The 85066-nt window shown below is 67.8% G+C and carries 60 protein-coding genes and 1 pseudogene; 25 read left to right on the top strand and 36 right to left on the bottom strand.

What is annotated here, in order from left to right; genetic code table 11:
• From FHS74_RS28445 to pdxR, 3 genes are all read right to left on the bottom strand, one after another.
• The coding region (locus FHS74_RS28445; protein ID WP_184807641.1) for a beta strand repeat-containing protein at positions 1 to 4208 on the bottom strand (4208 nt) is incomplete at its 3' end.
• 181 nt (positions 4209 to 4389) lie between these two features.
• The gene (locus tag FHS74_RS28440; protein WP_184807640.1) at positions 4390 to 4944 is read right to left on the bottom strand and encodes a cysteine hydrolase family protein; all 555 of its coding nucleotides are present in this window, start codon (positions 4942 to 4944) and stop codon (positions 4390 to 4392) included.
• 249 nt (positions 4945 to 5193) lie between these two features.
• Positions 5194 to 6618: a MocR-like pyridoxine biosynthesis transcription factor PdxR gene (pdxR, locus tag FHS74_RS28435; protein ID WP_184807639.1), complete on the bottom strand. Its 1425-nt coding sequence runs from the start codon at positions 6616 to 6618 to the stop codon at positions 5194 to 5196.
• Positions 6619 to 6731: 113 nt separating this feature from the next.
• Here pdxR and FHS74_RS28430 point away from each other — a divergent pair, with 113 nt between their 5' ends.
• The 5 genes from FHS74_RS28430 to FHS74_RS28410 all read left to right on the top strand — a co-directional run bounded on the left by FHS74_RS28430 (position 6732) and on the right by FHS74_RS28410 (position 10250).
• A complete protein-coding gene (locus FHS74_RS28430) occupies positions 6732 to 7184 on the top strand; it encodes a carboxymuconolactone decarboxylase family protein (protein WP_184807638.1) in 453 nt (150 codons plus the stop codon).
• Positions 7185 to 7343: 159 nt separating this feature from the next.
• Positions 7344 to 7781 carry a group III truncated hemoglobin gene (locus FHS74_RS28425; RefSeq protein WP_211106601.1) on the top strand — a complete coding sequence of 146 codons (438 nt, stop codon included), beginning with the start codon at positions 7344 to 7346 and terminating at the stop codon, positions 7779 to 7781.
• Positions 7760 to 8983: an NO-inducible flavohemoprotein gene (gene hmpA, locus FHS74_RS28420; protein ID WP_184807637.1), complete on the top strand. Its 1224-nt coding sequence runs from the start codon at positions 7760 to 7762 to the stop codon at positions 8981 to 8983. Before FHS74_RS28425 ends, hmpA begins: the two co-directional genes overlap by 22 nt.
• 110 nt (positions 8984 to 9093) lie before the next feature.
• Positions 9094 to 9666, top strand: coding sequence for an RNA polymerase sigma factor (locus FHS74_RS28415; protein ID WP_211106600.1), 573 nt, complete (start codon positions 9094 to 9096; stop codon positions 9664 to 9666).
• Positions 9663 to 10250, top strand: coding sequence for a hypothetical protein (locus FHS74_RS28410; RefSeq protein ID WP_184807636.1), 588 nt, complete (start codon positions 9663 to 9665; stop codon positions 10248 to 10250). Before FHS74_RS28415 ends, FHS74_RS28410 begins: the two co-directional genes overlap by 4 nt.
• 158 nt (positions 10251 to 10408) lie before the next feature.
• Here FHS74_RS28410 and FHS74_RS28405 read toward each other — a convergent pair whose 3' ends face one another.
• On the bottom strand, positions 10409 to 11983 hold the full coding sequence (locus tag FHS74_RS28405; protein ID WP_184807635.1) for an MDR family MFS transporter: 1575 nt from the start codon (positions 11981 to 11983) through the stop codon (positions 10409 to 10411).
• A gap of 27 nt (positions 11984 to 12010) precedes the next feature.
• Positions 12011 to 13117, bottom strand: coding sequence for an HlyD family secretion protein (locus tag FHS74_RS28400; RefSeq protein WP_184807634.1), 1107 nt, complete (start codon positions 13115 to 13117; stop codon positions 12011 to 12013).
• Positions 13118 to 13320: 203 nt separating this feature from the next.
• Between FHS74_RS28400 and FHS74_RS28395 the strand changes: the two genes are divergently transcribed.
• Both FHS74_RS28395 and FHS74_RS28390 read left to right on the top strand, forming a co-directional pair.
• Positions 13321 to 13905 carry a TetR/AcrR family transcriptional regulator gene (locus tag FHS74_RS28395; protein ID WP_184807633.1) on the top strand — a complete coding sequence of 195 codons (585 nt, stop codon included), beginning with the start codon at positions 13321 to 13323 and terminating at the stop codon, positions 13903 to 13905.
• 80 nt (positions 13906 to 13985) lie between these two features.
• A complete protein-coding gene (locus FHS74_RS28390; RefSeq protein ID WP_184807632.1) occupies positions 13986 to 15200 on the top strand; it encodes an acyltransferase family protein in 1215 nt (404 codons plus the stop codon).
• Between the two features lie 9 nt (positions 15201 to 15209).
• On the opposite strand, the gene FHS74_RS28385 is transcribed toward FHS74_RS28390, so the two are convergent.
• Positions 15210 to 16106 (bottom strand): ketopantoate reductase family protein, encoded by an 897-nt coding sequence (locus FHS74_RS28385; RefSeq protein WP_184807631.1) that lies wholly within the window; start codon positions 16104 to 16106, stop codon positions 15210 to 15212.
• Between the two features lie 154 nt (positions 16107 to 16260).
• Between FHS74_RS28385 and FHS74_RS28380 the strand changes: the two genes are divergently transcribed.
• From FHS74_RS28380 to FHS74_RS28365, 4 genes are all read left to right on the top strand, one after another.
• A complete protein-coding gene (locus FHS74_RS28380) occupies positions 16261 to 17022 on the top strand; it encodes a Crp/Fnr family transcriptional regulator (protein ID WP_246463434.1) in 762 nt (253 codons plus the stop codon).
• A 75-nt stretch (positions 17023 to 17097) separates the two neighbouring features.
• A complete protein-coding gene (locus FHS74_RS28375; protein WP_184807630.1) occupies positions 17098 to 17808 on the top strand; it encodes a glutamine amidotransferase in 711 nt (236 codons plus the stop codon).
• 38 nt (positions 17809 to 17846) lie between these two features.
• Complete coding sequence (locus FHS74_RS28370; protein ID WP_184807629.1) at positions 17847 to 18371, top strand: GAF domain-containing protein; 525 nt, start codon at positions 17847 to 17849, stop codon at positions 18369 to 18371.
• Between the two features lie 199 nt (positions 18372 to 18570).
• Entirely contained in the window at positions 18571 to 19776 is a 1206-nt protein-coding gene (locus FHS74_RS28365) for an NnrS family protein (RefSeq protein ID WP_184807628.1), read from the top strand.
• A 34-nt stretch (positions 19777 to 19810) separates the two neighbouring features.
• On the opposite strand, the gene FHS74_RS31375 is transcribed toward FHS74_RS28365, so the two are convergent.
• The 4 genes from FHS74_RS31375 to FHS74_RS28345 form a co-directional block, all read right to left on the bottom strand.
• A complete protein-coding gene (locus FHS74_RS31375; protein ID WP_184807627.1) occupies positions 19811 to 19948 on the bottom strand; it encodes a sigma factor-like helix-turn-helix DNA-binding protein in 138 nt (45 codons plus the stop codon).
• Positions 19949 to 20051: 103 nt separating this feature from the next.
• Complete coding sequence (locus FHS74_RS28355) at positions 20052 to 20510, bottom strand: helix-turn-helix transcriptional regulator (protein ID WP_184807626.1); 459 nt, start codon at positions 20508 to 20510, stop codon at positions 20052 to 20054.
• A gap of 273 nt (positions 20511 to 20783) precedes the next feature.
• Entirely contained in the window at positions 20784 to 21797 is a 1014-nt protein-coding gene (gene cydB, locus FHS74_RS28350) for a cytochrome d ubiquinol oxidase subunit II (protein WP_184807625.1), read from the bottom strand.
• Positions 21797 to 23218: a cytochrome ubiquinol oxidase subunit I gene (locus FHS74_RS28345; protein ID WP_184807624.1), complete on the bottom strand. Its 1422-nt coding sequence runs from the start codon at positions 23216 to 23218 to the stop codon at positions 21797 to 21799. Before FHS74_RS28345 ends, cydB begins: the two co-directional genes overlap by 1 nt.
• Positions 23219 to 23624: 406 nt before the next feature.
• On the opposite strand from FHS74_RS28345, the gene FHS74_RS28340 reads away from it, so the two are divergent.
• On the top strand, positions 23625 to 24086 hold the full coding sequence (locus FHS74_RS28340; protein WP_184807623.1) for an Rrf2 family transcriptional regulator: 462 nt from the start codon (positions 23625 to 23627) through the stop codon (positions 24084 to 24086).
• Here the strand turns inward: FHS74_RS28340 and FHS74_RS28335 are convergent, their stop codons facing one another.
• The 4 genes from FHS74_RS28335 to FHS74_RS28320 all read right to left on the bottom strand — a co-directional run bounded on the left by FHS74_RS28335 (position 24087) and on the right by FHS74_RS28320 (position 30879).
• Entirely contained in the window at positions 24087 to 25202 is a 1116-nt protein-coding gene (locus FHS74_RS28335) for an NAD(P)-dependent alcohol dehydrogenase (protein ID WP_184807622.1), read from the bottom strand.
• A 24-nt stretch (positions 25203 to 25226) separates the two neighbouring features.
• Positions 25227 to 26747: a benzaldehyde dehydrogenase gene (locus FHS74_RS28330; protein WP_246463433.1), complete on the bottom strand. Its 1521-nt coding sequence runs from the start codon at positions 26745 to 26747 to the stop codon at positions 25227 to 25229.
• Between the two features lie 16 nt (positions 26748 to 26763).
• Positions 26764 to 29211, bottom strand: a complete 2448-nt coding sequence (locus tag FHS74_RS28325; protein WP_184807621.1) for a TonB-dependent receptor — start codon at positions 29209 to 29211, stop codon at positions 26764 to 26766.
• 135 nt (positions 29212 to 29346) lie between these two features.
• A complete protein-coding gene (locus FHS74_RS28320; RefSeq protein WP_184807620.1) occupies positions 29347 to 30879 on the bottom strand; it encodes a carboxylesterase/lipase family protein in 1533 nt (510 codons plus the stop codon).
• A gap of 251 nt (positions 30880 to 31130) precedes the next feature.
• On the opposite strand from FHS74_RS28320, the gene FHS74_RS28315 reads away from it, so the two are divergent.
• The gene (locus tag FHS74_RS28315) at positions 31131 to 32102 is read left to right on the top strand and encodes an AraC-like ligand-binding domain-containing protein (protein ID WP_184807619.1); all 972 of its coding nucleotides are present in this window, start codon (positions 31131 to 31133) and stop codon (positions 32100 to 32102) included.
• A gap of 152 nt (positions 32103 to 32254) precedes the next feature.
• Positions 32255 to 33088, top strand: a complete 834-nt coding sequence (locus FHS74_RS28310; RefSeq protein ID WP_184807618.1) for a metallophosphoesterase family protein — start codon at positions 32255 to 32257, stop codon at positions 33086 to 33088.
• Positions 33089 to 33262: 174 nt separating this feature from the next.
• On the opposite strand, the gene FHS74_RS28305 is transcribed toward FHS74_RS28310, so the two are convergent.
• The 7 genes from FHS74_RS28305 to FHS74_RS28275 form a co-directional block, all read right to left on the bottom strand.
• Positions 33263 to 34237 carry a PDR/VanB family oxidoreductase gene (locus tag FHS74_RS28305; protein ID WP_184807617.1) on the bottom strand — a complete coding sequence of 325 codons (975 nt, stop codon included), beginning with the start codon at positions 34235 to 34237 and terminating at the stop codon, positions 33263 to 33265.
• 30 nt (positions 34238 to 34267) lie between these two features.
• Positions 34268 to 35035 carry a GntR family transcriptional regulator gene (locus FHS74_RS28300; RefSeq protein WP_184807616.1) on the bottom strand — a complete coding sequence of 256 codons (768 nt, stop codon included), beginning with the start codon at positions 35033 to 35035 and terminating at the stop codon, positions 34268 to 34270.
• On the bottom strand, positions 35032 to 36174 hold the full coding sequence (locus FHS74_RS28295; protein WP_184807615.1) for an aromatic ring-hydroxylating dioxygenase subunit alpha: 1143 nt from the start codon (positions 36172 to 36174) through the stop codon (positions 35032 to 35034). The genes FHS74_RS28300 and FHS74_RS28295 overlap by 4 nt, the downstream gene beginning before the upstream one ends.
• A gap of 172 nt (positions 36175 to 36346) precedes the next feature.
• The gene (locus tag FHS74_RS28290) at positions 36347 to 36823 is read right to left on the bottom strand and encodes a hypothetical protein (protein ID WP_184807614.1); all 477 of its coding nucleotides are present in this window, start codon (positions 36821 to 36823) and stop codon (positions 36347 to 36349) included.
• A 112-nt stretch (positions 36824 to 36935) separates the two neighbouring features.
• Positions 36936 to 38627, bottom strand: coding sequence for a hypothetical protein (locus FHS74_RS28285; RefSeq protein ID WP_184807613.1), 1692 nt, complete (start codon positions 38625 to 38627; stop codon positions 36936 to 36938).
• Between the two features lie 364 nt (positions 38628 to 38991).
• A complete protein-coding gene (locus FHS74_RS28280; RefSeq protein WP_184807612.1) occupies positions 38992 to 39231 on the bottom strand; it encodes a hypothetical protein in 240 nt (79 codons plus the stop codon).
• 3 nt (positions 39232 to 39234) lie between these two features.
• A complete protein-coding gene (locus FHS74_RS28275; RefSeq protein WP_211106599.1) occupies positions 39235 to 39567 on the bottom strand; it encodes a hypothetical protein in 333 nt (110 codons plus the stop codon).
• Positions 39568 to 40199: 632 nt separating this feature from the next.
• Here FHS74_RS28275 and FHS74_RS28270 point away from each other — a divergent pair.
• Positions 40200 to 40925: a response regulator transcription factor gene (locus FHS74_RS28270; RefSeq protein ID WP_211106598.1), complete on the top strand. Its 726-nt coding sequence runs from the start codon at positions 40200 to 40202 to the stop codon at positions 40923 to 40925.
• Positions 40912 to 42315, top strand: a complete 1404-nt coding sequence (locus tag FHS74_RS31240; protein ID WP_184807610.1) for an ATP-binding protein — start codon at positions 40912 to 40914, stop codon at positions 42313 to 42315. Before FHS74_RS28270 ends, FHS74_RS31240 begins: the two co-directional genes overlap by 14 nt.
• 71 nt (positions 42316 to 42386) lie before the next feature.
• Here the strand turns inward: FHS74_RS31240 and FHS74_RS28260 are convergent, their stop codons facing one another.
• Positions 42387 to 45413, bottom strand: coding sequence for a DUF748 domain-containing protein (locus FHS74_RS28260; protein ID WP_484549475.1), 3027 nt, complete (start codon positions 45411 to 45413; stop codon positions 42387 to 42389).
• Positions 45414 to 45533: 120 nt separating this feature from the next.
• Complete coding sequence (locus FHS74_RS28255; RefSeq protein ID WP_246463432.1) at positions 45534 to 47939, bottom strand: exo-alpha-sialidase; 2406 nt, start codon at positions 47937 to 47939, stop codon at positions 45534 to 45536.
• 365 nt (positions 47940 to 48304) lie between these two features.
• Here FHS74_RS28255 and FHS74_RS28250 point away from each other — a divergent pair, with 365 nt between their 5' ends.
• A complete protein-coding gene (locus tag FHS74_RS28250) occupies positions 48305 to 48892 on the top strand; it encodes a manganese efflux pump MntP (protein ID WP_184807608.1) in 588 nt (195 codons plus the stop codon).
• 30 nt (positions 48893 to 48922) lie between these two features.
• Here FHS74_RS28250 and FHS74_RS28245 read toward each other — a convergent pair whose 3' ends face one another.
• Positions 48923 to 49939 (bottom strand): adenosine deaminase, encoded by a 1017-nt coding sequence (locus FHS74_RS28245; RefSeq protein ID WP_184807607.1) that lies wholly within the window; start codon positions 49937 to 49939, stop codon positions 48923 to 48925.
• 218 nt (positions 49940 to 50157) lie between these two features.
• Between FHS74_RS28245 and FHS74_RS28240 the strand changes: the two genes are divergently transcribed.
• The 3 genes from FHS74_RS28240 (at position 50158) to FHS74_RS28230 (ending at position 55566) form a co-directional block, all read left to right on the top strand.
• Positions 50158 to 52362: a multicopper oxidase family protein gene (locus FHS74_RS28240; RefSeq protein ID WP_184807606.1), complete on the top strand. Its 2205-nt coding sequence runs from the start codon at positions 50158 to 50160 to the stop codon at positions 52360 to 52362.
• A gap of 448 nt (positions 52363 to 52810) precedes the next feature.
• The gene (locus FHS74_RS28235) at positions 52811 to 53842 is read left to right on the top strand and encodes a sulfotransferase family protein (RefSeq protein WP_246463431.1); all 1032 of its coding nucleotides are present in this window, start codon (positions 52811 to 52813) and stop codon (positions 53840 to 53842) included.
• Positions 53843 to 53877: 35 nt separating this feature from the next.
• On the top strand, positions 53878 to 55566 hold the full coding sequence (locus FHS74_RS28230) for a methyl-accepting chemotaxis protein (RefSeq protein WP_184807605.1): 1689 nt from the start codon (positions 53878 to 53880) through the stop codon (positions 55564 to 55566).
• A 58-nt stretch (positions 55567 to 55624) separates the two neighbouring features.
• Here the strand turns inward: FHS74_RS28230 and FHS74_RS28225 are convergent, their stop codons facing one another.
• From FHS74_RS28225 to FHS74_RS28200, 6 genes are all read right to left on the bottom strand, one after another.
• Positions 55625 to 57088, bottom strand: a complete 1464-nt coding sequence (locus tag FHS74_RS28225) for an efflux transporter outer membrane subunit (RefSeq protein WP_184807604.1) — start codon at positions 57086 to 57088, stop codon at positions 55625 to 55627.
• A gap of 5 nt (positions 57089 to 57093) precedes the next feature.
• Complete coding sequence (locus FHS74_RS28220) at positions 57094 to 58320, bottom strand: efflux RND transporter periplasmic adaptor subunit (protein WP_184807603.1); 1227 nt, start codon at positions 58318 to 58320, stop codon at positions 57094 to 57096.
• A gap of 21 nt (positions 58321 to 58341) precedes the next feature.
• Entirely contained in the window at positions 58342 to 61545 is a 3204-nt protein-coding gene (locus tag FHS74_RS28215; protein WP_184807602.1) for an efflux RND transporter permease subunit, read from the bottom strand.
• A gap of 287 nt (positions 61546 to 61832) precedes the next feature.
• The gene (locus tag FHS74_RS28210) at positions 61833 to 64253 is read right to left on the bottom strand and encodes an ABC transporter permease (RefSeq protein ID WP_184807601.1); all 2421 of its coding nucleotides are present in this window, start codon (positions 64251 to 64253) and stop codon (positions 61833 to 61835) included.
• Positions 64254 to 64267: 14 nt separating this feature from the next.
• Positions 64268 to 64939 carry an ABC transporter ATP-binding protein gene (locus FHS74_RS28205; RefSeq protein WP_184807600.1) on the bottom strand — a complete coding sequence of 224 codons (672 nt, stop codon included), beginning with the start codon at positions 64937 to 64939 and terminating at the stop codon, positions 64268 to 64270.
• A 13-nt stretch (positions 64940 to 64952) separates the two neighbouring features.
• The gene (locus FHS74_RS28200) at positions 64953 to 66212 is read right to left on the bottom strand and encodes an efflux RND transporter periplasmic adaptor subunit (protein WP_184807599.1); all 1260 of its coding nucleotides are present in this window, start codon (positions 66210 to 66212) and stop codon (positions 64953 to 64955) included.
• Between the two features lie 171 nt (positions 66213 to 66383).
• Here FHS74_RS28200 and FHS74_RS28195 point away from each other — a divergent pair, with 171 nt between their 5' ends.
• Together FHS74_RS28195 and FHS74_RS28190 are read left to right on the top strand one after the other, a co-directional pair.
• Positions 66384 to 66923, top strand: a complete 540-nt coding sequence (locus tag FHS74_RS28195) for a response regulator transcription factor (RefSeq protein WP_184807598.1) — start codon at positions 66384 to 66386, stop codon at positions 66921 to 66923.
• A complete protein-coding gene (locus tag FHS74_RS28190) occupies positions 66913 to 68157 on the top strand; it encodes a sensor histidine kinase (RefSeq protein ID WP_184807597.1) in 1245 nt (414 codons plus the stop codon). The genes FHS74_RS28195 and FHS74_RS28190 overlap by 11 nt, the downstream gene beginning before the upstream one ends.
• A 153-nt stretch (positions 68158 to 68310) precedes the next feature.
• On the opposite strand, the gene FHS74_RS30730 is transcribed toward FHS74_RS28190, so the two are convergent.
• The 3 genes from FHS74_RS30730 to FHS74_RS28175 all read right to left on the bottom strand — a co-directional run bounded on the left by FHS74_RS30730 (position 68311) and on the right by FHS74_RS28175 (position 73389).
• Positions 68311 to 69711 carry an ATP-binding protein gene (locus FHS74_RS30730; protein WP_184807596.1) on the bottom strand — a complete coding sequence of 467 codons (1401 nt, stop codon included), beginning with the start codon at positions 69709 to 69711 and terminating at the stop codon, positions 68311 to 68313.
• Positions 69698 to 70399: a response regulator transcription factor gene (locus tag FHS74_RS28180; protein WP_184807595.1), complete on the bottom strand. Its 702-nt coding sequence runs from the start codon at positions 70397 to 70399 to the stop codon at positions 69698 to 69700. The genes FHS74_RS30730 and FHS74_RS28180 overlap by 14 nt, the downstream gene beginning before the upstream one ends.
• Before the next feature lie 122 nt (positions 70400 to 70521).
• Complete coding sequence (locus FHS74_RS28175; RefSeq protein WP_184807594.1) at positions 70522 to 73389, bottom strand: glycoside hydrolase family 127 protein; 2868 nt, start codon at positions 73387 to 73389, stop codon at positions 70522 to 70524.
• A 262-nt stretch (positions 73390 to 73651) separates the two neighbouring features.
• On the opposite strand from FHS74_RS28175, the gene FHS74_RS28170 reads away from it, so the two are divergent.
• Positions 73652 to 78352 (top strand): PAS domain S-box protein, encoded by a 4701-nt coding sequence (locus tag FHS74_RS28170; RefSeq protein WP_184807593.1) that lies wholly within the window; start codon positions 73652 to 73654, stop codon positions 78350 to 78352.
• A gap of 63 nt (positions 78353 to 78415) precedes the next feature.
• Here the strand turns inward: FHS74_RS28170 and FHS74_RS28165 are convergent, their stop codons facing one another.
• The 3 genes from FHS74_RS28165 to FHS74_RS28155 all read right to left on the bottom strand — a co-directional run bounded on the left by FHS74_RS28165 (position 78416) and on the right by FHS74_RS28155 (position 80870).
• The gene (locus tag FHS74_RS28165; RefSeq protein WP_184807592.1) at positions 78416 to 78844 is read right to left on the bottom strand and encodes a pseudoazurin; all 429 of its coding nucleotides are present in this window, start codon (positions 78842 to 78844) and stop codon (positions 78416 to 78418) included.
• A gap of 122 nt (positions 78845 to 78966) precedes the next feature.
• Positions 78967 to 79836, bottom strand: coding sequence for a ParB/RepB/Spo0J family partition protein (locus FHS74_RS28160; protein ID WP_184807642.1), 870 nt, complete (start codon positions 79834 to 79836; stop codon positions 78967 to 78969).
• Between the two features lie 5 nt (positions 79837 to 79841).
• Complete coding sequence (locus tag FHS74_RS28155; RefSeq protein ID WP_184807591.1) at positions 79842 to 80870, bottom strand: AAA family ATPase; 1029 nt, start codon at positions 80868 to 80870, stop codon at positions 79842 to 79844.
• Between the two features lie 863 nt (positions 80871 to 81733).
• Here FHS74_RS28155 and FHS74_RS28150 point away from each other — a divergent pair.
• Positions 81734 to 82987 (top strand): RepB family plasmid replication initiator protein, encoded by a 1254-nt coding sequence (locus tag FHS74_RS28150; RefSeq protein ID WP_184807590.1) that lies wholly within the window; start codon positions 81734 to 81736, stop codon positions 82985 to 82987.
• An 861-nt stretch (positions 82988 to 83848) separates the two neighbouring features.
• A pseudogene (locus FHS74_RS28145) lies at positions 83849 to 85066 on the top strand (beta strand repeat-containing protein); the annotation flags it as partial.

The following is an 85066-nucleotide window of genomic DNA, read 5'->3' as shown; positions in this document are numbered from 1 at the left end:
CTGCCGGTGCCGCCGGTCAGCACCAGGGCGTTGGCGCTGGTGTTGACCACGTTGCCGGCGATCGTGCCGCTGTTGGCCACCGTGCCCAGGCTGCCGGTCGAGGCGATGTACAGCGCCGTGGCGCCGCCGGCGGTGTTGGCGAGCGTACCGGTAACGCTGAGGCTGGACAGGCTGCCGCCGACATAGTCGTTGCCGGCCACGGCCAGCAGGCGAGCGCCACTGTTGGCACCCGTGGCGTCCAGGCCGGTCACGCCACTGGTGACCATGGCGCCAGCGTAGCTGGACCCTGCCCCGCCCTGGATCAGGGTGACACTGTCACCCACCAAGTAATTGCCCGTGGCGCTGACACCGGCGTTGACCACGCCGGCGCTGACCACCGCCGCATCGCTGACGGACAGCACGTGACCCGCGATCGCCAGCGTACCGCCCGTCTGGCTGTAGGCACCTCCGATGCTGACGTCAGAACTGAGCGCGATGCCGGCCCCGGTGCTGGCCACCGTATGGCCGGTGGCGTCGATGGCGTCACCCAAGCTGATGGCCCCCGACACGAAGGTCAGGTTGGACAGGCTATTGCGGATGGTGCCGCCGGCGAAGCTCCCCGCCGTGCCCTCGCCCCCGCCCACGATCACCAGGTCATGGGTGCTGGCGTTGACCACGTTGCCGCTGATGATGCCGCTGTTGGAAAGAGTACCCAGGGTGCCGGTCCGGGCGATGTACAGCGCCGTGGCGCCACCGGCGGTGTTGGCAAGAGTGCCGATGACGCCCAGGCTGGCCAGACCGCCGCCGACATAGTCGTTGCCGGCCACGACCAGCAGGCGGGTGCCACTGTTGGCACCCGTGGCGTCCAGGCCGGTCACGCCACTGGTGACCATGGCGCCAGCGTAGCGGGACCCTGCGCCGCCCTGGACCAGGGCGGCACTGTCACCCACCAAGTAATTGCCCGTGGCGCTGAGGCCCGCGTCCACCACACCGCCCGTCACCTGGGCCGCATCGCTGACGGACAGCACGTGACCCGCGATCGCCAGCGTACCGCCCGTCTGGCTGTAGGCACCGCCGATGCTGACGTCAGAACTGAGCGCAATACCGGCCCCGGTATTGGCCACCGTGTGGCCGGTGGCGTCGACGGCGTCGCCCAAGCTGATGGCCCCCGACGCGAAGGTCAGGTTGGACAGACTGTTGCGGATGGTACCGCCGGCGAAGCTGCCCACAGCGCCGCCGCTGCCGCCGGTGACCGTCAGGTCATGAGCGCTGACGTTCACCACATTGCCCAGGATGGTGCCGCTGTTGCTGAGCGCGCCCAAGGTGCCGCTGGTATAGATCGCCGTGACCGCGGTGATCAGGCCGCTGTTGACGATGGTGCCGATGGAACCGGTGTTGAGGAGGCCGCGGGTCACCCCGCTGATGGTGCCGGTATTCAGCACCGTGGCGACCATGCCGGCGTTGTTGACGCCGGCGCTGCTGGGGCCGGCGCCATCGGCGATGACGCCACTGTTGCTGACCAGGCCGATGGAGCCCGCATTATAGAGGGCCAGCGGCCCCTGGATCAGGCCGCTGTTGCTGAGGGTGGCGACGCCGGCGCCGGCCTGGTTGGCGAAGCCGGTGACACCGCCACTGATGGTCCCCTGGTTGCTGACCTGGCCCACCGTGCCCAGATTGGCGACACCGGCCACGGTCCCCAGCAAGGCACCGGTGTTGGCCAGGGTGCCGACGCTGCCGCCGGCGGCGACATGGACGGCGGTGACGGCGGTGATGACGCCGCTGTTGTCCAGGCGGGCCAGGGTGCCGCCGACATAGTTGTTGGCGACCGTGGCCACCAGGTCCACCTGGGCGCCAATGGTCACCGTCGTCACCGCCGCCGATAGCCCGTCCACCGCCACATCGGTCACCACGCCGCTGTAGCGGGAAGCCGCCCCGCCGATCACCAGCGTGCCCAGCACCGCCCCGGCCATCTGGTTGCCACCCGACGCCAGGCTGGCCGTCACCGTGCCGCCAGTCAGCAGCGCCGCGTCGGTCACCACCAGGGTATGGGCGCCGAGGGCCAGCGTGCCGTCCGTCTGACTGTATCGGCCGGTGATGGTAAGCGTGCCGGCCAGCGCCAGGCTGGCGCCCCTGTTGGCCACGGCGGCGGCCTCAATGGCGTCGTTCAGCAGCAGCGCCCCGCTGGCGAAAACCACCTCGCCCGTGCTGCGCAACCGGCCCGAGGCCACGCCCACCCCCGTCAACGTGCCGACCACCCCACCCAGGCCGCCCACGATGGTCAGCGCCTGGCCACCGGCATTGACGATATCGCCAGCGATCACCCCGCTGTTGGCCAGGGTGCCCACGCTGCCGGACACCGCGATGTAAAGCGCCGTGGCGCCGCCGGCGGTGTTGGTCAGGACGCCGGTGTTGCTGAGCGTGGCCTGGCCATCGCCGACATAGTCGTTGGCCGCCACCGCCAGCAGGGTGGCGCCACTGACGCCGCCCTGCGCCGCCAGGCCGGTGACGGCGCTGGCCACGGTCACGCCGCTATAGCGGGATCCGGCCCCGCCCTGGACCAGGGTGGCCAGGGTGGCGCCGGCGAGATAGCTGGCCGTCGCCGACGGGGCGGCCACCACCGTGCCGCCCGTCAGCAGCGCGGCATCGCCGACCACCAGCCGCGCCGCGCCCGACGCCATCTCCAAACCGCCCTGCACCTGGGCATAGGCGCCGGCGATGCTGACGACGGTGTTCAGCATCACGGTCGCCCGGGCGTTCACCAGGGTATGGCCGGTCACGTCCACGACGTCGTTCAACAGCAGCCGGCCGCCGCCCAGCACCACATTGGCCAGCGTGCTGGCGATGGTGGCCTGGGCGCCACCGGTGCCGGTGAAGGTACCCGGTGTGGCGCCGCCGGACAGGGTCAGCATGGCCGTCGACAGGTTCAGGATGGTGCCGACGATGGTGCCCTGGTTGACCACGCCGGCCAGGGCGGCGCCACTGTTCAGACGCAGGGCCGTGGGGCCGCTGATGAGGCCGCTGTTGCTGATCGTGCCGGTGGTGCCCGACAAGTCCAAAGCGAAGCCCGTGCCGAGGATGACACCGTCATTGACCAGCGCGCCCAGTTGCACCGCGTTGGCCACCCCCTTGTAGCCGGCGATGGTGCCGGTGTTGGCAAGCAGGCCCAGGGTACCCTGGCCGTTATAGAGGCCTTCCCCCCTGCTGGTCAGGGTGCCACTGTTGCTGACCGTGCCGAGGGTGCCCCAGTTGACCAGCGCCACGCTGCGGCCAACGATGGTGCCGCTGTTGCTGACGCTACCCAGGGTGCCCAGGTTGTAGAGGCCGGACAGCTGGCCGCTAAGGATGCCGCTGTTGTCCACCCGATCCAGCCGCCCCCGGTTCAGCAGGGCCGCCATGGTGCCGCCGGTGATGGCGCCGGTGTTGAGGACGGTGGCGATGCTGCCCTCGTTCAGCACCCCCACCAGACCGGCGATCAGACCGCTGTTGCCGAGCTGGCCGATGCCGCCCACGGTATGGATGTAGAGCGCCGTGTTGGCCGCGTTGATGGTGCCGCCGTTGGCGAGAGTGCCCACCGTGCCCTGGACCAGCAGTCCCACGGTCAGCGCCTCGATGGTGCCGGTGTTGGTCAGGCCGCCCACGGCGCCGGTGTTGACCATGCCGGCCGAACTGCCGCTGAGCAGGCCGGTATTGATGAAGGTGCCGATGGTGCCGGCATTGAACAGGACGTTGCGGCCGAAGCCGAAGCCGCCGCCCAGCCGCCCCTGGTTCACCAGCGTGCCGATACTGCCGCCGTTGTAAAGCACGGTGGACCCGGCGCTGAGGCTGCCGCTGGCGGTGATGGACAGGTGCGTGACCGTGCCCTGGTTCAGCAACGCCACGGCGGCGCCCTCGACAACGCCGCTGTCGATCAGCGCGCCGATGCTGCCTTGGTTCCGCATCCCGAAGGTGCCGGTCACGGTGCCGGCATTCGTCAGGGCGGCGATGAGTCCGGTGTTGGCCACGCCGGCAATAGTGCCGCCCGCGACCTGGGCCGTGCCCGTGATCCGCAACGCGCCCAGCGTGCCGCCATTGGCGTAGCCGATGGTGGAGCCCGACAGCGTGACATCCTGCGCCCGCCCTGGCGGGCCAGCCAGGGCGACACCCAGCGCCAACAACGAGGCGCCAGCCGCCAGCCGCTGCCGCCGCGACAGCCTCTTCCCCGGCCGCGATCCCGGCGACGCCACACCCATCGACCCCTCCCCGCCCCATCATGGCGCGCCCTTGACTGGGCGAGCGCCCCTTTCAAGCGCGATCCGGATGGCCTTGGCCCGTGACCAAACGGTGACCGGTGGGCGGGGTGCGGACGGTGGTCGACAAATATGCGTCTTTTCCGCCACTTGTCCTACGGGGGTATTTCGAGGGTATGGCGGGTCAGAATCCCACCGCCGCCGCCGCCATCACCTGGGCGAATGGGCCGCCCAGCGTCAGGTTGTGGTGCTGGATGATGGCGCCGGCGGCCAGCGCGGGCGTGTCCACCGTCGTGTGGGCGTCGCCGGCCAGCACCGCCTCGAAGCCCAGGTCGCGGGCGGCGCGGCAGGAGGCGTCGACGCAATATTCCGTCTTCATGCCGGCCAGCACCACCCGGTCAATGCCATGGCCGCGCAGCAAGGCCGCCAGTTCCGTGCCGGCGAAAACGCTGGGCCGCGTCTTGCGCACCACCAGGTCGCCGGCCTGGGGCGCCAGCTGTTCCACCAGTTGCCAGTTGGCGGAACCGGGGGCGGCGGGCGAGCCCTCGGGGCCGTCATGCTGGACCAGCACCACCATGCCGCGCGCCTGGCGGGCACGGTCGGCCATGTCCTGGATACGGACCAGCACGCCGGCGCCGGCGTGGGGTGGCACCGGGCCGTGCATCAGGCCCACCTGCATGTCGAGCACGATGAGGGCGGAGCGGGAGGCGGAACGTCGGGATGGATGGTGGGGGCTCATGACTGTCTCCGTTCGGGTTTGGAACGGAGGCGTCTTTCCAGCCATCTCCCCCGTCCCGTTAGGGCGGGGGGTGCGGAACGACCTGGCCTTACGCCGACAAGTCCATCCGACACCACCCGCCGATGGCGGTGGTGGTGATGGTTTTGCTGGTCAGGGCAAAGAAGGCGTTCATGGGGCCAAGATGCGGGGACGGCGGGGGCGGCGTCAAGCCCCCTTCGCAGCAGCCCCCGTCACGGCAGGGGGGACACCTCACCCGACGCTGGCCACCAGGTCGGCCAGGCGGCGGCAATGGGCCGCCAGGTGCCGGTCGTTCAGGTTGGTGACGCCCAACACCAGGCCGGCCCGCCCTTTCCCTTCGGCGGCGTACCAGGGCGACAGCGGCACCGGCGCCATGCCGAAGGCCAGCGCCTGGTTGGCGATGGTGAGGTCATTGGTGCCGGACGGCAGCGACACCACCACCGACAGGCCGGCCGTGGCCCGTACCGGCAGCACGCCGTCCAGCGCCTGGAGCAACATCGCGCGGCGCGCGGCGTAGAGGCGCTTCATGCGGCGCAGATGGCGCAGGTAATGCCCCTCCGCCAGGAAGGCGGCGACCGCCCGCTGCACGGGTGCCGCCGGGGCCGGGGCCAGACAGGCCGCCACGTCGCCGAAATGCCCGGCCAGCGATGGCGGCACCACCAGGAAACCCAGGCGCAGCGCCGGGCTGATGGTCTTGCTGAAGGTGCCGGCGTGCAGCACGCGGCTGTCGCCGCCGGCGGCATGGTCAACCGCCGCCAGCGCCGGCGCGGCCCGCCCGGCCAGTTGCAGTTCGCTCAGATAATCATCCTCCAGCACCCAGGCGCCGGTGCGCCGGGCCCAGTCCAGCAGGGCGACGCGGCGGGCCAGCGACAGTGTCATGCCCAGCGGCGCCTGCTGCCCCGGCGTCACCACCGCCAGGGCGGCATCCGGGGCGACGCCCACGCCGGCGGCCACGTCCAGACCGTCGCCATCCACCGGCACCGGGCGGGGCGTCATGCCGGCCAGCGCCAGGGCCATGCGCGTCAGGGGGAAGCCCGGCTCCTCCATCCACGCCGCCTTGCCCTCCAGCCGCAGGGCGCGGATGACGAGGCCGACGGCGCCGGCGAAACCGTTGGTCACCAGCACCTGGGCCGGGGTGCAGTGGATGCCCCGGGAGATCGCGAGGTAGGCCGCGATCCCGCGTCGCAAGTCCGGATGGCCGCGCGGGTCGGGATAGGCCACGGGGGCCAGCGCCGCCGTACGCGCCGCCCGGGCCTGGAGGCGGGACCATAGGGTGTAGGGGAAGGCGTCCTGCGCCGGCACACCCATCTGGAAGGCCAGGGGCGGGACCTCGAAGTCATGGAAGAAGCCCGGCAAAGGCGGGGTTTCCACCGGCGGGGGCACCGTCATGGCCTGCCCCGGCGCCGGCCAGCGCGCCACCCGGGTGCCGGCCGCGCCCAGGCCCACCACCAGCTGTTCGTCCGTCAGCCGCTCATAGGCCACCCGCACCGTGCCACGCGCCACGCCCAGCCGCGCCGCCAGGTCCCGCCACGACGGCAGGCGCGCCCCGGCGGCCAGCCGGCCGTCCTGGATGGCCTGGCGCAGCGCGCCGTGGATCTGCGCGGCCAGCGGCGTCGCCGCCGCACGGTCCAGCACGATGGAGAGATCGGTATCCATGGGCCAACATGGTACAGGGTTTTTTGACATTCTTGGTGCTGTTTCCTGAACCATGATCGGCGCATCCTTCCCTCATCGGGCGGCACCGGCCGGCCAAGGAAGAGGAAGCGATCATGACCCAGCGTCTCGACTACACCGCCGCCGCGCCCGCCGGCATGAAGGCTTTGGGCGGCGTCTATGGCTACATCATCCAGAGCGACCTGCCCGCCCAGCTGGTGGACCTGGTCTACCTGCGCACCTCACAGATCAACGGCTGCGCCTATTGCATCGACATGCATTCCCGCGACCTGCTGAAGGGCGGCCTGGCGGTGGAAAAGCTGGTGCTGGTCCCGGCCTGGCATGAAGCCGGCGCCCTGTTCACGGAGAGGGAGCAGGCCGCCCTGCGCTGGACCGAGACGGTGACCCGCGTCGCCGACACCGGCGTGCCGGATGCGGAATTCCAGGCCGCCCGCGCCCACTTCACCGAAAAGGAACTGGCCGACCTGACCATCGCCATCGGTCTGATGAACGCCTACAACCGCATGGCCATCAGCTTCCGCACCGTGCCGGCCGCCGCCAAGGTCTGACCCTCCGCATCCGTCATGACCGACAGCCGGGTGGGGGACCGCCCGGCTGTCGCCGTTTCCGGGGCGCCAATCACAGAACGCCAATCAAACAAATATTCCTGTTGCATCTTTCCGGTGACACAGTAACATGTATTTGAGATACATGTTTGAGGCCAACCGATGGATGAGCCGCTCATCGCCACCCTGGTTTCCCGGTTCTATGCCCGCGCGCGCCACGATCCCGACTTGGGGCCGGTGTTCAATGGGGCCATCGCCGACTGGGACCATCACCTGGAAACGCTGACCGCCTTCTGGTCGGCCCTGCTGCTGGCGCCGGAGCGGATCACCGGTCCCCGCTACAAGGGCAACCCCATGGCGGCGCACCTGAAACATCTGGAGCGGATGACCCCCGCCCTGTTCGACCGGTGGCTGGCCCTGTGGTCACAGACCACGGCGGAGGTGTTGCCACCCCCAGCGGCGGCCGATGCCATGGCCAAGGCGGCGCGCATCGCCACCAGCCTGCAACTGGGCCTGTTCTACCGCCCGGCCGCCTGCCCCCACTCATCCCCCGCGCACATCTCCCGAGGAACCGCCCCATGCCGCAGCCCCAGCCGCTGAGCGCCCAGACCATCGCCATCGTCAAGGCCACCGTGCCGGCGCTGGCCGACCACGGCCCCGCCATCACCCGCGCCATGTACGCCCGCCTGTTCCAGGACGCGGACATCGCGGCCTTGTTCAACCACAGCCACCAGGGGCAGGACGGCACCCAGACCAAGGCGCTGGCCAACGCCGTCCTGGCCTATGCCCGCAACATCGAGAACCTGGGCGCCCTGGCCCCGGCGGTGGAGCGCATCGCCCAGAAACATGTCGGCCTGCGTATCCTGCCGGACCATTACCCCCACGTGGCGACCGCCCTGCTGGGCGCCCTGCAGGACGTGCTGGGTGAGGCGGCGACGCCCGACATCCTGGCCGCCTGGGGGGAGGCCTACTGGTTCCTGGCCCATGTGCTGATGGCGCGCGAACAGGGGATTTATAACGACCTGGCCAGCGCCGAGGGCGGCTGGTCCGGCTGGCGCGACTTCACGGTGGCGGAAAAGATCGTGGAGAGCGACATCATCACCAGCTTCGTGCTGGTGCCCAAGGACGGCGGGCCCGTGCTGCGGCACAAGGCTGGCCAGTACCTGACCTTCCTGCTGCCGGTGGCCGGCCCCGACCTGGTGCCCACGCGCCGCAACTACAGCATCTCCACCGCCCCCAACGGCCGCAACTATCGCATCTCGGTGAAGCGGGAGGAGAGGGGTGCCGCCTCCTCCTGGCTGCACGCCCATGTCCGCGTGGGCGACGTGCTGCGGGTTTCCCCGCCCGCAGGCGACTTCTTCCTGCCCGACCAGCCGCAGCGGCCGGTGGTGCTGCTGTCCGGCGGCGTGGGCCTGACCCCCATGGTCAGCATGGTGGAAACCATCGCGGAAAAGCATCCGGATCTGGAAACGCACTACATCCACGGCACGGCCAGCAGCGCCACCCACGCCATGGACGCCCACGTCCGCGCCATCGCCGCCCGGCATCCCGGCATCAAGGTCGCCACCTTCTACAGCGACCCGCTGGGCGATGACGAACCGGGTATCAGCCACGACGTCACCGGCCTGATCACCCTCGACTGGCTGCGCGACAACACCCCCCTGCACCAGGCCGACTTTTACCTGTGCGGGCCGAAGCCCTTCCTGCGCGCCTTCGTCGGTGGCCTGTCGCTGGCCGGGGTGCCGTCGGACCGCATCCACTACGAATTCTTCGGCCCCGCCGAGGAACTGACGGCGGCCTGACCCCAACCGCCGCCATCAAAACTGACACGCCCCCGCCCGGACGGACCGAGCGGGGGCTTTTTTTTGCGTTCCGCCTGTAAGAAATCACCCGCGTCCCGGACTACCTTGGCATGAGCAACGCCAAAGGACAGGACATGGACGGCGGCAGCCCAGACCAGGACACACGGTACCAGCAGGCGGCCGCCCAGTTCGGCCCGGCGCTGGAGCGGCTGGCCCGCGCCTATGAGCGCGACGCCGACCTGGCGCGCGACTTGCTGCAGGACATCCACCTGGCCCTATGGCGCAGCCTGGACACCTTCGACGGTCGCTGCGGCCTGCGCACCTGGGTGTTCCGGGTGGCCCACAACACCGGCGCCAGCCATGCGCTACGCCAGCGCCAGTCGCGCCTGGCAGCCCCGGCGGCCAGCCTGGATGAACTGGCGGAAACGCCGGCCCTCGCCGACACACCCGAACAGGCGGCCGACCGGCGCCGGACGCTGGACCGCCTCTACGACCTCATCCGCCGGCTGAAGGCCCCGGACCGACAGGTGATCCTGCTGTACCTGGAGGGCGAGGACGCCGCCGCCATCGGCGAGGTGACCGGCCTGTCACCGGGCACCGTCGCCACCAAGATCCACCGTGCCAAGGCCGTTCTGGCCCGGCATTTCCAGCCCGAACAACCCCACAAGGGAGGCCAGCCATGACGGCCCCGCCCGATGACCTGCAAACCCTTTGGCAAACCCAGGAACCGGAGATTCCCCCCATGACCCTCGACGACATCCGCAAGAAAGCCGCCGCGCTGGAACGCCTGGTCCGCCGGCGCAACCTGGTGGAACACCTGGCGGCGGCCATCACCATCCCCCTGTTCGGCGCCTATGTCTGGTTCCTTCCCGGCTGGATGCTGAAGGCGGGCAGCGCCCTGGTCATCCTCGGCATCGCCTACATGCAGTGGCAGATGAGGCGCCGGGCGACGGCCGGGCGGGCCGTGACGGAAGGGGCCGCCGGGATCGTGCTGGACAGCTATCGCCATGCCTTGACCCGCCAGCGCGACGCCCTGACCAGCGTCTGGCGTTGGTACATCCTGCCCTATGTGCCGGGCCTGGCCCTGATGTTGCTGGGCAGCTGGTCAGAGGTGCAAGGCGACGGTCTGCTGCTGGCCCGCATCATCATCGGCCTGGCCGTGGCCGTCATTGCCCTGATCCTGGCCGTCATCTGGCTGGCCAACCTGCTGGCCGCCGCCCGCCTGCAACAGCGCATTGATGAGCTGGACCGGCTGACGGCGGGGTGATGACCCGACCGTCATCAGCCGAAACCTTGTCACGACGACAGGCACCCTTTGTGAGTTTAGGCCTGTGAGCCGGCTTCAGCGGCACGTCCGCTTGACCGGCCCCGTTGGAGCGGAACAGGTGACGAGCGAGATGTGATCACAGGTGATCACATCTCGTTCTAGTGCGCCCCCGCCCCGCCACCGCTGGTCTTCTTCATCATCAGGGCCGCCAGCAGGGCCAGCACCAGGGCGGAACCCATGAGATAAAAGGCGTCGCCGTAGGCCAGCAGATAGGACTGCGCCTTCACGGTCTTGCCAATAGCCTGGACCGCCTGGTTCCAGGCGACATCGGTATCGGCGCCGAGGTCCATGAAGCGCTGCTGCAACTGCTGGATCCGCTCGGCCGTGGCCTCGCTGAAGGCGGTGACATGGCTGGTGACGACGGTGGAGTGGAACTGTTCCCGCTTGGTCAGGATGGTCTGCAATCCCGCGATCCCGATGGAGCCGCCCAGGTTGCGCATCATGTTGAACAATGCCGAGGCCGAGCCCGCGTTCTCCCGCTCGATGCCGCCGGTGGCCAGCGCCGACAGGGGGGTCATGACCAGGGACTGGCCGATGGCGCGGACGACGTTGGGCAGGATCAGCTGATCGGCCGCGTAATCCTTGGACAGGTGGATGTTGAGGAAGCAGCTGGCGGCGAAGAGGACGAAGCCGATACCGACCAGGACGCGGGCGTCGACCTTCTTCATCAGAAAGGGCACGAAGGGGATGAGGGCCAGCTGCGGAAGGCCGGTCCAGGCCAGCACCTCCCCCACCTGTTCGGAGTTGTAGCCCTGCATCTGCGACAGGTAGTTGGGCAGCAGGAAGACGGAGCCGTAGAGCGCCATGCCCAGGATGACGTTGCTGACGCTGCCCAAGCCGAAATTGCGCCGCATCAACAGCCGCAGGTTCAGGAGCGGATGAGGCGCCGTCAGTTCCACCCACAGGAAGGTCGCCAGCGACAGCACCGCCACCACCGACAGCTTGACGATCAGGGGGGAGCCGAACCAGTCGTCCTTGTTGCCTTCCTCCAGCACCGTCTGCAAAGAAGCAAGGCCAACAGCCAGGGTGGCGATGCCCGGCCAGTCGCCCTTTTTCAGCAGCGACAGGTTCATGGGGGCGGCCGGCAGGGTGGGGAACAGGGCCGCCAGCATGATCGCGCCCGGCACGACGTTGACGTAGAAAATGTATTGCCAGCCGTAGGTCTGGGTCAGATAGCCGCCGATGGTGGGGCCGATGGCCGGCGCGAAGGTGGCGGAAAGGGCGAACAGGGCCAGCCCGACGGGCTGCTTCGAACGCGGCAGCATGGTCAGCGTGATGGTGAAGGCCAGCGGGATCAGCACGCCGCCGAAAAAGCCCTGCAAGGCGCGCAGCGCGATCATCTGCTGCAAGGTGCCGGCAAAGGCGCAGGCGACGGACAGCGCCAGGAACAGCGCCGTGTTGGTCAGGAGGTAGCGGCGCAGCGAAAACACCGGCACCAGGAAGCCGGTCAGCGGGATGACCACGATCTCCGCCACCAGGTATGAGGTGGAAATCCAGCCGCCGTCGTCGATGCCGGCGCCGATGGCGCCCTGGATGTCGGGCAGGGAGGCGTTGGTGATCTGGATGTTCAGCACCGCCATGAAGGCGCCGATCATCGACCCCACGACCGCCAGCCAGGTGCGGAAGCCGACGGGCGCCTCGGCGGCCGGCGCGGTCTTCACCGTGTTCGCCATGATCTTGTACTCCCCTGCCGGGCGCCATCAGTTGGCGGCGTCCTTGGTGTTGATGCTGGGCTCAACCGACATGCCGGGCCGCAACTGCACAGCGCCCTTGCCGGCGGCGGCATCGGCGTCCAGCCGGATCTTGACCGGGACGCGCTGGACGATCTTGGTGAAATTGCCCGTCGCGTTGTCGGCCGGCAGCAAGGCGAACTTCAGCCCGCTGGCGGGGGAGATGCTGTCCACCCGGCCATGGACAACGACACCGGGATAGGTGTCGACAGCGATGTCCACCGGCTGGCCCGGCTTGACGTCGGTCAGCTGGGTTTCCTTGAGGTTGGCGACGACATAGACCTGACGCAGCGGCACCACCGCCATCAGCTGGGTGCCGGCCTGGACATACCGGCCCACCCGCACCGACCGGGCACCGACGACGCCGTCCACCGGGGCGGTGATGGTGGCATAACCCAGGTTCAGCTCCGCCTGGTGTTCCACGGCCTCCGCCTGCTCCACCTCCATCTCCGCCGCGGCGCGCTGGGTCTTCAGCACGTCCACCTGCTGGCGGGCGGCGACCACCGACGCCTCGGCGGTGGTGACATCGGCTTCGGCCTGCCGGTGCACCGACGTCGCCTGCTGCGCCTTCTGGGCGCTGCCGGCGCCGGTGGCGACCAGCTGGTTGAAGCGGTCGCTGTCCTGGCTGGCGAAGGCGGCGGCGGCCCTGGCCGATACAAGGCGGGCGGCGGCCTGGTCGATCAGCGCCTGCTGCAACGTGATCTGCGAGACGATGTTGGCGACCTTGGCCTCCGCCGTCTGGCGGGCTGCCCGCGCCTGGGCCAACGCCGTCGCCAGATCCCTGTCATCGATCACGGCCAGGGGCTGGCCGGCCTTCACCACCTGGTTGTCGTCCACCAGGACCTGGGCGATGTAGCCAGAGACATGCGGGGCGATGGTGGAGGCGTCGGCATCGACATAGGCGTCGTCGGTTTCCACCAGGAAGCGGCCCGTCCGCCAGTAATCCATGCCGGCGTGGGCGGCGAAAGCCAGGGCGGCGACGCCGGCGCCGGCCAGCAGGATGCGCTTGAGACGGCCACCGCCCGCCTGGGCGCCAGAGAGCGCGGGGACGGCACCGGTGTCGGTAATGTTGGCCATGGAAGCCTCCTTCGAAATGGGGGGGAGTGACGCGCTCCAGTTTCGATACAATATGGACCGTTTCTAAATTAGGAGCAGCGGCGCCTTAGAATACGAGGCATGTTGTACCGTAATATCTCGCCCCTCTCGCCTCGGCCCGTGGATGGCGCATATGTTGGGCCAGACCCACCCGCGCGGGTCGTTCTTGCGTAAGGAGACACCCCATGGCCCCCGTCGGCCGGCCCCGCAGCGATGCCAGTCACGCCGCCATCCTGAAGGCGACCTATGAGCTGTTGCAGGAAGAGGGCCTGGCCCGCCTGACCCTGGACAAGGTCGCCCGCCGGGCCGGCGCCTCGCGCAGCACGCTGTACCGCTGGTGGCCCAGCCGCGGCGCCATCGCCATGGAGGCGACGCTGGACACCATCAACCGCGAGATGTCGCTGGAACCCCAAGGCGACAACGCGCTGGCGGAGTACCGCCGCCTGCTGAAATCGGTGGCGCGCGCCATGCGGGGCGGCACCGGCGCCATCATCGCCGGCATCCTGGCGGAATGTCAGCGCGACCCGGAAACCCTGCGCCTATACAAGGAAAAGCTGGTGGGCCCCCGCCGCGCCGAGATCATGCCCCTGTTGCAACGGGGACTTGCCGATGGGTCGATCCGCGCGGACGTGTCGCCCCAGACCATCCTGGACATGACCTTCGGCGCCATCTACCACCAGTTGCTGCTGCACATCCCCACCGAGGACGCCTGGATGGACGGCGTCATCGACATCCTGGTGAACGGCATCGCGGCCAAGCCGTCCCGTTAAACCAACGGGCATTCATCATGTGACAACGTTGTCACGCTCTGTCATGGTGGCCTCACAAGAACGGGGAGGACCAGACCGCCATGACCATCGCCGCCGCCGCCCCATCGGACGCGCGCAGCCTCGCCGATGTCCCACCGAACCGCCGCCTGCTGTCGCTGGACGTGCTGCGCGGCCTGGCCGTCGCCGGCATGATCCTGGTGACGAGCCCGGGGGATTGGGCCAAGGCCTACGCCCCGCTGAAGCACGCGGCCTGGGATGGCTGGACCCTGGCGGACATGGTGTTCCCCACCTTCCTGTTGAGCGTCGGCCTGGCGATATCCCTGTCGTGGCCCCAATTGGCGCGGGACAAACGCGCCGCCACCGCCAAGATCGCCCGGCGCACGGTGTCGCTGATCGCGCTGGGCCTGGTGCTGAACGCCCTGCCCTATTTCGACCTGGCGCATTTGCGCCTGCCCGGCATCCTGCAGCGCATCGGCCTGTGCTACGCGCTGGTCACCACGCTATGCCTGGTGACGGCCACGACGGGGGTGAACCATCGCCCCCTGCTGAACCGTCCGGCCCTGCTGGCGGCCATCGCCCTCCTTCTGCTGGGCTATTGGGCGCTGCTGGTTTGGGTGCCGGTGCCGGGCATCGGGGCAGGCCACCTGGACCCGGGCGGCAACCTGCCGTCCTGGATCGACCGTGGGGTCTTCACCGTGGCCCATCTCTGGCCCTATGGCACCGACGCCGCCGGGGCCGTCGTCTACGATTCGGAGGGTCTGCTGTCCACCTTGCCCGCCACGGTCAACGTGCTGGTGGGCGTGCTGGCCGGCACAGCACTGCGGGCGCAGCCCCAAGGCCGGGGGCCCCGCCTGTTGCTGCTGGAGGCGGCCGTGATCCTGATGGTCGCGGGCCTGGCGCTGGACCCTGTGCTGGTCATCAACAAGCGCATCTGGACCAGCAGCTTCGCCCTGTTCAGCAGCGGCTTTTCCCTGGGCATCCTGGTGGTCCTGTCCGCCCTGCTGGACCGGGGGGCGGCGCCGTTGGCCCACGCGGCGACCTTCCCGTTGCGCGTGCTGGGTGGCAACGCCATCCTGGCCTTCAGCCTGTCGCAAATCCTCTGCGCGGTGGGCGGCGTGCCCTTCATCCCGGCGGCGGGCGGCGCCCTCACCCCGCAAGGCTGGGGCGACCAGCTGGCGGGATCGGTCATCGCCGACCCCTACCTGGCCTCCTTCACCTGCGCGCTGGGGATCCTGGCTTTGGTGGTCCTGGTGCTTCTCCCCTTGCACCGCCGGGGTCTGCACATCCGGCTTTAGCCCAAGGCGTCAGGCGGCGGCCTTGGCCTCCAGCAGCTTGACCATCGCCAGCAGGGCGCGGTTGGCGGGCGTGGCGATGCCCAGCGCCGCCCCCTGGCGCACGATATGGCCGTTCAGATAGTCGATCTCGCTGGCCTTGCCCCGGGCCAGGTCCTGGGCGGTGGATGAGAGCTGGTTGGGCATGGCCGCCGCCAGGGCCATGACCCTCTCCAGGATGTCGTCGGCCACGGCGATATCCCACGCCCGCGCCACGGCCACCGCCTCCGCCACGACATCGGCCATGACGTCGCGCACGGCGGGCACGGTCACCATGGTGCCGTAGCTGACCTGCGCCACCGCCGACAGGGCGTTGTAGGCGCAGTTGATGATCAGCTTGTCCCACAGCGCGGCGGTGACGCCGGCCGACACGGTGGCCGGAATGGCGGCGGCCCGCAGCAGGTCGGCCACCCGCTCGCTATCGGCACCCGGGCCCAGGATCAGGTCGCCCCGCCCGTGATGCCGGACATGGGCGGCGCCGGCCATGTCGGTCGCGACATAGACCACCACCGGCACCACCGGCCGGCCCAGCACCGCCGCCAGCCGGTCGGCGTTGTCCACGCCATTCTGCAGGGCCAGCACCACGGCACCGGGCTTCAGGTGGGGCAGCAGGGCGCGCCCCGCCTCCTCGGTATCGGCGGATTTCACGCAGAACAGCACCAGGTCGACCCCGGCCAACCCCTCCGGCCCGGCGACGGCATCCACGGCGACCGTGCCATCGAAGCCCCTCATCTCCAGCCGCAAGCCATCCGCGCGCACGGCCCGCACCAGCGCCGGCCGGCCCACCAGGGTCACGGCGTGCCCGGCCCGCGCCAGCAGCGCCCCGTAGAAGCAGCCGACGGCGCCGGCCCCCATGACACCGATGTTCATCCGTGGCACTCCCGATTATCGATACGTGGCGTTTCACGAAGGGTGCAAAGGGCGGCGGCCGCGCGCAATGGCCCATCGCTCATCCCTTCCCTGCCGCCAGCGCATCGGCGCCCGGCCCCTTCTCCCGCGGCGAGGGGCACGGTATCCTCGCCCCATGCCCCAAACCGACAGCAGCGCCCCGTCATCCCCACCCCTGGCACCCGCCTGGCCACCGCAGGCCCTGGCGGGCATGGAACTGTTCCGGGGTCTGGAAGCGGCGGCGCTGGCGGAGGTGATGGCGGCGGCCCACATCCGCACCGTGCCCCGCCACACGCCCCTGTTCCATCAGGGCGACCCCGCCCCGCACTGCCACGCCCTGCTGAGCGGGGGGGTGCGCATCAGCCAGAGCAACGCGGCGGGCGCGCAGGTGGCCCTGCGCTTCATCGGCGCGGGGGAGATGTTCGGCACCGTGCCCCTGTTCACCGACCGCCTTTATCCCGCCGATGCCGAAACGGTGGCCGACAGCGTGGAAATCCGCTGGACGGAGACCACCTTGCGCCAGTTGATCACCCGCCACCCCGCCATCGCCCTGAACCTGGTGGGGGTCATCGGCCGCCGGCTGATGGAGGTGCAGGACCGCCTGCGCGAGGTCACCACCGGCCGGGTGGAGCAACGCCTGGCCCGCGCCCTGCTGCGCCTGGCGGCCCAGTCCAAGCGCGACCAGGCGCCGGACGGCACCGGCACGACCCTGGCCTTTCCCCTGACCCGCAAGGACCTGGCCGAACTGTCCGGCACCACCCTGCACACCGCCAGCCGCACCCTGGCCGCGTGGGAGAAGCGCGGCTGGCTGTCCAGCGGCCGCCGCAACGGACGGGTCCGCATCACCCTGCACGACGTGGCGGCGCTGACGGCGATGGCGGAGGAAGGGCGGGATTAGGCACAAATTCCCCTACCGGCCATCCGCCCCCACCTCCTATAACGGACCTCCCTTCCCCCTTGCCGGAGGTGCCCCATGTCGCGTTCCAAGAAAGCCATCGCCTTGCGCCATGTGGCGTTCGAGGATCTGGGCCTGCTGGCGCCGGTGTTGGCGGACGCGGGCTGGACGGTGGAGTACCGCGAGGCGCCCATCGACGACCTGGACGACGCGGCGATCCACGACGCCGACCTGCTGGTGGTGCTGGGCGGGCCCATCGGGGTTTATGACGAGGACGCCTACCCCTTCCTGGCCCAAGAGATCGCGCTGCTGGAACGGCGCCTGGCCGCCGGACGGCCCACCCTGGGCATATGTCTGGGCGCGCAGCTGATGGCCCGGGCGCTGGGGTCACGGGTCTATGCCGGGCACGCCAAGGAGATCGGCTGGGGCGCCCTGGATCTGACGGAGGCCGGCCGGGCGTCCTGCCTGGCGCCGCTGGCGGTGCCGGGGGCCCAGGTGCTGCACTGGCATGGCGACACCTTCGACCTGCCGCAGGGCGCCACCCGGCTGGCGTCCAACGCGCTTTATCCCAACCAGGCGTTCAGCCATGGCACCCACGCCCTGGCCTTGCAGTTCCATATCGAGGCCGACCCCGCGCGGCTGGACCTCTGGTATGTGGGCCATGCGGCGGAACTGTCGGCCGCCCGCGTGGCGGTGCCGGAGCTGCGCGCGGAGGGGGCTGTGATGGCCACCCGCGCCGCCGACCAGGCACGGCGTATAGTTGCCCCCTGGCTGGCGCGGCTGGACTGAGCCCACCACCCCTATTCCATCCTCAAGGACGCCTGACCATGTTCCAAGCCCGCACCCCTGACACGCCGCGCGACAAGGCCACGCTGTACCGCGACCTGGCGCTGGACCTGACCGGCCTGCTGACGGACGAGCGTGACGCCATCGCCAACGCCGCCAACCTGTCCGCGCTGCTGTTCACCACCCTGCCCGACCTGAACTGGGCCGGCTTCTATTTCATGCGCAACGCGGCCAAAGGGAATCTTGGCGGCACGCGTGAACTGGTGCTGGGCCCCTTCCAGGGCAAGCCCGCCTGCGTGCGCATCGCCGTGGGCCGGGGCGTCTGCGGCACCGCCGTGGAGCGGCGCCAGTCCGTGCTGGTGGACGATGTGCATGCCTTCCCCGGCCACATCGCCTGCGACGCCGCCTCACGCTCCGAACTGGTGGTGCCGCTGCTGCTGGACGGCCAAGTGCTGGGTGTCATCGATTTGGACAGCCCCAGCCCCGCCCGCTTCGACACCCTGGACCAGGCCGGGATCGAGACCCTGGCGGGGCTGTTCGTCGCCGGCAGCGACTGGCCATTGTAAGGTTGCCATCCTCATTTTTCAGTCCGCTGACGCGCGCCCAAAAATTCCGGGGCCGGCCGTCGCAGGCCTGGAAAAGGAAATCAATGGCGACGGAGCGAAGGGCGAGCCAACCGCCGGATAGTTTGCGCCGGCGCAACGTCCGGACGGCGAAGCGGGACCATTCTGGTGGGGATCGCACATCCCGTCCGGAGAATTCCCCATGGCCACCACCCCCGCACCCTATGCCGGCCCCATCCTGCTGGCGGAGGGTTTTCGTCCTTTCTTCCTGGCGGCGGCGGTCTGGGCCGCCGTGGCGCTGGGCCTGTGGGTGGCGCTGATGAGCGGCGCGATTGCCGGACCGCGTGGCCTGGACCCGCTGGCCTGGCATATCCATGAGATGCTGTTCGGCTTCGTCATGGCCGGGGTGGCGGGGTTCATCCTGACCGCCATCCCCAATTGGACCGGCCGGCCACCCTTGCGGGGAGCGCCCCTGGCGGGCCTGGTGGGTCTTTGGCTGGCGGCCCGCCTGCTGGCGTTGGCCAATTTGGTGGGCACGCCGCCGGCGGCCCTGGTGGCCATGGTGGATTCGGGCCTGCCCCTGGCGCTCGCCGTCTACGCCGCGCGCCAGGTGGTGGCCGCGCGCAACCGGCGCAACCTGGTCATGACCGTGCCCCTGCTGGTGCTGGCCACCGCCGATGGGTTGATGATGGCGGAGGGGGCGGGGGTTGCGGTTCCCGCCGGCCTGGGCTGGCGCCTGGGCCTGGCCGCCATCATCATCCTGATCTCCGCCATCGGTGGACGCATCATTCCGACCTTCACCCGCAACTGGCTGACGAAGCGCGGGGCCGCCACCCTGCCACCCGCCAGCCCCGGCCTGATCGACCGCCTCGCGCTGGCCAGCCTACCGTCGGGATTGCTGGCCTGGGCCTTCCTGGCCGATGGCGGGCGCGTGGCCGCCGCCATTACCGGTGGCCTGCTGCTGCTGGCCAGCGCCTTGAACTTGGCGCGTCTGGCCCGGTGGCGGGGCTGGGCCACACGGGCCGAACCGCTGCTGGGTGTGCTGCATCTCGGCTATTTCTGGGTGGTGGCGGGTACCGCCCTGCTGGGTGGCGCGCTGCTAACCAATGCCGTGCCCCTGGCCGCCGCCATTCACGCGCTGACCGCCGGCGCCATCGGCACCATGATGCTGGCCGTCATGAGCCGGGCTTCCCTGGGCCACACGGGCCGGACGCTGACGGCCGATCGGGTGACCGTCTGGGTCTACCTGCTGGTCAACGGCGCCGCGCTGTCCCGCATCGCGGCCAGCTTGACGGGTGGCCTGCCGCTGGCGCCGCTGGTCCTGTCAGCGATCTTGTGGACCGGCGCTTTCGCCTTGTTCGCGTTGCGCTACGCGCCTTATTGGTGCCGGCCGCGCGTGGCGGCGTGACGGCCACCGCCGGGCGGGCAAGCTGGTCCGCCCACTATTTCCTGACGAATTTCCCGCCGAGCGGGCCCCGGCGCGACGCTGGGAAATACCGGAAAACCAGGGAATGGACATTACCCAGGCTTATTCCCAATTCTTGGGCGATATCCTTGTAACTATGACCGTCGCGTAACATCTGTTCGATTTTTGATATTCGCAACTTCGACGATTCCGGGCTTCGCTTGCGCAGATCCTGATAAAATTGACCGATTATATTCCTCACATAATACTCAGATATGCTAAGCTCCGAACTTATTTCTTTGTATTTTTTTTCCTGATCTGTAAAGGTCGCCAACCAAGTTAATAGTTTTTTTGTCAACATTATTCGTTCCGCCATACCCCGGTATATTTCGATAAATATATTGCTTTACCGTGCCAACTTTCTTCCCCAAAATAAGCGCAATCGACGAAATCGTTTCCCCCGATTTTAAAAGGGCCTCGATATCCTCCTTCATTTCCATGGAGCTCAAGAAATATCTCTTCGAGACATCTGGAAAATACCAATTTATGACGATTGAAACGTAACTTTGACTCATGTTGATCGCGCCAGCGATCCTTGCCATAGACAGTCCTGATGCATACATTTCCTTGATTAATCTTATGGTGTCCGGATTATGCCGAAGCGGCTTGCCATCGCTATTTTCAAGGAAAGTCTGATCAGAAAAATCCGTAGACAAGGACTTGGACAACTTCTCCATTTTATTCCGCTGAGCAATTTATTGCATTGATGCTAATAAAGACACCTTGCTATTGATGCTATAGGGAAGCGAAGCCGTCGTCCAAAACTCAAATATGAGAAATTCTGTTCGGGAAACACGTGCCGCTTTCGTCGCGTGCGGCCCTCCGCCGCCCAGGCGGATCGTTTCGCAGTTCCATTGGATTGACAGCGGGGGATGGCGACTGGCGGCGGCCATTGGAAATGACCGCCGCCGCAAGAAACCAGTGACCCGCAAAGCCGGCGTACCCGGACCTTAATGATAGCCCGCGTCCGCCTTCACCTTGCCCCGGAACACCCAATAGGACCAGCCGCTGTACAGCAGGATGATGGGCAGAAGGAACAAGGTGCCGACCAGCAGGAAGGCCTGCGTGCTTTCCGAGCTGGCGGCGTCCCACAGGGAATATCTGTGGGGCACGATGTTGGGCCACAGGCTGATGGCCAAACCCAGATAGGCGGTGACGAACAAGCCGACCCCGTAGATGAAGGGCCAGGCGTGGTGGTCCCGCCCCAGGCTGCGCCAGGTCGCCCATGCCAGGACCAGGGCGGCCAACGGCACCGGCGCCAGGAAGGCGATGTTGGGCCAACTGAACCAGCGCTGGGCGATATCCGGCAGGGTATAGGGCGTCCACAGGCTGACGATGGCGATGCCGGCCAGCACCAGGACCAGCGCCCGCCGCCCCTGCACCCGCGCCCAGTCCTGCAACCCTCCCTCCGTCTTCAGGATCAGCCAGCCGGCGCCCAGCAGGGTGTAGCCCGCCATCAGGGCCGCGCCGGTCATGACGGAGAAGGGGGTCAGCCAATCGAAGGAGCCGCCGGTGAACTGCCGCCCTTCCACCTGGAAGCCCTGGATGAAGGCGCCCAGCACCGTGCCCTGGGCGAACGTCGCCACCGCCGACCCGTAGGCGAAGGCGTTGTCCCAGAAGCCCCGGTGTTCCTTGTCCTTGAAGCGGAACTCGAACGCCACGCCCCGGAAGATCAGGGCCAGCAGCATCAGCAACACGGGGAAGTAAAGCGCCGGGATGATGATGGCGAAGGCCAGCGGAAACGCCGCCAGCAGGGCCAGGCCCCCGAGGATCAGCCATGTCTCGTTGCCGTCCCAGATGGGCGCGATGGAGTTCATGATGATGCCGCGCGAGGTGCTGTCAGGGTTCAGGCCATAAAGCATGCCGACGCCCAGGTCGAAGCCGTCGAGCAGCACATAGAAGAAGACGCCGGCGCCCAGGATCACCGTCCAGACACCAACCAGGTCGAGGGTGGGACCGCTCATCACGCGTCTCCTTGATTGAGGGTCGTCGGGGTGGCGTGGGGAAGCGGCAGCGCGACCACCGGCTGAGCCGGGCGGCCGCTCTCCACCAGCGTCTCGTTCTCCGGGTCATGGTCCATGGGGCCGTTGCGCACGATGCGCCGCAGGAAGAAGAACCCCGTGGGATAGATCAGCAGATAGACGGCCAGGTACATCAGCAGGGAAATCAGGACGTCAGCACCCGTCAGCGACGGCGTCACCGACTGGGCCGTGCGCATCAGGCCATAGACGGTCCAGGGCTGGCGCCCCACCTCCGTCGTCGTCCAGCCGGCCAGCACGGCGATGAATCCCAAGGGACCCGCCCATTGCAGGCCACGGAGGTACCAGCGGGTGGTGTAAAGCCGCCCGCCCCAGCGCAGCAGCCAGCCGACGCCGACGATGGCCAGCATCAGCAGGCCCACGCCCACCATGACGCGGAAGGCCCAGTAGACGACGATGACCGGCGGTCGCTCATCGGCGGGGAAATCCTTCAGCCCCTTCACCGCCCCGTCCCAATGATGGGTGAGGTACAGGCTGCCCAGTTTGGGCACGGCGATTTCCCAATGATTGGTTTCCGCCTTCTGGTCGGGGAAGCCGAAGAGGGAGGCGGGAACGCCCTGCCCCCCCTCCCACAAGCCCTCCATCGCCGCCAACTTGGCCGGCTGGTGTTCCAGGGTGTTCAGGCCGTGCATGTCGCCCAGCACGATCTGCAGGGGCACGAACAGGGTCAGGAACCCCAGGGCCATGCGCATCATCACCCGCGCCTCCTCCACGAAGCGGCCCTTGCGCAGGGTGTAGGCGCCCACGGCCAGCACGACGAAGGCGGTGGTGACGTAGAAGCCGCTGACGACGTGGGCCAGGCGGTAGGGGAAGCTGGGGGTGAAGATGATGTCCACCCAACTGGCCGGGAAGAAGCGGCCGTCGATGACGGTGTAGCCCTGCGGCGTCTGCATCCAGCTGTTCACCGCCAGGATCCAGAACGTCGACAGCAGCGTGCCGGTCGCCACCATGGTGGCCGCCACGAAATGGGCCCAGGGCGGCACCAGCTTGCGTCCGAACAGCAGCACGCCCAGGAAAGCGGCCTCCAGGAAAAAGGCCGTCAGCCCCTCATAGGCGAACAGCGGGCCGACGACGTTGGAGGTGGCGTCGCTGAAGCGGCTCCAGTTCGTGCCGAACTGGAAGGGCATGACGATGCCGCTGACGACCCCCATGCCGAAGGTGACGGCGAACAGGCGGATCCAAAACTTTGAGACGGTGAGATAGATGGGCCGTTTGGTCCAGGTGTGCAGCCCTTCCAGCAGGGCGATGTAAGAGGCGATGCCGACGGTGAAGGCCGGCAGCAGGATGTGCCAAGCCACCACCCAGACAAACTGCAAGCGGGAAAGTATCAATGGATCCAGTGACATGAGACTGGTCCCCCTTTTCTGCTTCGCCGGGAATGGGGCCGTTCCCCGCATGGGGAACGCCCGGCGTTGGATGGCCCCGAGGGTCGTGCCGCAGCGGCCAGACGTCCAGAAGACGAATTGTCCAAGCCGTTAGCGATTGGTCTGGCCCGCCATTGGGAAAGGGCATGGTTCCCCAACCGGTCGATAAAGTGAGGCCAGGACATCCCCCAGTCTAGCCCCGGGCCCCCGTCTCCGGATGAGCAATCCCTTTGCGCCAAAGGGAACAGAGGGATCATCGGCGTCTGAGCTTGGGGCGTGGGCAGGCTCGGAAAGCGCCCAAGCCGGATCCGCGTCGGGATCGGCCCGGGGTTGAACGGTCCCCCGCAATGCTTATAAAGGCATTCAGGGTACATTTTTTGAGGTCGTGATGCGGTTGTCGAGCTACACGGATTACGCGCTGCGCACGCTGGTGTTCCTGGCGCTGAAGTCCGATGGGCTGGCCACCATCAGCGACATCGCCCAGACCTACGGCATCTCGAAGAACCACCTGATGAAGGTGGCGCACCAGCTGAGCCAGCTGGGCTATGTCGAGGCGGTGCGGGGCCGGGGCGGCGGGCTGCGCCTGGGCCGCAGGGCGGAGGACATCCGCATCGGCGACGTGGTCCGCGCGACGGAGCAGGAGCTGGACATCCTGGAGTGCTTTTCCGACAGTTCCACCGCCTTCTGCCGGCTGAACCCCACCTGCGTGCTGAAGTACGCCTTGAAGGAGGCGCTGGGCGCCTTCCTGGCCGTGCTGGACGACTACACCCTGGCCGACCTGGTGAAACCGCGCCGCACCCTGGCCGGATTGCTGGACCTGTCCCCGCCCCCCGCCGCCGGAAGCGCCTGATCAAACCGCGTCCGGCATGCGCACCACCGGCTTCACCGTGCGCCCCGTCTCGGAATCCCGGATCGCGTCGTTGATGGCGTCCAGGGGATAGAAGGTGATCAGCCGGTCGAAGGGGAACAGGCCGCGCTGGTAGAGGTCCACCAGCTGCGGGATGAAGCGTTGCGGATCGGCGTCGCCCTCGACGATGCCCCGAACGGTTCGGCCACCGCTCAACAGGTGGCCGCCGTCGATGGGCAGCGGCTCGCCAAAGCGCAGGGCGCCCAGCAGGCCGCAGACGCCCCGGGGGGCCAGGCAGCGCGTGGCATCCCCGACCACCGCCGGCCGGGCGGTCGTATCCAGGGCATAGTCCACGCCCATCCCCGTCAGGGCCAGGATGGCCGCCACCACATCGTCGCGCTTGGGGTTGAACGTGTGGGTGGCGCCCAGATCCCGCGCCAGATCCAGCCTATGGTCCACCACATCCACGGCGATGATGGCACCCGCCCCCACGACCTTGCCCGCCATGACGGCGCTGAGCCCCACGGCACCGGCGCCGAACACGGCCAAAGACCGGCCGGACCTCACCGCCAGGGCGTTTATCACCGCCCCCGCCCCGGTCATCACGCCGCAGCCCAAAGGCCCCAGGATATCCAGCGGCACCGTGCCGGGCACCTTCACCACGTTGCGCTCATGGCACAGGGCACGGGTGGCGAAGGAGGACTGGCCGAAGATGTTGGCCCCCAGCGTGTCCCGCCCCCAGGCCAGGCCGCTGCTGCCATCGGCCCGCCGGCCGCTGAAGTTGCGGGCGAAAAAGTCATGGCAGTAGGACGGGAGGCCGTCAGCGCAGGAAGGGCAGGTGCCGCAGGAGTTGAAGCTCATCACCACCCGGTCGCCGGGCGCGACCGCCGTCACCCCGGCCCCCACCCGTTCAACCACGCCCGACCCCTCATGCCCCAGCACCGCCGGTGCGGGCACGGGCAGTTCCTGGTCGCGCATCGCCATGTCGGTATGGCAGACGCCGGCGGCGACAACGCGGACCAGCACCTCTCCGGGGCGGGGCTCATCGATCGCCACCCGCTCCAGCGTCAGGGGGGCCTGGATGCCGTGGGCCACGGCGGCAAGGATGGTCTGGGCCATGGGGTCGTTTCCGGTGCGGGGGGGTCAGTAGGGGTAGGCCGGGGCCGTGGGCTGGACCGTGGTCCAGCGCCAGGTGGTGAATTCATCCCAGTTGGCGGGGCCGCTGATGCGGCTGCCATTGCCGGACGCCCCCATGCCGCCGAAGGGCGCCTGGGGTTCGGCCACGACCGTCTGGTCGTTGATGTGCAGGTGGCCGGTGCGCAGACGGGCGCCCAGCCGGACGGCGCGGTCGACATTGGCGCCAATGACGCCCGCGGCCAGGCCGTACTGGCCCCGGTTGGCCAGATCCACCGCCTGGTCATCATCGGCAAAGGCCGTGACCACCGCCACCGGGCCGAAGATTTCCTCATCGAACGCCGGCATGCCCGGGGTGACGCCGGCCAGCACGGTGGGGGCGTAGCAGCGGCCGTCATGCGTGCCGCCCGCCACCAGACGGGCGCCCGCCGCCACGCTGGCCTGGACGATGGCGTCCACCCGCGCCACCTGGCCGGGATCGATCAGGGGGCCGATGGCCACGCCGTCCAGCGGGTCACCCACCGGCAGCGCCCGCGCCTTGGCCGCCAGGCGCGTCACCAGGTCGTCGTGCAGGCTGTGATGCACCAGGATGCGCCCCGTGCTCATGCAGATCTGGCCCTGGTGCAGCCAGGCGCCCCAGGCGGCGTTGCGGGCGGCCAGGTCGATATCGGCATCGTCCAGGATGACCAAGGCGTTCTTGCCGCCCAGCTCCAGTTGCACCTTCTTCAGGTGGCGCCCCGCCAGTTCGCCCACCGCCCGGCCGGCGCCGGTGGACCCGGTGAAGGTGATCATGGCGATGTCCGGGTCGGCGCACAGGGCCTGCCCCACATCCGCCCCGCCGGGCAGGACGTGCAGCAGCCCCGGCGGCAAGCCGGCGGCGGCGAAAGCCTGGGCGATGAGGAAGCCGCCGGACACCGGCGTGCGGGGGTCGGGCTTCAGCACCACGGCGTTGCCGGCGGCCAGCGCCGGCGCCACCGCCCGCAGGGCCAGCACCAGGGGAAAGTTGAAGGGGGCGATGACGCCGACCACGCCCAGGGGCACGCGTTCCGCCACGCTGCGGCGCGGCGGGACAGAGGCCAGGATGTGGCCCTGCGGCTCCTGCCCCATGGCGGCGGCGTGGCGCAGGAAACCCAGGGCGTGCTGATGTTCCACCTGGGCCTTGGGCCCGGCGGACCCGGCTTCACGCATCAGCCAGCGGACCACGGTGTCCGCCATGCCGCCCATGACCCGCGCCGCTTCCTCCACCACCTCGGCACGGGCGGTGGGGGCACGGGCCGCCCAGTCCACCTGCGCCACCCGTGCCGCTTGGGCGGCGGCCCGGACGTCGGCCGCCTCCGCCCGCCCGACCAGGGTCAGGACCCGGCCGGTCGCCGGTTCCTTCACCTCGATCACCCCACCCCGGGCCTGGACCCAGGCGCCGGTGAAGAGCCGCCCCTCCCCCACGCCCCCCCAGGGATCGTCAACCTGCCCCATGTGCGGGAGATCCAGGTGCGGGAGGTCAGGTGCGCTGGACGCCAACTGCTTGGTCATTTCTTCTATCCCAGGCTCAGTATTTGTATTTGAGGGTGGCGAACCACTGCGCCGGCGGGTTGTAGGTGCCGAAAATGGCGCCGGCGGCATCGTTCTCGTTGCCCGTGGTCAGGTAGCGGTCGTTGGTGATGTTGCTGCCGCCCACGGTGGCCTGCCAGCGCTCGTCGGACGAGGTGTAGGTAACAGAGGCGTTCACCACGTTGGTGGACTGGCGCTCCAACAGGGCCGTGTTGGCGGTGTCGTTGTACATCGGGTTGGTGTGGGTGTAGTCCACCGTGACCCGCAGGCTGGCCCCATTGCTCAGGTCGACGGTGTAGGCCGGGCTGACGCTGAACTTCAGGTTCGGGGTCTTGGGCAGGCGGCTGTCCAGGGTCACACCCACCACCTGGGGGTCGACCCGGGTGTAGCGGGCGTGCAGATAGCCCAGTGTGCCATCCAGGGTGAACCCACCGCCCAGGGCCACCTGGGCCTCGACCTCGCCGCCCCAGATCTCCGCGTCGCCGGCATTGTGCAGGGTGGGCGACACGCCTTCCTGGAAGTTCAGCTGGATGCCCGTGTAATCGGTGTGGAAGCCCGCCACGTTGAGCCGCAGGCGGCGATCCAGCAGTTCCGACTTCACGCCCAACTCAATGGTCTCGGCCTTTTCCGGCCCGAAGTCCGGCGCGGTGCTGAGGGGGTTGGACAGACGGGTGGTCCAACTGCCCGACTTGAAGCCTTTGGACCACGAGGTGTAGGCCATGACATCGTCGGTCAGGTGGTATTCACCCCCCAGGCGGGGCGTGAAGATGTAGTAGTCCTTGGTGTTCACGCCCGCCGGATAATAGCGCAACGGCTGCCCGGCGACAGGAAAGCCCAGGGCCGCCCGGCAGACCTCGGACACGGGATAGCAGCCCGACAGCTTGTAGTTCAGGGCGTTCAGGTCGGACTGCGCCCCTTCGAAGGTCTTGTGTTCCCAGGTGTAGCGGCCACCGAAGGTCAGGCCGATGCGGTCGGTGACCTGGTAATTCATATGGCTGTAGCCGGCGACCGAGGTGGTGTCCAACTTGTTGGGGCCATCCAACTGCAACAGACCTTCGTCGAAAGTGACGTAGTCGTGCAGGTTGCCGCCCTCATTGAAGAAATAGACGCCGTTGACGAAGTGCAGCTTTCCATCCAGGGCCTTGCCAGTCAGCTGGAATTCCTGGGACGTCTGGTGCTGGTCCATGCTGAACGACAACTCGGCGATGGTCAGCGGTGACCCATCGGCATCCAGCCCCGTGCGCCACAACAGGCGGCGGTAGGCGGTGATGGACTTCAGGTCCAGATCCTCGCCCAGTTCCCAGTCCAGGGTGTTGGCGAAGCCGAAGGACTGCAGGCGTGAGAAACTGAGGCCATTGCCGTAGGTCTTGTCGATATCGCCGGACAGGAACTGGTTGCCGTAGCTGAGACGCGGGCCGGTGGTCAGCGCCGTTCCCACCACACCCCGCGGCAGGGCGCAGGCGTTGGTGAAGTTCGGGTTGCCGGGCATCGCGCTGAGGGCGGCGATGGTCGCGGCCGGTGCTGTGACACACAGGTTGTAGATGGACAGCAACCCGCCGGTGGGCACGGTGCCGAGCAGGCTGCTGGCGGTGGCCGACTGGTCTTCCTGGGTGTAATCGGCGGTGAAGGCGTCGGTGACCGACCCCTTGCCCTTCCAGAACAGCTTGGCGCGGATGGTCTGGCTGTTCTGCCCGCCCTGGGTGTCGGACGTGCCGGAGCCGGAGCGTGTGAAGGCGGCGGTGTCGGTGATCGTGCCGCTGGCGCCGGGATAAGGCACCACCTGCTGGTAGCCGTCACGCTTCTTGGACGAAACCGTCACCGTGCTGAACAGCGTGTCGGTCAGGGGAATGTCGGCCGCGGCGGCGACATCGATGCGGTTGAAACTGCCGCCGGTGATGGCGGCGGTCGCGTGGAAATCCTCCGAGGGCTGGCGGGTGACGATGCTGATGGCGCCGCCGATGGTGTTGCGGCCGAACAAGGTGCCCTGCGGACCCTTCAGCACCTCGATATGGTCGACGTCCATCAGATCGCTGTTGGCGCCCACGGTGCGGGCCAGATAGACGCCATCGATGTACACGCCGACACCCGGATCCAGGTTGAAGGCGAAGTCGTCCTGGCCGATGCCCCGGATGGACGCCGACAGGACGGAGGAGGAGCCGGAGAACGGCGACCCCGCATCCAGCGTGACATTGGGGGCGAGGCCGCCGATGCGCTGCACATCGTCGATCCCCTTGCCCTGCAACGCCTCGGCCGAGAAGGTGGACACGGCGATGGGCACATCCTGGACATTTTCGGCGCGCTTCTGCGCCGTGACGATGATTTCCTGAACCTGGTCCGTGGCCTTTTCGGCCGATCGCGCCGGCGCCGCCAATAGCGCCGCCAGCAAGACCGGCGACGCGCCAACCATGAGACCCAATCGGCGCGTGCCGCGCCCTGACGTTTTCATTCTTCCCGCCTCCCGTTTTCGGCCCGGGCCTTGGGAGCGGCCCGGTTGTCGATGACGTCAGGAAAGCACGGACGGGACGCCTGGTTCTTGGAAGGTGGCGAAGGGGACTTGGTGCCGGACGAACAGATCGGCCGGTTAACCGGGGCCGCGATAATCGCCCCAGGCGATCCGCCGCTGCCGCCCGGGGTCGCTTTCCTCCCGGTCCGTGGTGTCGAATATCCGCGTCAGCCGCGCCCCTTCGTCATAGCGCGACCAGCCGGGGGCGCGGCCGTGGGCGAAGGCGAGAAACGCGTCCTGGAAGCGCTGGCTGACCGCCTTGGACCGGCGGCGGCGAAACAGATCCAATCGGCCGAGGTCGCCTTCCCCGGTGGTGCCGAACAGCATGGGAAGATCCAGGGCATGGGTGGCCCCACCGAACGCCAGCCGCGCCAGGGGGGTGGCATAGTCGAAGCGATAGACCCAGGTGTCCGCGCGCCGCGAATGGCCGTCCGCCATCAGCACGGAGGGGGCCCAAAACGTGAAGTCGCCGGCGATATCGACCGCCGTCTTGCGCGATGGATAACCGGGATAGACGGCGGCGATCCGATCCCGGATCCCGGGATCGGTGGCGCGGAACATCGCCTCCAGCCGGCTGACGCGGCTGGGCATCAGGGGTAAGCCCTTGTCCAGGATGGCGGCCTCCCGGAACATCGTGCCGATGACCAGGGGCACCGGATGCGCGGTCCCTTCGCGGAAGGCGTCGACCGGATGGCGCGGCAGGACATCACCGTCGATGACGGGGGTGGCGGCCAGGATGCCGGGGTAGGCATCCGGCGCGATCTCGTAGAAGAGCCGGGACGCCGCCGCCACCAGCTGATCCGCCGGCAGTCGTTTCAGCGCCTGGCCGGTCGCGGCCGCGTCCGCCGGATCCAGGCCCAGCGAGCCGAGAATCTCCCGCGCCAGCACGGCATGCCGGGCGCGGCCGAAAACGCTGTATCCGGCGGCGCTCATGGCGAAAGCGCGATGGAACAGGCCCGCGGCCGGCGGCGCGCACATCAGCGACAGCACGGACGTGGCGCCCGCCGAGTGGCCGGCGATGGTCACGTTGCCGGGGTCGCCCCCGAAGGCGGCGATCGTGCCCTGGACCCATCGCAGGGCCGCGATCTGGTCGCGCAGGCCGAGGTTGCCGTCGATGGGATGGTCCGGCGTCGACCAGGGGCTGAAATCGTTGAAGCCGAACAGACCCAGCCGATAGTTGAAACTGACGAAAACGACGTCCCCCGTGGTGACGAGGCGATCACCGCGGAACAGCTCGCTTCTGCTGCCGCCCAGGGCGAAGGCCCCGCCATAAATCCATACCACCACGGGACGGGGGCGCTGGGCCGGCGCCAGCGGCGCCGTGACGTTGATCGTCAGGCTATCCTCGGCCATGGGCGTCGCCTCACCGGCACCCCCCATCGCCTCGAAACCCCGCTTCTGCATCGGTATCGCGCCGAACTCGGACGCATCGCGCACCCCTGGCCAGGGCTCGACGGGTTGGGGCGCGCGAAAGCGCCGATCGCCGACAGGGGGGGCTGCGAAGGGAATCCCGCGCCACACCCTGACACCGTCCCGAACCACGCCCCGGACCCGGCCGGCCGGCGTGGTCACCAGCAGGCCGTCCTCATCCTGATTCCGCACGCCGCCCATCCAACACTCCCGCCATTCCAAGCGGTCAAGGCAAACACGGGCCGGGGCGATGATCTTGGGCCGACGCGAACGCGACTTGGCGCCAGGCGAAGTAATCGTCCATCAGCCAGCGACGCGGACGGCCACTTGTTGTGTGCCATAACAATTGCGGATATGCTGAGGTTTCCGTCCAACCCGTGCCCCGAAGACAGTCCGACAGGACGGTCCGGCGGCGGCCGGCGACGGGCGAAAAGAACAGGGAGGAAGAAGCCATGGGCGCGATGGAGCGATTTTCCGTCGACGGCGTGGCCCCGGAAAAGCGGCGGGGCTACTGGAACGACATCGTCGGCAAGGCGTTCAACAACGTGGCCGTCGACCCCCGGGACCGTGACTTCAGCGCGACCATGGTGCACCAACCGCTGGGGCGCCTGGATTTCGCCTACGTGGAATCCGGTGCCGCCACCGTGTCGCGGCTGCCCGCCCAGGGGACGGAGCGGGAGGAGGCGTGCTTCAAGATCCACGCCCAACACCGGGGCCGAAGCCTGAACCGGCAGGGCAAGCGCGAAGCCCTGTTGAACGACGGGGACTGGACCCTGTGCGACACCCGCAGCCCCTATTCGATCGGCTTCACCGACACCAACCAGATGCTGGTGATGAAGCTGCCCCAATCGCTGTTGACCCAGCGGATGGCGGATCCGGAGCGTTTCGTCGGCCTCCGCATGGACGGCGGCCGGCCGGAATCCCGCATGCTGCTGTCCCTGCTGCGGTCGCTCACCCTGCAATCCGGCCTGCCCCCGGAAGCGGATTGGGGCGCCTCGGTGACGGACATCGTGCTGGACGTGGTGGCCCTGGCCTATCGCGGCGAGATGGCGGGCGTGCCCATGGAGGGGCTGGGCGCCGGACGCGGCGCCCTGACCCACTGGACCCGCCGGGTGCGCGCCCACATCGACGCCCATATCCGCGATCCGGACCTGTCCAGCGCCGCCATCGCCACCGCGCTGGACATCACACAGCGCTACGTGCAGATGGTGTTCGCCAGCCTCGGCACCACCGCGACCGCCTACATCCTGACACGCCGCCTGGAATTGGTGGCGGCGGCGCTGCGCGCCAGCCACGGCCCGGACGCCAGCAGCATCAGCACCATCGCCTATGACGCCGGGTTCAACGACCTGTCGCATTTCAGCCGCAGCTTCCGCGCGCAGTTCGGTGTCAGTCCCCGGGAGTATCGCGCCGGCCGCCGCTAAACCCTTCCCGACGGCCGGCGTCCAGGTCTGCCAGGTCTGAATGCGTTTCATCGCCGTCAGCCCTGCGGCGCGAAAACGTCCGTGGAGGGTGACAAGGGACCGGCGAACCCCGTACCGTTGATCATCCCGCATCCCTTTCGGATGTCCTCGCGATGCTGAACCGACTGCGCGCCGCCCTCAGGCCGGCAGAGCCCGCCCCGGAATCCATCGGGCCGCAGGCGCCGGAGGGGCACGTCCTGTATGCCGTGGGCGACGTCCATGGCGAATTGGGGCTGCTGCGCCAACTGCTGGAGGCCATCGCCCGGGACCACGCCCGGATGGAGCGGCGCCATGGCCCGCTGACGCCCGTGCTGATCATGTTGGGCGATTATGTCGACCGGGGGCCGGACAGCCATGGGGTGATCGACCTGCTGCGCGGCGGCGGCGATGCCACCGGCCGCACCCTGGACGACATGCTGCCCGGCTTCAGCCGCCACTGCCTGCGCGGCAACCACGAACAAACCATGCTGGATTTCCTGGAGGATCCGCTGGCCGCCCTGCGCTGGCTGGATTTCGGCGGCCCGGCGACACTGCGCAGCTACGGCCTGCCGGTGGTGATCGAGGGGGCGCCGGTGCTGCAGGCCCTGGCGCTCAGCGAGGCGCTGGCGGCCCAACTGCCCCCATCGCACCGCGTTTTTCTGGAGGGGCTGGAGCACTGGGTGGTCTATGGCGACTATGCCTTCGTCCACGCCGGCATCCGCCCCGGGGTGCCGCTGGTGGAACAGGCGCCGGAGGACCTGCTGTGGATCCGCGCGCCCTTCATGCTGGCGGAGGGGCCGCACGAAAAGGTCATCGTCCACGGCCACACCATCGTGCCGGACGTGGACATCCTGCCCCAGCGCATCGCCGTGGACACCGGCGCCTACCGCAGCGGCCGCCTGTCCGCCGTGGTCCTGCACGGCGCGGACGTCCGCATCCTGGACGCGCGACGGCCAGCACCGCTGTAATACGCGCGGCATTTGATCGTGACCAAATGCCCCCTCAGGCGCCGGGCGGCGGCGTCCGCCGCCTTGGCTGATCCTCGATTTCCAGTCCGCCTTCGGCTCCCCAGAAATCTCCGGCGCCCGCAGTCGCGGGCGACAGCGGCACGAGTCAGAATCTCGTGCCGCTGGTATAAGCCCTCACCCTGGCCGGTGCCCGGTGTCCAGCGTGACCGTGCCGGTGGCGCGGGAGACGCAGACGCACATCTGGCGGCCCTCGGCCTTCTGCCGCTCACTCAGGAAGACGTCGCGGTGATCCAGGCAGCCGCCCGCGACATCCAGCACGTCCAGGGCGCAAAGGCCGCACTCGCCCCGCTGGCAGTCATACATCAGGTCGGCGCCGGCCTCCCGCAACGCTGACAGCAGGGTCTGGTCGGCCCGCACCGTCACCTCCACATCCAGGCGCGGCACCCGGGCGACGAAGGGCTGGGCCGGTTGGCCGCCGCCGGCGCCGAAGGTCTCCAGCCGGAAGTCCGCTGGTGGGCGGCCCAGCGCCTCCCACGCCCGCCGCGCCGCCGCCATCATCGGCGCGGGGCCACAAATGTAGACTTCGCCCCCCGGCGCCACCCGCGCCAGTTCCGCCGGGAAGTCGATGAAGCGCCCGTCGGCGTCCACGAACAGCGTCAGACGATCGCCCAGCACGGCGCCCAGTTCCTCGGCATAGGCGAGGTCAGCGGCCCGGCGGGCGGCGTAGAGCAGACGGAAGGGGGCACCACGGCGCGCCAAGGCCCGGGCCATCGACGAAATGGGGGTGATGCCGATGCCACCGGCGATCAGCAGATAGTCGGGCCGGCCGACGGACAGCTCGAAATGGTTCAGGGGCGCGCTGACCATGAGGCGGGCGCCGGGCTCCAACCCCCACATGTAGGCGGAGCCGCCACGGCTGTCGGGCAGGCGCTTCACCGCGATGCGCAGCACCCCGTCGCCCGCCTCGCCCACCAGGGAGTAATGGCGCACATCCGGCTGGCCTTGGATCAGCACCTGCACCTGGATGTGCGATCCCGGGCCATGGGCCGGCGCGGCCCCCTCGGGCAGGATGTCGAACTGCCGAACGCCATCGGCCACGTCACGGGTGGCCAGCAGGCGTGCCGGTCCCCATTCCGCCTTGAAACGCATAGGTCGTTCCTTTCCCGTAACAGTATGTGTTCAGGCCCGCGCGGCGGCCAGGCGCAGCAGCGACCCGGCGGGCAGCCCGGCCAGGCGGTCGCCGTCGTCCAGGGCGGCGCGCAGGCGCCGCTGGGCCACGCGGGCATGCTCGGCGGCCAGCGCCGCCGCCCGCGCGCCCTCGCCCCGGCCGATGGCCTCCAGCAAAAGGCGGTGCTGGTCCTGGGCGATCACCAGGGTGTCGCGGCCCACCGGTTCGGTCGCGTGCAGTTGCACGAAGGCGGACGGGCTGGCGAAGGGCTGGGCGGCCGCCTGCTCGATGGCGCGGGCGACCACGGTGCTGCCCGACAAGCGGGTCAGTTCCTCATGGAAAAAAGCGTTGAGCTGGACGTAGGCATCAAAGTCGGCCTCGCTCAGCGCGGGCCGGCCCACCACCCCGTCCAGCGCCGCGACGCAGTCGCGCAACGGGGCGAGGTCAGACGCCGTGGGGCGGCGTTCGGCCGCCAGGCGGGCGGCCAGCCCCTCCAGCGTGCCGCGCACCTCGATGGCGTCGGCCAGATCGGCGGCGGTGAAGGCGCGGACGACGAAGCCGCCGGTGGCGCCAGGCGCCACCAGCCCCTCTTGCGCCAGCCGCTCCAGCGCCAGGCGCACCGGCGTGCGCGAGACGCCCAGCCTGTCCACCATGGCCGGTTCCGACACGCGCTTGCCGGGGGGCAGGTCCCCCGCCAGGATCAGTTCGCGCAGGCCCTGCTGGGCGCGCACGACCTGCATGCCCCGGCCCTCATCCTCCGCCACCCGTTCCCGTGTCATTCGGCGGCCTCCGCCGCCTGTCCCCGCCCGGCGGACCGGTCGTCTTCGGCCGCTATCATGCGATCGATCAGGCGGCGGGCCCACATGCCGCCGGCGTCGATGTTGAGGTTGTAGAAGCGGCGGTCGGGGTGGCTTTCAATGGCGCGCTGCTGCGCCTCCAAGACCTCCTCATCCTCGCCGAAGATGCGGTGCACGCCCTCGCGCAGCTCATGGGTCAGGCGCTGTTCGGTCACGCGGTAGTTGCGGCAGAAGGCCCAGAAGTAATGGCAGCTGCCATCCGCCTGCGGCGTGATGGTGTTCAGCACATAGCCGTTGACGCCCTGGCTGCGGTCGCCCTCCGGCGCGCCGGTGCCAGCCGGGGCCACGCCGACATCGATGGCGATGGTGCAGGGCGCCTCGAACCGGATGATCTGCCAACGGTCGACCCGGCCGGGCTTGCCCAGCTGGGCGGCCCAGAAGGGCGGCGGCTCAATGTCGTGCATCCAACGGGTGACGGTCGCCGTCTTGTCCGTGTGCGTCACCTGGAAGGGCGACTCCGCCACCGCCTCATTGCCGATGCTGGAGCCATGCACGAAGGTTTCGTGCGTCAGGTCCATCAAATTGTCCAGCACCAGGCGGTAGTCGCACTTCACCGTGATCAGCCGGCCATCGCCGGCCCAGTCGGGATCGTGGTTCCAATGCAGGTCGGGCACCAGGGCGGGGTCGGCCAGGGCCGGATCCCCCATCCACACCCACAGGAACCGGTGGCGTTCCACCACCGGATAGGCGCGCACGCAGGCCGCCGGGTTCAGCGTTTCCTGGGAGGGCATGTGGGTGCAGCGGCCGGTGGCGGCGTATTCCAGGCCATGGTAGCCGCAGCGCACCCTGTCGCCCACCAGCCGGCCCTTGGACAGGGGCGCCAGGCGGTGCCAGCACGCGTCGTCCAACGCCACGGGCGTGCGGTCCTGCTGGCGGTAGAACACCAGCTGCTTGCCGCAGATGGTGCGGGCGAACAGGGCCCGGCCCACCTCATGGTCCCAGGCGGCCGCGTACCAGGCATTGTCCGGCCATGCCTTGGCCGGTGCCGTCTCACCGGATACCAGCGACCGGCCGGTGACCCAGCCAGCCCCCTCGGCCTGAGCGCGATTGTCCTGAACCATGGCGCCATCCCTCCCGCATTTGCTTATGGAGCATATGTACCTCAAGGCGCAGATGCATGCAATATGAGTCTTAAATCGAAGAAATCAGCCGACATGGACGTCATTCCTCAATATATGCATACAGCGACTCTTGAGACTGCCAGGGATGGGGCGGCAGGGTGCCGTCAGCCGCCTATGCGCGGCCGGCGCGGGCCGGGACCATTTCGCCCTGCGGCGCATTCACCAGGGCATCGGCGTGATCCAGCAGGTGTTGGCGGATTTGGCGGGCGGACAGGGCGGCATCCGCCAGGGTATGGCTGTTGAACACCGTGCGGTCGCCGTCGGCGCGGCGCAGGCCATGGGCCCACAGGTAGAAGTCGCCGCCGCCGGCATCCACGACGATGTCATCCATGCCGGCACCCAGGCGCTGCATTTCCGCCGGGCTCAGTTCCGCCACGAAGATGATGAAGCGGCGCACGAACCCGTCGTTCTCGCGGTTGATGCGCAGGATGTGGCGGATGCCCTGCTCCATCAGCGCGTTGATGCTGGTGCCATCCAGCGCCGCGCGGATCTTGATCTGCCGCAGCAGGTCCGGTTCCAGGCGGAAGGTGGTCATGACCCGCTGGTCCCCGGGGCGGTCCTTGGTCTTGGCGGTCGCTTTGTCCGGCATGATGATCGTGCTCCTTTCTTCAGGGACGGGCCCACCCATCAAGCTTTCATGATGGCGCGGGCCCCGGGGAAAGGCCCGGCCCCCACGTGGGGGGCCGGGCCGGCGTGAAACCTCAGAACGGGTAGTAGCGGAACGCGGTGTAGACGACCGTGTCGTCGGTGCTGGGGCTGCCGCCGACGCCCTGGAAGATGTCGCGGCGGATGTATTCGCCCTGCATGCCGAACTGCATGGTGCCCATGTTGCCGTGGTAGAATTTCCACCAAAAGCCGGCGGTCGCCTCGCGGACGGAGCGGGTGTTGCCGGTGCAGGCCAGCGAGGAGTTCTCGGTGTAGCAACCGGTGTTGACCGCCAGGCCGTTGCCGTAGCCGTAGGCCTTGCCGGCCACGGTGAAGGCCTTGCTGTCGGCCTGTTCCAAACCGTAGTAGGCGTACAGGTCCCAATCGGTGTTGGGATGGCCGATGACACCGGCCATGGCCGTGACCTCGGTGATGGGCGACAGGTGGCCATAGGGCGAAACGGCCACGTCGGGCAGGCTGGAGGAGCCGTAGCGGCCGACGCCCTGGCCAGCCATGGTGCTCAGTTGGACATCCACATACTTGGGCACCACCGGCAGGATGGCGGCGGCACCGATGCCAAAGCCGGTCTCGGTGTAGTTCTCGCCAGCCACCCGGCTCTGGAACTCACGCGCCAGGCCGAACACCTCGTAATGGCCCCATCCCGGCTCGGCCGCGAACTTCACCACCAGGTCGGGGGCGATGTCGGTGGAGTAATTCGCGGTGCTGTTCAGCAGCGAGCCACCGGTGTTGGTGTAGCTGGCGCTGACCAGCGACGTCGACCCGGTGATCGCGGCCTGCGGGCTTTCCAGCGCCACGCCCAGCCAGTACTTCCGGTCCCAATCCTTGACCACACGCACGCCCCAATTGCGGGTCCAGTCAAAGCCCGCGGCGTACTGGGCGTCCGGCCCCATGGGCAGCGCTTCGGTGCGCGGATCGATCCCCGACTTGTTGGTCGTCACCAGGCTGAAGGACTGGCCCGCCAGCAGGTGCCAGCCGGCGTCCTTCCAGTCGGCCGTCATGTAGCCCTGGCGCAGGCGCGGCACATAGCTGTTGCTCTGACCACTGTTGGACGCGGTGCCAACACCCAGGAAGTCCGCCTCGAAATAGGCGCCCAAATGGGTGTCGGGGCCCACGTCGCTTTCGGCCAGCATGGTCACGCGGCTCTGGCGCGCGCTGCCACGGAACTCACCCCGGTCGTAGTTGGAGGAGTTCTTCAGCGGGATGCTGGCGTAGGGGGTGCCCACGTCGGCGGTCATGTTGCGCGAGCGGTAGATGCTGGCCGCTTCGATGAAGCCACCGAAGGTCAGCTTCACGCCCTTGCCCAGGCGCAGGGCGTTGTCGTTGGGGTCGGTCACCTTCTGCTGCTGGGCGATCTGAGTGGCGGCGGTGGCCGCCTTCTCGGCCGCCGCGCGGGACTCCACCACCGCCTTGGCGTTGGTGTCCTGCTGGGTCGCCAGCGCCTGCAACTGCGTCTGCAGCGCCTGGATCTGCCTGTTCAGCGCGTCGATCTGCGCCTGGGTCGCCACCACCTGGGTGGGCGTGGCGGCGGTCGCGACGGTGGCCGCGGCCTTCTTATGCTTCGTGGTCGTGGCCGTGTCGTCCGCGTGGGCGGCCGTCACCCCACCCATCAGGGCCACCCCCGTCAGGGCGACGCAGGCCGAGGTCATAAGGACGGCGCGCGGAATGGTGCGGCCGGTCCGGATCTGTTGCGGCGAAAGGTTACCCCCGTGCCGCGCTTCAATAGACATTGCTGTCCACTCCCATCTTTTGAATTGGCTTCTTATCCGCACCCGAATGGGCACGATGGCCCTTTAAAGCAGTTGTCGATTGAAGAAATGTGGCGGTCGACTAAAGGATAATTTAGATAACTAAATTGGCTTTTAAGATCTTATGGAGCGAGACAACCGTACTTAACCGGCGACAGTTCGGCCATATATCGAGATATACTGCTATATTACTGTCAGAGAAAACGAGACCAACCGCCGGATTCTGTTGGGGGACGTAACCGGCGGTGGGGCGCGCCTGGGACCCGGGCGACAGTGCGGGGGTCGCCCGGGTCGTTCGGCGGTGCCCCAATTGAAGGTGCGGGGCACCACCGAAATCAGGACTGCCTTAGTTGATGGGCAGCATGGTCTGGGTCATGGCGGCGTCGAGATTGTCGACGCAGCGGTTGTGCTCCCCCGTGCCGGGGGTGAAGCCCACCTCGGCACAGGCCCGGTTCTCCTGCGCCAGGCGCTGGGTCGCGAAGGACGGGCCGGCACACGCCGCGAGACTGCCGCCGATGCCGGCGACCAAGGTGGCAGCGGCCAGGATGGCGGCCAAACGGGGGCTGAGGGCGATGGTGCGGGTCATGGCTTAGTTCCCACCGGTGATGTCGATCGGGTTTTGGGCGGACGCGACGTGGGCGGGGCGGGTGCCCAGCGTCTTGTCTCGGTAATTCAGGACGCACATGGCGTAGTCCGGTGTGTCAGGCTTCAGACCTTGCTGGCCGCACGCCGACTGGCCGGCCACGTCCGCTGCGGCCTGGGCCCGGTTCGTGGCGGCCTCCGCCAGCGACCCCGTCAGGCTGTCCACACAGGCGACATAGTCGGTATTGGGCGCGGCGAGACCCATGGTGTCGCGGCAGACGCGCTTCACCGTATCGATCTGGGCGGCGGGCACGGACGCGGCGTGGGCACCGACCGCCACACCCGTACAGACCAATAAGGCCAAACCACCCCACCCAATCTTCGAATTCCTCAGTATACGCTGCATTTTCCACTCCAACCGCCAAGTGAATGACTGATGGGCCACATGTTACCGGCACCGACTCGGCCATCAACTAAAGCTTAGTTTATTTATTAAAACCAATTTTATGTCCTAACTTGTGCAATACATCCGGAAAATAAAACAATGGTTTACATGATAGAAAAATCCACCTAATAGGAAATCACTAATATGAAAAATTAACGAGATATATGCCATGGTATCGATATAAAATAACGCCTCGATATCACGCTATCCTTCGGAACAAAACCTGACCTCGGACCACTACAGGCTAGTGGCGTATCACGGCGCCCAGATAGGCCAAATTATAATTTTTTTTAGAAATCCATCGGCCATTTTAATTGGCGTCCCTACCGCATTAGGCGGATGTTGCCCATGGCAATGCCCGCTGTCCGTGGGCCGCTGCCACCCGTTTTTCGCCCCGCCCTGAGCGCCGCACCCGCCGGTTTGGTGGTTGTCTGCGGGCCGTCCTTGGGGGATGGTCAGGGGTTCGCCAAACCGCCGTCTCCGGCGGGCTTGGCCCCTGGGCAAACGGGTGACAACGGATCAGACGGATGGACATCGAAACGTTCGACGAACAGGGATGGCCCCCGGTGACCAGCAAAGCTCACATCCTGTTGATCGAGGATGATGCAGAAACCGCCGACGAGATCATCCGCGACATGTCAGACCGCGGTTACATGATCAGCCACGCCGACACCGGCCGGGTGGGACTGGAGCGCGCGCGCGACGGCCGGTTCGACCTGCTGATCCTGGACCGTATGCTGCCCGAGCTGGATGGCCTGTCCGTCATCAGCCAGCTCCGCGCCGAGGAGGTGCGTGTGCCGGTGCTGTTCCTCAGCGCCCTGAATGACGTGGATGAGCGGGTGCGCGGCCTGAAGGCCGGCGGTGATGACTATTTGACCAAGCCCTTCGTCCTGTCGGAACTGGCCGCCCGGGTGGAGGCGCTGCTGCGCCGCCCAGCCGAGCCGCGCACCACCCGGCTGCGCGTGGGACCGCTGGAGCTGGACCTGATCAGCCGCGAGGCCCACCGCGACGGCCGGCCGGTGGAACTGTTGCCGCGCGAGTTCAAGCTGCTGGAATATTTGATGCGCCACCCGGCCCAGGTCATCACCCGCGCCATGTTGCTGGAAGACGTGTGGAATTATCGCTTTTCGCCCCAGACCAACCTGGTGGACGTCCACATCGGCAAGCTGCGGCGCAAGGTGGACGCGCCCGGCGACTTCCCCATGATCTACAACATCCGCAACGTGGGGTTCGTTCTTCGTGAACCTCAGTGAGATCGCGCGCACGACCAGCTTCCGGCTGGCCCTGGTGTTCGCCTGTTTTTTCGCCGGCTCGTCCCTGCTGCTGTTCGCCTTCATCTATTGGCGGGCGACGGTGTTCGAGACCAACCGCATCGACACCCTGATCACCGAGGACGCGCGCACCCTGGCCGGTGAGGACCAGGACGCGATCCTGGCGCTGATCAACACCCATGTGACGGGCGATTTCCACCGTGTGGGCTATGCCGCCCTGTTCGCGCCCGATGGCAACCCTATCGCCGGCAATTTGGACAAGGTGCCGGCCGGCCTGCCCATCGACGGCAAGGTGCACGTGGTGCGGGCCGCCCGCACCGACCTGCCGGCCATGGGGGCCATCGACGTGCGCCTGGCCGCCCTGCGCATCGCCAACGGCAACATCCTGGTCATTGGTCGCAACGGCCAATACATGATCATCCTGCGCGAGGTGGTGGTCCATGCCCTGACCATGGGTGCCATCCCCGCCATGGCCCTGGCGTTAGCCGCCGGCATCTTCCTGGCCTGGCGGACCCAGCAGCGGCTGAAGGCGGTGCACCGCGCGGCGGAACGCATCATGGGCGGCCAAATGCAGGAGCGACTGCCTATCGCCGGGGCGGGTCCGCAGGACGAGCTGGACCGCCTGTCCATCCTGTTCAACGGCATCCTGGATGAGACCGAGCGCCTGATGGGCGAGATCAAGGCGACGGGCGATGAGATCGCCCACGACCTGCGCACCCCTTTGACCCGTGTGCGCGCCCGCCTGGAACGGACCCTCAAGGGCGACATGGACGCCGATGAGACCCGTGAGACGGTGGGCAAGGCCATCGGCGGACTGGACCAGGCCCTGGCCGTCATCACGGCGCTGCTGCGCATCCGCGAGTTGGAGAACAGCAAGCGCCGCCTCGGGTTCGCCACTTTGGACCCGGCGGAGGTCATCCTGCTGATCGAGGAGCTGTACCAGCCCATCGCCGAAACCAAGGACATCTCCTTCACGGTCACGGTGGCGCCGGTGCCCCCGCTGTTCGCCGACCGCGACCTGCTAATGGAGGCGGTGGGCAACCTGGTGGACAATGCGCTCAAGTTCACACCGCCCGGCGGCCGGGTGACCCTGGCGCTGGGCCCGCGCGCGGGGGACGGCGCCACCGTCATCCATGTGGCCGACAGCGGCCCCGGGATCGACCCGCACGAACGCGACCTGGTCTTCTCACGCTTCTATCGGTCCGACCGCACCCGCCACCTGGAAGGTACCGGCCTGGGCCTCAGTCTGGTGGCCGCCATCGCCCGCCTGCACGGCCTGGCGCCCCGGGTGGGTGACAACAACCCGGGCTGCGTGGTGGAGTTGGTGGCGGAGGGCGCGCCGTTGGCCGGCGGGGCGGCGGCCGCTTCCTGACCGGCCACGGCGCCATAGCCGGCTATCGCTGGGTCTGTCCGCGAGCCGCTTCACGCTTCGGGCGACCTGCTCTAATCGCCATCGCCGGCGCTGGCCGCGTCCAGCTTCAGCGGAACCAGGCCCTCATCAGTCGCCCGCGCGACGGTGGCGCGCTGCAGGCGGACCCGCCGGGCGTCCAAGGCGGGGGCCAGCTTGGCCAGGGCGCCGGCCACCGCCGCCGCCCGCGCCTGGGCCAGATTCGACAAGGTCCGCTCATCCACCGGTTCCGTGGCGGCCACCCGCTCACGCAGCGCCGCGACATAGCTGGGCTCATCCACCACCGGGGCCGCCGGGGCTTTCGCGGCCGTCTCCCCCGGCGCGGGGGCGAAGGACAGGCGCAAGGGGGGCAGCTGGTCCGGACCAATGCGCTGTGCGAACAAAGTCTCCAAAAGCGCGCGCTGGCCTTCCAGGGTGTAATGATCCGCCAGATCGTGGGCCAGACGGGCGTCCAGCGCGTCCAGGCGCAGTTGGGGCTTGTCCACCTCCGGGGCCGTGACGCCGGGCACCACCAGGGCCAACTGCGGCCGCGCGGCCAGCGCCTGGGCCAGGTGAAGGATCTTTTCCCGTTCCGGTGGGGCGAGGTCCGCGCGGCCGGGAGCGAAATCGATATGCTCCAGCTTGTCCGCATCCGCCCCGTCGAACAGGGCCGCCAGCGCCCGGAAGGGGGCGGTGACCAGATTGGTCACCAAGGTACCGAACGCCCTGGAAATGACGCTACCGATATCGAAACGCGGGTCCTTGAGGTCGCCGCTGACCGGCAGGTCGACATGGATCCTGCCCTCCTCATCCTTCAGCAGAGCGATGGCCAGGTCCAGCGGCAGGTCCAAGGCGCCGGGCACCGCCACCTTCTCCCCCAGCTTGATGTCACGGATGACGGCGCGGTTGGCGCCATTCAGCTTGCCGCCATCGATCACGTAGCGCAAATCGACGTCCAACCGGCCTTGCGCCACGCGCCGGCCGGCAAATTTCACGGTGTAGGGGGACAGCCCGGGGAATTCGACGTTGCGGAACACCATGGTGACATTGGTGGCCCGTCCGGGATCGAAGGGGATGAGGTGGCCATTGATCGTCACCTCGCCGAAATCGCCGACTTGGCCCCGCAGCGCCAGCCGTGTCGACGAGGTGGGGGCGGAGGTCAGGGCCGCCACCTCCCCCTGCAGGTTGGTGATGTGCGCCGAGAACGGCAGCGGCAGCGAGGCGTCACCATAGTCGGCCTTGCCCGCCGTGATCAGCACCCTGCCCACGCTGACCACCGGCGGTGCGGCCGGCGGCGAAGCGGGCGCCGGCGCTTTCTCCCGCGTCACCGACAGGTGGCTGAAATTGGTGCTCTGGTTGGCCGCCACCTGCAGGCGTAGGTAAGGCGATGCCACGGTGATCTGCGAGATCCGCAGATCATTGGCCGACTGGCGGTACTCATACTGGTCGATACCCAGCCGGTCCCAGGAGACGACGGGCGTGTCGCCCCCCCGCTCCGCCACCGCCAGCGCCCGCACCTCCCCCTTGCCGGCGATGGTGAGGCCATCGGCGGGCTTCAGCGTCACGTCGCTTTCCCCATCCAGCAGGCCGTCGGTGATGTCCACCCGCGCCCACTCACGCACATACGGCTGGGCCGCGGCCAGGCGCAGATCGGACACCGTCACCTTGGCCCGCAGCTGCAGGGCCGGCAGCACCGACACCTCGCCCTGGGCCTTGATCTGCCCGCCGGTGGACAGCCCCGCCGCCAGGGTGACGGGGAACAGCGCTCCCGCCTGGTTGCTCAGGCTCTCGAGGGTGAGGTCGATGGGCGTGACCTCCAGCCGCGCCGGTTCCTGCAGCGCCTGGTCCTCGACCGTCGCCTTGGCCTTGCGGATCTCCACCTTGTCCAGGGTGGCGGACCAGGGGGGCCCCGCATCGGCGGCGGACGTGGCATCGGCCACCGGCGCCGCCGCATCCGCCAACCATGGCAGGGGGGCGAAGCGACCATCCGCCCGCCGCCGCAGGGCCAGGGCCAAGCCATCCACGGTCAGGCTGTCGGCACCCGCCCGCCTCTCCGGCCAGGCCAGACGGCCGCCGCTCAGGCGCAAATCCGGCACGGACAGGAAGGGCGCCGCCGCCCCCGTCTCATGCACCGCCAGGTCGCGCACCGCCAGGCTGAGACGGTTGACCGCCAGGGCGTAGTCGCCATCGGGCCGGCGGCTGACCTGGTAATCCAGGTCGGCGGCGACGGTGCCGGTGGGCACGGCGACGTGCAGGGCGTCACCGAAATAGCGGGCCAGCAGCGGCAGATAGGGGCCCCGCGCCGCCACATGGCCAGCCGACACGATGGGGTTCAAGCCGGATTTGCCGGTCCAGTCCAGGGTGGCGCCCCCTTCCAGCCGAACCTGGATATGCTGCTGTCCCTGCCGTTCGGGCAGGGTGCTGAGGTCATTGAACTCCACGCTCACCGGGCCGACCGTGGTCTTGAACGGCGTGGCCGGCACCTGGTCGGTGAAGTCCGCCGCCGCGTCCACGACGGCCAGATGGTGGACCAGCAGGCGCGGCAAGCCCTGGTCTTTCGCCTCGGGCTCGGCCGCGCCGCCGCCCCGCGCGGCGGCCTGGATCATCCGCCCGACGTTGGTGTCGGCCGCGCCATAGCGGATGAAGGCGCCCTTCAGTCCTTCCAGCCGGATCTCGCCGAAGCCCAAGGCCCAGTGCAGCAGGCCGCTTGGCGCCAGGCGAACGTACAACCGCTCGAACCCCAGCAGGGCGGAACCGTCGGCCTCGGTCAGGCGGAAGCCGCGCAGCTCCACACTCAGGGCGTAGGGGTTGACGCGCACGGTATCCAGCGCCACCGGCCGCTGAAAGGTCCGCTGACCCAGCCGCACGATCTCCCAGCGCAGCAGCGGCGGCGCCACGACGAAGCCCGCCAAGGTATAGAGCGCCAGGAGGAGGAGCACCCAGAAGCGCTTGCGCCTGACGTTCCACCACAAGCGGGGTTCGCCCAGCCGCCGCCGGAAAAGGGCGCCGAGGCGATGCCGCCATCCCGCCCGGGGCGAAGGCGGGGATGATGACGGGGGTGGAAGGGGCGATCGGGTCGGCATGGAATGGGGTCCTGGCTCGTGGACCCCACCCTATAATGACAGAGATGCAAGCGATATCGATTTTAGTGTCCGCCGGCCAACCCGAAAGACACTAACCACTTGGACTATCGCATAATTCCCTTACTTGGGATCGCCATAGACGATGCCGCGGCCATGCGTGCCCACATAGACACGCCCGTACCGCTTGGGATCGCCCGACACCTGCAGGATCAGGCCCCACTGGTGCTGGTCATCGTTGATCCGCACCCAGTGCCGGCCGGCATCGTCGGAGCGGAAGATGCCGCGCTGGCGATCAATGGTGCCCACCAGGTAGAGCGCCGCCATGCCGGCCCCCGGAGCCGGCTGGCCGAAGCCGAAGGCGTGCAACTGCTCCACGCCAGCCACACGGGCGAAGGCGCCACCGGCGGCCGTGCCGTGGTAGAGACCGTCGAAGGCGGCGATCCACAGGTCCCCCCGGGCGCCGGGCGTGGCGTACAGGGCATCCTGGCCGCCACGCGGATCGCCCCGGCCGTTGCGCGCCGCCGCCGGTGTCGGCAGGCCGTTGGGCAAGGTGAATGAACGCGCCTGGAAGTGGGCCGCGCGGTCGGTGCTGACATACAGTTTCCCGTCGAACAGCGACAGGGCATAGAAGGTGTTGGGGTCCACGGCGTCGCCGATCACCCGCACGCCGTCCGGCACCCCCTGGGCCGAGGTCCAGGTCGCCCCCCGGTCGGTGGTGACGTAGGCACCCGACACCAGCCCCTCCTGGGCGCCCTGCGGCGTCCATACCCAGGTGGCCCCGTCGGCTGAGACCGCGACCTTGCCGCGCTGGGCTTCGGGCGTCGGCATCCCGGCCGGCTGCCAGCTACGGCCGCCATCCAGCGAATAGCCGATGTTGGGGGCGGGATAGCGTTCATCGTGGATGCCCACGCGCACCACCACGGCCGGTGTCAGCGGCGCCGACACCACGCTGTCGGTGTTGGCGAACAGCGGCGGCGATGCCGCCCCCTCCGGCGCCGGCTTGTCCAGGTCCCAGTGCACGAACCCGCCATAGTCGCCGATGGCGGAAATCAGCGGCGCGCCCTGGGTCGGGCTGTTGAAGGCCATGCCCACCGTCTCCTCGATGCCGGTGCTCATCACCTGCCAATGGCTGGCCTGCTCCCGGTCCACGGCGCGCAGGTCGAACGTCTCCCACCCGCCATAGCCGGTGGTGAACATCGCATGGTCCGGATTGGCCGGGTCGATCTCGATATCGAACAGCCAGTGGATGGGCGTGGGCTTCACATAGGGCGCCAGGCTGTAGTCATAGACGCCGCCGTTCCGGCCGTCGCCCTGGGGGCCGCCGAACACCGTCTTCCACGTCCGGCCGCCGTCCAGGCTGCGGAAGATGTCCTCGCCCACGCCTGGGTTGGCCCCCGGCTGGCGGCGCCTGCCGAAGGAACTGGCGATCACCACCCGGGGGTCGTGCGCCTCCACCGCCACGGCGGCGTAGCCGAAAGCCAGGCCTTTGGCGGCGTCCGGCTTCTCGGGCGTGATGTCGGTCCATTCGCCACGCTTGGTGTCCAGCTTCCACACGGCGCCATCGGTCATACGGGTGGGGCCCGGGCTGCTGCCGTAGGAAAGGTAGAGCGTGCCATCGCCGGCCAGCACGGCGCGGGTGGGGCGGTTGGCGGTGGGCTGGCCCGGCACCGGCGCCCAGGTCTTGCCACCGTCCGTGCTGCGGAACAGGTTATCCCGGCCCTTCAGCGAGGCGCCGACATAGATCGTGCCGCTGCCCCTCCCACCCTGCCGCGCGCTCCCCGGATCGAAGATCACGAACACCAGGCCGGCGCCGCCGCGTGCCCAGGGGGGGACGCCGGCCGCCCCCTCCTTCGACAGGTCCTCCGTCACGTCGGGGAAGGCGGCGACGCGGCTCCAGCTGGCCGCCCCATCGTGGCTGACCCATAGCCCGTCATGACGGGTGCCGAGGTAGAGGGTGTCGGGATCGTTGGGGTCCACCGCCAGCCGTTCGCCATTGCCGCGGCCGTTCTCATTACCACCGAACTTGATGGGCACGTCGGTGCGGCGGAAGGTTTGCCCCCGGTCGTCGGAGCGCAGGATGGCGCCGTTGGGCGCCAGCGGGTTGGTGTAGGTGCCCAGCGCCAGATAGACCCGGTCGGGGTTGCGCGGATCCAGCGCCATGCTTTCCACCCCCATCAGGTTGGTGTCGGCATAGGACACCCAATCCAGAAGGGGGACCCAGCGCCGGGTCCCCTCATCCCAGCGATAGGCGCCCCCCATGTCGGTGCGGGCGTAGCGCAGGCCGGGCACGGTGGGGTGGAAGAGGATGCCGTCGACGAAGCCGCCGCCCACGATCTGCACGTTCTTCCATCGGTAGGACGCTTGACCCGCCAGCGCCGGCCCGGCGGCGGGGGCCATGGCGGACGGCGCCGCCGCCTGCCGCGGGATGTCGGCCCGGCACCCGGCCAAAGACAGGGCCGCCAGGGCAGTGGTGATGAGCGTCAGGCGGGCGCGTCGCCCCGGTATGATCACGGAGATTTCCAACATGACAGCGTTCCCAACCCGGTTTTGTAATCGTTTTCGGCGCCACTGTTGCCGAAGTTACCGGTAACATCAAGGGTTGGCCGCGTCCTTACCATCGGCCGGCGGCGCTTGACACAGCCCCCCATCCCCGCTAAGCAGCGCCCATCATTGGGGAGTAGCCGCCCGCCGCCTTGGTGCGCGCGGGCGCCGCGTCAACACACTTGGGCCACCGGCGTCCCGTCCGACTGGCCCGTGGCGCGTGCGACCAGCCCGCCGTCATGGCGGGCTGCTGGCGAGACCAGTGGCATGTCGCGTCCGCCCAGGCCGGGCCGGGCGCGCATTGCTGCTGTCGCTTGCCTGGCCTTGTCGCGTGATCTCCGAGGTTTTCAATGCCTATCACCACGTCCTTCGCCCTGGCCTTCAGCCTGTCCATGGACGCCTTCGCCGCGTCACTGGGCAAGGGCGCCAGCCTGAACCGCCCCGGCATGCGCGAGGCGGCCCGCGTCGGCGCCTATTTCGGTCTGTTCGAGCTGGCGGCGCCCATCCTGGGCTGGGGCCTGGGCCTGTCCTTCGCCCATTATATCGAGGCCTACGACCATTGGATCGCCTTCGGCCTGCTGCTGGTCGTCGGCGGCCGCATGGCCTGGCTGGCGCTGAAGGATGATGCCGAGGACAAGCCCAAGACGGAGCGGCACTCGCCCCTGGCGCTGGCCTTGACCGCCATCGCCACCAGCATCGACGCCACCGCCGTGGGCATCACCCTGGGCTATATGAACGTCGACGTGCCCACCACCATCGCCCTGATCGGCCTGGTGACCTTCACCATGGCATTCGGCGGGGTGATGCTGGGCCGCGCGGCGGGGCCCGTGCTGGGCCGCTGGGCAGAGGTCGCGGGTGGGCTGGGCCTGATCGCCATCGGCGCCAAGGTGCTGTACGACCATACGCTGGGGGCGGTGGCGGCGACGCCCATCCTGTAAGGCGCCGCCGTACGTTTCCTCGGCCGTTTCCTAGGCCGGGGTCAGGGCCAGGGCGTCCAGCCGGGCAAGGTGGGGGGCCTGGGCCTCCCCATCCAGGAAGGATCCGGTGATGCTGTTGCGGGCCAACCGGACCAGCTGGTCCCGGCTGAGATCCAATGCGGCGGCCACCCGCACGTAATTGTCCAGCAGATAGCCGCCGAAATACGCCGGGTCGTCCGCGTTGACGGTGGCCCGCAACCCCAGGTCCAGCATGCGCCCCAGGGGATGGGCATCCAGGCTGGGAACCACGCAGAGCTTGAGGTTGGACAAAGGGCACACCGTCAGGGTGGTGCCCTGGTCGGCCAGCCGCCGGGCCAGGGCGTCGTCCTCCAGCGCGCGGTTGCCATGATCCAGCCGGTCAACGCCCAGGACGTCCAGCGCCTGCCAGACATAATCCGGCGGCCCCTCCTCGCCCGCATGCGCCACCAGCTTGAGCCCGCGCTGGCGGGCCGCCTGGAACACCCGCGCGAACTTGGACGGCGGGTTGCCAACCTCCGACGAATCCAGCCCCACGCCCGTGATGCGGTCAAGGTAGGGCTCCGCCGCCCTTAGCGTGGCGAAGGCGGCATCCTCGTCCTGGTGGCGCAGGAAGCACAGGATCAGCCTGGAGGAGATGCCGAGTTCATCCGCCGCCGCCATGCCGGCCAGCAGTCCATCGGCCACGACCTGGAAGGGGATCCCGCGGTCGGTATGGGTCTGGGGATCGAAGAAGATCTCCGCATGGACCCCGCCATCGGCCGCCAGCCGCCGGAAATAGGCCAGCGCCAGGTCGCGGAAGTCCTCTTCCGTGCGCAGGACCTGGGCGCCCTGGTAATAGATGTCCAGGAAGTCCTGGAGATTGGTGAAGGCATAAGCCGCCCGCACCTCCTCCACCGTGCGGAAGGGCAGCGCCACGCGGTTGCGGCGGGCGAACTCGAACATCTGCTCCGGTTCCAGGCTGCCTTCAATATGCAGGTGCAGCTCGGCCTTGGGCAGGCCGCGGATGAAATCGGAGAGAGGGTCGGTCATCGGGCTGCCTTTCCTGATCGCTGGAAGAACGAGTGTAGCCCCAGGCTGGCCATCGACGACAGCCTTTCCCAAGGAACCGTTAACAAGCCGATCACATCTCATGAGCGCATAAGCCGTAACATCACTCGCTAAACGAGTGTAACACACCCCCACATCTGCTAGATTGCCGCCAACAACTCAACCAGAGGGCGGCGAGGGCCGCGAAAAGGGGGTAGAGCATGCAATGGCATTCGACGCGCGGCGCGTCCATGAATTGGCGGTGGGCCGGGGGCGCGACCCTGGGCCTGGCATTGTTGGGGGCGGCGACGGCCCAGCCGGCGGCGGCGCAGAGCACGTTCGCCAACCCGCCATCCCTGCCGCAGACGGCACCGGCGCAAGGGTCGGCCACCGTGCCCGGCCTGCCCAAGGCCCCCTCCGCCGTCAGCCTGGCGACCGCGCCCCAGCCGCACGCCGGCAAGGAGCGCGCCTTCGACCTGCACATCAAATACTCCGAGGGGTCCCTGTACGATCCCGGTCAGCAGCGCTTTCAGCGCCTGTACCTGCGCAGCTACGTCGGCACCGGCGTCTCACCGGGCACGCCCTATGTCGCGCCGGAAATCGACGTGACGCCCGGCGACACCGTGCGCATCACCCTGCACAACGATCTGCCCAGGGAAGAGAACTGCGGCTCCCCGAACATAAACAAGCCGCACTGCTTCAACCACACCAACCTGCATTCGCATGGCCTGTGGGTCAGCCCAACGGGCAACAGCGACAACGTGCTGATCTCGATCAACCCGACCGTCAGCTTCCAGTACGAATACAACATCCCGGCCGACCACCCCGCCGGCACCTTCTGGTACCATCCGCACAACCATGGATCGACCGCGCTGCAGGTGGCCAGCGGCATGGCCGGCGCGTTGATCATCCGCGGCGACCGCAAGCCCACGCCCGAGGTCAACGGCGATCTGGATACCCTGTTGGTGGCGCCCAACGGTCAGCCCTTCAAGGAGCGGACCCTGGTGTTCCAGCAGATTCAATATTACTGCCTGGATGCCAACAAAAAGCCGACCTGGACCTGCGAGGCCAACCAGACCGGCATCATCGAAACGTATGACGCGGTCCAGAACCCCCCTGGAAGCAACCCCCCGACCAGCGACGAATTCGGCCCCGGCAGCTGGGCGATGTCGGGCCGTTGGACCAGCATCAACGGCGTCATCATGCCCACCTTCACCGACGCCCAGGCCGGCACGGTGGAACGCTGGCGCCTGATCCATGCCGGTGTGCGCGAAACCATCAATGTGGAATTCCACAAGATGGTGGACACCACCGCCGCCACCGCGCGGCCCACCAAGGACGCCACGGGCAAATTCATCGACACGGTATGTACCGGCCCCGCCGTGCCCTACCAAGTGGTGGCCGCCGATGGCCTGACCATGGGCAACACCCTGACCAACACCAACACCGTGCTGCAGCCGGGGTATCGCTATGACCTGCTGGTGGTGTTCCCGGAACCTGGCAACTATTGCATGACCCAAGGCGCCATGAGTTCCGCCGCCACGGTCAGCCGCTCGGAAACGCTACGCAGCCTGCTGGGGGTGGTCACCGTGCGGGGCGGCACCCGCACGGCCAACCCGACGCAGACACTGGTGGACACGCTGGTGGTGTCCGCTCGCGGCAACATGCGGCCCGACGTGCGCGACCAGATCATCGGCGACCTGACGGCCAAGGACCGCAGCGGCAAGCCAGCCATCAAGCTGACCCGCTTCGTGCCCCACCCCACCATCACCGAAGACGAACTGAAGTACCAGACCAAGGATGGCGTGCTGAAGGACATGCCGGAGGAGCACATGGTGTTCTACCTCGGGCCGGGCGTGCCGGATGATCCCAACAAGCAGCCCTACAACGGCCTGGACGCGACCAAGTTCACCGTGGCCAACAACTTCGACATGGTGCAGTACGACGGGCAGAACTGGGTACCCAAGGGCACCGCGCCCTATGATCCGAAGCAAATCGACCGCAAGCTGGTGCTGGGCAGGGCACAGCAATGGGAACTCCGCTCGTACAGCGTCAGCCACCCCTTCCACATCCATGTGAACCCCTTCCAGATCGTCCACATCTATAACGAGAAGGGCCGGGACGTCAGCTTGCCCGGCGCGGTGGACGACGATGGCGACACCCAATTCGCCGGCCTGCAGGGCGCCTGGAAGGACACGCTGTGGGTCAAGACCAACCTCAGCGCCTTCGGCTCGCCCGACCTCAAGCCCAACCCCAACCCGCCGGTGCACTATTATCGTCTGATCGTCCGCACCCGGTATGAGCGGTACATCGGCGAATTCGTCCTGCACTGCCACATCCTGGACCACGAGGACCAGGGCATGATGCAGAACGTGGAGATCGGCATCAGCGACGGTGACGCCGGCCTGGCCCACGCCCACCACTGATCACTCCCGATCTGTCAGGCCCTCCTTCACAGCGGCCCAGCCTTCGCGGCTGGGCCGCTTTTTTTGTCCCCAACGCGCGTCCGGCGTCGCCACTTGAGCGATTCTCATAAGGAACCCCGCACTTAGCCTTGGGTCCTGCGGAGAAACCATCCTGCCTCGGGAGCCGGTGGCGCCCCGGCAGCACACCCGATAACGGATCGGGATCGACACATCACCCACTAAATAAGGAACAATTTTAGTTAAACAAACCGGATAAATACTTATAAATTACGCTGCAAACGCGTTCACAAGACTGAAACGTGGCCTTTGGTGGTACTATTTGTGAATCTTTTCTTATTAATATTGTCTTAAGAGTCCCTACCCTATACCTTGGTGTAGGAAAGCAACCCAACCCATCCCCAAGGCACCTGCAATCAGGCCCAAGAGAATTCTTGGGATAGGAAGACTCATGGTCGCATTCTATAAGAAAATCATCGACCTAGGGGCGCTCGCCGACCTGGTCGAACAGGACGACGCGTCGCTGGACAGCATTTGCCTGTCATCCGACGGACGATACCAAACACGGGAATTTCCATTTGGCGGATTAAACGATCAGGTGGCCGCTCACCTGCGGACGGGCTTCTCAGACAGGGCGGAGCGGGATTTTCCCCAGCTGACCTGCGCTTGGGGCCGGGCCCGCGTGGGATCCACCGCCCTGGCCAACCTGTTCGGGGTGGCGGGCCTGCCGTCCTATTACCAGCCGACCAAGGCGATCATGCGCCATGTGCTGGCGGCCGGGACACCGGGCCCGTGGATCGTCCCCCTGGCGGACCAGGCGCCGCACATCTTCTGCAAGGACGTGGCCGGTCCCTACCTGACGGCGGAGTGCCTGTACATCCCCCTGCGGATGCTGATCGAAGCGGGTTATCCCGCCGACCGGCTGCATCTGGTGATGCTGGACCGCGAGCCGGTGCACGCGCTGGCCTCTTGGTTGCGCAAATGGTCCCACCGGATCAGCCATGACCAGTTGCTGGAGAATTTCGTCATCGCGTCGCTGAACGCCGGACGGGTGGAAGCCTACGCCCGTCGCGAGGGCGTGCCGGTGACCCACTACGTCTATGAGGCGACGCGCCAGCCGGTGCTGTCGGCGGCGGCGCTGTTCCACCGGCTGGGCCTATCCGATTATTTCACATCCGAAACGGTAACGGGCTGGCAACGGATGGACAGCCTGGACGACGCGTCGTCGCGCATCATCTTCCCCGTGGAACCGGATGCGTACGCCGCCCCCGGCCTGCACCATCAGCCAGGCGGCATCGGCTGTTACGCCTATCAGGACCGCGACCACGGCGCGGTGACCGAGGCCGACATCGACCTGCTGCGGCGTTACGGCGTGGATGAGGTCTACGCCCGCAATGCCGCGGCCTGCGCCCACGACCTGGACCTGCCCCGGGGATTGTTTCGTGATGATAACGACCCCTTGCCCGCCGCCGCCGTCGCCTGACTCCCTCCCCTCCTGTCCCGCGAAGTGATCCGATCATGTTGAACAAACTGAAGATTTCGCACCGGCTGGCGCTGTTCATGCCCATGCTGGTGCTGGCCTTGGCCCTGGCCGTCGGCTTCGCCCTGTCCACCTTGCGCGGCACCCTGATGGACGACCGCAAGGAAGAGCTGAAGCAGATCCTGATGGTGACCCGCGGGATCGCGCAGAACTGGTACGACCGGGAACAGTCGGGCGAGTTGACCCGCGCCCAGGCGCAGAAGGGCGCCCAGGACGACATCCGCAAGCTGCGCTTCGGCAATGGCGAGTATGTCTACGTCAACCAGTATGACGGCCTGACCATCGTCCACATCAAGCGGGAGTTCGAGGGCAAGAACCGCATGAGTTTCAAGACGGCGGACGGGGTCGAAACCGTGCGCCTGGGCATTGAGGCCGCCAAGCAGGGCGGCGGCTCCTTCACCTATACCTACCCGCGGCCCGGCAGCAAGGGCGGCCCGGCCGAGAGTTTTCCCAAGATGACCTACAGCCTGGGCTTCGAACCCTGGCAGTGGGCGTTGGGCACAGGCATCTACATCGATGACGTCGACGCAATATATCATGATATATTGACTGCCATGCTGATGCTGACGGCCGTCGTGGTCGTCGCCGGTGGCTTGGTCGCCTATCTGCTGGCGCGCAGCATCGCCAAACCGCTGAAGCTGATCACCGAGCGCATGGGCCGACTGGCCGATGGCGACTTGAGCGTCGACATCCCCCTGCTGAACGACAGACATGAGATCGGGCGGTTGGCCCGCGCGCTGGAGGTGTTCAAGCGCAACGGCCTGCGCAACGCCGAACTGACCCAGGCGCAGATGGCCGAGCAGCAGGAGAAGCTGCGCCGGCAGCAGGCGGTGGAGGCATCACTGGCCGATTTCCAGCAGCGCACCGCCCGGGTGCTGGACAACGTGGTGAACGCCTCGGAAGAGGTGCGCAACCATTCCTCCGGCTTGGCCGACATGGCGACGCAAAGCCGCGGCATGGTGGAAATGGCCAACCAGGCCTCGGCCGAGACCAGCGGCAACGTGCAGATGATCGCCAGTGCCGCGGAGGAGTTGGCCGCCGCCGTGGGTGAGGTCAACCAACAGGTCACCCGCTCCACCACCATCGCCGAACGCGCGGTAACGGAGGCCGAACGGACCGGCGAGACCATGCGGGGCCTGGCAGAGGCGGCCGAGAGCATCGGCACCATCGTCCAGGTGATCCAGGAGATCGCCAGCCAGACCAACCTGCTGGCCCTGAACGCCACCATCGAGGCGGCGCGGGCGGGCGAGGCCGGCAAGGGCTTCGCCGTGGTCGCCAGCGAGGTGAAGACCCTGGCCAGCCAGACGACCAAGGCCACGGACGAAATCCAGGGCTACATCACCGGTATCCAGCAGGAAACCACCCGCGCCGTGGACGCCATCGCCAACATCGCCCATGTGGTGGGCGACATGCGGGCGATATCCACCGCCATCGCGTCCGCCATGGAGCAGCAAGGCGCCACCACCTCGGAAATCGCCCGCAACATCAACGAGGCGGCCGCCGGCACCCAGCAGGTGTCCACCAACATCGTGGGCGTGGCGGGGGCGGCGGAACAGACCAGCCAATCGGCCAACGTCCTGCACGCGGCCTCCGAAGCCCTGCGCCAGGACGCCGACGGCCTGAACGCCGAGATCACCGGCTTCTTCACCCGGCTGCGCGCGATCTGAGGAAAGGGTATGGACGGGGGGGGAAAGGGCGGCGCGGCGCCCTTTCTTCTGCTGGAGCCTACCGGGCCTTCGCCTGCTCCGGTACCGTCGCCGCCTCACCCGCCGTTGGCAGCGCCCCCACATCCCACCCCCCGCCCAAGGCGCGGATGAGGGCGACGTCGGCCTGGACCTGGCGGGTGTGCAGATCCAGGCTGCTTTGCTGCGCTTCCAGCAGGGCGGTCTGGGCCGTCACCACGTCGAGATAGCTGTCGGCGCCGTCGCGGTAGAGGTTCATGGCCATGCCCAAGGTGCGCTGGGCCGCCTGCGTGCCGGCGTCCTCATCCTTGGCCGCGGTGCCCAGCCAGCGGATGGCGGCCAGATTGTCCTCCACCTCGCGGAAGGCGGACAGCACGGTCTGGCGGTACTTGGCTGCGGCCTCGTCCTGCTGCGCCACCGCCCGCGCTAGACCGGCGTCCAGCCGCCCGCCCTCGAACAATGGCAGGGTAACGCCGGGGCCGACCGACCAGAAGGCCATCGGCAGCTTCAGCAGGTTGAACCCGGTGTCCTGAAAGCCGCCCACCGCCTGCAAGGACAGGTCGGGATAGTAGGCGGCGCGGGCCACACCGATGCCGGCGTTGGCCGCCCGCACGTCCCGCTCCGCCGCGGCGATGTCCGGCCGGCGTTGCAGCAGGGTGGAGGGCAGCCCCGTGGGCACGGCCGGCAGGGTGGGCGTCCACGGGGTGGGCGCCAGACTGAATTCGGCCGGCGTCAGGCCCACCAAGGCGGCGATGGCGTGTTCCATCTGGGCCCGCTGGGACGCCACCTGCGACACTTGTGAACGCGCGCTGTCCAGCTGGGTTTCGGCGCGCGACACGTCCATGCCGGCGACGATGCGGCCCTGGAACAGAGTCTGCGTCAGGCTGAGCTGTTTCTCATAGGCCGCGACGGTATCGGCCAGGATCCGCGCGCGCTCGTCCAGGCCGCGCAGGGCGAAATAGTCGGTGGCCAGTTCCGCCTGAAGGCCCAGGCGGACGGAGGCCAAGTCGGCGGCGCTGGCCTGGGCCTCCGCCTGGCCGGCGGCCACCTGGTTGCGCACCTTGCCCCAGAGGTCGACCTCGTAGGAGGCCGATGCGCCGACGGTGTTGGAACCATAGACGTCACGCTGGTTGGCGCCGCGCAACGGCCGGTCCTTGGACTGGCGGTTGTTGGTCAGGCTGGCGTCCAGGTCGACGCGCGGCAGCAGGCCGGCCGAAACGGCGGCGGCGCCCGCCCGCGCCTCGTCATAGCGGGCCAACGCCCCCTTCAGCGTAGGGTTGGCGGCCTCGATCTTGTCCTCAAGGCCGTTCAGCACCGGGTCGTTGAAGGCCATCCACCAGGGGCCGCGCGCGGCCTGGTCCGATGGCTGGGCGGGCTGCCACGGCGATCCCCCGGCCTCCTTGAAGGCGGGGGGCAGGACCAGCTGCGGCGGCTGATAGTCCGGCGCCAGGTTGCAGGCCGCCAGCGCCAGCAGGGCGCCGCCGGCCAATAGGATCTTACGGGTCATGGCTGTTACCGGTCCGCCTTGGGCGCGGAAGCCGGGACGGCAGCCGCGACCTTGCCCGGGGCGGCCGCGTCTGTGGCCGCCAGGCGCACCGTGTCGCCCGTACCCAGGGTTTCCGGCGGGCTGTCGATCACCCGGTCGCCGGGCGCCAGCCCCGCCACCACCTCGACGCTGTCCCCCAGGTCACGGCCCAGTTGCACCCGCTTCAGCACCACCTTGCCGGCATCCGGCGTTCCAGGGGCGCCCAGCACGGCCAGCTGCGCGCCGCGATCCCCCACCACCAGGGCCGTGGCCGGCACCTTGGCCGTGTCCGGCGCCGCCGGCAGCTGGAAATGGACCTCGGCATAGGTGCCGGGGGTGAGATCGCCATCGGGATTGTCGGCTTGCAGCTCCACCAGCATGCTGCGGTTGGCCGTGTTCACCGCGTTGGCCGTGGTGGTCAGCGTGGCGGCGAAGGTGCGCCCCGGATATTGCGGCAAGTCGAACGTGGCCTTCGCCCCTGGCTGCAGCAGGCCGGCGAAGGCCTGCGGGATCTGGACGTAGAGGCGCAGCTTGTGCAGGTCCGACACCTCGAACAGTTCCGGGCCGCTGCCGCCGCCGGCGTTGATCAGCGCGCCCACGTCGGTGGTGCGGGCGGTGACCACGCCGTCGAAGGGGGCGGTGATGCGCTTGAACGCCGCCAGCGTCTCCAGCCGGCGGACGTTGGCGGCCGCACTGTCCACCGCCGCGCGCTTGGCCTGGCTGTCGCCCACCTTCTCATCCGCCGCCTGCTGCGACACCGACTGCGACGCCACCAGGGCGGCCCAGCGTTTGGCCGTCAGGTCGGCCAGCTGGGCGGTCGCCTGGGCGCGCGCCAGGTCCGCCCTGGCCTGTTCCAGCTGCTGGTCCAGGTCCGGGGTGTCGATGGTGCCCAGCAGTTCCCCCGCCTTGACCTTGGCGCCGATGTCCCGCTCCCAGCTTTTGAGGTAGCCGCCGACCCGCGCATAGATGGGCGCCTTGGTGTAGGCCTGCAGGGTGCCCGGCAGGGCCAGCGTCTGCGCCTTGTCCTCATGGGTCACGGGGGCCAGCGCCACGGTGGGGATGGCCTGTTCGGCGTTCCACTGCACCAGGTCTCGAGTCGCCCGGGCCCGGCCGGTGACGCCGACGACGATGATGGCGCCGGCGGCCACCAGGGCCGTGACGCCCAGCAGGGCCAGGCGGCGGGGGTTGGGCGTGGGTATCTGCACGGTCGACATGGGGAAGTTACTCCGGTTTGGTCAGGCGGTGGCGGGCGTGGGGTGGGAGCCGTCGCCGTGGTTTCCTTGGCCCGCTGCGGCGCGTTTGGGATCGCGGGCGTGGGCCAGGCTGAACAGCGCGGGAACCATGAACAGGGTGGCCAGGGTGGCGAAGACCAGGCCACCGATGACGGCGCGGCCCAGGGGGGCGTTCTGCCCCGCCTCGATGGCCATGGGCGCCATGCCGATGATCATGGCCAACGCCGTCATCAGCACGGGACGGAAGCGGGTGTGCCCGGCCTCCATCGCCGCCGACAGCGGATCGACACCGGCGGCCAGCCGTTCCCGGGCGAAGCTGATGACCAGGATGCTGTTGGCGGTGGCGACACCCATGCACATGATGGCGCCGGTCAGGGCCGGAACCGACAGGGTGGTGCCGGTGCCGAACAGCATCCACACGATGCCGGCCAGTGCGCTGGGCAGGGCCATGACGATGACGAACGGGTCCACCCACGATTGGAAGTTCACCACGATCAGCAGGTAGATCAGCACGATGGCGAAGGCCAGGCCCACGAACAGCTGGTGATAGGCGCTGGTCATGGTGGTCACCTGGCCGCGGATTTCCACATGGGCTCCGCGCGGCAGATCGGCCATCATGCTGTCGATGGCCCGTTGCACGTCGGCGTTGATGGCGCCCAGGTCGCGGCCGTGGGGGGTGGCGTAGATGTCGATGGCCGGACGGATGTTGTAGTGGGAGACCACCGCATCCTCCCGCCCCCGGCTGATATGGGCGATGCCGCCCAGCAGCTGGCTGGCGGGGCCGGAGCCCAACGGCATGGTCTGCAAGCCGCCCATGGTGTCGATGTCGCGCTGCGGCGTCTGGATGGACACGGGGTAGGAGATACCGCTCTTCCGGTCCAGCCAATAGGTGGGCGCGGTCTGGCTGCTGCCGGCCAGGGTGTCCAGCATGGTGGTGGCGGCGTCCTTTTCCGTCAGGCCCACCAGGCCCGCCAGCGACCGATCGACGTCCACCTTCAAGGACGGTAGCTGGAAGGCCTGCTGGATGCGGGCGTCGGCCACGCCGGGGATGCGGGCGATCTTGGCCAGCAGCTTGTTGGCGTAGACGCGGTTGGTTTCCAGGTCGTTGCCCGAAATCTGCACGTCCAGCGGCGCCGGCAGGCCGAAGTTCAGCACCTGGGTGGTGATGTCGGCCGGCAGGAAGGCGAAGGTTGTGCCAGGGAACAGGCGCGGCAGGTCACGGCGCAGGCTGTCGACATAGTCGTCCGTGGGGGCGTGACCTTCCTTCAGGGTGATCAGAATGTCGGCATCCTGCACGCCGATGGTGCCGCTGTTGCCGTAGGCGTTGTTGATGCCGCTGACCGGCAGGCCGATGTTGTCGACCATGCCGCCCAGATCGGCGGGCGGGATGATGCGCTGGATGGCGGCGTTGACGCGGTCGGCCAGACGGGTGGTTTCCTCGATGCGCAGGCCGGTCTGACCGCGCATATGGATCTTGATCTGGCCGCCATCCACGTCAGGAAAGAAGTTCTGCCCCAGGAAAGGCACCAGGGCGAAGCTGGCCAGCGACACGAGCAGGAAGCCACCGATCATCCAGCCGCGCCGGCGCAAGCCGAGAAGCAGCAGGCCCTGGTATGTCGCCCGCACCGCCTCGAACCCGCGCTCGAAGCCCCGCTGGAAACGGACCAGCGGGTTGCGGGTGGGCGCGCCGTGGGTATCGGCGTGCAGGCCGTGGCCGGCATGGGTCTGGTTGCGCAGCAGGTGGTTGGCCAGCGTCGGCACCAGGGTGCGCGACAGCACGTAGGAAGCCATGAGCGCGAAGACCACCGCCTCGGCCATCGGGCGGAACAGGAAGCCCGCCACGCCGCCCAGGCCGAACATGGGCACGAAGGCGATGCAGATGCACAGCAGCGATACGGTGGCCGGCACGACGATCTGCTTGGCGCCATCCAGGATGGCGGTTTCGATGGCCTTGCCGTGCTCCAGATGCCAGTTGATGTTTTCGATGGTCACCGTGGCGTCGTCCACCAGGATGCCCACGGCCAGCGCCAGGCCGCCCAGGGTCATGACGTTGATGGTCTGGCCCAGGATGGACAGGATGGTGATGGAAGCCAGGATGGCCAGCGGGATGGACACGGTGATGATCAGCGTTGAGCGCCAGCTGCCCAGGAATAGCAGGATCAGCAGGCCGGTCAGGCCGGCGGCGATGGCGCCCTCACGGATCACGCCGGACACCGCGTCCTTCACGAACATCGACTGGTCGCTGATCGGGGTCAGCGTGACGCCGGCCGGCAGGCTCTTCTCGATCTCGGGCAAGCGATCGCCCACGCCCTGGATGATATCCAGCGTGGAGGCGGACCCCGCCTTCAGCACCGACATCAGCACGGCGTTCTTGCCATCGACGTGCACCACGTTGGTCTGGGGGGGGCTGCCGTCATGCACATTGGCGACATCCCGCATATAGACGATGGTCCCGTTGACCGTCTTGATGGGCATGTCATTGAAGGGGGCGATCAGTTTGGGGCTGTCGTTCAGGTCGACGGCGTATTCCAGCTTGCCGACCTTTTGCGTGCCGGCCGGCGTGATCAGGTTCTGCACCGACAGCGCGTTGACCACGTCGGCGGCCGACAGGCCGTAGGAATGCAGGGCCTGCTGGTTCAGGTCGATCTGCACCTGGCGCACCTTGCCGCCGTAGACTGTCGGAAATACCGCGCCCGGCACGGTCACCAGCTGTGGCCGGACGAAATTCTGGGCCACGTCGTTCAACTTGGTGTCGGACAGCGTGTTGCTGGACAGCGCCAACTGAAGGATGGGCACGCTGGACGCGTTGAAGACCAGCACCTGCGGCGGGGTGATGCCCGCCGGCATCTGCTTCAGCACCGTCTGGGAAATGGCGGTGACCTGCGACTGGGCGGCGTTGATGTTCACCGTCGGCTGGAAGAAGATCTTCACCACGCCGTAGCCCTGCACCGACTGGGACTCGATGTGTTCGATGTCGTTCACGGTCGCGGTCAGCGAGCGTTCGTAATAGCCGATGATGCGGCCCGACATGTCATCGGGCGACAAGCCGTTGTAGGTCCACACCACGGCGATGACGGGGATGCCGATATTGGGGAAGATGTCGGTCGGCGTCTTGACCGCCGAGGACACCCCGAAAATCAGGATCAGGATGGCCATCACGATGAACGTGTAAGGCCGCCTCAGCGCGATCTTGACGATCTCGATCATGACCGCACCTCCCGGTCCGGGCGGGGTGGGTTGGCGCGGGGCCGGTGGCTGTCGTGCCAGCAGCAGTCGTATATGATGCGATGCAACACGTCTCAGATCCCTCGGAACGGGTTCGGGAACCCAACACATCGGGAAATAGGCGACGTTCCGGGGAATTGGGATTAAATAATTTTTTTGGGTGCGGTGCGGGATAACGCCGTCCTCCCACCGGCGAACCCTAGCGGAACCGCCGTTCCGCCGAAGCGCGCAAGGCCCGCGCGCACCGCCTCAAGGCCGTGCCGACCCCCTCATTCGTATCGCAGCGCGGCAACCGGCGGGCGCCGCGCGACCAGAATCCCCTGCCCCGCCACCGTGGCCAACGTCACCACCAGCGTGACGGCGCCGCCGGCCAGAAAAAGCCAGAAGCTCAACGGCACATGGGCGGCGAAGCCCGCCAGCCAGTGACGCATCAGCCACCACACCACCGGCCAAGCGAGGAGGTTGGCCCACAGCACGGGGGTGAGGAACTGCCGAAGCAGCAGGGCGGCGACCTGGCCGGTCGTGGCCCCCATCGCCTTGCGGATGCCGATCTCCTTCGTGCGCCGCTCCGCCAGGAAGGCGGCCATGCCAAACAGGCCGATGCAGGCGATGGCCAAGGCGACCCCGGTGGCGAGGGTGAAGAGGACGCCCTCGCGCCAAAGGTCGCGGTACAGGTTGGCGGCGTACAGGCTGAGGGGCAGGGTCCTGGGCAATCCCGGCTGCCCGGCGGCCATCCAAACGTCCGCGATCCCCGCCAGGGCTTCGGCCATCCGTCCCGGCGTCACGCGCGCGCTCAACATGCCGAAGCGCGACGGATCAGCGATGTAGGCGACAGGTGCGACCGGAACACGCACCGACCCGGTCGGGAAATCCGGCACCACGCCGATGATGGTGAAAAAGCGTTGTCCGCGCGCCGCCGACGCCTGAAGCCGCAGGCCGATGGCCTTCCCCGGATCATGCAGGCCCAGATCGCGCAAAGCGGTCTCGTTGATGACCATGCGCACGGTCTGGGGCCCGCCGTCCGGGGGAGGAGCCGCGACGTCGCCATGCGCGCGGTCGAACAGCCGCCCGGCCAGCGGCGTCAGCCCATAGGCCTCCAGGAACCCGGCATCGACCGACAGCGTGTGGAGGGAGCGGATGTCGGTGGGCGACGTCTCCATCATCTCCACCGTGTCCTCGGAACTGATCATCGTCGGCTGGGAACAGACCACCTCCCGCACACCGGGCAGGCGGGCGAGGCCGTCGCGCAGCCCGTCGGTGCAGGGGGCCGACACCAGCACCATGTTCCGGGACGCGAGCCGGGCGGCGGATCCCGCCGCGAACTGGGTCTGGCGCCAGATGACCGCGCTGGCGATCATCAGCCCCGTGAGGATGGCGAACTGGACGACGACCAGGATGCGGCGCAGGCGCCCGCCGTCGAGCCAGCGGGCGTCCAGATGGCCCGATTCCCCGCGCAGGGCCTCGACCGGCCGCAGGGACGACAGCACCAGCGCCGGATAGGCGCCGGCCAGCAGGCTGACCGTCAGCACGACCAGAAGCAGCACGGCCGCCATGTCCGGCCGCCAGTAGGGAAAGCCGATGTCGCGCTGCAGGAAGGCGTTGAAGTCCGGCAACAGCTGCTCGACCACGGCCAGCGCGACCGCCATGCCGGCGCCAACCTGCAGCACCGCCTCGGCGATGAACTGCAGCGCCAGGGTGCCGCGGCCGGCGCCGGCGGCCTTGCGCACCCCCACCTCCAGCGCCCGGCGGGACGCCCGCGCGGTGGCGAGGTTGATGAAATTGACGCAAGCGCCGGCCAGGATCAGCAGGGCCACGGTGGCGGCGGCCCCCACGGTCGCCGCACTGCCCGGCGCCTTCATGGCGTTGATGCCGGCCGGCGCGAAATGGATGTCCCGCACGGACAGGACGGACAGGGTGACCGCCACCCCGAAGGCGTTTTGCTTGGGGATCAGCAGGCGGCTGACCACCAGGTCCGGCAAGGCGGCGCGGACCGCCGCCGGGGTGGCGCCGGGCCGCAGGCGGAAATAGGTGTAGGTCGAACCGTCGAAATGGAAGCCCGCCGGTCGAGCGTCCATTTCCGCCAGGTTGGAAAAGGGCGTGCGGCCGGACGCGAAAATCCCCGCCACGAGATGGGTGTTGGACGGCAGATCCTGGACCACCGCCGTGACGCGCATGACATGGGTGCGGTTGAACCGCAGCGTCTGGCCAACCGGCGCGTCCGTCCCGAAATACTTGCGCGCCATGGCACGGGTCAGGACGACCGAATTGGGCGCGTCCAGCGCCGCCCCAAGATCGCCGGCAAGGACCCGCATGGGCAGGACGGAGAACAACTGGGGGTCGGCCCAATAGACCGTCTCATTGGCTTCGACCTGATCGTGCCGCACGGTCCAGTCCTGCGGCATCATCCGGGCGATGGCCTGGATTTGCGGGACATCCATTTTCATCCCCGCCGCCAGCGCATAGTCGGTGCCGTCGAACACCACGGTGGCGCCACCCGGCATCGTGACGGCCGAGGAGACGCGGTAGACATCGGCCGGAAAGGTGCCGTCGTACCCCAGCTCGTCCCGGACATAGAGGGACAGCAGCAGGGCGGCGGCGAAGCCGATGGCGAGGCCCGCGATAGTCAGCGCCGCATGGAACTTGCCGTTCATCAATGACCGGAAGGCGGTCACCCAGGGATCGCGGAACATGGCCTCGCCCTTCCTCAAACCTGTGTTTCGCTGACGATCCGCCCGTCCAGCATCCGGACGGTGCGTCGCGCCACGGCGGCATGGGCGGGGGAATGGGTCACCATGATGATGGTGGCGCCGGCGCCGGAAATGCCGTTGAGCAGATCCATCACCGCCTTGCCATTGGCGGTGTCGAGATTGCCGGTGGGTTCGTCCGCCAGGATGAGCTTGGGGTTCGACACCAGGGCGCGGGCGATGGCGACGCGCTGCTGCTGGCCGCCGGACAGCTGCCGCGGCCGGTGGCGGGCGCGGTGCGCCATGCCCACCCGCTCCAACGCCTCGGCGATGCGCGCCTTCCGCGACCCGCCGTCCTGGCGGTAGAGCAGCGCCACCTCGACGTTTTCGGCGACGGTGAGGTCATCGATCAGGTTGAAGCTCTGGAAGACGAAACCGATATGCGCCCGGCGCAGCTGGGTGAGCTTGGCCTCGGACACGTGCGCGACCTCCTCGCCCATCAGACGGTAGGAGCCGTCGCTGGCGCGGTCGAGGCACCCGAGGATGTTGAGCAGGGTCGACTTGCCGCACCCTGACGGCCCCATGATGGCCAGGAACTCGCCCGCCGCGACCTCCAACGAAATGGCATCGAGCGCGCGCGTTTCGATCTCGCTGGTCCGGTAGGATTTGCCAAGATTGGTGAGCGTCAACATCCGGGTTTCCCCCTCATTCCGTCAGGTTGATGCGTTGAACGGTGCCGAAGCGGCCATAGTCGGAGGTGATCACGCGCTCACCCGGCCGCAGGCCGGACACCACGACGACCTGGTCCTGGTTGCGCCGCCCCAATTTGACCTGACGACGTTCCGCCCGGCGGCCGCCCCCGTCGAGCACGAACACATAGTCGCCGCCCGACGCATCCAAGAAGGCGCCGGCGGGCAGGAGGATGGCGGCGCTGTCGGACCCGAGCGACAGCCTGCCCTCCACCGTCGCCCCCGGCGACAGGTCCGGGGGTGGGGCGTCGACGAAGGCCAGGTCGATCGACAGGCTGCCGTTCTTCACCGCCGGATAGACGCGGCTGACACGAAGCGGATGGTCGACACCATCCAGGGTGACGATGCCCATCTGCCCCAGGCGGACGCGGCCGATGTAGTATTCATCGACCTCCGCCCGGACCTTGAACCCCGTATCCGGCACGATCTCCGCCAGCCGCTGACCGGCGACCTTGTTCTCGCCGATCTTCAGACCCAGCTGCGTGATCCGTCCCGCCACCGGCGCCCGCACCGTCAGGTTGTGCAATTGCGCCTGGGTGGCGGCGAGGCTGCGTTCCAGGCTGGACTGCGCCGCCTGCAGTCCCGGCACCTCCCGCAGGCGCAGCGCTTCCTGCTGGCGGTTGGTCGCGGCCTGGATGTCCTCGAGCCTGCGGTAGTGGTCGAGCTGGTCGTGCACCTGCTCCACCGTCAGGGCGGCGATCGCCCGGTCCCGCAGCAGAGGATCGTAGCGCCGGGCCGTATGCTCCAGCGTGGCGATGTTATAGCGGATGTCCGCCAGCGCCTTCTGGTTGCCCGCCCGATTGATTTCCAGCTGTGTCAGGTAGGCCTGCACCTGGGTCATGGATTCGATCAGCCGCCCGGCATTGTCGAGAACGTTGAGTTCCAGCTGCTCGTTACGGAAGACGATCAAGGGCTGCCCCTGGGCCACCACGTCGCCCGCCTGCACCAGCAGCTCGGCGACCTGCCCGCCAGCGAGCGCGTCGAGATAGACCATGTCCTTGGGCTCGACCGTGCCATGCAGCGGCACGTAATCATGGAACAAATCCGCCCGCACCGTCGCGATGGTGACGTCGGCGCGGGCGACGCGCAGGCCCCCGTCCGCCGCGGCGTGCAGTACCAGGCCGATCCCCAGCAGGAAGGGCGGCACGCCGCCCAACAGCCACAGCGCCTTGGCGCGCGGTGTCCGCCACCAGGGGATCGGGATGGGTCTGTCCATGGCGGGCCTGTCCGTGGTTTGTCTCAGGCCTTCATTGTACGATACCGACGCCAGACCAAAAAACGCGCTTTACCAATATCTTATGCCATTCCACCGGGCTGGCGGACGGGCACGCTGTCCGGATCCGGACGCATTGCCGGGCGTAAAACCCCTCGTCTATAATCCGGTCCCATGACCAGGCTACCCGCTGTCCTCATCGTTGACGACGATGCCGATGTTCGCCATGCCGCCCAGCTGGCGCTTGGCCCCCATGTGGAGGCGGCCGACGCCGCCGCTTCACCCCAGGACATGGCCGTGGCGCTGGTGCCCGGACGCTTCGGCTGCGTCCTGCTGGACATGAACTTCATCACCGGGGCGCGCTCCGGCCGCGAGGGCCTGGACGCGCTGGCCCAGATCAGGACGCGGGATCCCTCCCTGGCGGTGGTCCTGATGACGGCGTACGGTGGCGTTTCCCTGGCGGTCGAAAGCCTGAAACGCGGCGCGCATGACTTCCTGCTGAAGCCGTGGCGCAACCAGGACCTCCTCGCCGCCGTCAGATCCGCCAGCGAGGCCACCCAGGCGGCGCGGCGGGGGCGGCCACTGGACGTCCTGGAACGGGACGCGATCAAACACGCGCTGGCGGAGAACGAGGGCAACATCGCCCAGGCGGCGACAGCGCTGGGCCTCAGCCGCCCCGCCCTTTACCGGCGCATGGCCCGGCATGGACTTTAGACCGGCCGTCCATTCCATCGCCCTCTCCCTGTCCCTGCGGACCATGCTGGCCGCCATCTTCGCCTTCCTGTGCCTGCAGGTGCTGGCGACCTCCCCCCAATACGCCACCGCGCTGGTGCTGGGTGGCCTGGCCGCCCTGACGATATGGGACACGGCCCGGCGGCACGGGGTGCCGCCGGCCGCGGCCGAGATGGCAAGCCCGGCGCAGCGTGACCAGGCGCGACAGCACGACCGGCTTCTGGCCCTGCTGGACGCGGTCACGGTCGCGCTGATCGCCGTGGCACCCGATGGATGCATCGCCTTCACCAACCGGGCGGCCCGCCTTCTGATCGGCGGGGAGGTTGACGCGCTCTCTGACATCGACGCCCTGGGACCCGTCACGGCCACCCGGATCCTGGCCCTGCCCGCTGGCGCCCGCCAGATCATGACCCTGGCGGATGGCCGCCTGATGCTGGTCTGGGTCGTCGGCTTCGCCACACCCGGGCAGCCGGCGCAGAAGCTGATCTCGTTGCAGGCGGTGACCGGTGACCTGGACGCCGTGCAATTGCGCGCCTGGCAAGACATGGCCCGCGTGCTCTCCCACGAAATCATGAACTCGCTGACGCCGATCGCCTCCCTGTCGGAAAGCGCGGCCGAGCTGTTGCGGGGCCGCGAGGCGTCGGAGCCCGAGGTCGCGCGCGCCGTGCAGGCCATCGCGCGGCGCAGCCTGCACCTGATCGATTTCGTCGAGCGTTACCGGCAAGTCGCCGACCTGCCGGAGCCGCGCCTGCGCCCTGTCCGGGCCAGCGAGCTTGTCGCCGCCATCGGGGGGCTGCTGCACACCGAATTCGCCACGCGCGGCATCGCCTACCACAGCGAGATTGGGCCGGGCGATCTGACGGTCATGGCCGATGCGGAGCTGCTGTCGCAAGCCATCCTGAACCTGTTGCGCAACGCGGCCGAGGCCGTGTCGGCGACGGAGGCGGCGACCATACGCCTGTCCTGCGAGAAGGTCGGCCCCGACTTCATCTGCGCCGTCGCCGACAATGGCCCCGGCATTCCCGCCGACCGGGTGCAGGAAATCTTCCTGCCCTTCTTCACCACCAAGCCCGAGGGATCCGGCATCGGCTTGTCGCTGGCCCGCCAGATCGCCCTGGCGCACGGCGGCCGGATCGAGGTGATGGACAATCCGGGCGGCGGCGCGCTGTTCCGAATGACCATCCCGGTAAGGGACCCGGCCACCATAAGAGACTAGTACCAGCGGCACGAGATTCTGACTCGTGTCGCTGTAGCCCGCGACTGCGGGCGCCGGAGCTTTCCGGGGAGCGGAGCGGACTGGAAAGCGAGGAAGCCAAGCGACCGGATGGTCGCGCCCGGCAATTGAGGGACGGCATTTGAACGGTCACGATCAAATGCCGTTGGCATAGGCGGCCTGCGCAGGTTCATGGCGTGGCCCGCAGACCATGGTCACGACGGCGCCACCCTCGTCCCCGCCGATATCCAGCTCAAAGCCATGAAGGCCGGCGATGGCCTGCACCAGTGACAAGCCCAGCCCATTGCCCTGGATGTGCCGGCTTTTATCCAGGCGGTAGAGCCGCCGGACCACGGCCGCCCGCTCATCCGGCGGGATGCCGGGGCCGGTGTCGGCCACCTGCACGGCGGGCGCGCCGTCCCGCATCAGGGTGCGGATGACGATGCGGCCGCCGTCCGGCGTGAACTTCACGGCGTTGTCCACCAGGTTGGCCACCGCCTCGATCAGCAGGTCGCGGTCGCCCACCACGAACAGGGGGCCGGTGTCCTCCCGCGTCAGCGACACCTCCTTCACCTCGGCCAGCGGTTCGTAGAGGTCGAAGACCTCGGCGGCCACCTCCACCAAATCCACGGTGGTGAAGCCGGACTGGCGGCGGCTGTCCTCCAACTCGGCGATGCGCAACAGCGCGGTGATCATGCCGAAGGCCTTGTCCAGGTCGGCCAGCGCCGCCTCCGCCCCCCGGCGCAGCGCCTCCGCGTCGGAGGATGCCAGGCCGCGCTCCAGCTTGGCGCGCATAACCGACAGGGGGGTGCGCAGATCATGGGCGATGTTGTCGCCCACCGCCCGGATCTCATCCAGCAAGTGGACGATGCGGTCCAGCATCTGGTTCACCCGGGCCGACAGCTGGTCCACCCCGTCGCGGCTGCCGGAGACGGGCAGGCGTTCGCGCAGGTCGCCCCCCATGATGCGGCCTATGGTCTGCTCCACCGTCTGCACCCGGCGGCGGGCCCGCGCCCCGCCCAGGATGCCCGAGGCCAGCACCAGGGCCACCGCCGGCAACAGGCCGGCGATCAGGGTGCGCGCCACCACCCGCTGCAGGGCCAGCAATTCATCCATGGCGCGGCCCAGCACGACAACGCCGCCATCCGGCCGTCGCGCGGCCGCCAGGATGGCGGGCTGGGGCTGGTCGGCGCCGGTGGTTTGCACGGTCAGGCGATGGCCGTTGTCATCAACCGGCAGGTCGGGCGGCAGATGATCCAGGTTGCCGTAGCGCAGCTTGCCATCGGCATCGAACCAGGCGGCCACGGTGACGCGGTGATAGTCCGTCATGATGCGGACCTGCAACTGGTACAGCAGGATGTCATCCCGCGTCTGGGCCGCCAGCGCCGCCTCCTGCACCAGGTCGCGCCGCATGCGGCGGGTCTCCGCCTCGCTGGTCTGCCAATAGATGAAGCCGAAGATCAGCAGCATGCCGACCGACAGCGCGGCGGCGAAGCCCAGCGCCAGGCGGAAGGGCCCGGCGCGCAGCAGGTCTGCCCGGGCCTCAGTCCGCGGCACGGAGCATGAACCCGGCGCCGCGCACGCGATGGATCATGGGCAGGTCGCCCACCTCATCGATCTTGTGCCGCAGCTTGCCCATGTGGACGTCGACCACGTTGGTCTGCGGCACGAAACGGTAGTGCCAAACATCGGTCAGCAACATGGCCGGCGTGATCACCTGGTCCGGCCGGCGCATCATATACTCCAGCAGCTTGAATTCACGCGGCAACAGGGGCACCTCCCGCTCCCCCCGGCGCACCGTGCGGCTCAGCAAATCCATCTCCAACGACCCCACGCGCAACGTGGTGGCCCGGGTGTCCGGCGGGCGGCGGCGCAGGGCCTCGATGCGGGCCACCAGTTCCGTCACGGCGAAGGGCTTGGTCAGGTAGTCATCCCCGCCAGCGTTCAGGCCCCGCACGCGATCATCGACGGAGCCCAGGGCGCTCAACACCAGGATCGGGGTGGCGATGCCCTCGTCCCGCAGAACCTCCACCATCTCCAGCCCATCCATGCCGCCCGGCAGCAGACGGTCGGCCACGACCACCGCCACCCCGCGTTCGGCGCGCAGAAAGTCCAGCGCCGCGGCGGCCGCGGCGGAATGACTGACGGCGTAGCCCTGCGCCTCCAGGCTGGTGATGATTTCCCCGGCCATCTCGGGTTCGTCTTCAACCAGATGGATGTGGGCGATGGGGTCCAAGGTCGGCATGTGGCAGGTTCCAGAAGGGGCCTGCCCACAACTTAGTGCGTTTTGAGCGTCTTGGGAATTTGGCCCTTTAAACCTGGACAGCGGCGCCGCGCCCCATGCACGGCACCGCCATCACCAACCCGTCAGACGGTGGCGATCCACACCTGGGAGTGCCGGGCCCGGCTGGTATCCAGATCCGCCGGTTCCCCCGCCGCGGCCGAGGCGGTGACCTGCCCCTGCGCGCCCGGCGCGTAGTTGACCGTGGAACCGGTGCCGCCCACCTGGGCATCGCCCCCACCCAAGCGGTTCATGCGGGCGTAGTTGGGAATGGCCAGCATGGGCGTGCCATCCCGCCATTGGCCCTTGAGGACGACCACGCCGCCCAACAGGTCCGGCCGCCATTCCGCCGTCAGCGGCGTGGTGGCCAGCGGCTGGTCGATCGAGGGCTGATCGGCCCGTTCCACGTTGTAGACCAGGGGGCCGTAGCGCAGGGCCACCTTGCCGCGCGTCGCTTCCACCTTGTCATCGCCGGTCACGCGCTGCACCGCCAGGGGCAGGACGAAATCGACGCGGTCGCCGGCCGTCCACTCCCGCTCCACCACCGCGTAGCCCTTGTCCATCCGGTATTGAGCGGGCTTGCCGTTCACCGTCAGCCCGTCCAGCCCGCGCACCGCCGGCACCGCGGTGTAAAGGGCGCTGGTGGCGCGGTCGGGCACGCGGATGCGCACGGCGAAAATGCGGGCCTGGGCGGGGTTCACGGTCAGGGCCACCGCGCCGTCCCAGGGGTAGTTGGTCTTCTGCACCATCTCCACCTTCGTGCCGGCGACCTCGCCCACATTCACCCGGCTGCCGATGAAAAGGTTGACGTTCACACCGCCCTTGTCCTTGGCATAGGTCCAGGTGGGCACCATCAGCAGGGTGCGGGGAATGTTGCCGACGCAGCAGGGGCAGACGTGCCAGGCGGTGCGCTCGGTATCAAGCAGGGGGTTGGTGTAGCAGAAGGTCTTGCCGTCCAGCGCGGTGGAGCCCAGCAACGCGTTGTACATCGTCTCCTCATAGAGGTCGGCGTACTTGGCGTCGTGATAGGCGATGTTCAGCTTGTACTGGAAAAAGATCAGGCCGCAGCTGGAGCAGGACTCGCAGTAGGCGTCGTTGCGCAGGGCGTAATTCTCGCCAAAGCCCTCCGCCGTGTCGCCGCTGCCCACGCCCCCGGTGACGTAGTATTTCTTGTTCACCATGTTGTCCCATAGGGACAGCACGGCGCTCTGATAGTCGGTGTCGCGGGTTTCCGCCGCCACGTCGGCCATGCCGGAATAGAAGTAGACGGCGCGCACGGCGTGGCCCACCGCCTCGTATTGCCGGGCGGGCGGCAAATGGCTCTGATCGTATTCCGATCCGCCGCGCCGGCTGTCCAGCAGGAAGCGCGCCAGGCGGACATAGGCATCGCCCCGGCCGCCACCCTCCATGTCGTTGACGAAGCGGCCGAAGCGGACCAGGGCCTGTTCCATCTCCTGGTGCCCGTCGAACCAGTCCTTCTTGCCGGGGCCGATGTTGGCGACCCAGCAATCCGCCAGCTTCTTGGCGGCGTTGTACAGGCGCAGGTCCCTGCCGCCGGTCAGGGTGTGGTGGTTGATGGCGGATTCGATGAAGTAGCCGGCGACATAGCCCTCATGGTTGGCCCGCTGCGCCGGTGACCAGCGCGCCGGCCATTTGGCGCGGTCCGCCAGGGTGTAGGCGGTCTGCAGATAGCCGTCCGGCTCCTGCGCCGCCAGGATGACGGGGATCCACTCCTCCAGCTTGCGGCGCATCAGATCCTGGGCCGCCATCATCTCGGCATCGCCCTGCGGGTCCACCATCAGGGCGATGCACATGGACTCCACCGTCTGGTGCACCCAGGCGTTGGAAAAGACATAGCCCTTGTGGGTCCCATGCGGCTCCCCGCGCAGGGCCTTGGCCACCTCGATGAAATTATCCAGGCCGCCCTGGCCGATCTTCAGGTCCGTGCGCTCGCAATAGTCGATGCAGTGGGGAATCCATTGGGTGATCAGCGCCTTGGCCCGGGCCGACCACAGGGGGCTGTCGATGCTGTAGGGGGTGGTGTAGACGACGTCCAACCGCTCGTCCGGCGGTGGGGTTTCCGCCCGCACCGTCAACGTCGACAGGGCGGTCTTGCCGTCGGCCTTGGCGACCAGTTGCAGCACATAACGGCCGGGCTGGGAGAAGCGGGCCGTGGTGTCGACACGCGCGGGATCGGCGAAGCTGACCTCCCCCGGGCCGCTGACCTTATGCCACAGGGCGGCGGCCGCGGGCGCGGTTTCCAGGGTGCGGACCTTGCCGTCCAGATAGGTCTGGCCGCCCAGCACCACCGCCCGGTCCTGGCCGGCGGTGACCAGCGGCGGGAACACCGGCACGGGACCATGGTTCCACACCCGCCATTGCAGCACGCCGATGGCGGCCTCACCCGCGGGATCGATGTCCAGACGCAGGCGCGTGGTGGTGACGGGGCCGAACGTCGTCCGGTTGAAGGCGTCGCGCGCCAGGCCCAGCCCCTGGACCTTGCGGACGGGCACGAAGCGCTGGCCATCCCAGGCCGATACCCGCCAGGCCGTCGGCAAGGCGCCCTTGTAGCCGCCCAGCCACCAGTAGACCTCGACCGCGCCGGTGCGGATGGGAACATCCCAACGGTATTCGATCCAGGCGGGACCGGAGGCCGGCTCCGTGCCGAAGGCACCCTCGGTATCCTCCTCCGAGCCTGTGGGGACCGTGCCGCTGTTGATTGCCGCCAGGCGGGTGCCGCTCGCCCGGTTCGACCAGCTGGTGCGCGCCATGACCGCCAGGTTGACGGGCGCCGGTGGCGCCGCCAGGGCGGTGGCCCCGCCCCCCGCCAACCCCGCCAAGGACACGCCGGTGGCCGCCAGGAAGCGACGGCGGTCGACCGCGTCCGCACACCCCGTCACGGCGGAGGGCGTCCCGGTTTCGGCGGCCGCAGCCATGTCCCGCGTGCTCTTCATCTCTATCCCTGTCCCGTCCCTGTTGCCGCCGGCCCGGCGTCCCCCTCCATGAGGATCCGCCATCCGCGCTTATTGGTCATAGTATTATGATATGACTATTACCGATGCCGGGTCAACCGAAGGGGCGGGGCGAAGGGGCGGGCCCTATCCAGGCGAACATTTGCCGGAAGGGGAAACAAATATTAACCCTCCAGGCTCGATAGTCGGCGATCAAACAGCGGTCGTTCCGCAACCGCCACGCCCATCCGGGAGAGCCCCTCGCATGCCGCCGTCCCCGCCACCGTCCGGCCGGAATTTTGGAAGGCTGACGCTGTTGGCCACCACGGCGGTCATTGGCGCCCTGATGACTTTGGCGGTGCTTGTCAGCCAGTCCCTGGAGCGTGACCGCACGCTGAAGGAACTGGCCGTGCGCTTGCCCATCCAGGTCAGCCTGCGGTCCGCCACCTTGACCCAGGTGCTTGACCGGCTGCGCCTGGACACGCAGTTCCTGTCCAAGGTGCCGCCGGTCCCAGGACTGGCCCGGGCGGGCGGGTTGACGGGCGTCGACGCCCAGGAAAAAACCACCGGCGGCCTGTGGGAGCGGCGGCTGAAGGATGTTTTCGCGGCCTATGCCGCGGCCAATCCCCGCCTGACCCGCCTGCGCTATGTCGGCGTGGCCGATAACGGGCGGGAACTGGTGCGGGTGGACCGCGTGGGGAACCAGATCCGTATCGTTCCCCCCGATGGCCTGCGACCGCAACAGGATCGGGATTACTTCTCCGCCACCATGGCCGCACCGCCTGGCGACATCCATCTGTCCGATGTGGACCTGAACAGTCAGGCCGATGAAAGTGGGCAAGCGCGCGCTCCAACCTTGCGGGCGGCGACGCCGGTGATGGGCGGCGACGGCGCCCCGTTCGGGATGATCGTCCTGGACATTGACATGCAACCGGCCCTGGAGGAGCTGGAAGCCAATATCCCGCCAGGCTTCCGGGTCTATCTGACCAACCAGGACGGTGATTACCTGGCCCATCCCGACCCCGGCGCGACCTTCGGTTTCGAGAGGGGCCGGCGTCGGCGTTGGCAGGATGATTTCACCCCCCTGCCCCATCGCGAGGGCGAGCCGCACCCCCTGTCGCTCTATGCCGGGATGGGCGGCGAGATGTACACGATGTCCCGCGCCATCCCTCTGGATTCGTGGGATCCCGCCCGAACCCTGACGCTGACCGTGGCCGTCCCCGACACCTTCATCCAGGATCGGGTGGCGGCGGTGCGCCGCGCCACTCTGCAGGACATGGGCATCGGTGCCCTGCTGATCGGCGCCCTGCTCTACCTGGTCGTCCACAACATCCGTCAGCGTCAATGGGTCAGCGCCGACCAGAAGCGGCTGGCCGCCCTGGTCGAAGGATCCAATGACGCGATCATCGGCAAGGCGCTGGACGGGCGGGTGACCGACTGGAACCGCGCGGCGGAGCGGATGTTCGGCTACGCGGCCGAGGACGCGGTGGGCCGCACCCTGCTTGAGCTGGTCGTGCCCCCCGATCTCGCGGCAGAGGAGGAGGACATCCTGGCGCGCGTATCCCGGGGGGAAACGGTGCCGCATTTCACCACGCGGCGGCGGCGGCGGGATGGGCAGGCGATTGACGTCTCGATAACCGTCTCGCCCGTGCGCGGCGCCGACGGCCGCGTCATCGGCGCCTCGAAAATCGCGCGCGACATCACCCAGCAGACGGCGGCGGAAGCCGCCCTGTCGGAGGCGCGCGAGCGCCTGGCCATGACCACGCAAACCACCGGCGTCGGCTGCTGGGAGTGGGATTTGCAGACCAACGCGCTGGTCCTGGATAAGACCATGTTGGCGCTGTATCAGCTGCCCGGTCCAAGATCCGCCTTCACCCTGGACGACTGGCGGGCGCTGGTGCATCCGGACGACCTCGATCTCGTCACCCTGGCCCTGAACCAGGCGCAGACAGGCGGGCCGCCCTACGACACCACCTTCCGCATCGTCACCCCGGCCGGCGCCATCCGGCACATCCGGGGCAAGGGCAGCGTCTATTTCGACGGTGCCGGCAAGGCCGTGCGCATGCTGGGTGTCAACTTCGACGTCACCAAGGAGAAGGAGCAGGAGGCGCGCACCCGGCAAATGAACGCCGTGCTGGAACGCAAGGTGGAAGCCCGCACCGCCGAGCTGCGCGCCCTGTCGGCCCAGCAGGGGGCCATCCTGGCGGACGCCGCCTATGCCATCATCGCCACCGACCTGGATGGCATCATCACCACCCTCAACCCCGCCGCCGAAAGGATGCTGGGGTACACGGCGGAGGAACTGGTGGGGCGGGCGACGCCAGAACGTTTCCATGACCCCGAGGAGATAGAGGCACGGGCGATGGCCCTGGGCGCCGAACTGGGCGAGGCGGTGGAGGCTGGCTTCCAAGCCTTCGTCGCCAAGGCGCGGCGCGGCGTCACCGATGCCAATGAATGGACCTATATCCGCAAGGACGGCAGCCGCCTGCCCGTGCTGCTGACCGTCAGCGCCCTGCGGGCGGACGACGGCGCCACCTTCGGCTATCTGGGCATGGTGGTCGACCTGAGCGAACGCCGCGAGCGGGAACAGGAGATCCGGGATAGCCGCCGCTTTCTCCAAGCCATAACCGATGGCATTCCGGGCATGGTCGGCTACTGGGACGCCAATCTGATCTGCCGCTTCGCCAACCAGGCCTACCGGGTCTGGTTCGGCCGGGACGGGGAAGAGGTGCTGGGGCTACATCTGCGCGATCTGCTGGGCCCCACCCTGTTCGCGGAAAACGAACCCCACATCAACGGCGCGCTGGCCGGGGAAAGCAGGCGGTTCGAACGCACCTTGACCAAGGCCGACGGTAGCGTCGGCCACACCTGGGCACACTATATCCCCGACCTGGAGGGGCGGGTGGTGCGCGGCTTCTACGTGTTGGTGACCGATGTCACCGAGCTGAAGGAAACCCAGGTGCAGCTGGAAACGCTGAACCGGGCGCTGCGGGCCCGCACGCGGGAGGCGGAATCGGCCACCATCGCCAAGAGTCAATTCCTGGCCAATATGAGCCACGAGATCCGCTCACCCATGAACGCCATCCTGGGCATGCTGCAGCTGCAGCTGGGAACGGAGTTGTCCGCCCGCCAGCGCGATTACGCCACCAAGGCGCACGCGGCCACCCAGTCCCTGCTGCGTCTGCTGAACGACATCCTGGATTTCTCCAAAATCGACGCCGGCAAGATGACGCTGGAACAGCAGCCCTTCAGCGTGGACGGCATGATGCGTGAGATCTCCAGCATCCTCGCCGCCAGCGTCGGCCCCAAGCCGCTGGACGTGGTCTTCGCCATCGACCCCACCGTTCCCGCGTCCTTGCGCGGTGACGCGTTCCGCCTGCGCCAGGTGCTGCTGAACCTGGCGGGGAACGCGATCAAATTCACCGACGACGGCGAAGTGGTGGTGGCGATCAAGGTCAGGGGGCTGGAAGCGGGCCGTTGCGTCCTCGATTTTTCCATCCGGGACACGGGCATCGGCATCGCGCCGGAACATGTCGCCACCATTTTCGACGGGTTCAGCCAGGCGGAGGCGTCAACCACGCGCCGGTATGGCGGTACCGGCCTGGGCCTGGCCATCAGCCGGCGGCTGCTGGCCCTGATGGGGGCGGACCTTGAGGTGGAGAGCAGCCCTGGCGTGGGCAGCACCTTCCGGTTCACCCTGGCGCTGGCCCCAGTGGCGGATGATGCCTCCGCCATGGCATCGATGGCGCCCCATAACCCTGGCCGGCGCATCCTGTTCATCGATGACCATGAAAGCTCGTGCATCGCGATAGCCGGGCTGGTCGAATCGCTGGGGTGGCGGGGCGATCAGGCCTCCAGCGGCCGGGAAGCGCTGGCCCTGTTGCGACAATCCCCGCCGGACGCGCCATACGACGCGGTGCTCCTGGACTGGAACACCCCGAATTTCGACGGTTGGGAAACCGCACGCCAGATTCGCCGGCTGCGGCCAGCGGCGGAAACGCCGATCATCGTCACGGTCACCGCCCAGCAGCGGGAAGAACTGGCGATCTTCTCCCAATCGGAACCTGGTCTGGTGGACGCCTTCGTGGTCAAGCCCTTGACCGCGTCCATGCTGTTCGACGCCGTCATGGACGCTTCCGCCCGTCAGATAGCCACGGAGTCCCGCGGCCAGTCGCCCACGGGCCGGATGCGGTTGGCCGGCCTGAGGCTGCTGGTGGTGGATGACAATCTGATGAACCAGCAGGTGGCGCAGGAACTGTTGTCCAACGAAGGGGCCATCGTGCATGTCGCCACGGGCGGTACCGCTGGCGTGGAGGCGGCGCTGTCGGCGGCACCCCCGTATGATCTGGTGTTGATGGACATCCAGATGCCCGACTTGGACGGATATGAGGCCACGCGGCGCCTGCGCGACCATCCGGAGACCCGAAGCGTTCCCATCCTCGCCATGACCGCCAATGCCATGGACACGGACAAGCAAGCCTGCGCCGAGGCCGGCATGAGCGGGCACGTGGCGAAGCCCATCGATCTGGATGTCCTGGTCGCGGCCATACTGACGCATGTCAGCACCGACGGGCGGCGGACACCCCTGCCCCGGCCGGCGGCGGTGGCGGCCAACGACCGGCAGACAGGAGATTTCGACATGGCCCTGCGCCGCATGGGGGACAACCGCGCCATATTCGACAACATCGCCGGGCGCTTCCTGTCGGAAGCCCCGGGGATGATGGCTGATCTGCGGGCCCACCTGCGGGAAGACGCCGGCGCCGACGCGGCACGGGTGCTGCACACGCTGAAAGGGCTGGCGGGCACCGTCGGCCTACAGCCCATCGCCACCCTGGCAGCACTGCTGGAAAGCAATCTGAAAGACCGGGGTGGGATGACCGACGGCGAACTGTCCACCCTGGAAGCGGCCTTGGCAAAGGGTGGAGCCTCGCTGGGCGCCTATACGGGTCAGCCTGGCCCGTCATAGGGTGGATCGGGAATGGGCGCCAAAGCGGTCCCGATCCACCCCGTTCCATTCATTATCAATGGCTTATTTCGCGGCGGCCAACAGCTTGTCAAACACCGCCTTGGCCTTGCCCGTCTGCGGCACCTCCTTGGCGGCGTCCAGATTGGCCGGCGTGCCCACAACCACCACGCCCACCATGCCCATGCCGTAGTGCGGCTTGCAGCGATAGCCGTAGACGCCCGGCTTGTCGAACGTGACGGTCACCGTCTCACCAGGCTTGCCCGTGAAGGGCTGGGCGCCGTCGGGCAGCATGCCAGGAACGCTTTCCACATTGTGACCGGCATCGACGGACTGGAAGGTCACCTTGTCGCCAGGCGCGACTTTCACCAGGGCCGGTTCGAACACGAACATGCCGTCGGCGCCCTTGTTCAGCATCTTGACGACATGCTCGGCACCGAAGGCGGGACCCGCGAGGGTCATCAAGGCCACCAGTGCCAGGGGAAACGAACGCATCTGAACTCTCCGTCATGGAAAAAGGTGCCGGGGTCCTATCACCCGCGGCGCCCTTCCCTAGGACGTCATCCGCAACGCGTCTTTGCGCTGGCGCAATAATGCGGCCCGCCCGCCGCTTCCCATCAGCCCAGCAGCGCGTCAATGGCCGCGCGCAGCGCCCGCAGGCGATCGCGATCCTTGTCCTTCAGCGCCGATGGGCGCAAGCCGCGCAAATTGCTGACCAGCCGTTCCACCGAAGCCAGGTTCACGCCGGGTGCGGTGATGCCGCTGGACGGCCTGCCCTCGGTCACCTCCGGTGTTTCATCCTGCGCCTTGGCCGCGCGAATGGCGCGGACGCTGAGCGTGCCGCTGCGCGCCGACTGGATCAGCCGCTCGCGCACCGACGGTTCATCCACCCGCGACAATTCCACCAGCACGTTGCGCGACAGGCCAAGTTCTGACGTCAGAACTCCGTCGAGAATGTCCTCGGGCAGGCTGAGGATGCGCAGTGTGGCGCTGATCTCGCCCTTGGTCTTGCCCAAGGCCTCCGCCGCCTGGTTCTGGCTCCACCCTTTGCCGTCGATCAGGCGCTTCAGGCCGCGGGCCTCTTCCACCGGCGTCAGATCGACACGTTGCAGATTCTCGATCAGCGCCAGGATTTCAGGATCGCCGCTGTGCTCGATGGCCAGGATCAGGCCCCAACCCAGGCGCTGCGCCGCGCGCCAGCGGCGCTCGCCCGCCACCACGATCCAATGACCTCGATCGATGGGGTCTCGACGGACCAGGATGGGCTGCAGTTGCCCCTGCTCCGACATGCTGGCGGCCAGGCCATCCAGCTCCTCCTCCGAGAACATCTTGCGGGGCTGGTCGGGATCGGGCGCGATATGGTCGACGCGCAACTCGATGCTATGATGGAAGCGGCTGTCCCGCGACATGAGAAGGTCGCCCGAGGCCTCACCGATCATGGCGGAGGCGGCACCCAGGATGGGGGAGGGTCGTTTCTTCACCGTCATGGCGCTCACGCCTCGCTTTCAGGGGTGATCAGGTCGATGTCCGCCCGGGCCAGCGGCCGGCCGGTGATGATGCAGTCCGCCAGCTTACGATAAACCCCGGTGGCGGACGAGGTCGGCGAAGCCTCCAGCGCGATGCGGCCGTTGCGGGCGGCGTGGCCGAAGACCGCGCTGTCGGGCACGGCCTCCAGCACCGGCACCTTCTCGCCCAGGGCCGTCACCAGGTGGGCCAGCACCTCACGGTCCACCGACTTGCGGCGACCGAACTGGGTGGGCAGGATCCCGGCCAGGCGCAGCCCCGGATTCAGGCGGCGCTGCACCTTGTGGATGGTGTTCAGGATCAACCCCACGCCCATGGTGTCATAGGGCTCGGTACGGACCGGGATCAGGACTTCCTGCGCCGCGGCCAGGGCCATCCAGGTCAGCATGCCCAGATTGGGCGGAGCATCGATGACAATGAAGTCATAGCCGGCGCGCACGGTGTCCACCGCCTCTCGCAAGGCGGCATCGAAACCCGGTTCCCGCCGGCCATCGGTTTCCGACAGTTCGATATGGCTGGCCGCGAGATCGAAGGGCAGGGGGACCGCCGTTTCCACCATGCCCGGCTTCAGGATGGCGTCGGCCATGGCCCGATTCTGCAGGATGACGTGCGCCATGGTGCGGCCTTGGCGATAAACCTCCACTGCCGCGTCCGCCAGCAAGGCCACGGTAGCGGTTGCCTGGGGATCCATGTCGATCAATAGCACCCGGCTACCGGACTGACCCAGCGCATAAGCCAGGTTGAGGGCGCTGGTGGTCTTGCCCACGCCCCCCTTCTGGTTGGCCAGGACGAAAACTTTGGCGTTGCGGGGCTTGCGGGAAGCGATTTGCTCCAGCTCCGCCGCCACGTCGTCGGGAATGGGCTCCTTGCCGTTTTCCCACCGGCTGATCTTGGGCTTGTCATAGGAGCGCGAAAGCCGCTGGTTCAGCATGTCTTTCAGGTCGCCCTGGCTTTGCCGCAGCATCTGGCGCAGTTCGCGCATCCGATCGCCGTTCATCGCCTATCCCTCATTTTCCGAACCCCGGTTCTGACGTCAGAACCTGCCAGGGGCACCATCAAGTGTCAACGCCAACGTTGATGGTTGATGGTTGATGGTTTACCCCTGATCCTCTTTGCGAAATGTATCCGTCAGACTCTTTTCCAGATTCACCTTGTTCCTGTTCAGGGGCCATAAAACTGTTTATTTATAGATAGTTAGCGAGCCTTCTCATGCGCTTTGTCCCGAGTCTGCGTGCGCTTTGTCGTCGCTTTCCATGTGTTTTCTCCGGCCTTTGTGTGTGACCTGTCGTCGTCCGCCGGCTTTCTGTGCGGTTTCTCGCCAGTGCCGGCAGATCGACGGGGCACGCGGGCGGCTGCCTGGCTCAAGCCCGTCCTGTGTGTTTTCTCTTCAGGTTGGCCGAGTCGTTCGCGTGCGTTTTCTCGTCACTCAGGACAGGCGCGCGATCATGCGAAAATAATCTAATAATAACAATGCCCTATGTCCGGGCACGCCCCGCGCCGACGCCCTTCTCTGTGCGCTTTCTCGCCATGCCGATTCCGGCCTCTATATGTGATTTGTCGTCACCTGACCGGCCGGGTGGAGTCGGCCTCCCAAGGCTCTCGATTCTCCGGGGTGGGGCCCCTTTTCCATGCGTTTTGTCGCCATCGGGGAAGCGGCATTCCGGTCTCCGTGCGCTTTATCGTCAGTTGCCCGGGCCTCCCATCCCCTTTCTGTGTGTTCTGTCGCCACCATTCGGGGGGCTGTTGACTCTATGTGGTGCTGCTGGTCGACTGCACAGCATGAGCAGGACCATAGGAAAACCGCCGGCCAGGCGCCCGGAGGCGACAGGAGATCCCTTTCGCCTGGACACGGATCCCACCGTGCCCAAGCCGCGCGGCACCATCGAGATCATAGAGACCGGTGGCGGGTTGACCCTGTCCGACAAGAAGCTGTTCAACGTCATTCTGGCCCACAGCTGGGACAAGCTGGCCGACGCCACCGCGGCCCTGCCGCCTTTCCGCGCCTCCACCGCCGACCTGAAGCGGGCCATCGGGGAAGAGACGGAGCACAGCAACGCCCGGCTGAAAAGCTGTTTTGATCGGCTGATGTCGGTGAGGGTGGAGTTTCCCTATCTCAGCGCTGACGGGGAACTTAAGGAGGGTGGCGCCCCGCTGCTCAGCTTTCGCGCCCTGCCCAAGGGCAAGGGCTATGCCGAATGGTCCTTCCCGGCCGAACTGCGTCCCGCTCTGGCGGAACCGTCGGCCTGGGCCCGAATCCATCTCGCGGTATGCACCAGCTTCAGCTCAAAATACGCACTCGCCCTTTACGAACTGTTGAGTGTCCGGGTCAATCTGCGCGAACCAGACTGGGAGGTGGATATCGACACCTTCCGCCAGTTGCTCAGCGTCAAAAACACGTCGGCCAACAAGAACTTCGGCATCCTGCAGCGCGAGGTGCTGGAGCGGGCGGTACGTGAGGTCAATGAGCTGTCCGCCATCGAATGCGGCTACACGCCGATTCGCTCCCCCTCGCGCGGCCGGCCCGTGGTGGCGCTGCGTTTCACCATCCGTAAAAAGGAACGGGCGGCTCTGACGTCCGCCGCGCGGGCCACTGAATTCGCCATCGACCCCGTGGGGCCGGTGGGTAAGGGTGGCTTCGCCGCCGGTGCCCGCGACGCCGACACCGTGGACCTGGAGGATGGCAAGACCGACCGTGATCGGCCGGTTTCAGTCCTGGGCCTGAAGCGGCGGATCAGCGACACCGCCGTGGAGCGGCTGCGCGCGGAATATCCTGGCACCGACATCGATGGGGCGCTGGACCGCTGGGCGGGCTGGGCCGCCAGCCAGGCGGGCAAAATCCGTAACGCTGACCTCGCTTTCGCAGGATTCGTACGCAAACTGGTGGGGGAGGCGGGGCCGGTCGCCGTGGCCCCGGCCCCGGTCGCGTTGCCAGTGCGCTCCTCCCGCCAGACCCTGATCGATCGTCTGGCCGCCGAGCCGCTGGATGTGCGCACCCGTCTCTATAAAAGGGCCCGTGATCTGGGCGCGCCAGAGGTGCGGGCCGCCGCCGCCGCCAGCAATATCCACAAATGGTTGGATTGGGTGGTGGAGGAGGTCGCGGCCTCGCTGCGGTGAACCGGACCCGTTGCGGCAGGTTCTGACGTCAGAACTGCGGACCCTTTTCCCGCTTCCTCTCCCAGCCCATTGGATCCTGGGGGAAATCTTTTAAAACGCAACTGAAGCGGCCATTCGCTTGCGTTGTTGATCACGTGTCCGCGCGAGGCGTTCCCTTTGCCGGGAGGCGTCAGATTTCAAGGTGTTGCTCGGCCGCTGAAGTCCAGCGGGCCGGCAGCTTTTCCTGGGAGGACGCGGGTCACGGGCCCCTTGATACATATGTAGGGCCTCATCAGCCAAGCCGGACATCGGTTTCCAGGGTCTTTTATGACCCGTTTCGAGGTCTTTTATGACGCGTCATTGAACCTGTTTACCGCGATGACGACAGCGTTGCGCTGTCGCCAACGAGGGCGCGCAGAGTCGTTAGCTACAGCTAAGAGGGCTCCTCAAAGGTTAACCAAGGAACAAAACAAGGACGTAGGGCGCCCTACGTCCTATTCTGTTTGCCTCATACTAGTGAGACCACCCTTCCGGTCATGTGCCGTTAACGCTTTAGGATATGAAGATTCCAAGGCTTCATTAGCCTTCTGGCGAAAATACGCCTTGAAGTTACCCTCGCATCTAATTATCGTGGCCGCTAGGTAGTCCGTCTGCCCTAAGTGCGTCTGCACTTAGGTAGTAGCTTGGGAAACCTGCGGCGTAAGTCCACAAGGGATGCCGCTAAGTATGTGTGAGGGCCGTGCCAGCGCCGCCATAAGGGAGCGCAGTGCGCGGATTTTTAGTTCCATATCAACCACATGGCTTGTGGTTGCGCCCAAAAAATGGGTGTTGTTCAGCGCCGTCCATGAGGCATCTCAAACGAGGTGCGATCGGAGGTTGTAAATGGTTTCGCCTATTACCTATCTGGGGCCTTCTCAGATTGCCGCTCTTTCGACGGCGAACATCCAGGCCCTCAGCACGCAAGACGTCGCTGCGCTATCTACCGCCCAGATTCAGGCTCTGACGACCACGCAGGTGGCGGCCTTCCAGGCCAGCCAGATGGTCTTCAGCGTCCAGCAGCTGCAGGCGTTCAGCGATAGCGACATCGCCGTGCTCTCGACGGACGATTTCGAAGCGCTGAAATCGAATCAGGTTCAGGCGCTCTCGTCCAGCCAGGTCCAGGCGGTAACCACCGATCAGATCGCGGCGCTCTCCACAGCGTCCGTCCAGGAATTCAGCAAGACCCAGGTCGGCTATCTCACGACCAGTCAGTTGAACGCGCTGAACACGGCTGATGTTCTCGCGCTCACCACGGCGCAGGTGACCGGGCTGACCTCGGCCCAGTTGTCGGGCATCAACAGCGACAATCTGTCGGCGCTGACCAGCACGCAGGTCCAGCAGCTTAGCACCACCCAGGTGCAAGGGTTGACGACCACACAGCTGAATACGCTCTCCACCTCCGACATCCGTGAATTCACCGCGGCCCAGGTCGGCGGGTTGAGCACGACGCAGGTGTCTAACCTCAGCAGCGATAACCTGAACGCGCTGAGCAGCGCGCAAGTTACCAGACTGTCCAGCAGCCAGGTCCAGGCGCTGACGACGGACCAGCTGAACGCGCTGACCACGTCGGACATCCAGGAGTTCACGGCGGCGCAGATCAGTCAGCTGACAACCTCGCAGCTCTCCAACATTTCCACCACCAACATCGCCGCCCTGACGACGGCCCAGGTTGCGACCCTGACGACGGCGCAGGTGTCGACGCTGACGACCAGCCAGCTGGCGTCGCTGACGACGGCGGACGTTCGGGCGCTGACGACCAGCCAGGTGTCGGCGCTGACGACCAGCCAGGTGGCGGGTCTGAGCACGGATAACCTGAACGCGCTGTCGAGCGCCCAGGTGACCAAGCTGTCGAGCGCCCAGGTGCAGGCGCTGACGACGGACCAGCTGAACGCGCTGACGACGTCGGACGTGCGTGAGCTGAGCACGGCGCAGGTGGCGCAGCTGACGACGGCGCAGGTGTCGACGTTGAGCACGACCAACCTGAACGCGCTGAGCACGGCGCAGGTTGCGAACCTGACGACCTCGCAGGTGAACACGCTGACGACGGACCAGGTGTCCGGC

Origin of the sequence: Nitrospirillum iridis, from assembly GCF_014205765.1 — a bacterium.
In the GTDB taxonomy this organism is placed as follows: Bacteria; Pseudomonadota; Alphaproteobacteria; order Azospirillales; family Azospirillaceae; genus Nitrospirillum; species Nitrospirillum iridis.
This window is presented reverse-complemented; position numbering and strand designations above follow the sequence as displayed.

Excerpts from the sequence above, each read along its gene's own strand:
- FHS74_RS28440 (WP_184807640.1), bottom strand. The coding sequence starts at position 4,944 with ATGAGCCCCCACCATCCATCCCGACGTTCCGCCTCCCGCTCCGCCCTC.
- pdxR (WP_184807639.1), bottom strand. The coding sequence starts at position 6,618 with ATGGATACCGATCTCTCCATCGTGCTGGACCGTGCGGCGGCGACGCCG.
- FHS74_RS28430 (WP_184807638.1), top strand. The coding sequence starts at position 6,732 with ATGACCCAGCGTCTCGACTACACCGCCGCCGCGCCCGCCGGCATGAAG.
- FHS74_RS28425 (WP_211106601.1), top strand. The coding sequence starts at position 7,344 with ATGGATGAGCCGCTCATCGCCACCCTGGTTTCCCGGTTCTATGCCCGC.
- hmpA (WP_184807637.1), top strand. The coding sequence starts at position 7,760 with ATGCCGCAGCCCCAGCCGCTGAGCGCCCAGACCATCGCCATCGTCAAG.
- FHS74_RS28415 (WP_211106600.1), top strand. The coding sequence starts at position 9,094 with ATGAGCAACGCCAAAGGACAGGACATGGACGGCGGCAGCCCAGACCAG.
- FHS74_RS28410 (WP_184807636.1), top strand. The coding sequence starts at position 9,663 with ATGACGGCCCCGCCCGATGACCTGCAAACCCTTTGGCAAACCCAGGAA.
- FHS74_RS28405 (WP_184807635.1), bottom strand. The coding sequence starts at position 11,983 with ATGGCGAACACGGTGAAGACCGCGCCGGCCGCCGAGGCGCCCGTCGGC.
- FHS74_RS28400 (WP_184807634.1), bottom strand. The coding sequence starts at position 13,117 with ATGGCCAACATTACCGACACCGGTGCCGTCCCCGCGCTCTCTGGCGCC.
- FHS74_RS28395 (WP_184807633.1), top strand. The coding sequence starts at position 13,321 with ATGGCCCCCGTCGGCCGGCCCCGCAGCGATGCCAGTCACGCCGCCATC.
- FHS74_RS28390 (WP_184807632.1), top strand. The coding sequence starts at position 13,986 with ATGACCATCGCCGCCGCCGCCCCATCGGACGCGCGCAGCCTCGCCGAT.
- FHS74_RS28385 (WP_184807631.1), bottom strand. The coding sequence starts at position 16,106 with ATGAACATCGGTGTCATGGGGGCCGGCGCCGTCGGCTGCTTCTACGGG.
- FHS74_RS28380 (WP_246463434.1), top strand. The coding sequence starts at position 16,261 with ATGCCCCAAACCGACAGCAGCGCCCCGTCATCCCCACCCCTGGCACCC.
- FHS74_RS28375 (WP_184807630.1), top strand. The coding sequence starts at position 17,098 with ATGTCGCGTTCCAAGAAAGCCATCGCCTTGCGCCATGTGGCGTTCGAG.
- FHS74_RS28370 (WP_184807629.1), top strand. The coding sequence starts at position 17,847 with ATGTTCCAAGCCCGCACCCCTGACACGCCGCGCGACAAGGCCACGCTG.
- FHS74_RS28365 (WP_184807628.1), top strand. The coding sequence starts at position 18,571 with ATGGCCACCACCCCCGCACCCTATGCCGGCCCCATCCTGCTGGCGGAG.
- FHS74_RS31375 (WP_184807627.1), bottom strand. The coding sequence starts at position 19,948 with ATGTTACGCGACGGTCATAGTTACAAGGATATCGCCCAAGAATTGGGA.
- FHS74_RS28355 (WP_184807626.1), bottom strand. The coding sequence starts at position 20,510 with ATGGAGAAGTTGTCCAAGTCCTTGTCTACGGATTTTTCTGATCAGACT.
- cydB (WP_184807625.1), bottom strand. The coding sequence starts at position 21,797 with ATGAGCGGTCCCACCCTCGACCTGGTTGGTGTCTGGACGGTGATCCTG.
- FHS74_RS28345 (WP_184807624.1), bottom strand. The coding sequence starts at position 23,218 with ATGTCACTGGATCCATTGATACTTTCCCGCTTGCAGTTTGTCTGGGTG.
- FHS74_RS28340 (WP_184807623.1), top strand. The coding sequence starts at position 23,625 with ATGCGGTTGTCGAGCTACACGGATTACGCGCTGCGCACGCTGGTGTTC.
- FHS74_RS28335 (WP_184807622.1), bottom strand. The coding sequence starts at position 25,202 with ATGGCCCAGACCATCCTTGCCGCCGTGGCCCACGGCATCCAGGCCCCC.
- FHS74_RS28330 (WP_246463433.1), bottom strand. The coding sequence starts at position 26,747 with ATGACCAAGCAGTTGGCGTCCAGCGCACCTGACCTCCCGCACCTGGAT.
- FHS74_RS28325 (WP_184807621.1), bottom strand. The coding sequence starts at position 29,211 with ATGAAAACGTCAGGGCGCGGCACGCGCCGATTGGGTCTCATGGTTGGC.
- FHS74_RS28320 (WP_184807620.1), bottom strand. The coding sequence starts at position 30,879 with ATGGGCGGCGTGCGGAATCAGGATGAGGACGGCCTGCTGGTGACCACG.
- FHS74_RS28315 (WP_184807619.1), top strand. The coding sequence starts at position 31,131 with ATGGGCGCGATGGAGCGATTTTCCGTCGACGGCGTGGCCCCGGAAAAG.
- FHS74_RS28310 (WP_184807618.1), top strand. The coding sequence starts at position 32,255 with ATGCTGAACCGACTGCGCGCCGCCCTCAGGCCGGCAGAGCCCGCCCCG.
- FHS74_RS28305 (WP_184807617.1), bottom strand. The coding sequence starts at position 34,237 with ATGCGTTTCAAGGCGGAATGGGGACCGGCACGCCTGCTGGCCACCCGT.
- FHS74_RS28300 (WP_184807616.1), bottom strand. The coding sequence starts at position 35,035 with ATGACACGGGAACGGGTGGCGGAGGATGAGGGCCGGGGCATGCAGGTC.
- FHS74_RS28295 (WP_184807615.1), bottom strand. The coding sequence starts at position 36,174 with ATGGTTCAGGACAATCGCGCTCAGGCCGAGGGGGCTGGCTGGGTCACC.
- FHS74_RS28290 (WP_184807614.1), bottom strand. The coding sequence starts at position 36,823 with ATGCCGGACAAAGCGACCGCCAAGACCAAGGACCGCCCCGGGGACCAG.
- FHS74_RS28285 (WP_184807613.1), bottom strand. The coding sequence starts at position 38,627 with ATGTCTATTGAAGCGCGGCACGGGGGTAACCTTTCGCCGCAACAGATC.
- FHS74_RS28280 (WP_184807612.1), bottom strand. The coding sequence starts at position 39,231 with ATGACCCGCACCATCGCCCTCAGCCCCCGTTTGGCCGCCATCCTGGCC.
- FHS74_RS28270 (WP_211106598.1), top strand. The coding sequence starts at position 40,200 with ATGGACATCGAAACGTTCGACGAACAGGGATGGCCCCCGGTGACCAGC.
- FHS74_RS28260 (WP_484549475.1), bottom strand. The coding sequence starts at position 45,413 with ATGCCGACCCGATCGCCCCTTCCACCCCCGTCATCATCCCCGCCTTCG.
- FHS74_RS28255 (WP_246463432.1), bottom strand. The coding sequence starts at position 47,939 with ATGTTGGAAATCTCCGTGATCATACCGGGGCGACGCGCCCGCCTGACG.
- FHS74_RS28250 (WP_184807608.1), top strand. The coding sequence starts at position 48,305 with ATGCCTATCACCACGTCCTTCGCCCTGGCCTTCAGCCTGTCCATGGAC.
- FHS74_RS28245 (WP_184807607.1), bottom strand. The coding sequence starts at position 49,939 with ATGACCGACCCTCTCTCCGATTTCATCCGCGGCCTGCCCAAGGCCGAG.
- FHS74_RS28240 (WP_184807606.1), top strand. The coding sequence starts at position 50,158 with ATGCAATGGCATTCGACGCGCGGCGCGTCCATGAATTGGCGGTGGGCC.
- FHS74_RS28235 (WP_246463431.1), top strand. The coding sequence starts at position 52,811 with ATGGTCGCATTCTATAAGAAAATCATCGACCTAGGGGCGCTCGCCGAC.
- FHS74_RS28230 (WP_184807605.1), top strand. The coding sequence starts at position 53,878 with ATGTTGAACAAACTGAAGATTTCGCACCGGCTGGCGCTGTTCATGCCC.
- FHS74_RS28225 (WP_184807604.1), bottom strand. The coding sequence starts at position 57,088 with ATGACCCGTAAGATCCTATTGGCCGGCGGCGCCCTGCTGGCGCTGGCG.
- FHS74_RS28220 (WP_184807603.1), bottom strand. The coding sequence starts at position 58,320 with ATGTCGACCGTGCAGATACCCACGCCCAACCCCCGCCGCCTGGCCCTG.
- FHS74_RS28215 (WP_184807602.1), bottom strand. The coding sequence starts at position 61,545 with ATGATCGAGATCGTCAAGATCGCGCTGAGGCGGCCTTACACGTTCATC.
- FHS74_RS28210 (WP_184807601.1), bottom strand. The coding sequence starts at position 64,253 with ATGTTCCGCGATCCCTGGGTGACCGCCTTCCGGTCATTGATGAACGGC.
- FHS74_RS28205 (WP_184807600.1), bottom strand. The coding sequence starts at position 64,939 with ATGTTGACGCTCACCAATCTTGGCAAATCCTACCGGACCAGCGAGATC.
- FHS74_RS28200 (WP_184807599.1), bottom strand. The coding sequence starts at position 66,212 with ATGGACAGACCCATCCCGATCCCCTGGTGGCGGACACCGCGCGCCAAG.
- FHS74_RS28195 (WP_184807598.1), top strand. The coding sequence starts at position 66,384 with ATGACCAGGCTACCCGCTGTCCTCATCGTTGACGACGATGCCGATGTT.
- FHS74_RS28190 (WP_184807597.1), top strand. The coding sequence starts at position 66,913 with ATGGACTTTAGACCGGCCGTCCATTCCATCGCCCTCTCCCTGTCCCTG.
- FHS74_RS28180 (WP_184807595.1), bottom strand. The coding sequence starts at position 70,399 with ATGCCGACCTTGGACCCCATCGCCCACATCCATCTGGTTGAAGACGAA.
- FHS74_RS28175 (WP_184807594.1), bottom strand. The coding sequence starts at position 73,389 with ATGAAGAGCACGCGGGACATGGCTGCGGCCGCCGAAACCGGGACGCCC.
- FHS74_RS28170 (WP_184807593.1), top strand. The coding sequence starts at position 73,652 with ATGCCGCCGTCCCCGCCACCGTCCGGCCGGAATTTTGGAAGGCTGACG.
- FHS74_RS28165 (WP_184807592.1), bottom strand. The coding sequence starts at position 78,844 with ATGCGTTCGTTTCCCCTGGCACTGGTGGCCTTGATGACCCTCGCGGGT.
- FHS74_RS28160 (WP_184807642.1), bottom strand. The coding sequence starts at position 79,836 with ATGACGGTGAAGAAACGACCCTCCCCCATCCTGGGTGCCGCCTCCGCC.
- FHS74_RS28155 (WP_184807591.1), bottom strand. The coding sequence starts at position 80,870 with ATGAACGGCGATCGGATGCGCGAACTGCGCCAGATGCTGCGGCAAAGC.